This window comes from Paenarthrobacter sp. AT5 (assembly GCF_032764245.1).
GTDB lineage: Bacteria > Actinomycetota > Actinomycetes > Actinomycetales > Micrococcaceae > Arthrobacter > Arthrobacter ureafaciens.
In genome coordinates, this window is record NZ_CP136441.1 from 1,030,939 (window position 1) to 1,146,281 (window position 115,343).

The 115,343-nt window shown below is 62.3% G+C and carries 100 protein-coding genes and 5 pseudogenes (2 of these 105 only partly in view); 55 read left to right on the forward strand and 50 right to left on the reverse strand.

The window, feature by feature from the left end; all coding sequences use genetic code 11:
• The 3 genes from RI444_RS04865 to RI444_RS04875 all read right to left on the reverse strand — a co-directional run.
• Nucleotides 1–103 carry the start of a matrixin family metalloprotease gene (locus tag RI444_RS04865; RefSeq protein WP_207605043.1) on the reverse strand. 929 nt of this gene lie to the left of the window's left edge, so 103 of the gene's 1,032 nt are visible here — the first part of the coding sequence; the start codon lies at nt 101–103; its stop codon lies beyond the left edge, outside the window.
• 160 nt (nt 104–263) lie between these two features.
• Entirely contained in the window at nt 264–1,103 is an 840-nt protein-coding gene (locus RI444_RS04870) for a matrixin family metalloprotease (RefSeq protein ID WP_373325254.1), read from the reverse strand.
• Nucleotides 1,104–1,242: 139 nt separating this feature from the next.
• Nucleotides 1,243–2,388: a VIT1/CCC1 transporter family protein gene (locus RI444_RS04875; protein WP_062095452.1), complete on the reverse strand. Its 1,146-nt coding sequence runs from the start codon at nt 2,386–2,388 to the stop codon at nt 1,243–1,245.
• Between the two features lie 266 nt (nt 2,389–2,654).
• Here RI444_RS04875 and RI444_RS04880 point away from each other — a divergent pair, with 266 nt between their 5' ends.
• Nucleotides 2,655–2,846 (forward strand): hypothetical protein, encoded by a 192-nt coding sequence (locus tag RI444_RS04880; protein WP_021472776.1) that lies wholly within the window; start codon nt 2,655–2,657, stop codon nt 2,844–2,846.
• 134 nt (nt 2,847–2,980) lie between these two features.
• Here the strand turns inward: RI444_RS04880 and RI444_RS04885 are convergent, their stop codons facing one another.
• Complete coding sequence (locus RI444_RS04885) at nt 2,981–4,498, reverse strand: sodium:solute symporter (RefSeq protein ID WP_021472775.1); 1,518 nt, start codon at nt 4,496–4,498, stop codon at nt 2,981–2,983.
• A 271-nt stretch (nt 4,499–4,769) separates the two neighbouring features.
• Here RI444_RS04885 and RI444_RS04890 point away from each other — a divergent pair, with 271 nt between their 5' ends.
• The 13 genes from RI444_RS04890 (at nt 4,770) to RI444_RS04950 (ending at nt 22,136) form a co-directional block, all read left to right on the forward strand.
• Nucleotides 4,770–5,345 carry a helix-turn-helix domain-containing protein gene (locus RI444_RS04890; protein WP_021472774.1) on the forward strand — a complete coding sequence of 192 codons (576 nt, stop codon included), beginning with the start codon at nt 4,770–4,772 and terminating at the stop codon, nt 5,343–5,345.
• 171 nt (nt 5,346–5,516) lie between these two features.
• The gene (speB, locus tag RI444_RS04895; protein WP_207605042.1) at nt 5,517–6,572 is read left to right on the forward strand and encodes an agmatinase; all 1,056 of its coding nucleotides are present in this window, start codon (nt 5,517–5,519) and stop codon (nt 6,570–6,572) included.
• A complete protein-coding gene (locus RI444_RS04900) occupies nt 6,569–8,272 on the forward strand; it encodes a thiamine pyrophosphate-binding protein (protein WP_021472772.1) in 1,704 nt (567 codons plus the stop codon). The genes speB and RI444_RS04900 overlap by 4 nt, the downstream gene beginning before the upstream one ends.
• 154 nt (nt 8,273–8,426) lie before the next feature.
• Nucleotides 8,427–8,909, forward strand: coding sequence for a MarR family winged helix-turn-helix transcriptional regulator (locus RI444_RS04905; RefSeq protein WP_021472771.1), 483 nt, complete (start codon nt 8,427–8,429; stop codon nt 8,907–8,909).
• Between the two features lie 9 nt (nt 8,910–8,918).
• The gene (locus RI444_RS04910; protein ID WP_021472770.1) at nt 8,919–10,997 is read left to right on the forward strand and encodes an MDR family MFS transporter; all 2,079 of its coding nucleotides are present in this window, start codon (nt 8,919–8,921) and stop codon (nt 10,995–10,997) included.
• 252 nt (nt 10,998–11,249) lie between these two features.
• Complete coding sequence (locus tag RI444_RS04915; RefSeq protein WP_021472769.1) at nt 11,250–12,983, forward strand: ABC transporter ATP-binding protein; 1,734 nt, start codon at nt 11,250–11,252, stop codon at nt 12,981–12,983.
• A complete protein-coding gene (locus RI444_RS04920; protein ID WP_021472768.1) occupies nt 12,980–15,064 on the forward strand; it encodes an ABC transporter ATP-binding protein in 2,085 nt (694 codons plus the stop codon). The genes RI444_RS04915 and RI444_RS04920 overlap by 4 nt, the downstream gene beginning before the upstream one ends.
• Before the next feature lie 38 nt (nt 15,065–15,102).
• On the forward strand, nt 15,103–15,519 hold the full coding sequence (locus tag RI444_RS04925) for an acyl-CoA thioesterase (RefSeq protein ID WP_031216655.1): 417 nt from the start codon (nt 15,103–15,105) through the stop codon (nt 15,517–15,519).
• Between the two features lie 150 nt (nt 15,520–15,669).
• Complete coding sequence (locus RI444_RS04930) at nt 15,670–16,362, forward strand: copper homeostasis protein CutC (protein WP_242703136.1); 693 nt, start codon at nt 15,670–15,672, stop codon at nt 16,360–16,362.
• Nucleotide 16,363: 1 nt separating this feature from the next.
• Complete coding sequence (locus RI444_RS04935) at nt 16,364–18,292, forward strand: DUF5107 domain-containing protein (RefSeq protein ID WP_242703135.1); 1,929 nt, start codon at nt 16,364–16,366, stop codon at nt 18,290–18,292.
• A 64-nt stretch (nt 18,293–18,356) separates the two neighbouring features.
• Nucleotides 18,357–20,582: an McrB family protein gene (locus RI444_RS04940; protein WP_021472764.1), complete on the forward strand. Its 2,226-nt coding sequence runs from the start codon at nt 18,357–18,359 to the stop codon at nt 20,580–20,582.
• A gap of 73 nt (nt 20,583–20,655) precedes the next feature.
• Nucleotides 20,656–21,864, forward strand: a complete 1,209-nt coding sequence (locus tag RI444_RS04945) for a 5-methylcytosine restriction system specificity protein McrC (protein ID WP_207605041.1) — start codon at nt 20,656–20,658, stop codon at nt 21,862–21,864.
• Nucleotides 21,865–21,896: 32 nt separating this feature from the next.
• Complete coding sequence (locus RI444_RS04950) at nt 21,897–22,136, forward strand: hypothetical protein (protein ID WP_370583513.1); 240 nt, start codon at nt 21,897–21,899, stop codon at nt 22,134–22,136.
• Between the two features lie 27 nt (nt 22,137–22,163).
• Here the strand turns inward: RI444_RS04950 and RI444_RS04955 are convergent, their stop codons facing one another.
• The gene (locus tag RI444_RS04955; protein ID WP_207605040.1) at nt 22,164–23,834 is read right to left on the reverse strand and encodes a sensor histidine kinase; all 1,671 of its coding nucleotides are present in this window, start codon (nt 23,832–23,834) and stop codon (nt 22,164–22,166) included.
• A gap of 101 nt (nt 23,835–23,935) precedes the next feature.
• On the opposite strand from RI444_RS04955, the gene RI444_RS04960 reads away from it, so the two are divergent.
• Nucleotides 23,936–24,679 carry a response regulator transcription factor gene (locus RI444_RS04960; protein ID WP_062095470.1) on the forward strand — a complete coding sequence of 248 codons (744 nt, stop codon included), beginning with the start codon at nt 23,936–23,938 and terminating at the stop codon, nt 24,677–24,679.
• Between the two features lie 102 nt (nt 24,680–24,781).
• Here RI444_RS04960 and fdxA read toward each other — a convergent pair whose 3' ends face one another.
• The 14 genes from fdxA to RI444_RS05030 all read right to left on the reverse strand — a co-directional run bounded on the left by fdxA (nt 24,782) and on the right by RI444_RS05030 (nt 37,650).
• A complete protein-coding gene (fdxA, locus tag RI444_RS04965) occupies nt 24,782–25,090 on the reverse strand; it encodes a ferredoxin (RefSeq protein WP_179011462.1) in 309 nt (102 codons plus the stop codon).
• A gap of 6 nt (nt 25,091–25,096) precedes the next feature.
• Nucleotides 25,097–26,572 carry an aldehyde dehydrogenase family protein gene (locus RI444_RS04970; protein WP_207605039.1) on the reverse strand — a complete coding sequence of 492 codons (1,476 nt, stop codon included), beginning with the start codon at nt 26,570–26,572 and terminating at the stop codon, nt 25,097–25,099.
• 22 nt (nt 26,573–26,594) lie between these two features.
• Nucleotides 26,595–27,422, reverse strand: a complete 828-nt coding sequence (locus RI444_RS04975; protein WP_021472757.1) for an SDR family oxidoreductase — start codon at nt 27,420–27,422, stop codon at nt 26,595–26,597.
• Nucleotides 27,422–28,363 carry a dihydrodipicolinate synthase family protein gene (locus RI444_RS04980; RefSeq protein ID WP_021472756.1) on the reverse strand — a complete coding sequence of 314 codons (942 nt, stop codon included), beginning with the start codon at nt 28,361–28,363 and terminating at the stop codon, nt 27,422–27,424. Before RI444_RS04980 ends, RI444_RS04975 begins: the two co-directional genes overlap by 1 nt.
• Nucleotides 28,364–28,440: 77 nt before the next feature.
• Entirely contained in the window at nt 28,441–29,247 is an 807-nt protein-coding gene (locus tag RI444_RS04985; RefSeq protein WP_021472755.1) for an enoyl-CoA hydratase-related protein, read from the reverse strand.
• Nucleotides 29,244–30,509 (reverse strand): CaiB/BaiF CoA transferase family protein, encoded by a 1,266-nt coding sequence (locus tag RI444_RS04990; protein ID WP_021472754.1) that lies wholly within the window; start codon nt 30,507–30,509, stop codon nt 29,244–29,246. The genes RI444_RS04985 and RI444_RS04990 overlap by 4 nt, the downstream gene beginning before the upstream one ends.
• Entirely contained in the window at nt 30,506–31,870 is a 1,365-nt protein-coding gene (locus tag RI444_RS04995) for an FAD-dependent oxidoreductase (RefSeq protein WP_316963872.1), read from the reverse strand. The genes RI444_RS04990 and RI444_RS04995 overlap by 4 nt, the downstream gene beginning before the upstream one ends.
• Before the next feature lie 11 nt (nt 31,871–31,881).
• Nucleotides 31,882–33,210, reverse strand: coding sequence for an MFS transporter (locus tag RI444_RS05000; protein WP_021472752.1), 1,329 nt, complete (start codon nt 33,208–33,210; stop codon nt 31,882–31,884).
• A gap of 164 nt (nt 33,211–33,374) precedes the next feature.
• On the reverse strand, nt 33,375–33,974 hold the full coding sequence (locus RI444_RS05005; protein WP_021472751.1) for a helix-turn-helix domain-containing protein: 600 nt from the start codon (nt 33,972–33,974) through the stop codon (nt 33,375–33,377).
• Nucleotides 33,975–34,063: 89 nt separating this feature from the next.
• On the reverse strand, nt 34,064–34,444 hold the full coding sequence (locus RI444_RS05010) for an Hpt domain-containing protein (RefSeq protein WP_021472750.1): 381 nt from the start codon (nt 34,442–34,444) through the stop codon (nt 34,064–34,066).
• 107 nt (nt 34,445–34,551) lie between these two features.
• Nucleotides 34,552–35,055, reverse strand: coding sequence for a very short patch repair endonuclease (locus RI444_RS05015; RefSeq protein ID WP_069695633.1), 504 nt, complete (start codon nt 35,053–35,055; stop codon nt 34,552–34,554).
• A gap of 80 nt (nt 35,056–35,135) precedes the next feature.
• The gene (locus tag RI444_RS05020) at nt 35,136–35,369 is read right to left on the reverse strand and encodes a hypothetical protein (RefSeq protein WP_069695634.1); all 234 of its coding nucleotides are present in this window, start codon (nt 35,367–35,369) and stop codon (nt 35,136–35,138) included.
• Nucleotides 35,366–36,391: a biotin synthase BioB gene (gene bioB, locus RI444_RS05025; RefSeq protein ID WP_062095486.1), complete on the reverse strand. Its 1,026-nt coding sequence runs from the start codon at nt 36,389–36,391 to the stop codon at nt 35,366–35,368. Before bioB ends, RI444_RS05020 begins: the two co-directional genes overlap by 4 nt.
• Nucleotides 36,392–36,474: 83 nt before the next feature.
• Nucleotides 36,475–37,650 carry a zinc-dependent alcohol dehydrogenase gene (locus RI444_RS05030; RefSeq protein WP_031216649.1) on the reverse strand — a complete coding sequence of 392 codons (1,176 nt, stop codon included), beginning with the start codon at nt 37,648–37,650 and terminating at the stop codon, nt 36,475–36,477.
• A gap of 133 nt (nt 37,651–37,783) precedes the next feature.
• Here RI444_RS05030 and RI444_RS05035 point away from each other — a divergent pair, with 133 nt between their 5' ends.
• From RI444_RS05035 to RI444_RS05095, 13 genes are all read left to right on the forward strand, one after another.
• Nucleotides 37,784–37,987, forward strand: coding sequence for a hypothetical protein (locus RI444_RS05035; protein ID WP_062095488.1), 204 nt, complete (start codon nt 37,784–37,786; stop codon nt 37,985–37,987).
• Between the two features lie 138 nt (nt 37,988–38,125).
• A complete protein-coding gene (locus RI444_RS05040) occupies nt 38,126–38,374 on the forward strand; it encodes a hypothetical protein (RefSeq protein ID WP_021472745.1) in 249 nt (82 codons plus the stop codon).
• 45 nt (nt 38,375–38,419) lie between these two features.
• On the forward strand, nt 38,420–38,971 hold the full coding sequence (locus RI444_RS05045; protein ID WP_207605038.1) for a hypothetical protein: 552 nt from the start codon (nt 38,420–38,422) through the stop codon (nt 38,969–38,971).
• A gap of 30 nt (nt 38,972–39,001) precedes the next feature.
• Nucleotides 39,002–39,619, forward strand: a complete 618-nt coding sequence (locus RI444_RS05050) for an SIS domain-containing protein (protein WP_225740050.1) — start codon at nt 39,002–39,004, stop codon at nt 39,617–39,619.
• A gap of 430 nt (nt 39,620–40,049) precedes the next feature.
• A complete protein-coding gene (locus tag RI444_RS05055) occupies nt 40,050–41,120 on the forward strand; it encodes an alkene reductase (protein ID WP_069695637.1) in 1,071 nt (356 codons plus the stop codon).
• A 198-nt stretch (nt 41,121–41,318) separates the two neighbouring features.
• A complete protein-coding gene (locus RI444_RS05060) occupies nt 41,319–42,017 on the forward strand; it encodes a GntR family transcriptional regulator (protein ID WP_021472741.1) in 699 nt (232 codons plus the stop codon).
• Nucleotides 42,018–42,292: 275 nt separating this feature from the next.
• Entirely contained in the window at nt 42,293–43,297 is a 1,005-nt protein-coding gene (locus tag RI444_RS05065) for a sugar phosphate isomerase/epimerase family protein (RefSeq protein WP_207605037.1), read from the forward strand.
• A 2-nt stretch (nt 43,298–43,299) separates the two neighbouring features.
• Nucleotides 43,300–45,051: a dihydroxyacetone kinase subunit DhaL gene (gene dhaL / locus RI444_RS05070; RefSeq protein ID WP_207605036.1), complete on the forward strand. Its 1,752-nt coding sequence runs from the start codon at nt 43,300–43,302 to the stop codon at nt 45,049–45,051.
• Complete coding sequence (locus tag RI444_RS05075; RefSeq protein ID WP_021472738.1) at nt 45,048–45,530, forward strand: ribose-5-phosphate isomerase; 483 nt, start codon at nt 45,048–45,050, stop codon at nt 45,528–45,530. The genes dhaL and RI444_RS05075 overlap by 4 nt, the downstream gene beginning before the upstream one ends.
• A gap of 2 nt (nt 45,531–45,532) precedes the next feature.
• Complete coding sequence (locus tag RI444_RS05080; RefSeq protein ID WP_021472737.1) at nt 45,533–46,525, forward strand: 3-hydroxyacyl-CoA dehydrogenase family protein; 993 nt, start codon at nt 45,533–45,535, stop codon at nt 46,523–46,525.
• Nucleotides 46,526–46,545: 20 nt separating this feature from the next.
• On the forward strand, nt 46,546–47,310 hold the full coding sequence (locus RI444_RS05085) for an SDR family NAD(P)-dependent oxidoreductase (RefSeq protein ID WP_021472736.1): 765 nt from the start codon (nt 46,546–46,548) through the stop codon (nt 47,308–47,310).
• Between the two features lie 151 nt (nt 47,311–47,461).
• Nucleotides 47,462–48,811: an MFS transporter gene (locus RI444_RS05090; RefSeq protein WP_207605035.1), complete on the forward strand. Its 1,350-nt coding sequence runs from the start codon at nt 47,462–47,464 to the stop codon at nt 48,809–48,811.
• A 50-nt stretch (nt 48,812–48,861) separates the two neighbouring features.
• Complete coding sequence (locus tag RI444_RS05095; protein ID WP_052474152.1) at nt 48,862–49,581, forward strand: triose-phosphate isomerase family protein; 720 nt, start codon at nt 48,862–48,864, stop codon at nt 49,579–49,581.
• 74 nt (nt 49,582–49,655) lie between these two features.
• Here RI444_RS05095 and RI444_RS05100 read toward each other — a convergent pair whose 3' ends face one another.
• Nucleotides 49,656–53,234 (reverse strand): TM0106 family RecB-like putative nuclease, encoded by a 3,579-nt coding sequence (locus RI444_RS05100; protein ID WP_207605034.1) that lies wholly within the window; start codon nt 53,232–53,234, stop codon nt 49,656–49,658.
• Nucleotides 53,235–53,331: 97 nt separating this feature from the next.
• On the opposite strand from RI444_RS05100, the gene RI444_RS05105 reads away from it, so the two are divergent.
• A complete protein-coding gene (locus tag RI444_RS05105; RefSeq protein ID WP_021472731.1) occupies nt 53,332–53,784 on the forward strand; it encodes a nucleoside deaminase in 453 nt (150 codons plus the stop codon).
• A 119-nt stretch (nt 53,785–53,903) separates the two neighbouring features.
• On the opposite strand, the gene RI444_RS05110 is transcribed toward RI444_RS05105, so the two are convergent.
• Nucleotides 53,904–56,147 carry a hypothetical protein gene (locus RI444_RS05110; protein WP_207605033.1) on the reverse strand — a complete coding sequence of 748 codons (2,244 nt, stop codon included), beginning with the start codon at nt 56,145–56,147 and terminating at the stop codon, nt 53,904–53,906.
• A gap of 380 nt (nt 56,148–56,527) precedes the next feature.
• Between RI444_RS05110 and RI444_RS05115 the strand changes: the two genes are divergently transcribed.
• Nucleotides 56,528–56,959, forward strand: a complete 432-nt coding sequence (locus RI444_RS05115; protein WP_021472729.1) for a CBS domain-containing protein — start codon at nt 56,528–56,530, stop codon at nt 56,957–56,959.
• A gap of 77 nt (nt 56,960–57,036) precedes the next feature.
• On the opposite strand, the gene RI444_RS05120 is transcribed toward RI444_RS05115, so the two are convergent.
• Nucleotides 57,037–57,333, reverse strand: coding sequence for a hypothetical protein (locus RI444_RS05120; RefSeq protein WP_207605032.1), 297 nt, complete (start codon nt 57,331–57,333; stop codon nt 57,037–57,039).
• A 76-nt stretch (nt 57,334–57,409) separates the two neighbouring features.
• On the opposite strand from RI444_RS05120, the gene RI444_RS05125 reads away from it, so the two are divergent.
• On the forward strand, nt 57,410–59,827 hold the full coding sequence (locus RI444_RS05125; protein ID WP_207605031.1) for a Tex family protein: 2,418 nt from the start codon (nt 57,410–57,412) through the stop codon (nt 59,825–59,827).
• A gap of 103 nt (nt 59,828–59,930) precedes the next feature.
• Here RI444_RS05125 and RI444_RS05130 read toward each other — a convergent pair whose 3' ends face one another.
• The 5 genes from RI444_RS05130 to pxpA are packed head-to-tail and all read right to left on the reverse strand — an operon-like array spanning nt 59,931 to nt 64,216.
• Nucleotides 59,931–60,911 (reverse strand): biotin-dependent carboxyltransferase family protein, encoded by a 981-nt coding sequence (locus tag RI444_RS05130; protein ID WP_021472726.1) that lies wholly within the window; start codon nt 60,909–60,911, stop codon nt 59,931–59,933.
• The gene (locus RI444_RS05135; protein ID WP_193591863.1) at nt 60,901–61,806 is read right to left on the reverse strand and encodes a 5-oxoprolinase subunit B family protein; all 906 of its coding nucleotides are present in this window, start codon (nt 61,804–61,806) and stop codon (nt 60,901–60,903) included. The genes RI444_RS05130 and RI444_RS05135 overlap by 11 nt, the downstream gene beginning before the upstream one ends.
• Nucleotides 61,803–63,155 carry an acetyl/propionyl/methylcrotonyl-CoA carboxylase subunit alpha gene (locus tag RI444_RS05140; protein ID WP_179011487.1) on the reverse strand — a complete coding sequence of 451 codons (1,353 nt, stop codon included), beginning with the start codon at nt 63,153–63,155 and terminating at the stop codon, nt 61,803–61,805. Before RI444_RS05140 ends, RI444_RS05135 begins: the two co-directional genes overlap by 4 nt.
• Before the next feature lie 9 nt (nt 63,156–63,164).
• Nucleotides 63,165–63,404: an acetyl-CoA carboxylase gene (locus tag RI444_RS05145; protein ID WP_021472723.1), complete on the reverse strand. Its 240-nt coding sequence runs from the start codon at nt 63,402–63,404 to the stop codon at nt 63,165–63,167.
• A gap of 47 nt (nt 63,405–63,451) precedes the next feature.
• Nucleotides 63,452–64,216 carry a 5-oxoprolinase subunit PxpA gene (gene pxpA / locus RI444_RS05150; protein WP_207605030.1) on the reverse strand — a complete coding sequence of 255 codons (765 nt, stop codon included), beginning with the start codon at nt 64,214–64,216 and terminating at the stop codon, nt 63,452–63,454.
• A gap of 91 nt (nt 64,217–64,307) precedes the next feature.
• Between pxpA and RI444_RS05155 the strand changes: the two genes are divergently transcribed.
• Together RI444_RS05155 and RI444_RS05160 are read left to right on the forward strand one after the other, a co-directional pair.
• Nucleotides 64,308–65,780 carry a PucR family transcriptional regulator gene (locus RI444_RS05155; protein ID WP_207605029.1) on the forward strand — a complete coding sequence of 491 codons (1,473 nt, stop codon included), beginning with the start codon at nt 64,308–64,310 and terminating at the stop codon, nt 65,778–65,780.
• A gap of 190 nt (nt 65,781–65,970) precedes the next feature.
• On the forward strand, nt 65,971–67,302 hold the full coding sequence (locus RI444_RS05160; protein WP_242703134.1) for a purine-cytosine permease family protein: 1,332 nt from the start codon (nt 65,971–65,973) through the stop codon (nt 67,300–67,302).
• Nucleotides 67,303–67,431: 129 nt separating this feature from the next.
• Here the strand turns inward: RI444_RS05160 and RI444_RS05165 are convergent, their stop codons facing one another.
• Entirely contained in the window at nt 67,432–68,337 is a 906-nt protein-coding gene (locus tag RI444_RS05165; RefSeq protein ID WP_069694868.1) for an MSMEG_6728 family protein, read from the reverse strand.
• 83 nt (nt 68,338–68,420) lie between these two features.
• Here RI444_RS05165 and RI444_RS05170 point away from each other — a divergent pair, with 83 nt between their 5' ends.
• The 3 genes from RI444_RS05170 (at nt 68,421) to RI444_RS05180 (ending at nt 70,810) form a co-directional block, all read left to right on the forward strand.
• Nucleotides 68,421–69,452, forward strand: coding sequence for an adenosine deaminase (locus RI444_RS05170; protein ID WP_207605028.1), 1,032 nt, complete (start codon nt 68,421–68,423; stop codon nt 69,450–69,452).
• A gap of 151 nt (nt 69,453–69,603) precedes the next feature.
• The gene (locus RI444_RS05175; protein ID WP_021472717.1) at nt 69,604–70,425 is read left to right on the forward strand and encodes a glycosidase; all 822 of its coding nucleotides are present in this window, start codon (nt 69,604–69,606) and stop codon (nt 70,423–70,425) included.
• 100 nt (nt 70,426–70,525) lie between these two features.
• Nucleotides 70,526–70,810 carry an acylphosphatase gene (locus RI444_RS05180; RefSeq protein ID WP_207605027.1) on the forward strand — a complete coding sequence of 95 codons (285 nt, stop codon included), beginning with the start codon at nt 70,526–70,528 and terminating at the stop codon, nt 70,808–70,810.
• A gap of 5 nt (nt 70,811–70,815) precedes the next feature.
• On the opposite strand, the gene RI444_RS05185 is transcribed toward RI444_RS05180, so the two are convergent.
• The 5 genes from RI444_RS05185 to RI444_RS05205 form a co-directional block, all read right to left on the reverse strand.
• Entirely contained in the window at nt 70,816–70,992 is a 177-nt protein-coding gene (locus tag RI444_RS05185; protein ID WP_168529604.1) for a hypothetical protein, read from the reverse strand.
• A 31-nt stretch (nt 70,993–71,023) separates the two neighbouring features.
• Nucleotides 71,024–71,776: an ArsR/SmtB family transcription factor gene (locus RI444_RS05190; RefSeq protein ID WP_062095525.1), complete on the reverse strand. Its 753-nt coding sequence runs from the start codon at nt 71,774–71,776 to the stop codon at nt 71,024–71,026.
• A gap of 165 nt (nt 71,777–71,941) precedes the next feature.
• The gene (locus tag RI444_RS05195) at nt 71,942–73,279 is read right to left on the reverse strand and encodes an amidohydrolase family protein (RefSeq protein ID WP_062095528.1); all 1,338 of its coding nucleotides are present in this window, start codon (nt 73,277–73,279) and stop codon (nt 71,942–71,944) included.
• 147 nt (nt 73,280–73,426) lie between these two features.
• On the reverse strand, nt 73,427–73,846 hold the full coding sequence (locus tag RI444_RS05200; protein WP_242703133.1) for a VOC family protein: 420 nt from the start codon (nt 73,844–73,846) through the stop codon (nt 73,427–73,429).
• A gap of 36 nt (nt 73,847–73,882) precedes the next feature.
• Nucleotides 73,883–74,647, reverse strand: coding sequence for an SDR family oxidoreductase (locus tag RI444_RS05205; protein ID WP_207605026.1), 765 nt, complete (start codon nt 74,645–74,647; stop codon nt 73,883–73,885).
• A 168-nt stretch (nt 74,648–74,815) separates the two neighbouring features.
• Here RI444_RS05205 and RI444_RS05210 point away from each other — a divergent pair, with 168 nt between their 5' ends.
• Nucleotides 74,816–75,505: a hypothetical protein gene (locus RI444_RS05210; RefSeq protein ID WP_207605025.1), complete on the forward strand. Its 690-nt coding sequence runs from the start codon at nt 74,816–74,818 to the stop codon at nt 75,503–75,505.
• 118 nt (nt 75,506–75,623) lie between these two features.
• On the opposite strand, the gene RI444_RS05215 is transcribed toward RI444_RS05210, so the two are convergent.
• A complete protein-coding gene (locus RI444_RS05215) occupies nt 75,624–76,058 on the reverse strand; it encodes a hypothetical protein (protein WP_207605024.1) in 435 nt (144 codons plus the stop codon).
• Between the two features lie 267 nt (nt 76,059–76,325).
• On the opposite strand from RI444_RS05215, the gene RI444_RS05220 reads away from it, so the two are divergent.
• Entirely contained in the window at nt 76,326–77,063 is a 738-nt protein-coding gene (locus RI444_RS05220; protein ID WP_207605023.1) for a GAF and ANTAR domain-containing protein, read from the forward strand.
• Between the two features lie 111 nt (nt 77,064–77,174).
• Here RI444_RS05220 and RI444_RS05225 read toward each other — a convergent pair whose 3' ends face one another.
• Nucleotides 77,175–77,756: a hypothetical protein gene (locus RI444_RS05225; RefSeq protein WP_207605022.1), complete on the reverse strand. Its 582-nt coding sequence runs from the start codon at nt 77,754–77,756 to the stop codon at nt 77,175–77,177.
• Between the two features lie 934 nt (nt 77,757–78,690).
• Here RI444_RS05225 and RI444_RS05230 point away from each other — a divergent pair.
• Complete coding sequence (locus RI444_RS05230; RefSeq protein ID WP_316963873.1) at nt 78,691–79,047, forward strand: hypothetical protein; 357 nt, start codon at nt 78,691–78,693, stop codon at nt 79,045–79,047.
• A gap of 136 nt (nt 79,048–79,183) precedes the next feature.
• Nucleotides 79,184–80,581 (forward strand): MFS transporter, encoded by a 1,398-nt coding sequence (locus RI444_RS05235; protein WP_207605020.1) that lies wholly within the window; start codon nt 79,184–79,186, stop codon nt 80,579–80,581.
• Nucleotides 80,582–80,606: 25 nt separating this feature from the next.
• Here RI444_RS05235 and RI444_RS05240 read toward each other — a convergent pair whose 3' ends face one another.
• The 4 genes from RI444_RS05240 to RI444_RS05255 form a co-directional block, all read right to left on the reverse strand.
• Complete coding sequence (locus RI444_RS05240) at nt 80,607–82,124, reverse strand: SpaH/EbpB family LPXTG-anchored major pilin (protein ID WP_207605019.1); 1,518 nt, start codon at nt 82,122–82,124, stop codon at nt 80,607–80,609.
• 99 nt (nt 82,125–82,223) lie between these two features.
• Complete coding sequence (locus tag RI444_RS05245; RefSeq protein ID WP_207605018.1) at nt 82,224–82,469, reverse strand: hypothetical protein; 246 nt, start codon at nt 82,467–82,469, stop codon at nt 82,224–82,226.
• Between the two features lie 91 nt (nt 82,470–82,560).
• On the reverse strand, nt 82,561–84,714 hold the full coding sequence (gene helR, locus RI444_RS05250; RefSeq protein WP_207605017.1) for an RNA polymerase recycling motor ATPase HelR: 2,154 nt from the start codon (nt 84,712–84,714) through the stop codon (nt 82,561–82,563).
• Between the two features lie 245 nt (nt 84,715–84,959).
• Nucleotides 84,960–86,147: a TerC family protein gene (locus RI444_RS05255; RefSeq protein ID WP_207605016.1), complete on the reverse strand. Its 1,188-nt coding sequence runs from the start codon at nt 86,145–86,147 to the stop codon at nt 84,960–84,962.
• 189 nt (nt 86,148–86,336) lie between these two features.
• Between RI444_RS05255 and RI444_RS05260 the strand changes: the two genes are divergently transcribed.
• Nucleotides 86,337–86,780, forward strand: a complete 444-nt coding sequence (locus RI444_RS05260) for a hypothetical protein (RefSeq protein WP_207605015.1) — start codon at nt 86,337–86,339, stop codon at nt 86,778–86,780.
• Nucleotides 86,777–87,082 carry a winged helix-turn-helix domain-containing protein gene (locus tag RI444_RS05265; RefSeq protein WP_207605014.1) on the forward strand — a complete coding sequence of 102 codons (306 nt, stop codon included), beginning with the start codon at nt 86,777–86,779 and terminating at the stop codon, nt 87,080–87,082. Before RI444_RS05260 ends, RI444_RS05265 begins: the two co-directional genes overlap by 4 nt.
• A gap of 35 nt (nt 87,083–87,117) precedes the next feature.
• On the opposite strand, the gene RI444_RS23045 is transcribed toward RI444_RS05265, so the two are convergent.
• Entirely contained in the window at nt 87,118–87,315 is a 198-nt protein-coding gene (locus RI444_RS23045) for a PLDc N-terminal domain-containing protein (RefSeq protein WP_410510798.1), read from the reverse strand.
• A 174-nt stretch (nt 87,316–87,489) separates the two neighbouring features.
• On the opposite strand from RI444_RS23045, the gene RI444_RS05270 reads away from it, so the two are divergent.
• The 5 genes and pseudogenes from RI444_RS05270 to RI444_RS05290 all read left to right on the forward strand — a co-directional run.
• Complete coding sequence (locus RI444_RS05270) at nt 87,490–90,129, forward strand: Z1 domain-containing protein (protein WP_207605012.1); 2,640 nt, start codon at nt 87,490–87,492, stop codon at nt 90,127–90,129.
• Nucleotides 90,119–91,126 (forward strand): PD-(D/E)XK motif protein, encoded by a 1,008-nt coding sequence (locus RI444_RS05275; protein ID WP_207605011.1) that lies wholly within the window; start codon nt 90,119–90,121, stop codon nt 91,124–91,126. Before RI444_RS05270 ends, RI444_RS05275 begins: the two co-directional genes overlap by 11 nt.
• A gap of 85 nt (nt 91,127–91,211) precedes the next feature.
• Nucleotides 91,212–92,981, forward strand: a complete 1,770-nt coding sequence (locus RI444_RS05280) for a hypothetical protein (protein ID WP_207605010.1) — start codon at nt 91,212–91,214, stop codon at nt 92,979–92,981.
• Nucleotides 92,982–93,858: 877 nt separating this feature from the next.
• Entirely contained in the window at nt 93,859–94,686 is an 828-nt protein-coding gene (locus RI444_RS05285; protein WP_207605009.1) for a hypothetical protein, read from the forward strand.
• A gap of 663 nt (nt 94,687–95,349) precedes the next feature.
• A pseudogene (locus RI444_RS05290) lies at nt 95,350–96,525 on the forward strand (ISL3 family transposase); the annotation flags it as partial.
• 28 nt (nt 96,526–96,553) lie between these two features.
• Here the strand turns inward: RI444_RS05290 and RI444_RS05295 are convergent.
• A protein-coding gene (locus RI444_RS05295) for an IS3 family transposase (RefSeq protein WP_207605008.1) occupies nt 96,554–97,701 on the reverse strand; the annotation gives its coding sequence in 2 pieces (ribosomal slippage) (nt 96,554–97,428 and nt 97,428–97,701; 1,149 coding nt in all).
• Between the two features lie 67 nt (nt 97,702–97,768).
• Here RI444_RS05295 and RI444_RS05300 point away from each other — a divergent pair.
• A pseudogene (locus RI444_RS05300) lies at nt 97,769–97,921 on the forward strand (ISL3 family transposase); the annotation flags it as partial.
• Between the two features lie 199 nt (nt 97,922–98,120).
• Here the strand turns inward: RI444_RS05300 and RI444_RS05305 are convergent.
• A complete protein-coding gene (locus tag RI444_RS05305) occupies nt 98,121–99,350 on the reverse strand; it encodes a type II restriction endonuclease (protein WP_207605007.1) in 1,230 nt (409 codons plus the stop codon).
• A gap of 100 nt (nt 99,351–99,450) precedes the next feature.
• Nucleotides 99,451–100,698 (reverse strand): DNA (cytosine-5-)-methyltransferase, encoded by a 1,248-nt coding sequence (dcm, locus tag RI444_RS05310; protein ID WP_207605006.1) that lies wholly within the window; start codon nt 100,696–100,698, stop codon nt 99,451–99,453.
• 460 nt (nt 100,699–101,158) lie between these two features.
• Between dcm and RI444_RS05315 the strand changes: the two genes are divergently transcribed.
• Together RI444_RS05315 and RI444_RS05320 are read left to right on the forward strand one after the other, a co-directional pair.
• On the forward strand, nt 101,159–101,773 hold the full coding sequence (locus tag RI444_RS05315; RefSeq protein WP_207605005.1) for a dihydrofolate reductase family protein: 615 nt from the start codon (nt 101,159–101,161) through the stop codon (nt 101,771–101,773).
• A gap of 135 nt (nt 101,774–101,908) precedes the next feature.
• On the forward strand, nt 101,909–102,928 hold the full coding sequence (locus RI444_RS05320; RefSeq protein ID WP_207605004.1) for a GrpB family protein: 1,020 nt from the start codon (nt 101,909–101,911) through the stop codon (nt 102,926–102,928).
• Here RI444_RS05320 and RI444_RS05325 read toward each other — a convergent pair.
• From RI444_RS05325 to RI444_RS05335, 3 genes and pseudogenes are all read right to left on the reverse strand, one after another.
• The gene (locus tag RI444_RS05325) at nt 102,838–106,470 is read right to left on the reverse strand and encodes an AAA family ATPase (protein ID WP_242703132.1); all 3,633 of its coding nucleotides are present in this window, start codon (nt 106,468–106,470) and stop codon (nt 102,838–102,840) included. The genes RI444_RS05320 and RI444_RS05325 overlap by 91 nt on opposite strands.
• Before the next feature lie 171 nt (nt 106,471–106,641).
• A pseudogene (locus RI444_RS23050) lies at nt 106,642–107,133 on the reverse strand (hypothetical protein); the annotation flags it as partial.
• A gap of 27 nt (nt 107,134–107,160) precedes the next feature.
• Nucleotides 107,161–107,781 (reverse strand): D-Ala-D-Ala carboxypeptidase family metallohydrolase, encoded by a 621-nt coding sequence (locus RI444_RS05335; protein WP_207605002.1) that lies wholly within the window; start codon nt 107,779–107,781, stop codon nt 107,161–107,163.
• Nucleotides 107,782–107,979: 198 nt separating this feature from the next.
• Between RI444_RS05335 and RI444_RS05340 the strand changes: the two genes are divergently transcribed.
• Nucleotides 107,980–108,336: a trypco2 family protein gene (locus tag RI444_RS05340; protein ID WP_062095591.1), complete on the forward strand. Its 357-nt coding sequence runs from the start codon at nt 107,980–107,982 to the stop codon at nt 108,334–108,336.
• A 17-nt stretch (nt 108,337–108,353) separates the two neighbouring features.
• Here the strand turns inward: RI444_RS05340 and RI444_RS05345 are convergent, their stop codons facing one another.
• The gene (locus tag RI444_RS05345) at nt 108,354–109,595 is read right to left on the reverse strand and encodes a flavin-containing monooxygenase (protein WP_062099051.1); all 1,242 of its coding nucleotides are present in this window, start codon (nt 109,593–109,595) and stop codon (nt 108,354–108,356) included.
• 154 nt (nt 109,596–109,749) lie between these two features.
• On the opposite strand from RI444_RS05345, the pseudogene RI444_RS05350 reads away from it, so the two are divergent.
• The 4 genes and pseudogenes from RI444_RS05350 to RI444_RS05360 all read left to right on the forward strand — a co-directional run.
• Nucleotides 109,750–110,415, forward strand: a pseudogene (locus RI444_RS05350) (transposase); the annotation flags it as partial.
• Nucleotides 110,416–111,488: 1,073 nt separating this feature from the next.
• Nucleotides 111,489–111,788, forward strand: coding sequence for a lactococcin 972 family bacteriocin (locus tag RI444_RS23055; protein ID WP_079941104.1), 300 nt, complete (start codon nt 111,489–111,491; stop codon nt 111,786–111,788).
• A gap of 63 nt (nt 111,789–111,851) precedes the next feature.
• A complete protein-coding gene (locus RI444_RS05355) occupies nt 111,852–113,813 on the forward strand; it encodes a hypothetical protein (RefSeq protein ID WP_062095595.1) in 1,962 nt (653 codons plus the stop codon).
• 91 nt (nt 113,814–113,904) lie between these two features.
• Nucleotides 113,905–114,495, forward strand: coding sequence for an ABC transporter ATP-binding protein (locus RI444_RS05360; RefSeq protein ID WP_206616258.1), 591 nt, complete (start codon nt 113,905–113,907; stop codon nt 114,493–114,495).
• Nucleotides 114,496–114,559: 64 nt separating this feature from the next.
• On the opposite strand, the gene RI444_RS05365 is transcribed toward RI444_RS05360, so the two are convergent.
• From RI444_RS05365 to RI444_RS05375, 3 genes and pseudogenes are all read right to left on the reverse strand, one after another.
• Nucleotides 114,560–115,006, reverse strand: a complete 447-nt coding sequence (locus RI444_RS05365; RefSeq protein ID WP_241650971.1) for a hypothetical protein — start codon at nt 115,004–115,006, stop codon at nt 114,560–114,562.
• Complete coding sequence (locus tag RI444_RS05370) at nt 114,924–115,292, reverse strand: SDR family NAD(P)-dependent oxidoreductase (RefSeq protein ID WP_263885086.1); 369 nt, start codon at nt 115,290–115,292, stop codon at nt 114,924–114,926. The genes RI444_RS05365 and RI444_RS05370 overlap by 83 nt, the downstream gene beginning before the upstream one ends.
• Before the next feature lie 50 nt (nt 115,293–115,342).
• A pseudogene (locus tag RI444_RS05375) lies at nt 115,343 on the reverse strand (hypothetical protein) (its annotated part continues 242 nt past the right edge of the window); the annotation flags it as partial.

The window sequence follows — 115,343 nt, forward strand, 5'->3', positions numbered from 1 at the left end:
CCGGTGGCACGGGAGCGGCGGGCGGCACCCCGGCAGGCTCGTCCGGGGATCGGCGCGCCGGGGGATAGGGGTCCGGCCCTTTCGCCGACCCATCAGGTTCCATTGAGCCCCCTGACCGGCGGCCGAAGCTGCGCGGTGGGCTGCCGCCGTCGGCCGTTTGGGCCAGCTTAGGACCCGCCAGCGGGAGAAGTCCATGGCGGGGCGCCACGCACGAGGCACCTGCCCCGCCAAACCCGTGTCACCAACCTGCCGGAACGGTACGCCTAGATGTCCTTCCGGCAGGGAGCCGAAGCCAGCATGCTCATGCCCGTCAGGTCACCGTCCGCCAAGCCGTCGGGCGCTCCGATCTCCGGGTACATCAGCTGGATGGGGTCTTCAACATGGTCCAGTCCCAGCACGTGTCCCAGTTCGTGCTGCATGACGGCAAGTACGTAGTCTGAGCCGCCGTCCTCGGCCAGGAGTTCCGAGATCTGGGGTGTATCCAACTCCAAGCTTCCCGTGATGTAGCTCTTGGTCCCGTTGTTGATCGAATACATGGTGCTGCCACCGGTGCCGATCACCTTGTCCGCCAAGGCAGGGGCAACCTCCGGCGTGGTCCACGAGATCAGCAAAGGCGCCCAGCGCTCGCCGTACTTTCCCGGCTGGTACGGCTCCCGTTTGTCCACGGGCTGTTCGTCGGTGGATCCGTCGTCGATGAACTGGATGCCGGCCGCAGCAGACACGTTGGCGAGGGCCGTTTCCAGGAGCTCGTCCGTGCCTGCGGGCGCTGCGGTGTCATTCACGACGTAGTGCAGCGGACGGCACGGTGAATAGCCAACCGGCGTGCCGTCGTCGTTGGTTGCCAGGAACTTGTAGGAATCGTTGGCGAGGTGGAGCGCCGACGGCGAGACCAGCGGCTTGTCCGCTTCCTCCAGTCCAGGCGGAGGTGCGTTCAAGGCCCGGGGGAACGGTTCCTGGTCCTGGCCACCGGGCTGCACGTTGGGCATGGCGAGCCCCGGGACAAGGCCGGTGATACGGGGATCGTTGTGCAGGAAACCACTGACGACCACCGCCACGGAGGCAGTCACGGCTGCCGTGAGGAGGCCCAGGACCGGACGCAGCACGCGTCCTTTCCGGCGGCGCCTAGGCACCCGGTATGCCTCAGGCTCCACAGTTCTCCCATCATTGCGCCCGGCACGCGGGGCGGCGTGGAGGACGCACCAAGATTACGGGACGGGCGCAGGCCCGTCCATTCGCGCCGCGTTAGACGATCACTGCTCCGAAGAGCAGGCCAAGCCCGTAGGTGGCGGCAGCGGCGCCTATGCCGATTCCCAGCTGCCGCAGCCCGCGGCTCAGCGGGGACGTTCCGGACAGCAAGCCCACGACGGCGCCGGTCGCCAACAGCGCGACGCCCACCAAGGCACCTGCGACGATCAGCGCAGCCCAACCGGTCATGCCGAAGATGAACGGGATGATGGGCACGATGGCGCCGGAGGCAAAGAAGCAGAAGCTGGACATCGCCGCGCCCCAGGCAGAGCCCACGGTTTCATGGTCGTCGGCGGGCTGTTCCTTTTCGGGTTGCAGCGAAAGGCTGGGGTCGCAGTCGCAACTGAACAGCCCCATGCGTTCGGCGGCCCGGTGCTCGGCGGCTTCCCGGGTCATGCCGCGTGCCAGGTACACCAGCACCAGTTCGTTGTGCTCCACGTCCAGCGACGGTGCCGCGGTCAGCGTTGCCTGCGTCGGCAGGGTGGCGTTGAGCAGTTCACGCTGGGAACGCACGGACACATACTCGCCGGCTCCCATGGACAAAGCACCGGCCAGCAGTCCGGCAACGCCGCTCATGAGCACCACCGCGCTGGAAACACCGGTGGCGGCCATGCCCATCACCAGGGAGAGGTTGCTGACCAGGCCATCGTTGGCGCCGAAGACTGCTGCACGGAAGGTTCCGGACAACCTGTTCCTGCCGCGTGTGGCGAGTCCGCGGACCACTTCCTCGTGGATCTGTTCGTCAGCCACCATGGCCGGCGTGGCCGAAGGATCGGTTCCGTAGGGAGAGCGGCCCTCGGCGCGCTGGGCCAGGGCGAGAACGAAGACCGACCCGAAGTGCCGGGCAAGGAACCCAAGGAGGCGGCTGCGGCCGGACGCTGCCTTGGGCATGCCGGCGTGCTCACCAAGGAGCTTGAGCCAGTGTGCCTCATGCCGGCCTTCGGCTTCGGCCAGGGCCAGGAGGATCTGGCGTTCCTCACCGTCGCGCCGCTGGGCGAGTTCACGGTATACGGCAGCCTCTGCACGCTCATCGGCAAGGTACTGGCGCCAGCGCTTGATGTCCGCGGACGATGGCGTTGTCTTTTGGGGCTGCGGGTCCGGAGCGGGGCTCGACGGATTGTTGGATTCCTGGTGCTTCTGCACTGCTTCTCCTGGGCTGGGTGGGGTAGTTTCGGCCCCATTGCACCGCCCACTGTACCGCTTATTTCCGCGGTTTTTTGGCTGGTATTCCTTACCGGGAATGTTCGGTGCGCCTTAATTTCGCCACCGGGCAGGACGCCTTCGCAGGCTCCGGCGGCGAGCGTATTGACCCTGTCCTCCCTCGGTGCTCAGATGGATAGACAGGCGCGGGAAGCTTCCCGCATTCGGTCAGCGGGCTGTTCCGCAGCCCACCACACGGAGGTTGCAGCATGAACACTGGATCACACTTCAACCACCCTGAACGGGCCACCATCGAATCCGATCCGGCCTTCGACTACAGCGAGGACCAGGAAGTGGACGAAGCCTGGGTGGAGGAAGAAGACGTGGCGGACGACGACGAACGCGTGGTGCCGATCGACCCCGCCGAAGAGGAATTCCGGGAAGGCGACGACGAACTTTAGCCCTGGCCTTCGGTAACCGTCTGATCCTGCCGTCTCCCGGGTAGCAGGTCCACGGGATTGCCGTGGAAAACGACAAAGCGGCGCTCCCCGCGAAAGGGGAGCGCCGCCGTCGGGCGTTGCTGCGTTGGGTGCCCTTACTTGGCCGGTGAGCTGAGCTCCTCCTCGGCCACCCGGGTGCCGGCTACACGGTCGGTCCAGGCCTTCATGACCGCAGGATCGGTGGGCTTGCTGAACAGCGAGACGGCTACGTAGACGATCGCCGAGGCAATCAGGCCGTAGTAGATGGGCTCGTTCGCGTAGATGCCGTCCAGGGGAGCCTTGGCGTTGATCTCAAGGATGATCATGGTGCCCAGGGTGATCACGGAGCCCACGGCCATGGAGGCCGCGGCCGCGATTCCCGTGCCGCGCTTCCATACCAGGCCACCGATGATGGCAACCAGCAGGCCGCCCACCAGGATGTCGTAGGCAATGGTCAGTGCTGCCACGACGTCCTTGGTGGAGATGGCGATGATGATGGCCACGATGCCGAGTCCCAGGACCCAGTAGCGGTTCGCCTTGACGTCATGCTCAGGGTTGTCGGAATCGTCGGTGTTGATGGTCTTGCCGAACCATCCGGCCACGAACGGCAGGACGTCTGCGCGGGCGACCGTAGCGGCTGCAATGAGCGCTCCGGAAGCGGTGGACATCATGGCCGCGACGGCTGCCGCGAGGACCAGGCCGCCGATGCCGATGGGCAGCAGGTTGGTGGCGACTTCCGCGTACACGTCATCCTTGGCTTCGATCTCGATGCCGGACAGGGCAACGCTTGCGGCCATGCCGATCAAGGCGCCGGCCAGGCCGTAAACGATGCAGTACACGCCGGCAGTTGCGCCGCCCCAGCGGGCAACCTTGGGGGTCTTGGCCGTGAAGACGCGCTGCCATATGTCCTGGCCGATCAGGAGGCCGAGCGTGTAGACCACGAAGTACGTGATGATCGTTTGGAGGCCGATGCCGCCGATGTCGAAAAAGCTGGCGTCAACGCGTTCACGGATGCCGTCCAGGCCACCCGCGGCGTTCATGGCGAAGGGGAGCATGAGGAAGAAAATGCCCACGGTCTTGATCACGAACTGCACCTGGTCAGCCAGGGTGATGGACCACATGCCGCCGATCGTGGAGTACACCAGAACGATCGCGCCGCCGATCGCGATGGCCAACCAGCGCTCCCAACCGAACAGCACCACGAAGATGGTGGCATAGGCGCCGGTCGAAGTGGCGCAGAGCATCAGGGTGTAGGCCAGCATGACGATGCCCGAGGTTTGCGTCGCCCGGCTTCCGTAGCGGAGGGTCAGCATCTGCGAGACGGTGTAGATCTTGAGCTTTTGGATGGTGCCTGCAAACAGGAGGCTGAGCAACAGCACGCCGGCGCCGATGGCTACCACCAGCCACATGCCTGAGATGCCGAACTTGTAGCCCAGGCCGACGCCGCCAACGGTGGACGCGCCACCGAGGACGACGGCGGCCATGGTGCCTGTGTAAAGGAAGGGGCCAAGGCGGCGGCCGGCCACCAGGAAGTCACTGTTGTTCTTGGTGCGGGACTTGCCCCACCATCCGAACGCCAGCATGGCAAGCAGATACACCACCACAATGGCGATGTTGATGAACGATGAGTCCATGAGTGAGTCCTTGGAGCTGATGCACGGAGGTTGGGGTTTTCGACGATACTCCTGGGGCGGGGTCGAAGTCTCCGTGCTGACGATGGGAGATTTGGGTTCGTGTTGTGTGCCTCACAGACAACACTTGTTGCCTCTGAGGATATGTTGTGATCGGAGTAACAGTCAAGAAGCTTTAGGTGGCTTCGGGCTTTGCATAGCTTCCGAAAGCTGCTCTGCGGCTACTATTGGCTGCAATGACAGGGCCGGTTGAACAGGCCTGAAAGGTTCGTGAATGAAGGCTCTCCCCGTTGAACCCAGCAACGTCCCCGTTGCCATCGGTTCAAGAATCCGAGCGGCGCGCCAGGCGCAGCGGCTAACCATCGAACAGGTAGCAGAGGCCACCGGGCTGACCAAGGGTTTCCTCAGTCGTGTGGAGCGCGACCTGACTTCCCCCTCGGTGGCGTCGCTGGTAACGCTGTGCCAGGTCCTTTCCGTCTCCGTGGGGGACTTGTTCGCAGCCCCGGAGACGCATCTGACCCGGCGCGACGAAGCTCCGCGGATTTCACTGGGCGGGCAGGGCATCGTTGAACGGTTGCTGACGGCCCGGTCCGAGCGCCGCCTCCAGATCCTGGGCGCGACCATCAAGCCGCGGGGTCGTGGCGAAAACGAACTGTATGCCGTTGACTGCGACGTGGACGTCCTTCATGTGGTCAAGGGGCGCATCAAGCTGATCCTCACCAATGAGGAGTATGACCTCGAAGAAGGGGACACCCTTTCTTTCCCCGGCCGGGAGCCCCACACCTGGATCAATCCCACGGACGAGACCGTAGAGGTGCTCTGGATCCTGGTGCCGGCCGCGAGCCGCTAAGACCCTTCGCGAGATGACAAATAATGCCAATGTTCGGGTTGAACATTGGCATTATTTGTCATCTCGGCGATTGCCCGGTGTGTAAACAGGTGATGCATATTAGGCAACTTTGAGTGTATGATGGGTGTCACAAACCCAGTTCCGTCCCACCACCTAAGGAGTTGCGCGATCTTGGAAGAGCTCCGCATCGAAGCCAACGGGAACCTTGGTCCCATCGATTCCTCCCGCATCCCGCGCTACGCCGGCGCCGCCACCTACGCCCGCCTGCCCCGCCTGGACCAGGTCTCCAAAGCTGACGTGACCGTGGTTGGCGTTCCTTTCGACTCCGGCGTCTCCTACCGCCCCGGCGCCCGCTTCGGTGCCAACCACGTGCGTGAGGCCAGCCGCCTGCTGCGCCCGTACAACCCGGCGTGGGACGTCAGCCCCTTCGAGAACATCCAGGTGGCCGACGCCGGGGACATGGCAGTGAACCCCTTCAACATCAACGAGGCCATCGAGACCATCCAGCAGAATGCGCTGGACCTCACGGCGAACGGCAGCAAGCTCGTCACCCTCGGTGGCGACCACACCATCGCCCTCCCGCTGCTTCGCGCCGCCGCGGAACGTGCGGGGGAGCCCATCGCCATGCTGCACTTCGACGCACACCTCGATACCTGGGACACCTACTTCGGCGCCGAGTACACCCACGGGACGCCGTTCCGCCGTGCGGTAGAAGAAGGCATCCTGGATACCGAAGCCATCAGCCACGTCGGAACCCGCGGCCCGCTGTACGGCAAGAAAGACCTCGACGACGACCACCGCTTTGGGTTCGGAATCGTCACCTCCGCGGACGTTTACTACCAGGGCGTCCTGGAGACGGTGGCCAAGATCCGCGACCGCATCGGCAACCGTCCGCTGTACATCTCCGTGGACATTGACGTCCTGGATCCGGCCCACGCGCCCGGCACGGGCACCCCCGAAGCCGGCGGCATCACCAGCCGCGAACTCCTGGAGATCATCCGCGGCTTCCGCGGCATGAATCTCGTGGGAGCGGACGTTGTTGAAGTCGCCCCGGCCTATGACCACGCGGAAATTACCGGTGTTGCCGGCAGCCATGTTGCCTACGAACTGGTTACCCTGATGGCCGACAACGCGGTGGAAGGCGACCGTCACGGCACGCCGAACGGCTACGCGCAGCAGGCCCTCGGCGCCCGCATCGAAGAGCTGGCCAAGGCGACGCGGCGATGATCGATTTTGATCCGGGCACAGCAGCCCCGACCCGTGAAACCGGGCAGCGCAACGGCGGGGACCTCGTCGTCGAGACCCTCGAAGCGCTCGGCGCCAAGACTGTCTTCGGCATCCCGGGCCAGCACGCGCTGGGCTTGTTTGATGCGATGGGCCGCGGGAACCTGCACTTCGTCTCTTCGCGTGTGGAGAACAACTCGGCGTTCGCCGCGGACGGGTACTCCCGCGCCACCGGCGAGGTGGGCGTGCTGTTCCTCTCCACCGGCCCCGGGGCGTTGACGTCCTTGGCTGGTTTGCAGGAGGCGTACGCAACGGGTGTTCCCATGGTGGTGGTGGCCAGCCAGATTCCGCTGGACGGACTGGGTGCCCGCCGCAAGGGCATGCTGCACCAGCTTGATGACCAGAAGGCCTCGGCGGCCAACGTGACCAAGAGCCAGCGCCTGATCCAGCACGCCTCCGGGATCCCGTCGGCTATCCAGGACGCCTGGACCGAGGCGATCTCCTCACCGCAGGGCCCGGTCTGGATCGAAATCCCGCAGAACGTGCTGTTGGACCCGATCGTGGTTCCGCCGGTCGAGGACGCCCTGGCTGAAGCTTTTGACAACCCGCCCCGGGTTGAGCTGATCCGTGAGGCAGTGAAGTGGCTTACGACGGCGGAACGTCCGGCGATCATCGCAGGCGGCGGCACGCGTCGCGGCCGTGGCGAAAAGGCGCTGCTGTCCATTGCCGAACAGCTCCGGGCACCCGTCATTTGCACGCCGGGCGGAAACGGCGCCTTCCCGTGGAACCATGAACTGTCCCTGCAGTCGTGGATCGAGGACCGGTACATGACCGACGTCCTGGAGGACGCGGATGTGTTGATCGTCATCGGTTCATCCCTGGGAGAAGTGACCTCGAACTACTTCACGTTCGAGCCGCGTGGGCGGATCATCCAGATCGATGCCGAGCCCCGCGTATTGGAGTCGAACCGGCCCGGGCTGGGTATCCGCGCCGATGCCGGGCAGGCATTGGCTGCCTTGGACCAGGCCCTTGCCGAGGCCGACGCCGCCAATACGGCGGTTCGCTCCTGGCACGGCACCAGCCCGGAAGAACTGGTGAAGGAATCTCTGGCCAAGGTCAAGGCCCGCTTGGAATCGCAGGACCTGGCCAAGGAACTGAAGTTCATGTCCGACATCCGCGAGGCTGTCCCTGACATCATGCAGACCTTCTGGGACATGACCATTGCGGCGTACTGGGGCTGGAGTTGCTGGGATGCCCGCGAAGGCCAGTTCCACTCCGCCCAGGGCGCAGGTGGACTGGGTTACGGCTTCCCGGCCGCGATCGGCGCTGCTGTAGGTTTGGAAACCGTCGGCAAACCCAGCAGGGTGCTGGCAGTTTCCGGTGACGGTTCGTCGATGTATTCCATCGCCGAGCTGGCAACTGCCAAGCAGCACAACGTCCCGGTCACGTGGCTCATTGTGGACGATGGCGGCTACGGCATCCTTCGCGAATACATGGTGGGCGCCTTCGGCAAAGCCACCGCAACGGAGCTTGCCCGCCCCGATTTCGTCAAGCTGGCTGAGTCGTTCGGCGTCCCGGCCCGTAGGGTGGCCCCGGAGGAAGTGGGGGACGCGCTCAAGGCCTCCTTCGCCGCGGACGGGCCCAACGTCGTCGTGGTTGAAACGCTGCTCAAGATGTTTGGTCCCACGCACCTGGACGACTAGACACATCCACGAACTTAAAAGGAACCAAGAGGACCCCGCACGGCATTGCCGGGCGGGGTCCTTTTGCTGTGGAGCAGTCTTCCGCATTTTTAGTTTCCCAAAGTAATCAATCGAAGGTATAGTTGCTTTAGGCAAACAAAAAGGGGTGCATTTCATGTCCGTCGGTTCAACCACGGCCACCGACCTTGTCCATCAGATCTTCGACCTGCAAAGGACCCTGCGCTGTGTGGTGGCCGCCCAACTGGGCCGGGTGCCCGACCTCGGGGTTGCTGCCCAAGGCGTCATGCGTTACATCGGCGATGGGGAGGCCAGGGCTACGCACTTGGCGGCCCGCCTCGGCGTCAGCGCGCCGGTGCTCAGCCGGCACATTGCTGAACTGGAGGAGCTCGGCTACGTCGTCAGGCGTCCGGACCCGGCCGACGGCAGGGCGCAACTGCTGGCCCTGTCCGAAGGCGGCCTCGTGAAGCTGCGCGAGTTCGAAGAACAGCGCAGCAGCAGGTTGCGTGACTACCTGGCGGACTGGAGTGAAGAAGACGCCTTGGAAGCTACGCACGTCCTGCAGAAGCTCTCCACATCCCTTAAGGATTCCATCCGGGCAACGGCGGCCGGTTCCACAACCACCAAACTCTCAGTTTAGGAGCCACGAATGGCCAAACCATCAACCCAGGCCCCGGGCGCGGGGCAGGCTTCGGCCAGCGGCGCTGCTGCGCCCATGACGCACCGCCAGATCATGGAAGCGCTCACGGGCCTGCTCGCTGCCTTCTTCACGGCAATCCTCAGCAGCACGATCGTGGCAAACGCACTGCCCACCATCATGTCCGAGCTTCATGGCACCCAGACCGATTTCGCCTGGGTTATCACCGCGGCGCTGCTGGCCAACGCTGCAACGACGCCCATTTGGGGCAAGCTCGCCGACCTCTTCGACAAGAAGCTCCTGGTCCAGCTGAGCATCATCATCTTCGTGGCGGGCTCCGTCATGGCCGGCCTGTCGGAAACCATTCCGCTGCTGCTCACCGCCCGCGTCATCCAGGGTGTCGCCATGGGTGGCCTCACCGCGTTGGCGCAGGCCATCATTGGTTCCATGATTCCGCCGCGGGACCGCGGCAAGTACTCCGGGTACATGGGCGCCGTCATGGCCGTAGGTACCGCGGGTGGACCGTTACTGGGCGGCTTCATCGTTGACAGCCCGCTGGGATGGCGCTGGACGTTCTTCGTCTGCGTGCCGCTGGCAGTGGTTGCGCTGATCCTGCTCCAGATCACGTTGAAGATCCAGCACATCAAGCGCCCGGCGAAGATCGACTGGCTCGGCTCCATCCTCCTGACGTCCGGCGTCAGCCTGCTCCTCATCTGGGTCTCCTTCGCGGGTGATCCGGAGTACTACGACTGGGTGTCCTGGCAGTCAGCCCTCATGGTGGGTGGTGGCGTGGTCTTGTTGGCCCTGCTGGTGTTCGTCGAGGGCAAGGTCCAGCAGCCCATCATTCCGCTCAAGATCATCTCCGAGCGCACCACGGCCCTGGCCATCCTGGCTTCGGTGTCCGTAGGCATCGCGATGTTCGGTTCCTCCACCTTCCTTGGTCAGTACTTCCAGGTAGCCCGTGGAGCCACGCCCACCGAGGCGGGACTCCTGACGCTGCCGATGATCGCCGGAAACCTGATCGGGTCCGTTGCCAGCGGTATCCTCATCAGCCGCTTCGGCAAGTGGAAGAGGTTCCTCATTGCCGGCAGCGTCCTGTTGATCGGCGGCCTGGCCTTCGCCGGCACCATGGACCACACCACCGAGCTGTGGCTTGTGGCCATCTACACGGCAGTGTTCGGCCTCGGACTGGGCATGCTGATGCAGAACCTGGTGTTGGCAGTACAGAACACCGTCCGCGCCACGGACATCGGTACGGCCAGCGCCTCGGTGGCGTTCTTCCGCTCCGTAGGCGGCGCGATCGGCGTCTCCGTGCTTGGCGCCATCATGTCCAACCATGTGAAGGACCTTGCCGCTGAGGGACTCGCTGCGGCCGGCATTCCCGTCCAAGGTGACTCCTCCGGAGCCAGTTTGGACCTCGCCGACATGCCCGCTCCCATTGCGGACATCATGCGCGCTGCCTACGGCGACGCCACGGCCCAGATCTTCCTGATCTCGGCAGTGATCAGTGTGGTGGCGCTCATCGCAGTACTGCTCATCAAGGAACGTCCGCTGCGCCGCACCGTTGACGCGGCACCCGAGAAGGAACTGATCGCCACTGCCTCCGGTGACGCCGGCATGTCCCTGGACACCGCCTCCCTCGACGCGGTCAAACCCGACGACGGAACCCGACTGAGGTCCTCCGGCGCCGGAAATGCCGTGGGACACGGGCGAAGCGGCAAACCCATGGGCGAACGCTCAGCGGAAGACCTGGACCTCGAGTTCGCCCGGATCCTCACACAGGAACGCCCGAACTCCCAGGCCTCCAATACCGATGCCAAGCCGGCCGACGTGAAGGAACTGCAGGAACAGCTCTCCCGCACCCAGTATGTCCTGGCGGAGCAGCAACTGCAATTGAGCCGGGCCAACGTGGAGTTGCAGGCACGCCTGCGGGAACAGCAGTCACTGGCCGAACAGCAGGCCCGCACCGCCGACGAGCTGAAAGCGCTGCGACGCGAGCTCAAGCGCGAACGCCGGCAGCAGGAACGCACGGCATTGATGCTCCTCCAAGGCGTCGAGTCCCGACCGGACCACGGCAAGCACGCAGGCTAGTTCCTCCGCGGCGTCCGCACCAATCAAGGCGCCGGCCGGGTCATCCAGCCGGCGCCTTGCTCTGCGCACCCAAGGTCTGCTGATCCTCCGGGAGAACCGGAAACGAATGGACTAATCCGCTGGGATGATCTTTGTCCGTGGTTGTTTCGCGGGGGCAGGGGATTACGTAGAGTAAGGACGCTAATACTGTCAGCGCCTGCTGCTAAAACTTCTTTTACCTCATTCACGCACTCTCCTTAAGGATCCGTGGGCATGCTTGTCACCCTTATACGGCGCTACTCCAAGCCGTATTTGCCGCAGATAGTGGCCGTCCTGATATTCCAGTTGGCGTCCACTATTGCCACGCTGTACCTCCCCAGCCTCAATGCCAAAATCATTGACGAGGGAGTCTCCCGCGGCGATACCGATTTCATCTGGCGCACCGGTGCACTCATGCTCGCCGTTGCCCTGGGCCAGGTACTTACCGCCATCGCAGCCGTCTACTTCGGCTCCCGGACGGCCATGGCAATCGGCCGGGACCTCCGCCGCTCCGTCTACCGCCAAGTCAGCAGTTTCTCAGCGCAGGACGTCAACCGCTTCGGTGCTCCGACGCTGATCACCCGCGGCACCAACGACGTCCAGCAGGTCCAAATGCTGGTGCTGATGGGCCTGAACTTCATGGTTTCCACACCCATCATGTGCGTGGGTGGCATCATCATGGCTCTTCGCGAGGATTTGTCCCTTTCCTGGCTGGTCTGGGTTTCCGTACCGTTACTGGTAGCCGTGGTGGGGTACCTCGTGGTCCGGCTGATGCCGTTGTTCCGCTCGATGCAGGCCAAGATCGACGCCATCAACGGGGTACTCCGCGAACAGATCATCGGTATCCGCGTTGTACGTGCCTTCGTCCGTGAGCCTTATGAGGCAAAGCGGTTCGGTGATGCCAACCAGGACCTCACCGCGGTGTCGGTCAAGATCGGCAACCTCTTCGTCCTGATGTTCCCTGCCATCGGCATGATCCTCCACCTTTCCACTGCTGCCGTGCTGTGGTTCGGCGGCCAACGCGTTGACTCCGGGGAGATGCAGGTGGGGGCACTCACCGCCTTCCTCCAGTACCTGCTCCAGATCCTGATCGCCGTCATGATGGGTACCTTCATGGCGATGATGATTCCGCGCGCCTCGGTGTGTGCAGACCGCATTGGCGAGGTGCTCGATGTCGAACCCTCCATCCACAACCCTGTCAACCCGGTGGTTCCAGCTGCCAAGGCGGGCCGCGTGGAGTACCGGGACGTGACGTTCAAGTACCCGGGCGCCGAAGCCCCGGTGCTGAGCAATGTCTCCTTCACGGCCGAACCCGGCAAGACGCTGGCCATTATCGGATCAACCGGCGCGGGCAAGACCACTCTGGTTTCCCTGCTGCCGCGGCTCTATGACGTCGCTTCCGGTGAAGTACTGCTCGATGGCGTCCCGGTCACCCAACTGGATGCCTCGGAGATCAGCAGCCGCGTGGCCGCTGTTCCGCAAAAGCCCTACCTGTTCTCCGGCACCATCGAACACAACCTGCGGTTCGGCAAGACGGAAGCCACGGACCAGGAACTGTGGGACGCGCTGGAAACGGCGCAGGCCAAGGGATTTGTGGAGGAGAAGTCCGCCGGCTTGAACCGCCGGATCTCCCAGGGCGGAACCAACGTTTCCGGCGGGCAGCGCCAGCGCCTTTGCATCGCCAGGGCCTTGGTCACAAAACCCAATGTCTACGTGTTCGACGATTCGTTCTCCGCTTTGGACGTTGCCACCGACGCCCGCCTGCGGAAGGCATTGAAAGCCAAGACGCAGGACGCCACGGTGATCATCGTCGCCCAGCGGGTGTCCACCATCCAGGACGCCGATGAGATCCTCGTGCTGGACAACGGCCGGATCGTGGACCGCGGAACGCACGACGAACTCTTGGAAACCTCGCCCACTTATCAGGAAATTGTTGAATCGCAGCTGAGCGTAGAGGAAATGGCATGAGCGGGCAGGACCAGCAGAAGAAGCGCGGCTGGGCTGCGAAGGCAGAAGCTGCCAAAGCCGCCAAAGCGTCGGCCGCGGCGGACGTCGCCACTGAGGCCATGGAGGACGAGGACTTCGCCGAAGAGGAGTACGTCCCCACGGAGGCCGACGGCGGCATGTTCGGTGACGTGCCGGCCAAGAAGGCGAAGGCCTTTTGGCCCTCCGCCAAGCGACTCATGGGGTTGCTGAAGCCCGAGCGCATCGGCGTCTCGATCGTTATTGGGCTTGTTGTTGTTTCCGTGGTGCTGAACGTCATTGCACCGAAGATCCTCGGCAGCGCCATGGACGTCATCTTTGGCGGCGTCATCGGCAAGCAGCTCCCTCCCGGAGTGAGCCCGGAACAGTTCGCGGAAATCATGCGCCAGCAGGGCCAGGACAACTTCGCGGACATGGTCTCCAAGATGACGCTGACCAACGGCATCGACTTCCCCAAGCTGACGTTCTTGATCTCGATCGTGCTCCTGATGTACTTCGTGGCCAACATTTTCCTGTGGGCCCAGGGGTGGTTGCTGAACCGGATTGTCATGCGGGTCATCAAGAATCTCCGCGATGAGGTCCAGGCCAAGCTGAACCGGCTGCCGCTGAACTACTTCGACACCCGCCAGCGCGGTGACATCCTGTCCCGCGTCACCAACGACGTCGACAACGTGCAGCAGGGCCTGCAGCAGGCCTTCGCGCAGTTGGTCAGTTCGGTACTGACGGTCCTGGGCATCATCGTGATGATGTTCATCGTGTCTTGGGAACTGGCCCTGATCGCGCTCATCGCGCTGCCGCTGTCCGGTGTCCTGGCAGGTGTCATAGGTGCCCGCAGCCAGAAGCTCTTTGCCGCCCAGTGGAAGAACACGGGCGCGCTGAACGGCCAGATCGAGGAATCGTTCTCCGGACACGACCTCGTGAAGGTCTTCGGTCGCGATGCAGACATGTTGATTCGCTTCGACGAAAAGAACGAGGAACTCTACAAGGCCTCGTTCGGGGCGCAGTTCGTCTCCGGCATCATCTTCCCGGCCATGAACTTCGTGTCCTACTTGTCCTACGTCGGCATCGCAGTTGTGGGCGGCCTGCGCGTTGCGTCGGGTTCCATGAGCCTGGGCGATGCCACAGCCTTCATCCAGTACTCCCGCGAGTTCACCCAGCCGCTGGGCCAGATCGCCGGTATGGCCAACATGCTGCAGTCCGGTGTGGCATCCGCCGAGCGTGTGTTCGAGTTCCTCGACGCCGAGGACGAAGTCCCGGAGACCGGAACAAGGAACCTGCCGCCCAAGACCGATGGCCACGTCGAGTTCGACCACGTCTACTTCAGCTACGTGGAGGACAAGCCGCTGATCGAGGACCTGTCATTCAGCGCCGAGCCCGGCCACACCGTGGCGATTGTCGGGCCCACGGGTGCAGGCAAGACCACGCTGGTGAACCTCGTGATGCGCTTCTACGAACTCAACGCCGGACGGATCACCTTGGACGGCGTCGACATCAAGGAGCTCAGCCGTGCGGAACTGCGTTCCAAGGTGGGCATGGTGCTTCAAGACGCCTGGCTCTTCGGTGGGACTATCTACGACAACATCCGGTACGGCAACCTTGACGCCACGGAAGAGCAGATCATGGAGGCCGCCAAGGCGACCTACGTGGACCGCTTTGTCCGGGCCCTTCCTGACGGCTACCAGACCATCATTGATGAAGAAGGCAACAACGTCAGTGCCGGTGAGAAACAGCTCATCACCATTGCCAGGGCCTTCGTCTCCAACCCGTCACTGCTCATCCTTGACGAAGCCACCAGCTCTGTGGACACCCGCACGGAACTGCTGCTCCAGAAGGCGATGGCAGCCCTCCGCACGGACCGCACCAGCTTTGTGATCGCCCACCGGCTCTCCACCATCCGTGATGCCGACACCATCCTGGTGATGGAAAACGGGCAAATCGTGGAGCAAGGCAACCACGGCCAACTGCTGGCACGGCAGGGCGCGTACTACCGCCTGTACATGTCGCAGTTCGCGGGTGAAGACGCCGAGGAAGTCTCGGTGGATGATTCGACGGCGGTGCACAGCTGAGTATCGGAACGCCCCGGCGCATGGAGGTACTGGTACCCATGCGCTGGGGCGACATGGATGCGTACGGCCACATCAACAACGTGCAGATCGTGCGCATGCTCGAAGAAGCCCGCATTGCTGCTTTCGGGCCGCCGGCCGGTGCCGGATTGCCTGGCGTTGAGCCGCCCGCAGCGTTGTTCAACGACGTCGGAGAAGGCATCATGACGCTCGTGGTGGAACACAAGGTCAGGTACGTCCGCACCCTGGAGTACCGCAATGTGCCGGCCGTCGTCGAGATTTGGGTTGGCGCCATCAAGGGTGCCAGCTTCGATCTCCACTACGTCATCAAGGACCCTGTTACCAAGGAAGAGTGCGTCAAGGCCAGCACGCACCTGGCTTTCGTGGCCGAGTCAACGGGGAGGGTGCTGCGCCTGACCCCTGAGCAGAAGGAAAAGCTCGAAGCCTACCGCGCGTAAATCCCCACGCCCTGCTGCCTGGATGATGTGGAATTCCTAAGCGGCAGGCGTGGTGCGCCCAGTCCGGGCGACCTAGAGTTTCCTCATGAGACTTGAGATCGCGGTGACCAGCGCCGCCGGTGCAGGCACGTCCGCAGCCGAGGGCGCGGATTGGTTGAACTCTGCAGCAGCTTGGAACTGGGAGGCATCACGCCCAGCCAAGGACTCTTGGAAGCGAGCCTTGAACACGTTGACGGACGGCTGGAAGTCCACGCCCTGGTGCGGCCCCGCCCCGGAGATTTCCATTACTCTGCCTCGGATGTGGACACCATGGTCCACGAGGTCAAGCATCTGCTGCGCCAAGGCGCAGCCGGGGTAGTGGTGGGCGCGCTGACTGCGGAACAGGAAGTGGACGTTCCGGTTGTTCGACGGCTCCTTGAATCGGCAAAGGAATCGAACCCGGAAGCCCGGCTCACCTTCCACCGGGCCATCGACCAGTCCCGTGACCCCTTGGCTGCGTTGGACCTCCTCCTGGATCTGGGGTTCACCCGGGTCCTCACCTCCGGACATGAATCAACGGCAGGGGAAGGCCTGAACACACTGGCGCGGCTGGTTGAACGGGCCTCCGGCGCCATGCAAATCGTGGCCGGGGGAGGGCTCAAGCTCGCCGACATCCCGGCCATGCACGCCGCCGGCCTCTCAGCAGTGCATCTCTCCGCGAAACGGACCGTGACCACGCTCGCGGATTCCGCCGTCGCCCTCGGCAGCCGGGACGGTGCCGATCCTACGGCCTACGCGGTGACCGACCGGGAGACCGTCCGTGCAGCGAGGGCGGCAGTGAATGCGGCAACGATGGGGTCATGACGTGGCATCGTCCAACATCACAGTCAGCACCCTTACCCTGACCATGGCCGAGCTGGGCCCTCTGAATCCGTTGCCGGTGGTCGGTTCGGAGCTTGAGGAACCCTACAGCGTGGGGGAGGGCGTCCCGGAGGAGTTGCAGGCAGCTACCCGCTACGGGGTGGTGCCCAACGTGTATCCGTACCTGATGCAGGACGGCTACAGCCGCGCGGCCGCACCCAGGGAGCTGACCGCCGTCGTTCTTGAAAACAGCAAGCTGAAGGCGACTGTCCTGCCGTCCATGGGCGGGCGGATCTGGGAGCTTTTCGACAAGGCCACCGGCAAGCAGCTCCTGCACACCCATGCGGCACCCCAGATCGCCAACATCGCATTGCGGAAGGCCTGGTTTGCAGGCGGCCTGGAATGGAACATCGGCACCCGGGGACATTCGCCCACCAGCTGCGATCCCTTGCATACGGCGATCGTGCACACGTCCGACGGCAAGCACATCCTCCGCATGTGGAAGTACGAACGGCTCCGCGAGGTGGTGTTCCAAGTGGACATCTGGCTTCCGGCCGATTCGGAGGTGCTCTTGGCTGCCGTCAGGATCCGGAATCCCAACGATCATGACGTCCCCGTGTACTGGTGGAGCAACGCTGCAATTCCGGAGACGGACCGGACCCGGGTGATCGCACCTGCCGAGGAGGCCTTTAGCAGCGATTACGCCACGGACATCACCCGCGTCACACCCACCAACCACGAAGGCTATGACGGCACATGGTTGGTCAACAGTCCCCATGCCGCGGATTTCTTCTTCGACATCGACCCTTCGGAGCGCCGTTGGGTGGTGGCAGCGGATGACGACGGCGACGGGCTGGCCATGCTGTCCACGGACCTGCTGCGCGGAAAGAAGCTCTTCGTGTGGGGCCAGGGCGCAGGCGGCAAGCGGTGGCAGGAATGGTTGAGCCCCGGTGCCGGTCCCTACGCGGAAATCCAGGCCGGACTGGCCCGGACACAGTTCGAACACCTCGCCATGCCCGCGGGCAGCCAGTGGTGCTGGGTTGAGGCTTACGGGAACGGCAGCCTGGATCCGGGGATCTCCCACGGCACGGACTGGCAGGCGGCAGTAGCGCACGCCGGGGAGCGTCTGGAAACGCTGATGCCCCGTGAGGAACTGGAGTCGCTGTTGCCGGCAGCCATACGCGACGCTGACGTGCCGCCGTCCACCATGGTCCGGATCGGCAGCGGCTGGGGCGCGCTTGAGCGGGCCCGGCGCCGGCGCGCCGGCCGGAGCTGGGTTGCCGAAAGCGGGACGCCGTTCGTGTTGGAGAGCCTGACCGAGGAACAGGAGCCCTGGCTGGGGCTGCTGAAGGGACAAGCGTTCGACGGCGCTCCCTCCTTTGTGGCAGGGGCGGACTGGGAAGGGTTGTTGGCCGGGCAGGAGAGCCCCGAGGCCCACTACCACCTGGCCACCATGCGGCACGCCCGGCAGGATCTGGAAGGCGCCACGGAGGAGTATCGCCGCGTCCTCGAATCGAACGGCGCCAGGCCGGCGACGATCGCGCTCGCCCGGCGGGGGTTGGCGCTGGTTCTCCTGGCAGCAGGCAGCGAACAGGAGGGGTTGGCTGAACTGCGGACGGCTGTCCGGAGAAATCCCTCCAACACCTGGTTGCTGACGGAAGCAGCCACCTTGGCAGTTCGCCATGGTGATCCGGCCATGGCGCTGGAACTGACCGGATCCGCTCCCACGGAGGGCACCGCCGTCGGACGTTTGATGTTCCTGAAGGCCACTGCGCTGGCCCGGAGCGGCAGGGCAGCGGAGGCCGCGGCCATCCTCCGTGCGGGCGTGGAAATCCCGGATCTGCGCGAAGGAGAGGACGCCATCGCGGCGCTGTGGGAAGAGGTGTGTGCCGGGGAACCCGTGCCTGCTGCTTACCAATTCGGGATGCATTAAATGCTGAATGAAGCCTGTGGATATCCAGATGCCGACTTAACCCAAACAAGGTAAGTTGGCTTAAATGACCTCCCCTGTGTTGCCTGCCGTTGACCGCGCCCCCGGAATCTCGAAAGAGATCGAGGACGCTGCCTGGTACGTACTCCAGCCCGCTTTGCAAGGGAAGCCTTCAGCCATTGACGGGCGGACGCTGACGTGGACAGCGGAGGCTGCCCGCGAGTTGCTGGAACGGCTGGAGCGGGGCGTCGGGGACTCCAAGGCGCCCATGATGACCAACCTGCGGCAGAACCTGGAAGGCGCATCACGCGAGGCGAAGCTTCTGGCTGTCGAGCTGCTGTATTTGCAGTCGCTGCCGCTGGCCCACGAGGTCAAGTCCCTGCGTGTGAAGCGCGCGCGTGTAGCCGAGGCGGCGTCCTGGGTGGAACCGCCGGTCGAGCTGCCTGAAGAGCTGTACCAAGGCATGACGGACCACGGCGTGATCCGGGACCGCACGGCGGAGTTCAACTGGACGATCTGGGACCACCTGACGTGGCTGTGCCGCTTCGTGGAGCACGTTGACAGCCAGAGCACGGAGACCATCAACCGGGCGCTGGCCGATCCACTCAAGTTCCACGAACTCGCGGCAGGTACGCCCGAGGACCAGCCCGCCCTGCGGCGCAGCATCGAATACTTGGTGTGGCCCAGCTACTTCGAGCCGGTAGTGGCGGACGTGGAACGCCGCGAGATCCGGGACGCCTTCGCTTCCCTCGTGGGCGGCGCCAAGGGAGATACCGAAGAGGACATCACCGCTGACATCCACCGCATCCGCCTCCACCTGGACGAGCAGGCAGGCCAGCGGATCGACTGGTATGCCCGGCAATTGGTGAGCCAATGGCGGAAGGTGGGAGACCCGGGCCGCCGTTCCTGGCTGCTGCGCACACACCATGACAACGCGGACCTGTTGGCGTCCTGGGTGGCGGAGGAAAAAGCCACCCTGGACGTTGAGCACTTGCGCTCGCTGGAGGCCGGAGTCACCGCGGGGGTGGTCCAGCACGCCGTAGACGAGGACTGCAAGCACCTTGGATACGTGGAGCGCGAGGACACCAAGACCGCCGTCTTCGCTTTCCTGACCGTCATGAAGCCCGGAGACCTGACGCTCTACCAGCAGGCGGGGCGGGTCCGCGTGGGGGTTGTACTGGGCGAACCGGATCACGAGAACCGCCGGATCCAACGCAAAGTGCGCTGGTTCGACGACAGTTACGCCATCACGGAGCTGCCGCGCCACGCACAGCGCCAGCTGTCCACGCCCGGCATCATCGTGGACGTCACCAGGGTGATCCAGGCGCTCCAGGAGCTCCTCCCGGTGGAGGCAGAAACGGACGGCGAGGACGAGACCCCGCCCACCGCCGTCGTCGAGGTTGTTCAGCAGGGCTTCCGGCCCCTGACCGAAGAGTTCGCAGCCTCGCTCCACATGGACCTCGAACCGCTCAAGGAAATCGCGGAACTGTTGGAGGAGAACCGGCAGTTGGTGCTCTATGGTCCCCCCGGCACCGGCAAGACGTACCTGGCCAAGCACCTCGCCGCGGAGCTGGCGGGGGACAGCACGGACGAACGCGTCAAGCTGGTGCAGTTCCATCCTTCCTATGCCTACGAGGATTTCTTCGAGGGTTACCGTCCGGACAAGACCGACGACGGCCAGGTTTCCTTCAAACTGGTTGCCGGTCCGCTGCGCCGCCTCGCGGAGGAAGCCGCGAAGCCGGAGAACGCGCACAAGCCTTACTTCCTGATCATTGACGAGATGAACAGGGCCAACCTGGCCAAGGTCTTCGGCGAGCTCTACTTCCTGCTCGAATACCGGGATGACCGCATCTACCTGCAGTACAGCCCGAATGAGCCCTTCAGCCTGCCGGACAACCTGTACATCATTGGCACCATGAACACGGCGGACCGTTCCATCGCCATGATGGACGCCGCCATCCGGCGCCGCTTCGCGTTCATTGAGCTGCACCCGAATGTGGAGCCGGTGAAGGGTTCGCTGCGGCGGTTCCTGGAAGCCCGCGGACTGGATACCCTCAACGCGGATTTGCTGGATGCCCTCAATGCCGCCATCGATGACTGGGACAGGGACCTCATGATCGGCCCGTCCTACTTCATGAAGCCGGCAGCCCAAACCCCCACGGGCCTGCGGCGGATCTGGAAGTACGAGCTCATGCCGCTGCTGGAGGAGCACTACCACGGGCAACTGAACCGGGCGCAGCTGGAAGAACGCTTCGGCCTGGACCAGTTGCTGGGACGTCTTGCTTCCCGCTAACGCCATCCCGCCCCGTCCCGGGCGGGCGCCGGCCAGCGCAGCAAAAACTCCAACGGGGGTGCGGCACATCCTCATGGACGAGCTCTCGCGTGGGGTGGTGGACAAACTTGACCCGGAGTCGGCTGCGTTCATCAACGCCAGTGGCCTGGCCAAGGCTTCGCCCATGGGGATGGGCCTGTACAGGATCGAACCTGTGGGAAAAGTTGGTTCGGTCCGGACAGCCGCCGTTCAGTTGGAAGTCCGTCCGAAGGGCCGCCTGGGCCTGAACCGCTTGCTGTTCCTGCTGAGCTTCGCCGGCGACCAAGGCTTCCGTGACCACACCGTGGAGGCAACGGAACATCCGGATCTGTGGAGCGCGTTGGCGCAGTCCCTGGCGCAGTTGGCGGAGAAGGCCTTGAACCGGGGCGTCCTCCAGGGCTACCTGACCATCGACGAATCCCTCCGGACCGTCAAGGGCCGCATCCGCATCTCGGACCAGATCTCGCGCCGGCCCGGCATGCTGGTCCCGCTGGAAGTGTCCTATGACGAATTCACCGAGGACATCGCGGAGAACCGCATCCTGCGCGCCGCCCTCGACCGGATGAGCAAGGTCCCCGGTGTGCGTGCCGACGTCCTGAGCCGCTTGCGGCAGCTCAAGGGAAAGCTCGACGCCGTCACCCGGCTCAAGCCCGGCGCGCCGCTGCCGCCGTGGCAGGCCAACCGGATGAACCTCAGGTACCACGCCGTACTCCGGCTTGCGGAGGTGATCCTGCGCAACGCCTCGGCCGAGGCAGGCGAGGGCAAACAGCAGTCTGCGTCGTTCGTGGTGGACATGGGGCAGGTTTTCCAGGAGTTCGTGGGCGCCGCCCTGCGTCATGCGATGGGCCGGCATCCCGGTGAAATGCGGCTGCGGTACGGGGCACTCCTGAACGAGGCAGTGCAGGATACCGACCGCCTGACGGTCCGGCCGGATGCCGTGCATTTCCTCGGCGGTCAGCCGGTGGTGGTGTACGACTTCAAATACACGGCGGCCGGGGATACCGGGGCCTCGCTCAACGCTGACCACTACCAATTGCTGGCCTATTGCACGGCCTTGCGGGTACCTACGGCGTGGCTTGTTTACGCCGGGACGGGTGAGGTCAAGCTGCGGCGGATCCTCAACACGGACATCGACATCATCGAGTACCCGTTGGACCTGTCGCTGCCCCCGGCGGAGATCCTTGCCGCCGTCGAGGACCTCGGTGAACAGTCGTGGGGAGAAGTGGTGCGCCAGGCTGTGGCGGGGCGGGGAGCCTCCGGCTAGCCTGAGAGGTAAACCGCGAGTGCGATGGAGGCATGATGGCTAAGAAGAAGAAGTCCTGGCGTGATCTGAGCACCAAGCAGAAGGCCATGATGATGGCGGGCAGCGCGGTTAACCTGACGCTGCTGATTGCAGCACAACGGAGCCTGGCGAAGACCCCGGACGCGCAAATCAGGGGCAAGAAGGCCCTTTGGCGGGCTGCGTCCTTCATCAACTTCTTTGGTCCGGTGAGCTACTTTGTGTTCGGCCGCCGGCGGGATGCCGGGGCAGCCTAGGAAGACACGTCCGACGCCGGAGGGAGCCTAGGCGGGCACTTTCACCGTGAAGGTGGTGCCCTGCCCGGGTTCACTCTGGAGCGTGATGCTGCCGCCGTGGGCCTCGACGATCGCCTTGCTGATCGGCAGGCCCAACCCCACGCCGGGAATGGTGCTGTTGCGGACCCCGTCCGCCCGGAAGAACTTGGTGAAGACTCCCGCTTGTTCATCCTGCGGGATGCCCATGCCGGTGTCGGAGACCTTGCAATAGACGTGGTCCTCGTCTTCCCACGCGGATACCACCACGTCCCCGCCGTCGGGTGAGTACTTGATGGCATTGGAGATGAGGTTGTCCAGGACTTGGGAGATCCGGGAGGAGTCCACGCGGGCATGGAGCGTCCCGGGCACGTCCACGGAAAGGCGGACGCCCGCTTTGGCTGCCCTGGGTTCGGCCGAAGCAACGCTGCCGCGGACCAGTTCGGAAACATCCACCGGGTGCGGCTGGATGGCGATCTGCCCGGACCTGACGGCCAGGAGGTCGGAGACAAGTGACAACAGGCGTTCTGCATTGCGGCGGACGATGTCCAGCTGCTTGCGGTACTTCGGATCCAGTCCGTTGGGGTCATCGAGGATGAGCTCGACGTAGCCGAGGATGGAGGTCAGCGGCGTCCGGAACTCGTGGGATACGTTGGCCACGAATTCGTCCTTGGCTGCCAAGGCATTGACCAATTCCGTGACGTCGCTGAAGACCACTACGGATCCTGCGAAGTTGCCGGCCGGGTCAAGCATGGGCCTTGCGCTGGCAGTGAATGCGCGCTGCCCGGCGCCGGATCCCAGCCAGACCAGCTGGTCCGTGAAACGCTCGCCCAGCACCGCCCTGCGGACGGGCCGGCGGTCCGACGGCAGCGGGGTGGTGCGGTCCGTGTCGAACACCAGGAGCTGGGATTCGTTGGGATCGTCGTTGTCCGGGGGAGTGGCCAGCGCGTGCGTCTGCCGCTGCCTGCGGTTCATCAGGATGTCGTGGCCGTCGCCGTCAACGGCCACCACGCCCAAGGGCAGCGCTTCCATGACCGTGTTAAGGAGCCGCTCCTGCTTGGTACTGACTTCGAGGGCAGATTTGAGGGCCGCGTCCTTTTCCTCAAGTGCCCGTTGTTGACGGACCATGCTCAGGGTGAGGATGCTGACCGAGACCCCGATGCCAAGGATCAGGATAGGGAAGAGCAATGGCTTGGTGAGGTCCTGCTGGGTGAAGGTGCCGCGGATGAAGAGCGGCGCCCACACAATGGTCAGAGGCCCGATGAACGCGAGGGCGATGGCCAGCCGGGGATAAAGGCCGGAGGCGCACAGCCAAATGACCGGCAGGACCACCAGCACGCTGAGCCCTGTGAGCGCTTCCTGCCCGCCTTCGCGGCCGAAGGCGATGGAGACGATGTCCAGGATCGGGATGACCAGGAAGCTGGCAAAGGGCAGCTTGTGCCACGGGACGGCGATGCAAAGGGCCAGGAGGAATGCCTGGCTCAACAGGAACACCAGGAAGAACGGGTTGCCGAGGGTGGCCGGGAAGAACAGCCACACGAGGATGGCGGAAAGGCACACGCAGACCGAGAGCGGCAGCTGGCTCAGCACCACCCTCATCCGGAGGCTGTGCTCATGGAAGGAGCGCTTGAAGATGAACAGTTTCTTCTTGTCATCGACGGCCCACATGGTGGGTGTGCTCATGGGTTAACCACCGGTGGGGCAGAAGGAAGACGGTTCATGAGATCAGCCTAACCATAATGGTTATACTTCGAAGGGTTATCGAAGCGGGCTGAGGGGCGGCAATGAGTGAAGCACGTGTGGGACTGGTCATCGAAGACGACCAGGACATCCGCGAACTGGTCCGGGTGGTCCTTTCCCAGGCGGGTTTCGACGTCCATGTGGCGTCCACGGGCTCGGCCGGCGTCAACTCCGCCCGGGAATTGAATCCCGACGTTATTACGCTGGATCTCGGCCTGCCGGACATCGACGGTTTTGAAGTGGCCCGGCAGATCCGTAAGACTTCCGACGCCTACATCATCATGCTCACCGCCCGCGCCGAAGAGCTCGACACCCTCATGGGCTTGGAAGCCGGTGGCGACGATTACCTCACCAAGCCGTTCCGGCCCCGCGAGCTGCGCGCCCGGGTGGAGGCCATGATGCGGAGGCCGCGGTCGTCGTCGGACGCCAAGCACGCCCCGGAAGCCGCCGATCCCGAGATGACCCACAACGGGCTTGCCGTTTCGGCCGGATCCCGCACGGCCGTCCTCAACGGCATGGAGCTGAAGCTGACCCGCACCGAGTTCGACCTGCTGGTGGCACTGTTGGAGACCGGCCGGATTGTGAGGACCAAGGCTGACCTTGCGCGCCGCCTCCGCAACGAACCGTACGACGTCGGCAGTTACGTCAGCGACGCGGACGAACGCGCCGTGGAGGTCCACATGGGCAACCTCCGCAAAAAGCTGGGGGACAGCATCCAAAGCCCGCGCTGGCTGGAAACAGTCCGCGGCGTCGGCTACCGTTTGGCCCCGGCAGTCCACAACAACTAAGCCCCGCCCCGCTCACCCAACTGGGTAGCAGCTGTGCGCGTTTTGACGGCTCAAAACGCGCACAATTGCGACTTAGTTGGGGAGGGGAGGGGAGGGGACGGGTCAGGCGACGGGGACGCGGGCGGGTTCCGCTGCGATCACCGGGTGGTCCGTGTCCGGCAGGGAGCGCCCGGGGCCGTCATCGAAGAACTCCGCGTTGGCCCGGACGTAGTCTGCCCATTCATCCGGGACGTCCTCCGAGAAGTAGATGGCTTCCACGGGGCACACGGGATCGCACGCTCCGCAGTCCACGCATTCGGAAGGATGGATGTAGAGGGAGCGCGCGCCCTCGTAGATGCAATCGACAGGACATTCGTTGATGCATGCCTTGTCTTTCACATCCACGCAGGGCTGCGCGATCACGTAACTCATGACGGGCTACACGCCCGTGTAGACGGTTTTGCCCCACGTGAAGAAGTCCAGGGCGGACCGTCCTTGTTCGCGGAACGTGTTGGTGGAGGAGTCCTTGACCCCGCCGAACGGGACGTTGAGGTCCAGGCCAGCAGTGGGCCGGTTGACCTTGACCACGCCGGCCTGCGCACGGGCGGCGAAGTCCGTGGCGAGGGCGAGGGAATCGGTGCAGATGCCGGCGGTGAGTCCGTAGCGGGAGTCGTTGACGGCGGCAAGGCCTGCCTCGTAGTCGGGAACTTCCAGCACGGCCACTACCGGCCCGAAGATCTCTTCCGTGACTGCGGGGTCGTCCGAGGGCAGGTCGGTGAGCACCGCCGCCGGGAAGAGCAGCGCGCCGGAGGGGTCGCCGTCGTAAGTGCCGTGCAGGAGGCTTGCGCCGCGTTCGACGGCGGTGCGCACCGCTGCCTGGTCCTGCTGGAATTGCTGCCTGCTCACCACGGCGCCCATCCGCGTGCCATCCGCCAGGCCGTCACCGGTGCTGTAAGCGGCGGCTTCGGCCACCAACGCGTCAAGGAACGCTGCACGGATCCCGGGGGTAACGTATACCCGCGAGGTTGCCGTGCATGCCTGCCCGGTGAGTCCGAATGCTCCGGCGGCCACTACTTGCGCGGCCTTGCGGGGATCGGCGTCGTCGAGGACCAGGACGCCGTTCTTGCCGCCCATTTCCAGTTGCACCCGGGCACGGCGGGCGTTGAGGATTTCCTGCAATCCCAGGCCCACGTTGGTGGAACCGGTGAAGGACAGCCCGGCGATGCGGGGATCGCGGGCCAGTGCGTCACCAACAACCCGGCCCTTGCCGTGGACGACGTTGAACACGCCGGCAGGGAGGCCTGCGTCCTGCAACGCCCGGGCGAGGTGGGTGGCGGAGAGGGGAGTGAGCTCAGCCGGTTTGATCACCACGGTGTTGCCGCTGATCAGGGCCGGTGCGGTCTTCCACGCAGGAATGGCGATGGGGAAGTTCCAGGGCGTGATCAGGCCTACAACGCCCAGGGCTTCGCGGCGGGTGGTGATGGTGGTGTCCGGGAGTCCGCTGGGCAGGACTTCGCCGGTGGCAGCCCAGCCGAGGGAGCCGAAGAAGCGCAGGACGTCCGAGGCGCGCTTCACTTCGCCCTTGGCTTCTGCCAGGGTCTTGCCTTCTTCCCGGACCAGGTCTTCGGCGATGGCCCCCTGGCGTTCGATTAGCAGGTTCCCGGCGGCAAGGAGGATGGCGCCACGGGAGGGGGCCGGGAGCGCAGCCCACGCGGGCTGGGCAGCGGCGGCGGCGGTGATGGCGGCGTCGACGTCCTCGGCGCTCCCGCTGGGTGAGAGCGCTGCGAGCTCATCCGGACGGGCGGGGTTCATGCGCCGGGTGACGCCTTCGCCGAGCCATTGGCCGTTGATGAGGTGCTGGGCGGTGAGGGTGGCCTCGGCGGTGAGGGCAGTATCCAGAGTTGTGGAAGTCATGATGGTCCTAACGTGGTGGGGTTCAGAGGCTGCGGATGAGGCCGCCGTCGCACCTGAGCGCGACTCCGGTGATGTACGACGCCGGCGCGCTGCACAGGAAGGCGGCAGCGGCACCGAACTCGGCGGGTTCCCCATACCTGCGGGCGGGGATGGTCTTGCGGGATTCCAACTGGATGTCCTCCAAGGTGGTGCCGCGTCGCTTGGCCGCGGCCTGGTCCAGCTGGGTGACGCGGTCGGTGGCGATCCGGCCCGGAAGGAGGAGGTTCACCGTGACCTCGTCCAGCGCTACCTCGGCGGCGAGGGTCTTGAGGTAGCCGGCCAGTGCTGCCCGTCCGGTGTTGGAAACTGCCAGGTTGGGGAGGGGTGCGGTCACTCCGCTGGAACCGATCGCAAGGATGCGGCCCCAGCGGCGTTCCCGCATGCCGGGCAGGACTTTCGACACCAAGGCATGATGCGGCTTGACCAGGAGGTCGAACGCCGCGGCCATGTCCTCGGAGGTCAGTGTTGCCGCAGCACCGGGCTTCGGGCCGGGGCCGTTGAGCACCAGGATGTCGATCGGCCCGAGGTTGGCCACGGTCTGGTCCACCGCGGACCCGATGCCCTCCGGGGTGCCGAGGTCCGCTTCGATGGCCACCGCGTCAAAGCCGCTGGTTCCCAAAGAACCGATGCCCAAGGTGCCGCTTCCGTAGGCTGCCTGGAGTTCGGCCACGATCTCCTTGGCACGGTCCCGGCGTCGTCCGACCACCGCCACCCGGACCCCTTCGGCGGCGAGCGCCCGGGCCACGGCCAGGCCGAGTCCGCCGGTGGAGGCGGCCACCAGTGCTGTCTTGCCTGCGATTCCGAGGTCCATCAGAAACTCCCTACTGCTGTACGGGCATCCAGTGCTGACGCCGCTTCCTTCAAGTGCACGGCCATGGAGCCACGCAAGGCTTCGGGGAAGGCGGCCGCGGGTGCCCGGACGCCGGAGTCCTTGATGAGTCCGCGCTCGCGGAGGCATTCCTTGCGGATGGCCAGTGCCACCTTGGCCTGCTGCTCGAAATTGATGAGCGGCAGGTAGGGCTGCAGTTCGCGTTGAGCGGCCTCGTACCCGCCGTCCTGCCACGCCCGAACGCAGGCGATCAGGGCTTCGGGGTAGGAGAAGCCGGTCATGGCGCCGGAGGCTCCTGCCATGAGTTCGTCCAGGAGGCCTTGGCCGCCCAGCCCGCCGAAGATGGAAACCCCGACGGCGGCACTCAGTTCCGCGATGGCCACGCTGGTGGGCGGGGCCTCGGCTTTGACGGCGATGACGTACCCGCAGGCGTTCACCACGGAGGCCAGCGCGGGGGTGGGGATGCTGACTCCGCTGGCCAACGGGTAGTCCTGGAGGACTACGTTGGCCCCGGTTGCCCGGTGGATGGCGTCGAGGTGGGTGATCACCGCATCTGCCCGGGCGGAGTTGGCTTGCACCATGACCGCGGCCAGGCGTGGCCCGGCAACCTCCTGCGCTGCCGTGATCTCTTCGATGGCGGGCCGGGTGGCCAGTGCTGTCACGCCCACCACCAGGGGGAGGGTGGTGGATTCGACGACGGTTTCCAGGACGTCGCGGCGTTCCTGCGGCGTCAGGGCGGCTGCTTCGCCGAACACGCCAAGCACTGTGAGGCCGGTTGCCCCGATGTTCCCGTAGTGCTCCACGAGTTCGGCGAGGCTGTCCAGGTCGACGTCCAGGGTGCTGCCTTGGAAGGGGGTTGCTACGACGCCCCAGACGCCGGCGGGCAGGAATTCACGGTTTTTGGGCGCAGAAGGGAGAGGCATGGTGGTTCCTTTTCAATGCGAACTGCTTGATGCGAACTGCTTGAGTGGGATGGCGGGGCTGGTGGTGCCGGGGACGTTTAGCGTCCCGGCCACACCGGCGGACGCTTTTCCTGGAAGGCGCGGACTCCTTCTGCGGAGTCTTCGCTGTCCAGTGCCGCCATCAATGCCGGCAGCCTGAGGCCGCGGGCTTCCTGGGCGCTCAGGTGCGCCGTTTGCGTCACCATCTGCTTGACGGCGCGCACGGAGGTGGGGGCGCATGCCAGGATCTGGTCCACCCAACGCCGGACGGCGGTGTCGAGTTGGTCAGCGGGCACTACTTCGTTGACCAGCCCCATGGACTGCATCTCCGCTGCGTCGGCCTTTCGTCCGGTAAGCAGCATTCCCATGGCTTGGGTGTAGGGCACCCGGCGCACCAGCTGGTGGATGCCGCCGTCGAGCGCCAGCCGCCCGACGCGGGGTTCAGTCAAACCGAACTTCGCGTCCGAAGCTGCGACGACGATGTCTGCACCGAGGACGATTTCCATGCCGCCGCCCAGGGCGTAGCCGTTGACGCGGGCGATGACGGGCACATCCAGGGTGGTGCGAAGGCTGAGCCCGCCGAAGCCGTTGGGGTCCAGGCCGGCCCAGTACTCCAGGCCGGTCTTGTCCACGGCGTCGGCGGACATGTCGGCGCCGACGCAGAAAGCACGCGGACCGGCACCGGTGACCACGACTGCCCGTACGGACGGATCGCTTTCCAGCTGGGACCAGATCCCGTTGAGCCGTGCGTGGGTGGCGCCGTCCACTGCGTTCAGCACGTGCTGACGGTCGATGGTCACCGTTGCCACGCCGTCGGTGATGTCCAGTGTTACCTGGTCAACCCGTTCTTCGACCGTGATGCTCATCGGAGCACTCCCAGCTTTTGCAGGCGTTCGATGGTTTCCTCATCGAAGCCGTTCTCCAGCAGGACCTCGACGTTGTGCTCGCCCAGGCGCGGGGCCGTGCGGCGGATCGACGGCGGGGTTGCCGAGAGGCGGATGGGTGCGTTCAGCATTTTCACCGTGCCCACCGAGGGGTGTTCGGCTTCGACGATCATGCCGTTCGCCTCGGTCTGCGCGTCTGCGAGCGCCTGTTCCAGGGTATGGACGGGGGCGTTCAGCAGCCCTTGTTCTTCCAGTTTCGCCGTCCAGTAGGCGGTGGTGTTGGTGGCGAAGTGTTCGCGGAAGATGGCCTGGAGGGCGGGCTTGTTCTTGAACTGCTGCTCCAGTGTTGCGAATCCGGGGCGTTCGGTGAGGTCCTCGTCGAGGTCCAGGGCGTCGGAGATCCGGGCCAGGGGATCGGGGGTGAAGCCGCCCACCATGCACACGGCGCCGTCGGTGGTTTCGAAGACTCCGGAGAGCGGCATGGCGCCCCAGTTGACCTCGTAGCCGCGGTTGAGCTGCATGCACGCTTCCTGCATCTGCAGGTGCAGCATGGAGTCGTACATGGTCACTTCCACCTTTTGGCCCACGCCGGTGGTTTCCCGGGTGCGGAGGGCCAGAAGGATTCCCTGCATGAGGTGCATGCCGGTGATGTAGTCGCAGAGCGTGGTGGGGTAGATGGAGGGTTTGGTGTCCTCGGATTCCCTGCGCCACATGACCCCGGAGTAGGCCTGGGCGATGGCGTCCTGGCCGCCCTTGTGGGAGTAGGGTCCTACAGGTCCGAATCCGGTGCCGGAGGCCCAGATGATGCCGGGGTTCTGCGTTTTCAGGTCCTCGTAGCCGAAGCCCATGCGTTCCATGACCCCGGAGCGGAAGTTGCTGACGACGACGTCCGCGTCGGCCATGAGGCGGTGGAGCACTTCGCGGCCTTCTTCGGTGCGGGTGTCCACGGAGACGCTGCGCTTGTTGCGGTTGATGGACAGGAAGATCGGGTTGTCCTGGCCGTCCTGGTCCGGGAAGGAGTTGCGGGAGATGTCTCCGGCTCCGGGACGCTCAACCTTGATGATGTCTGCGCCGTAGTCGCCCAGCAGCTGGGTGCAGGACGGGCCCATGAACACCTGGGTGAAGTCCACGATCTTGACGCCCTCCAGCGGGAGGGGCGTTGGTGCCGGGCCCGCGGCGGTGTGTTCCGCCGTCGTGCGTTCTGCCTGGTCGGTTTCGGTCTGGTCCACAGTCATGAGGCTCATGCCAGTACCGCTGCTTCGGAGTCGACGGTGGCGTTCGACGACGGGACGTCACCGGGGTCCGCACCGTGCCGGCGCATGCCGAGCTGGATGTCCGCTGCCGCGACGTCGCGGACCAGGATGTTGTTTTCCACGGCAAGGGCTGCCGCGACGCCTACTGCCTGGCCCATGGCCATGCAGGGCGGGATCTCGCGGGACATCTTCTGCGCCTCGGGGGTGGCGGAGTAGTGGCGGCCGGCCACGAGGAGCTGGTCCACTTCCTTGGGCAGGAGCGAGCGGTAGGGGTAGTAGTAGTCGCGTCCGCGGGCCACGGTGTCGGCGAAGTGCCGGCGCTGGGTGACGTCGTCCTTGGTCATGACGTACTCGCCTTGCAGGAGGCGGGTCTGGCGGACGCCCATCTGGGAAGCGACGTCCAGCATGTAGCACTTCTCGAAGCCGGGCAGGTGGGCGCGGACGTAGTCCACTGCTTCGGAGATCTTGTCGCGGGCTGCGAACTCGGCTGCGGTCATGTCCGCGGGGTCCACGCCGTCGAAGCCGGTCATGTGCGGGGCGTTGCAACACACCACGCCCTCCACGGGGGTCTTGAGCCACCACAGTTCCCAAGCGCCGCCGAGGATGCGCTTGATCTTGCGGTTGATGGCGCGTGCTTCCTTCGGGTTGGCCTGTTCGAAGGCTTCGGCCGCGTTGGTGTCCACGTTGCCGAGGCGGAAGACGAGGGTGGTGAGGTAGTTGTCCTTGGCGTAGCTGGCGCCGGCACGGGAGGCAACGTCAATGTCGCCGGTGGTGTCAATGACGACGTCGGCCGTGAAGGCCTGCGGGCCGAGCTTGGTTTCGCAGATGACGCCCTTGATGACGCCGTTGTCCACGATCGGCCGGGAGAACCAGGAGTGCAGGCGAAGATCGACGCCTGCTTCGCGGACGAGGTCGTTGGAGACGCGCTTCCAGCCGTCGGGATCGAAGGCTGCGGCGTAGCAGATGGGCTTGGGGTTGGTGTGGGAGTGGAAGTCGAAGGTGCCGTAGCGGCCCCACTTGTTCCACAGTTCCTCGGAGGTCTTGCGGTCATCTGCCGGCGGGACGATTGCGAGGCCCAGCTTCTGGAGGCGTTCGACGTACTCGGAGACGATGCCCGTGACCGTGATTTCCTGGCCGTTGATCATGTCGTCGAGGACCAGCACCATGCCGCCGGACGCGAGGCCACCCAGGGAGGAGTAGCGTTCCAGCAAGGTGACCTTGGCGCCGGAGCGGGCCGCGGTGACTGCGGCTGCCACGCCTGCGGGGCCACCGCCGACCACCAGTACATCGGAGCGGGAGATCACGGGCGCCTTGAGGTCCGCCGTCGTGGTGGCGAGTTCGAGGGAGTTCATTTTTTCAGTCCTTACTTGCCGACGTGGATGCCGTTGGTGCGGCGTGCGGCGATGTAGAAAACGATGCTGAGGATGGACAGGACGGCCACGTAGACCGGGAAGATCCAGGTGAGGTTCAGCGACTGGAACCAGACCAGGAGGTAGGAGGCGGTGCCGCCGAAGATCGCCACGCCGATTCCGTAGCCGAGGGCGACGCCGGTGCCGCGGATGTTCTTGGGCATCAGGGAGGAGCTGACCACGTTGTAGAGGGTCATGTTGAGGACCAGGACAATCGAGCCGCCCAGGAGGACTGCTGCGAAGCCGCCGATGCCCGGCTGTACGTAGAGCAGCATCAGGAACACGGCCGGGATGGCCAGGACGCGGGTGACCAGGAACCACTTGGACATTGCCTTGCCGTCAGCCAGCTTGCCGACCACCCAGGAACCCACCACGAGGATGACGCCCAGGATGGTGGTGAGGGCGAAGACGGCCGTGGGGTCTTCCTTGAAGCCGCTGCGTGCGGCGCTGGGGAGTCCGACGTTCCAGGCGTAGTTGTAGGCCTGCGCTGCGCCGACCACGAAGATGATGGCCAGGACGGAGAGCCAGTGCTTGCTGACGCCCTTCCAGACGGTGCGCGGGGTGTTGGTGGCCATTTCCTCTTCCTTGAGGGTCTCCGGAAGGGAGCGCCGCAGGTAGAGGACCACGAAGCCGAAGAGGGCTCCGATGATGAACGGCACGCGCCATCCCCATTCGCCCATGGCTGCGGCGCCGAGCACGAGGCTGCACAGGAAGCTCACGAGGGAGGCCATGAGGATGCCGATGTTGACGTAGAAGGACATGATGCCGGCGACGTAGCCTTCACGGCCTTCCGGCGCCAGTTCCACGGCGTGGGAGGTGGAGAGGGGAGCTTCAATGCCGGTGGAGATGCCCTGCAGGATGCGGCACACCACCAGGATGATGCCCGCCCAGGCGCCGATGGTGGCGTAGCTGGGGGTGACGGCGATGACCAGGGTGGTGCCGGCCATCAGCATGATGGACAGCAACATCACCCGGCGCCGGCCGATGCGGTCTGCGAGGGTTCCCAGCAGGATGCCGCCCAACGGGCGGAAGGCGAATCCGACGGCGAACACGGCCAAGGCGTTCAGGGTTGCGGACAGGGGTTCGGTGCCGGGGAAGAAGTTCGGTCCAATGAAGGCTGACAAGAGTCCGAAGACCATCCAGTCGTACCATTCAAGGGCGTTTCCCAGGCCAAGGCCAAGGAGTCCTTTGCGGACCTCGGGTGTGAACCCGGCGTTCTTGGAACGGGAGTCGGTGATGGGCTTTGGTGCGGGGACGGCATTGTCCGTTTGGATGTCGAGCATGGAAATTTCCTTACGCTGACGCCGGAGAGGGCGTGAAAGGGTATGACGCAGGGACGCCTGTTGGAGGAAGCGCCTGATGCGAAAGTGGCAAGGAGTGTCAGCGGCCACGGGTTCGTGTCCGGACAGTTAAGGGAAAACGCCTGGCCCGCCCGAGGGCGGGTGCGTTACCACGCGTGTGGTGCGTTGACCCAGATGGCTACGCATACCTCTTCGTAGCTGTTCTTGTACCAGTGGGGGATTTCTGAGGAGTAGGTGATGGAGTCGCCCTCTTCGAGGCTGTAGCAGACGCCGTCCAAATAGACGTCCTTACGGCCCGAGATGATGTAGCAGAACTCTTCACCGCTGTGTGTGAAAGGGGTGGCGCTGGTGTCGTGCCCTGGGGGCGTACTGATCCACTGCGCCTCGATGCTTCCGTCCCGGTTGGGGGTCAGCAGCTCGTGGACTGCCTCGCCGACCGATTCCCGGGTGACGTTTTGCAGGTTCCGCCGGTCCGCTTTGCGGACGACGGGTGACCTTGATTCGTCCTGGCCAATGAAGAACCTCCCTACGGGGATGTCCAGGCCATGGGCCAGCTGCGCCAACGTGGTGAAGGACGGGTTGGCCATGCCGCGTTCGATCTGGCTGACGATTGCTTGGCTAAGGCCGGTAATGTCCGAGAGTTGGGCCAGGGTCATGCCCTTCGCCTTACGCATGGTGCGCACCTTGTTTCCCACGGTGGCCAGGAGTTCGCTGGTGGCCGGGGGAGCAGGAGTCTCGGTGGTCATTGCCGCATCCTTCGTTGGTGAGCTAACTCACACAACTATAGTGAAGATTTTTAGCGAGTCAATGGTTTTCTTCAGCAAAGTAAAAAATTTCAGGAAAATGATGATTCCAGCTGGCTGATGGTGCCGAAGACGAAGGCATCGATCTCATCCACCAAGGGCGTCAGGTCGGCCAGCTGCTCCGCGCCGCGGAGCAGCTTCATCCCGATTTCCAGTTCCGCGGCGAGCCGCCGCATGCAGACCGCTCCCACCATGTGGCTGGACGTCTTGAGGCTGAGCACAGCGTCCATTGCCTCGTCCAGGTCCAGGTTGTCCAAGGCATGATGAAGCCGGGCCACCCGCCACGGCAGCATCGCCACGTAGTTGCGGACGAACGCGTTGACGATCGCTTGGTCGCCGCCGACGTCGGCCCGGAGTTCGGTGAGGACCGAGCGATCCACCAGGGAGTCTGTGCATTCGTCATACTCTGACACCAGACTCCTCCCGCCGCTGCCGAACAATGGATTCACGATTCAACAGTAGGACCAGCCGAACAGCGCACGTGCCCCAAAGTGAAAGCTTGATCCAATCTTGAGCGGACTCAGAGCCAGTCTTGATCACCCGCGGCGGGGGACCGTTCCGGCGAATCCAGGGGAGCTGCCAGGCGCTGGCTTCCGCCCTCAAGGAAGGCCGTCAACCGGCTTTCCAGCTCGCCGCGGTCCTTGAGTTCGCACTCCCACACCGTGAGGGATTCCCACCCGGAGGCCTCCAGCTGTTCGCGCTGCAGGGAGTCGCGCTCGCGGGTCCTTGTGCGTTTGGCCGCCCAGAACTCCGCATTTGCTGCCGGCGCATGGCGCCCTGCCTTGCAGTCGTGGAAATGCCAAAAACAGCCGTTCACGAAGATCACTTTGCGGCGGCCGGCAAACACCAGGTCCGGCCGGCCCGGGAGCGTCGTCGTGCCCGCGCGCCCGTGAAGCCGGTAACGGTACCCCTTGGCGTGCAGGATGCTGCGGACCAGCAGCTCCGGCTTGGTGTTCTTGCCCCGGATCCGGGACATGTTGCGGCTGCGCTGCTCCGGTGTCAGCAAATCCCGGCTCTCGCCCATCCCTCAACAGTAGCGCCGGCTTCACCGCACCGCCGTGGTGTCGGCCCCGTTCCGGTGTCCCCGTGCTGCTGCCGAGGCCGTCACCGGACCACACCGTGGCGGGAGCACTCCGCGGTCCACCCCAGCGGCGTCACCTGGACCTTCATCCGGCGTCGGCACACGGTGCAATAGCGCGGCGGTTCCATCACCAACTGCCGGAGGCAGGGCACGTGAGCCTCCGACGTCGGGCGCTCGCCGTGGGTGCTTGCGGCGCCGGTGGCTTCACCCCCGCAGTGGCCGCAGTAGGTGGTTACTTGCAGGGCCGCGCTGTTCACAGCGACTTCTGGAGTTCCTTGATGGGCATGTTGAGCTCCACCAGGAGGTTGAGGTCGGCTGTTGCGGGGCGACCCAAGGTGGTCAGGTAGTTGCCCACGATCACCGCGTTGATGCCGCCCAGGAGCCCTTCACGGGTACCGAGGTCGCCGAGGGTCAACTCGCGGCCTCCCGCGTAACGCAGGACAGTGCGCGGCATCGCCAGGCGGAACGCCGCGATGGCCCGGAGCGCATCCTTGCCGTCCATGATGCCTTGGTTTTCCAGCGGGGTTCCGGGCCTGGGGTTGAGGAAGTTCAGGGGGACTTCGTGCGGTTCAAGGGCGGCAAGCTGCGCGGCCAGCTCTGCCCGTTGTTCAAGGCTTTCGCCCATCCCGATCAAGGCGCCGCAGCACAGTTCCATGCCTGCTTCCTTGACCATTCGGCACGTGTCCAAGCGCTCTTCGTAGCTGTGCGTTGTGACCACCTGCGGGAAGTAGCTGCGTGCGGTCTCCAGGTTGTGGTTGTACCGGTGGACGCCCCATTCAGCCAATTGGTCCACCTGGCGTTGGGTCAGCATGCCCAAGGAGCAGGCAATGTTGATGTCGACTTCCTCATTGATGCGGTCGATCGCGAACTTGATCTGGTTCATCAGCTTGATATCCGGACCGCGCATCGCGGCGACGATGCAAAACTCGGTGGCTCCCGTAGCGGCAGTCTCCTTGGCTGCCTTAACCAGTTCGGGGATGTCCAACCACACTCCGCGCACGGGAGAGTCGAACAGGCCCGACTGGCTGCAGAAATGGCAGTCCTCCGGGCATCCGCCGGTCTTGATGGAGATGATTCCCTCCACCTCGACGTCCTCGCCGCAATGCTTGAGGCGCACCTCGTGGGCCAGCTGCAGGGCGGCCGGAATGGCGTCGTCCGGGAGTTGGAGGATCTCTACAAGCTGATCCTCGGTGAGTCCTTCGCCCCGCTCCAGGACTTGGTCCTTTGCGAGGTCCAGAATGGCGTAACCAGTGGCTTCATGCGTTGCGTCGATGGTCATGGACTCGACGCTATCCGGGGGACGCGTGGCCGATTTTGGAGGGTCGGCACAAAGCAGTCCCCCGGATTTTGGAGCGCGAAGACCTACGGCTTGAGCACCACCTTGATGCAGCCGTCCTGCTTCTTTTGGAACTTCTCGTAGAGCTCGGGAGCGTCGTCAAGTCCACCGGTGTGGGTCACCAGGTGCATGACTCCCAGGGGATCGGCGTCGTCTTCCACCAGGGGCAGCAGCTGGTCCGTCCAGCTGCGCACATTGCACTGGCCCATGCGCAGTTGGATCTGCTTGTCGAACATGGTCAGCATGGGCATCGGATCGGCCTGGCCGCCGTATACGCCGCTCAGTGAAATGGTCCCACCGCGCCTGACCAGGTCCACCGCGGTGTGAAGCGCGGCAAGGCGGTCCACGCTCATGGTCTCCATGGCCACCTGTGCCGGTTTGTCCGGCAGCAAGGACACGGCCTTGTGGAGGAAGGATGCGACGGGGGAGCCATGCGCTTCCATGCCCACCGCGTCAACCACGGAGTCCGGTCCGCGGCCCACGGTCTCTTCCTTGATTTGCCCGGCAACATCCGGGCTGTAGTCCATGGTCTCGATGCCGTGGGCTTCGGCCATTGCGCGCCGCTCCGGAACAGGGTCCACGCCGATCACCCGGAAGCCCTTGTACTTGCCGATCCTGGCAGCGAACTGCCCCACCGGTCCCAGCCCCAGGACCGCCAGCGTGCCGCCGTCGGGGACGTTGGCGTATTCCACTGCCTGCCATGCGGTGGGCAGGATGTCGGAGAGGAACAAATACCGTTCGTCGGGAAGGTCGGAGCTGACTTTAACCGGACCGTAGTCGCCGAAGGGCACGCGCAGGTACTGCGCCTGGCCGCCGGGCACGGAGCCGTAGAGTTCGGAATAGCCGAAGAGGGCAGCCCCGGAACCCTTCTCCTTGACCTGGGTGGTCTCGCACTGGGACTGCAGGCCTTGGTTGCACATATAGCAGCGGCCGCAGGAGATATTGAAGGGCACCACAACACGGTCGCCCTTCTTGAGCCTGTGGACTTCCGGGCCCACTTCTTCCACGATGCCCATGGGCTCATGGCCGATCACGTCGCCCTTATGCATGTAGGGGCCGAGGACCTCGTAGAGGTGCAGGTCGGAGCCGCAAATGGCCGTGGACGTAATCCTGACGATCACGTCCGTTGGTTCCTGAATAGTTGGATCGGGGACTTCGATGACGCTCAATGAGCGCCTGCCTTGCCACGTCACTGCTTTCATACCGGTGCTCTCCCTGCTTTTGGCTGGAGGTGTCCCACGCTGCAGGAGACCATCCCAGCCAAACAGAGTTGGATGACCCGCACAAGGGACGGCGGGCCTCGACACCCCTTGGCCCCCGTCATAGATTGAGGCCATGAGCGGAGAACCGAACGAACAGAAGCGAGCACCCGCCGAACCGCAGCAACCGACTGAACCGGCTGGCGTCGAACCTCCCCACAGCGAGCCCGGAAGCGGTGACTTCACCACCGAAGTCGACCCCACGTTTGTTCCGGATGAGAGCGGTGAATCGCCGGAGGAGAAGCGGGCGCGCGAGCATCCGGAGGCTACCGGCAGCTGACCACCGAATGACGACGGCGGAGCTTGCGTGCCGCTGTCGGCGGACAATTGCGTCCAAATCGTTAGTAAGCAACCTGATAAATAGGTTAATATGATGTAAGGCACAACATATCGAACTGAACTGACGAGGAGTGGGCAGTTGTCAATCATAGAGAATCCGCTGGTTCCCGACGGCGTTCCACGCAAGCATGCCGACCTGTCCGGCCTGCTCAAGGTGCACGGCGAGTACATCCACTGCGGCGAGCCCATGAAGTTCGCCCGGTCATCGGCCCGGAGCATCTACACGCCCCTGTCCACCGAAGAGGACGAAGAGGCCCTCATGGACGTGTACCTGGAAACCCGGGTGCTGCAGTGCACCTGCGGATTCCGCATGGAACTCCCGGCCTAAGACACTCGAAAACCACCCAAGCCGTTCACCAAGGAGGCAATCCACATGGATACCGGGCAAATAGTACTGATTATCGTAGTGGCCGTCGTCGTCATAGCCGCGATCATCATCGCGCTGATGGTGGGGCGCAAAAAGAGGGCCGAAGCCAACCGCCAACGCGCCCTCGACCTGCGGGAGAAGGCAGACCAAGAGGCGGTCAGCGCACATCAGGCCAAGGTGGAGTCCGCGCAGGCCGAGGCCGCTGCTGTCCAGGCCGAAGCCGAGGCGAACCGCCTCCGCCGCGAAGCCGAGCGCAACTCAGCCAAAGCCAAGGAAGCGAGCGGCCGCGTTGAAGAGCACCTGCGCCACGCAGACAAACTTGACCCTGATGCCAACACCCGCGGCAACGGCTCCTCCCGGGACGCCGATGTCCCCGAACACGACGCCCGCGTCCAGAACGCCGAACACGACGGCCACCGCCTGACCCGGGACCGCTCGCACCGCGAAGCCGCCAATGACGGGGCAGCCCGCGACCGGGACGGTTCGGTGCGGGACGGTTCGGTGCGGGACGGTTCTGTGCGGGACGGTTCTGTGCGGGACGGCGACAGGAACGCCTAGTTTTCGAACAAGACTCTGGAGGGCAGGGAAGTGAGCATCGTGGTGAGGCGAACAGGACAAACGGTGCGGTCGGGCGACGCAAAGCCAAACAGGCACGCAGTAGACGTAGTCCTCAGCCATCTTGGCGAGATCGGTCCGGCCGTGGCAGCGTTGCGGCGCGAGTCTTCACGCCTTGCCGAGTGGGGTGAAGAGTTGGCCCGGGCCAGGCTTCGCGGCGCCAAGGTCTTTGCTGCCGGCAGCGACGGCTCAGCCCATGAGGCCCAGCGCTTCGCCTCCGAACTTACAGCCCACGATGCCGCCCACCATCCCGACGGCAACCCGGGCACCTTCAGGGCGATCGTGGCCCACAAGGAAGCCGGGGAAACCATCAGCGGCCAGATCCCGGAGTTGGTCAACCGGGGCGACGTCGTGGTGCTGTTGGCTGCCAAGGGCATCACGGACGATCTCCGGGACGCCGCATCAGCTGCCAAGAAAGCCGGCGCCAAGGTGTGGGCCCTCACCGGCAGGGAATCCAAGGACCTGGCCCAGGCCGTCAACGAGGCCGTTAACATCAATACGGATCCGCCGCACGCCGAAGAAGCGCACCTCGTCGCCGTGCTTGCCCTGTGCGAGTGCTTCGACGAGGCCATGCGCGAGGTCAACCAGTAGCACGTCCCTCTATCACTTCCCGCCCGTTTTCGTGGGTTGCTCTATCACTTCCCGCCCGTTTTCGTGGGTTGCTCTTTCACGTCCCGCAGCGGAAGGCTCGACGGCGGCGCTCGCCGAGTGCCGCCGTCGAACTTTATCGGCTGGCCGGGCTCCGGTCGCGGCGCACGCCTTGCCGCCCATCGCGTCCGGTACCACGGGTGCGTCAAGCGGATAGGGGAGCGGCGGGAAGTCACACGGGGTGCGCCGGGCGGATAGGGGAGCGGCCTCTAACCCGATCAGGTGACAGAGCAATGCGCAAAACCCGTTGGTATGTGAGAGAGGGATGGAAAGAGGGGGAGTCGCCGGTGTGACTTGCGACTCATGACGGAATAGTTGCAGACGCCGCTCAGTTGCCGAGGGTGAACCCGATTCACTCTGAAAGGAACTGCGCATGCTGTTTTCCCCGCTGGCACTCGGTGAGCTTGAACTTCCCAACCGCCTTGTCATGGCCCCGCTGACCCGACTGCGTGCAGGCTTGGACGGCGTGCCGAATGACCTCATTGCAGAGCACTACCGCCAGCGGGCTTCGTTGGGCCTGATCGTGAGCGAAGGCACCTACCCGACGCCCGCCGGCCAGTCCTACACCGGCCAGCCCGGCTTGGTCACCGAGGAGCAGATCGCCGGCTGGAAGAAGGTGACTGATGCGGTCCACGCTGAAGGCGGCAGGATCTTCGCCCAAGTGATGCATGGCGGCCGCGTCTCCCATGCCGACATCACTGGCGGGCATGAAATTGTTGGCCCCAGCCCCGTAGCGATCGACGGCGATGTCCGTACGCCCAACGGCAAGCAGCCCTTCCCGGTTCCCCGCGAGCTGCGCACTGACGAACTTCCCGGCGTGCTCCAGGAGATCGTCACAGCGTCCAGGAACGCTATTGAGGCAGGATTCGACGGCGTGGAGCTGCACTCCGCCAATGGTTACCTCCTTCACGAGTTCCTCGCTCCGAACTCCAACGTCCGCACGGACAGCTACGGTGGCTCGCCGGAAAACCGGGCACGCTTCGTCATCGAAACGGTCAACGCCGTAGTGGAGGCCCTCGGCGCCAACCGCGTGGGCATCCGTATCTCGCCCGAGCACAACGTGCAAGGAATCGCAGAGACCGATGCCGCGGACGTCCGGGCCACTTACGAGGTCTTGGTTGACACCATTGCGCCGCTTAACCTGGCATACCTCAGCATCCTGCACCACGATCCCAAGGGTGCCCTGGTCCAGGACCTGCGTGAACGCTTCAATGGCACGTTCCTGGTGAACACCGGGTTCAGCGAGATCACCACGCGCGAGGAAGCCGTCGCGCTTGTTGCCGATGGCCTTGCTGACGGTGTGGTGGTGGGCCGTCCCGCGATCGCGAACCCGGACCTTGCCCGCCGCTGGCGCGAAGGCCTGCCTTTGAATGAACCGAACGCCGCCACGTTCTACGCCGACGGCGCGGAGGGCTACACCGACTACCCGTTCTACGCCAACTAACCCGGCACCCCACTAACCCGGCACCCAACTGGGTCGCAGCAGAGCGCGTTTAGAGCCGTCTAAACGCGCTCTGCTGCTACCTAGTTGGGGGCGTGCGGACGAAATGTGACGCTGGGGGATAGCAGGGTAATAGCTGGGGAATGGGTCCGTCCGGGCGTCCTCCTCCCTTCCTTGGAGGCATTCCTATAGGATTTGCTCATGCCTGCAGCTTCCCCGAGCTCCGTCCGTACCGGCCTTCCCGTGAGCCGGCAGGTCCTTGCCGACCACGTTTACGAGGCCCTGCTCGAGTGGTTGATGGATGGCCGGCTCGAGCCCGGAGCGGCTGTGAGCATCGACGGCATGGCCAGGGAACTCGAAGTCTCACCTACCCCCGTACGCGAAGCGTTGGCACGTTTGGAGCATACGGGGATGGTCCGTCGGGTGGCGCTCAAGGGGTACCGGGTGGCCCCCGTTTTCACCCGCGAGGACTTCGCGGAATTGATGGAAGCCCGGCTTTCCATTGAACCTGTCAATGCCCGCCTGGCCTGTTCGCGGATGACCCCTGACGGACTCGCAGCCTTGAAGCAGGCCGTCGAGGACCTGCGGACAGCTCCGCGCGGTGGGAGCTTTGCGGAGTACCGCAGCTACCTCGAAGCAGACGAACGTTTCCACCAGTTGATTGCAGCCCAGGCCAGCAATCAGTTCCTCCTTGCGGCCTACAACACCTTGGGCGGGCAGATCCAGCGGTTCCGGCTGTTCGGGGGAGTGGGCATTACCGACGCCGAACAGGCGATCGCCGAACACCAGGCAGTGCTTGACGCGCTGCTCAGCGGCGATCCTGAAGCCGCTGCCACAGCCATGACCAAGCACGTAGAGAACGTGCGGGGCCGTGCGATGGCTGACGCGCCCGAAGACTGAGGTCCGTCAGTCCCTGCCCGGGGTCAGGGAAGCCATAAGAATTTTTCCAGCGTCCCTGATTCTGCGGGGCCGCACGCCGCACGCCGCCAGGCGCCCTCACGCAGCGTGTTTCCGCACCTCACGGACGCCTATGACGCCGCTCTCCTGATCCCGTGACGGGCTTCACAAACATTTGTATGACATATAGGATCTAGGAAGTTACGCATTCAGGGTTGACAGCGTTAACTTATTCGTAAATCCTATAGGAAACAGGATTCCACGAAGGAGTGATCATCATGGCGTACACCGCCGAAAACTGGCCCATCACCGCGGCCCTCCTGCAGTTCCCGGGCACGGATGCTTCGGGCCAGCAGGTCAACGACGCCGACGCTTCCGTTTGGGCCTCGGTCTTCCAAGAAGTCAAGGACGCCGGTTTTGCCAACGCAGACCTCACGGACAGTTGGGTCCGTCCCGGCGACCTGAGCAAGGAGCGCCTGGCCGAGTTCAAGCAGACCGCTGACGAAGTTGGCGTCGGGATCCCGGTGATCTCCGCGATCCGCCGCAGCGTCATCCACGAGCGCGACTGGGAAGACAACCTGGCTTACAGCCACCGCACCATTGACGCCGCAGCAGAGCTTGGCTGCGAAGTGGTTTCCATCGGTCTCCACCAGGCCATCACCCCGGAACAGCAGAAGCAGTTGTGGTTCTGGACCGTGGAAGGCTACAAGGATCCTGTTGGTGACAAGGAAGCGTGGGGCAACGCAGTCTCCCGCATCCGTGAAATCGGCAAGCACGCCGCTGAAGCAGGCATCCTGGTCTCCCTGGAGATGTACGAGGACACCTACCTCGGCACCGGCGATTCCTCCGTGCAGCTGGTCCAGGACATCGGCCTGGACAACGTCGGCCTGAACCCCGACCTTGGCAACCTGATCCGCCTGCACCGTCCCATCGAGGACTGGCGCGAGCTTGTCCACAAGACCCTGCCGTACTCCAACTACTGGCACATGAAGAACTACATCCGCGACGAGGATGTTGCCCGCGACAGCTACATCACCATGCCTGCCCCCATGGAAAGCGGCCTCATCAACTACCGCGAGGCCTTCAAGTACGCATTGTCCGTGGGCTTCCAGGGCATCCTCTGCGTTGAGCACTACGGCGGAGACGGCCTGAGCGTCACCGCCAGCAACCAGGATTACCTGCGCCGCCACGTCCTCCCCAAGAACGACGGCTACGCACTGGGCCAGAGCAAGGTAGCCCAGGGCCGCCAGCAGCCCGCAACTACCCAGTTCGCAGGAGTCTAGGAATGACGCAGATCTTCGACAACCCGGCAGAATTCGCCGACGATGCCTTGGACGGCTTCGTAGCTGCGAACCGCAACTACGTTGCCCGCGTTGACGGCGGCGTGGTCCGTTCCACCGAAGTTCCCGCCGGCCAGGTAGCACTGGTGGTTGGCGGCGGTTCCGGACACTACCCGGCATTCGCCGGTTTGGTGGGTCCGGGCCTGGCAGCAGGCTCAGCCTGCGGCAACATGTTCGCTTCCCCGGCAGCCGGGCAGGTTTACCGCGTAGCCAAGGCCGCAAACGCCGGCGGTGGCGTCCTGCTGAGCTACGGCAACTACGCAGGCGACGTGCTGCACTTTGGCCAGGCACAGCTTCGCCTCAACGCGGAAGGCATTGAGACCCGCACCGTCACCGTGACCGATGACATCGCCAGCGCCCCGATTGACCAGCTGGAGAAGCGCCGGGGCATCGCCGGGGACCTTACCGTCTTCAAGATCGCCGGTGCCGCCGCGGAAGCGGGCCTGAACCTGGATGAGGTAGAGCGGTTGGCCATCAAGACCAACTACCGCACCCGTTCCCTCGGCGTGGCTTTTGACGGCTGCACGCTGCCCGGTGCCAAGGAACCGCTGTTCCACGTTCCGGCCGGCCAGATGTCCCTCGGCCTGGGTATCCACGGCGAGCCCGGCATCTCCGAGCACCCGATGCCCACCGCGTCCGAGCTCGCCGAACTGCTGGTCTCCAAGCTTCTGGCAGACAAGCCCGACGACGCCGGCGACCGCGTGGTGGCAATCGTCAACGGCCTGGGTACGGTCAAGTACGACGAACTCTTCCTGCTCTTCGGCAAGATCGAGAAGCTGCTGAGCGCAGAAGGGCTCTCCATCGTTGAGCCTGAGTGCGGCGAGCTGGTCACCAGCCTGGACATGTCCGGACTCTCGCTCACGCTCCTGTGGCTGGATGAGGAACTGGAGCAGTACTGGTCCGCTCCCGCCGACACCCCGGCGTTCCGCAAGGGAAGCATGGCACCGCGCGCTGCCCGCACCCAGGCAATTGCGGACGACGCCGAAGCCACCGAGACCGAGCAGGCCACACCGGCTGCCGCTGAACTCGGGCAGCAGGCAGTTGCCCTACTCGCCCAGGTGAGGGACGTCGTCGTCGAGCATGAAGAAGAACTCGGCAAGCTCGACGCGATCGCCGGCGACGGCGACCACGGTATCGGCATGCGCCGTGGCGTGGACGCTGCGGCCGCAGCAGGCGAGGCCGCGTCGGGATCATCCGTGGCCAGGATTCTGCTGGCTGCCGGCGAGGCCTGGAGCGAAAAGGCCGGCGGCACCTCCGGCGCGCTGTGGGGTTCTGCGGTCATCGCGGCTGGCCAGGCCCTCGGCAACCGCGACTCCTACACTGACGCGGACGCACGCGCGGCAGTGACCGCGTTCGCCAACGCCATCACGGAGCTCGGCAAGGCAGAACCGGGGGACAAGACCATGGTCGATGCCCTCCTGCCGTTCCGGGACACTTTCCTGGCAGAGCTCGACGGCGGAGCGTCGGCTAACCAGGCACTGGCAGCAGCCGCTGCGGCTGCCGAGTCCGCTGCCGCGGCAACCGCAGACCTCCGTCCGCTCAAGGGCAGGGCACGTCCACTCGCGGAGAAGAGCCTTGGGCACCCGGACCCCGGTGCTGTCTCCTTCGGGCTGATAGTCAACCGCATCTCGCAATTCATTGATTCACAACTGGCCACCGCCGCTTCGGCACCGGCCGGAAACGGAGCCACAGAATGAGTACAGCAGCAGGCTGGCGCATAGTCGTCGGCAACGATGAAGCAGGCGTCGAGTACAAGCAGGCCCTGGTGGCCCTCCTCGAAGCAGACCCGCGCGTCGAGTCCGTCACCGACGTCGGGGTGGGAGCCAACGACTCCACCGCCTACCCGCACGTGGCCGTCGACGCAGCCCGCAAGGTAGCCGACGGCGAAGCCGACCGTGCGCTGCTGATCTGCGGCACCGGACTGGGTGTGGCCATCGCCGCGAACAAGGTTCCCGGCATCCGCGCAGTCACCGCGCACGACAGCTACTCGGTGGAGCGTTCCGTCCTGAGCAACAATGCACAGGTCCTCACCCTCGGCCAGCGCGTGATTGGCTTGGAACTTGCCAAGAAGCTCGTGGGGGAATGGCTCGGCCACCGCTTCGATGAAAACTCTTCTTCCGCCGCCAAGGTGGATGCCATCTGCTCCTACGAGCCCAACTACACGAAGGCAGTCTGATCATGACCGAGACAAGCACCTCCACCGCCGGTGCCCCGAACACCGCAGCACGGAAGATCGCCGTCGTAGGTTCCGGCTACATGGGCGGCGGCATCGCCCAGGTCCTGGCGCTCGGCGGCGCCCGTGTTGCCTTGGCGGACGTTTCCGCCGAGGTGGCACAGAAGAACTTCGACCGTCTCCTGGAGGAATCGGACCAGTTCATTAAGGACGGCCTGTTCCCCGAGGGCTCCACTGAGATCCTCAAGCAGAACCTGTGGGCTGCCAAGGACATCGAGGAAGCCGTGGCCGATGCCGACTTCATCGAAGAGGCAGTGCCGGAAGTCCTGGAGATCAAGCACCAGACCCTGGCCCGGATCAGCGCCGCTGCAAAGCCGGACGCCCTGATCGGTTCCAACACCTCCACCATCTCCATCGCCGCGCTGGCTGAGGCTGTCACCAACCCGGAGCGTTTCCTGGGCGTGCACTTCTCCAACCCGTCCCCGTTTATCCCGGGCGTCGAGGTCATCCCGCACGCAGGCACGTCGGCTGCGACCGTTTCCGCATCGCAGGAAATGGTGCACGCCGCCGGCAAGCAGACCGCCGTCGTCAAGGATGTCACCGGCTTTGTCCTGAACCGCCTGCAGTACGCGCTGTTCCACGAAGCAGCCCAGCTGGTTGAGCAGGGCATCGCAACCGCCGACGACGTCGACACCCTGGTGCGTACGACGTTCGGCTTCCGCCTGCCGTTCTTTGGCCCGTTCGCCATCGCCGACATGGCCGGGTTGGATGTCTACAACTTCTGCTACAAGTCGCTGCAGACCAGCTTCCCGGAACGCTTCGCAACGCCGAAGATCCTCACCGACCTCGTGGAAGCCGGCAAGCTCGGCACCAAGACCGGCGCAGGTTTCCTCAACGTTCCCGCCGAGCGCACCCCGGAACTCATCGCGTACCGCAACAAGGCTTACGTGGCCATGCAAAAGCTCATTGAAGAGCTTGGCCCGGCACCCATCAACTGATTCCACCAAGGAGAAATCCCATGACTTTCCCCGCTGAGCGCACCGCCATCGTCACCGGCGCTGTCTCCGAACGCGGCATCGGCCGCGCAACCGTGAACTACCTGGCCGCACAGGGCTGGAACATCGGCATCATCGACCTTGATGATGCCGCTTGCAAGGCAGCCGCCAAGGAAGTTGCCGCCGAATTCGGTGTCAAGGCCCACGGCGTTGGCGCCAACGTGGCCAGCGAAGCCGAGGTCCGTGCAGCCATCGACGAACTCGAGGCTGAACTGCCCCAGATCGTTGCCCTGGCCAACGTGGCCGGCGTCAGCTCGCCCATCGGCTACCTCGAGCTGGAACCGGCCGAATGGGACCGTGTCCTGAGCATCAACCTCAACGGCGTGCACTACGCCACCCGCCGCGTTGCCGAGTCCATGGTCAAGAACAAGATCGGCCGCATCGTCAACATCTCCTCCGTGTCCGCACAGCGCGGCGGCGGAACGTTCTCCAAGACCCCCTACTCGGTGGCGAAGGCCGGAGTGATCGGCCTGACGCGTGCCACGGCGCGCGAGCTTGGTCCGTACGACATCACGGTGAACGCGATCTCGCCCGGCCCGATCGACACCGACATCATGGGTGGAACCCTGAGCGAGGAACGCAAGGCCGAACTGACCCAGGACCTTGTAGTGAACCGCGTGGGCAGCACCCGCGACATCGCAGCAGCCATCGCCTTCCTCATCAGCGAGGACTCCGGATACATCTCCGGACAGACGCTGAATGTGGATGGCGGGCTGTACATGCACTAGGCCCGGCATGAGGACCTGGACCAAAGAACGCAAGATCTACCTCGCCGTGGGCATCCTTGCCTGCGCCGTGGGCGTATTCCTGATTGCTTTCACACGCTGATAACCCGCTCCGGTTATCACCCCCCAACTGACTACTCAAAGAGGAGTTTCCATGTCCGTTGCCGCAACTTCCACTAAGGAGTTGCTGGATTCGCCGGTACTTAAGTCGGCTATTTCCAAGGCTTCGAAGCGACTGATGCCCATGTTGGTCATCTTGTACATTGTCGCCTTCCTTGACCGCACCAACGTGGGCTTCGCAGAAGCTGCGCTGGAAGTGGACAGGGGCATCACCGCCGGCGCGTACGCACTGGGCGCAGGCATCTTCTTCATCGGCTACGCGCTGTTCGAGATCCCTTCCAACCTGTTGCTGACCAAGTTCGGCGCCAAGGTGTGGCTTGCCCGCATCGCCATCACGTGGGGCATCGTCTCGGCCTGCTTCGCGTTCGTGCAGGGTGAGACCTCGTTCATCATCCTCCGGTTCCTGCTGGGTGTTACCGAAGCAGGCCTGTTCCCGGGCGTCATCATGTTCCTCGCCGCCTGGTTCCCCAACAAGGTCCGCGTGAAGATGTTCGCCATCTTCTACCTGGCACAGCCGTTCTCCCAGATGATGGGCGCTCCGCTGTCCGGTTGGCTCATTAACATCGGCGACCAGGTTCCCGGTGTAGAAGGCTGGCAGGTCATGTTCTTCGTTGAAGGCATGCTCGCAGTCCTTGCAGGTATTGCAGCTTTCTTCTTCCTGATCAACAGCCCGCAGGAGGCCAAGTTCCTTACCAAGGAAGAAAAGACCGCCCTGAGCGATGTCATGGCACTGGAAGACACGGTCAAGGAAGAGTCCGGTCCCCGCGGCGTCCTCGCCTCCATGAAGAACGGCCGCGTCTGGTACTTCACCGTTATCTACTTCTGCCTGCAGATCGCGGTGTACGGTGTGACGTTCTACTTGCCGCAGCAGGTTGCCCAGTTGACGGGCCAGAAGGTGGGACTGGCAGTTGGTCTCCTGTCCGCCATCCCGTGGTTCTTCGGCATCTTTGCTTGCTACCTCATCGGTAAGGCAGCCAACAGCGTGGTCCGCCGTCGGCGCTGGGGTACGGCACTGTTCGTTTCCACTGGCCTGTGCATCTTCGGATCCGCGTGGGCGGGGGCCAACCAGCAGCCTGCTTTGGGCATCATCTTCATCACCCTCGCAGTCTGCAGCTTCCTCTCAATCGGCCCGATCTCCTGGTCCTACCCGACCGCGTTCCTCACCGGTACCGCCGCAGCTGCAGGCATCGGCCTCATCAACTCCCTGGGCAACCTCGGTGGCTTCGTAGCACCGATCCTGCGCACCACGGTCAACGAGGTCACGGCCTCGGACACCGGAACCATGGGTGTCTACGCGCTGGGTGTCCTGCCGTTCCTGGCAGCCATCATGATGTTCGGCACCAAGCGTTTCAACAACAAGGCCGACGAATTGCTGGGTAAGTGAGCCTTTCCAACGCCTCCTCCGGCGCTCTGTACATCGGTGTCAGCACCAAGATGTACATGGGCTACGCGCAAACATTGGCGTGGCTTGAGCGACTGAACAAGGAAGTGGACGCCCGTCCGGCCCTCGCGGCCGGGCGGGTTGTCCCGTTTGTCATCCCTTCATTCCCGGTTCTTCCCGCCGCTGCGCAGCAGCTCGAAGGCACCCCCGTGGTTCTGGGCGCGCAGGACTGCGGCTGGGCTGACGGTCCCTGGACCGGCGAAGTGTCCCCGTCGATGTTGGCCGAACTGGGCGTGGGAATGGTGGAGATCGGGCACGCGGAGCGGCGCAAGCACTTTGCCGAAGACGATGCCACCATCGCACTGAAGGTCCGGGCCGCCGTCGATCATGGCGTGACGCCGCTGCTGTGCGTGGGCGAGACGGAGCTGGCAGAGCCCGGCGCCGCAGCGAAGACTGTTTTCGAACAGGTTTCGGCAGCAGTTTCCGGAGACTGGGCTGTGGCCGGCAGGATCGTTGTGGCCTATGAGCCCGTCTGGGCCATCGGAGCGGCCGAGCCGGCTTCGGCGGACTACGTTTCCGAGGTAGTGGCCGGTGTGCGGGCGCTGCTGGCAGAGCATGGTTTGGCGGGGCTGCCCATCATCTATGGCGGTTCGGCCAAGCCCGGACTCCTCCCGCAGCTATCGGGTGTTTCCGGGCTCTTCCTGGGCCGATTCGCGCACGATCCCGCGAACTTTGGAAGCGTGCTGGACGAGGCCCTGGCCCTGACCAACTAAATCAACTAACTGGCAGTAGGGGTTGTTCTGGACGCTCAGAACAACCCCTACTGCCAGTTACTTGGGGGAGCGGGCTATTCGGGGGAGCAGAGGGCAACGAAACCGCCCAGGTTCTCAAGTCCCTCCGGATGCGTCGGGAGGTAGTTGGTCAGTTCGGGCGAACGCACGACGACGGCACGCCACTTGCCGCGCGACACCGCCACATTGATCCGGTTGCGTGACAAGAGAAACTCCATTCCCCGGGGTACTTCCCCCGCGGCGGAGGCGGCCATGGAGACGACCACCACCGGCGCTTCCTGGCCTTGGAACTTGTCCACGGTGCCTACCCGGACCTTGCCGAGTCCAGCCTCGCGAAGGTGGTGCTTGATCAGCTGGACCTGGGCGTTATAGGCAGCAACCACCAAAATGTCCGTCTCCTGGAGCGGGCGGGGGGATCCTTCCTGCTCGGAAGGATCACGCCAGTCCAGGCCGAGGTGGGCCTGGACTTGGTGGACTACTTCCTGTGCTTCCTCCCGGGACGAGGTCGAATTGCCGGAGTGCTCCACGTAGACACACGCGACCCCCGGAGCGGCGCCCTCCAAGGTGCGTGCCGATGCCGCCTCCGCAGCCCGAAGCCGGCCATCATAGGAGAGCTCGGACACGGCCTGGCACAGCGCCGGATGCATGCGCCAGGACAGGGCCAGAAAGTACCCAAGCTCGGCCGGCAAGGTGTTGTGGCCGTCCGAGAGCCAGCCGAGTGCCGACTCGTTCACGGGTTCCGGATGTGTTCCTTGGGTAACCTGCGGAAGTTGCTGTGGATCTCCCAGAAGCAGAAGCCGCTTGGTGGCCCGGCTGACGGCCATGGTGTTGGCGAGCGAGAACTGCCCGGCTTCGTCAATGACCAGCAAGTCCAAGGACTCCGGCGGGACCTCTTTGCCCACCATGGCCCAGGCCGTGCCACCAATCAGGGCGCCACCGGGCTTGGCCAGGATGTCGGTGACATCTGCCTTACCGCAGCCCTCCCACGGCACAGGCTCGCCATGTTTGACCTCCTTGGCTACCCGCAGTGGGTCCACACCGGCCTTCTCCACGGCAGCGCACAGCATGTTTTCCACCACGGCATGGGACTGTGCCACTACTCCGACTTTCCAGCCCTCGTCCACCAGCCGTGCCAGGACGTGTGCACCAACGTGGGTCTTCCCGCTGCCCGGAGGACCCTGCACGGCCAGGTATGAGTTGTCCAGGTCCTTTACCGCAGCCGTGATCGCTTCGATGTATCCGTGCGGGCCGGGGGATACCGGCGGCAGCGCGCTCAACGTGCGGAGCCTGGGCGGGTTCCTGCGGATCATGTCCAGGGCAGGGTGGTCCGGCCAGTCCGGCAGGGAGTCCCGCAGCCGCGTGGCGAGGGCGGCCAGTGCAGCCCTTTGTCCTGTAGTGAAGATGGGCTGGCTGGGAGTGAGGGCCATGGGGAGTTGCTGGAACTCCGAAGAATCATTCCGCAGCCCTTCCTTGACGATGACGAACTCGAAGTCCTCTTCCTCGCCGGTCTCCACGACCTCTGTGCCGTCCCACCCACTCCGGCCCAGAACGGACGACTCCTTTCCGACCAACGCATCAGGCAATGGCGGCCCGTACATTCTGAAGTACTTCTTGCCAACCTCCAGTCCTGCCCCGTCACCTGAACGGCCCACCAATTTCAGGATCCGCGCCGGATTACTGCGGGGACTTGGCTTGGCCCAGTCCTGCAGCACCTCGCCGTCCTTGACGATAAAGAGATCGCGCGCGTCGTCCCACTGCGAGGTGGGCTTCTCGAGGCGATCAAAATGCCCCCACCAGTACTGCTTGTCCTCGCGGCGGTGATACCCGACTCCTGCCGCCACGATGCCAATGGCCTTTGCATCCGCCGAAGCACGCTGGTCCTCGGGCAAACCGTCCAGGTAGTCGAACAGCGCCTGTTCCTCCGGCGCCGCTTGATACTTTTCCGGGTCCGACGCGGGCTGGGCCTCTCCTGCCGGCGCCTCCCCGGCCGCGGCATCAAAAGCACCGGGAACAATGCCCCGCTCCGCACCACGTGCCAGCAACCAGTTCCGTAGCTCCAGCGTGGAGAGGCAGTCGTATTCGTTGTAGTCACGGATGCTTTCAAGGATGGCCGCGGCTTGGTCGACTTGGCCCGTATCCCTTGCCGTGCAGTAATCCGCATAGGCCACCACCGATGCACCGGCGTCGGTGACCTCTCCGGAGCGGAGGTGCCGGCCCATGTACAAGGGCTCCAGTTTCTTGATGCTGTAGGAGTTCTCGGACACCCGGATGCTGTGGCGGACGGTGTCGTACAGGTCCACCAGCACGCCTTGCCGCAGGAGATCGTCGACGGCGGATTCTCCCAGCACGTGAGTAAGGGAGAGATTGCGGAGGGCCGTTTTCTCGTAGGCCGCGTAGTGGTAGATGTGCATGCCCGGGAACTGGGCGCGGCGCTTGGCCACGTAATCCAGGAAGTCAACGAATGCCTGTCCCTCTTCGGACCGTGAATGCGCCCAGAAGGGTCTAAATACCGGCGTGGCTCCCGGCTCCTGGGGGTTCTCGATGACGCCGAAAAGGTACTCCAGCCCCCACTTGCCGGACACTGGATCCTGCCACAGGGGATCGCCCTCGAAGTCGAAGAAGATGTCGCCCGGATCAGGTGCAGGGAGCCTGGCGAGCGTGTTGTCCGGCAGGATGTTGTAGCTGACGGACCTGGCCTCGCCTGCTTTGTCCGTGTAATTGACCGTTCCGTCAGGGGATCCGACGCCGGTCTGGAGCCGGGCCTGCTCGCGCAGCCGCAGCAGGGTGTGGTCGTCTTCGACAGGCAGGACGGCCAGTTGGTCGACGGTGGTGACGCCTGATTCGATCAGTTTCTTCCGGCGGCTGATCCTCATGCCTGCCACCATCAGCAGGTCCCGGTGAAGCTGGACCTGCTCCGCACAGTAATCGCACCGCCCGCATGCTGTGAAGCGGGAGTCGCCCCACGCCACAGGCCCGGACTCCGCGATGTGGGTAGCGGTCAGATTCAGGAATCGGCGGCGGCGTTCTTTGAAGACCGGCAGGATCTGTGACAAGGGGTGGTCACTGTGCTCGCGGTTGCCCAGGACCAGCGTGACCACGGGATCGGGGGTGATGCCGGCCTGAAGGAGCTGGTCCCCGTACGCCGCCAGCTGAAGGAGCGCAGTGACTTTGGCATGACGGGCCAGCTTGGTGTCAAAAACCGCGTACTCGCCGCCGGGTTTCCGGACGAGGAAGTCCGATCTGCCGTGGAACGTACCGTCGAAGAACGCCGCCTGAAAAACGACGTCCGCACCGGAGCGGAGCGCCGTGATTGATTCCGCATGCTTGGCAGTCAGGGTGGCGCGGTCCATCGCGGTGGCGGGTTCGACGTCGTAAACGCCTCTTCCCTTCTCCGCGTCCCAAGGTCCGAACTCCGCAATGAAGTCGTCCAAAACCCTGTGCTCGTGGACATCCCCCAGCTTGGCGGTCCTTTCCAGCATGGCGTCCGGGGTAAAGGAAGCAACGGGGGAGCGCCCGAGTTTCTCGTCGAGTTTGCGGAGCAGCTGGTACTCGCAGGTTGCAGCAATGACGAGGTCGCTGGCGGAGAAGACCAGGTCCTGCGGTGCGCCCGCTGCCTCCGGATCGAGGAAGAACACGGTACCTACTCCTAACGCCGAGCAAAGCTGAAACCCTTGCAGCCAAGCTACCAGCGGGCTCGGACAATTTAGCGTGCCGCCGTTCTAGACTGCCCCCATGACTGAATCGACCCACGCCACAGATGCAGCTTTCGAAGCTGCCTACCAAGCCGCGCAGAAGAGCCTGAGCGAAGGCGGCATTCCCATCGGTGCAGCGTTGGCCCGTAACGGGAAGGTCATTGCCAGCGGCCACAACGAACGGGTGCAAAACGGCGATCCGATCGCCCACGGCGAGATGTCGGCCCTCAGGGCCGCGGGCCGTCAGAAGAGCTACCGGGATACCACGCTCTACACCACCCTGGCACCGTGCGCGATGTGCACCGGAACCATCATCCAGTTCAAGATTCCGCGCGTGGTGGTGGGCGAGGCGGAAACCTTTCCGGGCGAATTCGACCTCCTCCGTTCCCGCGGCGTGGAGGTGGTGGTGTTGGATGATCCCCGCTGCGTCGACATGATGCGCACGTTCCAGGAAGAGCATGCCGAGCTCTGGGCCGAGGACATCGCCGAATAGGTCACCGGCGGCCAAGAGGAGTTCAACAAAAGCGCAAAGAAGGAGCGACGGCGGCACCAAGGGCGGGGTGCCGCCGTCGCCGGCTGCTGGGAACCGCGGCTCAAAAAGCCATCCGAAGGCTATTTGGCGGGCTTCCTCGGAGCCGACCGGCGGGAACGGGCCGCCGGGGTTGAAGGGATGAGTTCCTTGACCTGAGCCACTACGGAGGCATGTGCGCCGCGGCTTCCCAGGTCCTTGGCGAGGGTTTCCACCTCCGACTTTGCAGCTGCGGCGTCATCGGACTTCGCGTGCAGGTCAGTGCGCAACTCCACCAGCTTCCGGTAGGCCAGGTTGTTGCTCCGGCCGCCCTCCTGCTGGTAACTGGCAAGGACCGGTTCGGTCAGGCTGAGTGCCCTCTGGGGGTCCGCGCTGTGATGCTTCACCATCTTGTCCTTTTGCCTGCGGTAGAAGTCATCGCCCACGGACTGCGCGACGGCGGTGGCCGCCTTTACGCCCAAAGGCGCGCCGCTGAAGCGCTCGGCTGCCTCGGTCAAGGCATCCAGGCCCCGGCTCAGGTAAGGCGACATGGAACCCTCAAACGCGAGGGTGAGCCCAACCTCGCGGGTGAAGAACTCCGGAGCAAAGCGGTCTTCCTCCTTGGAGACGGGGAAACCGACCCGCAAAGGCAAGGTGTTGGAGGCTTGGACGACGCCGTCGGTGCTGTATACGGCCCGGACCAAATACTGGCCCGGCTGGTCGAAGACAAAGCCGACCGTCCCATAGGCCAGCTGTACCAACTCGCTGTAACGGTCGCTGCCGTCGCTTCCGCCATCGGTCGGTGCCGGCGCGAGGGTCACCAGTTCCGGTAGGCCATAGAAGCAGACAACCGATTCGTGCAGCACTACGGTCCCGTCGGGTTTCTGGACGTAGACGCTGGTGTTCCCGTACCGGGGATCCAACCGCGAGTCCACCAGCACCGGGGCGTCGCCCGTGTTCCGCAACCGGAACTCGACGGCTACAGGTTCCATGTAGTCGAAGTAGTCCTTGGCCGAAAGAGTCAGCTCGATGTCGCTTCCCGGCCCGGACACGGTCATGGCGCCCGGTGGAGATTCCAGGTGGCCACCGGAGGCCCAAGGGTCACCGCCCATGATGACGGCGGCGCGGTCGCCGTGGCGGATGTGGAGCAGTTCGTCGTCGTCGAAACGGAACCGGAAGTTGCCCCAGAACGCATCGGCGCCGTTGCGCTGATCGTATTTCCAGTCGTAGTTCATCCAGGACAGGGAATCCGGGCGGGCTTTATCCCACGCGTGCAGGAAATTGAAGGCGTGTCCGGCCTCATGGACCCAGGTATAGAGGAAGTGGCGCATGGCCCACGCCTCGTCCTGGGTGGCGGGGTTGCTGACGAGGTTGGTGAACCAGGTGTGGTTGCGGAAAACCGCGAAACCCTGGCGATCGGGTCCCCGGCCTGCGCCGCCAAACCCGGCAGCGGCGTCGAACATGATGCCGCCCACGCCTGCGGAGTCGAACAGTCCTGCCTGGACGCCCCAGAGGTTCCACGCGGGCCAGCCGGAGTTGTACTTGCCGAAGGAGGTCTCCATGGCATCATGCAGCTCACCGACGCTCCACGAAGCGAAACCGGGAGCGCTGTCGTCAATCACGGTATGGACGGCGTCGATGGTGACCGCAATTCCGGCGTCTTTATAGGACGACTCGATCGTCAGTGTGCGTTCGGCCAGATCGGCCGGCCTGTTGTTGTGCCCGTGGCTGTTATAGACGGGCACTTTCGGTTCGATATCCACCGATTGGCAATAGTCCAGTTCAAGGTTCACGTCCCTGAAGCAATCAGAACGGTACTTGCAGGCGTACGGTGCCCCCGCGACGCCCCCGCCCGTGAACGTGGCAACCGCGCCGGTGATGGCGCCGTTCGACCAGGAGACAATAACCTCCACTGAGGTCACCGGGTGCGTGCCTTTCCAGAAGCGCACAGTGCCGGTGATGTGGGCATCGGACTTGTTGATGGTCACCACCGGAGCATCGACGATCCATGATTCGACGTACGTCTTCACTACCTGGGTGAGCCCGCCGACTTTCACAGTCCGGGTACTGAAGAAGTCCCCGCTGACTTTGTTCAATACGGGAGATTCGACGCCTTGGCGGGGATCGACGTCGAGCCTTAGTTCAACTGCGCTGCCAACAGGCCCGGTGACGGCCTGGTTGCCTTCATACCTGCCGCTGATGGCGGCGGTCCGCCAACAGCGCCACCAGTCCTCCGATGGCCAGGGGAACGAGGCGGGAGACGGCCCGGGTGCGGGAGGGAACGGAATGGCTGAGGGGTGGTGGGGGACAGGGTCAAGGAGGGTGCTGGGGACGTTGGGGGTGTCCATGGGAGGATCTTTCTCGCGCTGCAAGCAATCAATGTTTGCCCAAGCCGTTTGCGGCGAACGCGGCCTGTGGGCCGGTCCGGGGCGGACGGTGACGGCGTGACGGCTCGGGGGCAGGCGGTGCGAGTGGGGAGTCCTGAGGAGGTTGAATGGCCGTGCCCGGAAGCCGTGAATAACCCACAACGGATGATACTCCAGCGAATGGATTATTTGAATAGACCTGGTGGGAAAAATTCGTTGCGGGGACCGCCTGCGCGCCTAGCCAGTAGTAGCCGCCCGGCGTAGTCTGGCATCATCGGCGTCGGTGCCGAGGACCCCATCTGCAATACCCCCGAGGACCCCGTAGCTCCCGCGTCGAGAACCCATTCGATGAAGGAGGACCCATGAGTGTCGTACGTGAATTCATGACCACAGATGCTAAGTGCGTCGTCGAGGACCAGACTCTTGAAGTGGCCGCCCGCATGATGCGGGACATGGACTGCGGTTCGCTTCCCATCTGCGGCAACGACGGCAAACTGACCGGCGTCATCACCGACCGCGACATTGTGGTCAAGTGCATCGCCGAAGGAAAGGATCCCCGTCAGGTCCTTGCCAGCGAACTCGCCCAAGGCAAGCCGTACTGGATCGACGCTGATGCCAACGTTGACGAAGCCATCCGCATGATGGAAGAACACCAGGTGCGCCGGCTACCTGTCATCAGCAACCGCGCCATGGTGGGCATCATCAGCCAAGGGGACATCGCCCGCAACTACAGCGAGCAGCGCGTCGGTGAACTGGTGGAGCACATTTCCGCCAAGGAGCACATGGCCCACTAGCCGCCGCGCGGGCCGCGCGTGCCGCCCTTCCGGAGGCGCGGCCCGGCGTTACCAATCCAGCCGCCGCGAAGCGCTCCCTAGAGGAACGCCTCGCGGCCCGTTCCTTCGCGCAGCACCAGCTCGCCCTCCTCGATAGAGACGATCAGGCTCTTGGGCTTACCTGCCAGCTTCCTGCTTGCGCTGAGATTCCGACTCCTGACTTCCACCGCTACGGTGGCGCCCTTCGCGGGAAGTTCCACCGTCATTTCACCGGCCATTCCCAGCAACATTTTGGTGGACACCTCCCCCTCCGACGCAGCTTCCTTGCCGTTGACGGTGACTGTCACGTCATCGGATTCGAAGCCGTCCTGGAGGATAATCAGCAGTTCCTGCATGGTCCAACTACAGCACTAACGCGGCCCTCGGGATAGGGCCGGACCTGAAAGTGTCGGCCGGGTGAGGCAAACTGTCATGGTGACTCAACTTCTCCAACACCAGTCAGCCGACTCTGCCATCCACCAGCTCATCGCCAAGGAATTGGGCGTCCAGGCCTGGCAGGTCAAAGCCGCGGTGGAACTGCTCGACGCCGGATCAACCGTCCCCTTCATCGCCCGCTACCGTAAGGAAGCCACCGGGACGCTGGATGACACCCAGTTGCGCGACCTCGAAGAACGCCTCCGCTACATGCGCGAACTGGAGGATCGCCGGAAGGCAGTGCTCGAGGCGATCGCAGCGCAAGGAAAGTTGACCCCCGAACTCGAGGCCGCCGTCGTCGGAGCTGATACCAAAGCGCGGCTGGAGGACATCTACCTCCCCTTCAAATCCAAGCGGCGCACCAAGGCGCAGATTGCCCGCGAAGCCGGACTCGAGCCGCTCGCCGACGCGCTGCTGGCGAACCCGCAACTCAGTCCCGAGGCCGAGGCCGCCAAGTACCTCAACGCCGGGCACTCCATCGAAGATGCCGCTGCTGCGCTCGCCGGGGCGCGGGCCATCCTTGTGGAGCGGGTGGCGCAGGATCCGGACCTTGCCGAGGACCTCCGCGAACGGTTGTGGACCCAAGGCCGCATGGTTTCCCGCGTGAAGAAGGGCAAGGAAGCCGAGGGCCAGAAGTTCAAAGACTACTTCGAGTTCACGCAGGTGCCATCGGGCATGCCCTCGCACCGTGTGCTTGCGCTGTTGCGCGGTGAGAAGGACGGCGTCCTGGAGTTGGATCTCGCCGAAGCGGACCCCGCCGACGACGACGCCCTGGCCGCCGCCCGTACACGGTACGAGAACGCTGTGGCCAAGTCCCTCGGGGTCGCCAGCCAGGGCCGGCCCGCTGACCTGTGGCTCACCCAAACGGCGCAGCTGGCGTGGCGCGGACGCATCCTTGACCGGCTCACGACGGACCTTCGCGGGCGTATGTTCGCCGACGCCGAGGACGAGGCCGTCCGCGTCTTCGCAGCCAACCTGCGCGACGTCCTGCTCGCGGCGCCTGCCGGCAACCGGGCCACGCTGGGCCTGGACCCGGGACTCCGAACGGGCGTGAAAGTGGCCGTTGTTGACGGTACCGGCAAGGTAGTGGCAACGGACACTATCTACCCCCACGCCCCCGCCAAGAAATGGGACGAGGCCCTGGCCACCTTGGGCCGGCTCGCCAAGCAGCACAACATCGAGCTGGTGGCCATCGGCAACGGCACGGCTTCCCGGGAGACGGACAAGCTCGCCACGGAGCTCATCAAGTCCCTCGATGCCGCCGGTGTGAAAGGCGTCCAGAAGCTGGTGGTGTCCGAGGCCGGCGCGTCCGTGTACTCGGCCTCGGCGTTGGCAGCGTCCGAGCTGCCGGGAATGGACGTCTCGCTCCGCGGTGCCGTGTCCATCGCCCGTCGCCTCCAAGACCCGTTGGCGGAGCTGGTGAAGATCGAGCCCAAGTCGATCGGCGTGGGCCAGTACCAGCATGATGTCACTGCATCCAAGCTGGACCGCTCCCTGGATGCCGTGGTGGAGGACTGTGTGAATGCCGTGGGTGTGGACGTGAACACGGCCTCACCGGCCCTCCTGAGCCGGGTGGCCGGTGTTGGACCGCTGCTCAGCGAAAACATTGTGGCCTACCGGAACCAGAACGGCCCGTTCGCCAAGCGCAGCGATCTGAAGAAGGTGCCCCGGCTGGGAGCCAAGGCCTTTGAACAGTGCGCCGGCTTCCTTCGGATCACCGGGGGAGTGGAACCACTGGACGCCTCCAGCGTGCACCCCGAGGCCTACTCGGTTGCCCGCAAAATCCTCGCGGCGGCCGGTGGAGGTCCTGCTACTGCACTGGACCCGCAAGCCTTTGTTGACGGCACATTCGGTTTGCCCACCGTGAAGGACATCATGTCCGAACTGGAAAAGCCGGGCCGTGACCCGCGCCCCGCGTTCGAGGCGGCTTCCTTCTCCGAGGGCATCGAGAAGATCTCGGACCTCAAGCCCGGCATGATCCTTGAAGGCACCGTCACCAACGTTGCGGCATTCGGTGCGTTCGTGGATGTTGGAGTGCACCAGGACGGGCTGGTTCACGTCTCTGCGCTGTCCAACAAGTTCGTGTCCGATCCCCGCGAGATCGTGAAGTCCGGGCAGGTTGTCAGGGTCAAGGTGCTCGAAGCCGATCCCGAGCGGAAACGGATCTCCCTCACGCTTCGGCTGGATGATGAGCCGGGCGCTTCGGGCGGCCGCGGTCGCGCCGGAGGCCAGCGCGGCGGTGCCGGGGGCCAGCGCGGCGGTGCCGGAGGGCAAGGACAAGGGCAGCGGGATCGCCGGCAGGAAAGCGGTCAGCGGCAGGGCAATCCCCGCAACGCCAACCCTCGGCAGGGCAGCGTAGCGTCCGCAGACACGGCCATGGCGGAAGCCCTCCGACGCGCCGGCCTGGGCAAGTAACCGGGCAAGTAACCGGGCACAAAAAAGCCACCCAACTGGGTCGCAGTACTGCGCGTTTTGACCGCTCTAAACGCGCTTAACTGCGACCCAGTTGGGTGCCGGACTACGCCTTTGCCGCCAAGGCCTCCCAGGCTTTGCTCTTCAGCTCCGAACGCTCCTTGCGTGCCACGATTGCTTCGTCCTGGCTGACGGCAACAAACGTGGTGACCGTGCCGGGGGCTGCACGGGCCACAAGGTCCATGTCCGCGCTGATGACGGTGGCGACCATCGCGTAGCCGCCGCCGGAAACAGCATCCCGGTGCAGGATGATGGGCTGGGTGCCGCCGGGAATCTGGATGGATCCCACCGCGTAGCCGGCATCGACGATGTTGGAGGGGTCTGATCCGGCGCCGAACGGTTGCTCGCGTTCTTTCCATTCGACCCCCGGCCCGGAGTAGCGGAGGCCCATCCGGTCGGCCACGGGGGTGACTTTCCATTCGCCGTTCAGGAGGTTCTCCTTTCCGGTGTCCGTGAGCCGGTGGTCGTAGAGGCCCAGGACAATCCGCACGGTTTGCTCTTTGTCGTAGGACGGCCGGAAGTGCTCAGGCATGGCTTGGACTGCTGGAAGGTCACCGGTCGGCTCGCCCACCGGCACCAGGTCCCCGGCTTCGAGCTTCCTGCCGTTGAGCCCGCCAATGCCGCCAAGGACATAGGTGGACCGGCTCCCGAGGACTACGGGGACGTCGATTCCGCCGCGGACCGCGATGTAGTAGCGCGTGCCACCCTGGATGACGCCGAAGCTGAGTTCGTCGCCGGCCTTGAGCTGGAGTTGCGTCCACTGCGGCTGGGCTTGTCCGTTGATCTTGACCTCAACGGGAGCGCCGGTAACGGCGATGGTGGCATCGGTGTCTGTCACCAGAACAGGTCCCAGATAGGTGCATTCGAGGACGGCGTCTCCTGCACTGTTTCCTACCAAGGCATTGCCAAGTTCCGCCGAGTACTGGTCCATGGAGCCGCTTTGCGGAATACCCACGTTGTAGTAGCCCACGCGTCCTTGATCCTGGACGGTGGTGGCGAGGCCAGGATTCTTGATATCAAATGCCATTGAGGGCCTCCATTAGTTCCTGGTTGTAAGCCTGCGGATCAGCCAAAGCCTTGGACGCGTCGAAGGTGACGGGGACTTGGCGGTAGCGGTACGTTCCGTCGTCGACCTGCGCCTGGATTGCGTTGTACTCGTCTTCGGTGACTGGCTTGAACTTGACGATGTCGCCGGGCCTGAAGAAGACCATGAAGTCCTTGAAGTCGGCCAGAGACTGCGCAGGATCGTAAATCGGAGCCGCTGCAACCCCGAACATCTGGTAGCCGCCGGCGCCGCGCACGGAGTAGATGGCTGCGAAGCAACCGCCGTGCCCAACAGTGAGTTTCGGTGTGTCAGTGCGCGGGCTGAGGTACTTGGGAACCTGCAGTTGCTTGTCCCGCTCCACCAGTTGGAACAGGAACGGCAGCCCGGCCACGAAACCCACCATGGAGACGAGCCACGGCTGTTCGTGGTGGCGCCGGATGAACTCTGCGGCGTCCTGCAAACCGTTGACCTTCGCGGCGTAATCCAGATCGGTACCGTCCGGCTCCTGATGGAATCCTTCCCGGAAGCGCTGCGCTACTTCCGCTGTGAAGGGATCGTCGTACCAGACGGGCACCTCGATGATCCGGGTCTCCAGCACCTGTTCGTTGTGGTTCAACAGTTCCAGTTCGATGTTCCGGACCGTTGATTCAAGGCTCGACGGCGGCAGGACGTCGGGATTGAACCTCACCAGCAGTGACGCATTGGCCGGGCAGATGTCGACGACGCCGGGCAGCGCAGCGTCCGACAGTTTCCTGGCGATGGACATCACCTTGAAGTTGGCCGCCAGGCTCATGGATTCGTCGACCTCAACGAACAGGAACTCGTCGCCGCCCCATGTGTACCGTGCTTCCTTCAGGACCGGGCTTGGGCTTGTCATTTCGCCTCCAACAGATCGGGAGCGGACTCGATGAACTTGGAGTGGTGGGTGACCGTCGCGAATTCGGGGCGGGCCAGCAGCATCTTGTGCACAGGTACCGTGGTTTTGACGCCTTCGACGTGGACGTGGTCCAAAGCAGCGAGGGTGGCGGCGATGGCGGAGTCCCGATCGGCCGCGTGGACAATCAACTTGGCCAGCATGGAGTCGTAGAACGGACTCACCACGGATCCGGTGTCCACACCCGTGTCCACGCGGATTCCTTCGCCGGTGGGCCATTCAAGGGAGTCCAGGCGCCCGGGGCTCGGGAAGAAGTTGTTGCCCGGGTCCTCGGCGTTGATCCGGCACTCGATGGCGTGCCCGGTGAACGTGATGTCCTCCTGGCTCAGGGACATGGAACCGGTTCCTGCGATCAGCAGTTGCTCGCGGACCAGGTCCACCCCGGTGATCTGCTCCGTGATGGGGTGTTCCACCTGGATACGGGTGTTCATCTCGATGAACGCAGCCTCATGGTTCAGGGAGTCGTACAGGAACTCCACGGTGCCTGCGCCTTGGTACCCGCACTGCCGGGCAAGCTCCACGGAGGACTCGCGGATGGTCCGGCGCACGGAATCGGGGAGGTCCGGTGCGGGAGCCTCTTCGATGACCTTCTGCGATCGGCGTTGCATGGAGCAATCCCGGTCGCCCAGGTGGATGAAATTGGTGCCGTCGCCCAGGATTTGGACTTCCACGTGGCGGGCGTGCTCCACGAAGCGTTCCAGGTACACCGTGGGGTCACCGAACACGGAGGCTGCCTCGCCGCGGGCCATCTCGATGGTTTCCAGCAGTTCGTCTTCAGCGCTGACGAACCTGATGCCACGGCCACCGCCGCCTGCGGATGCTTTGACCACCAAGGGGTAACCGATGCCGGAGGCAATGGCTACGGCGTCCGCGTCCGGGTCCAGCGGACCGTCGGTACCCCGGAGCACGGGGACCCCGGCTTTATGTGCTGACTCGCGGGCCAGTGACTTGTTGCCCATCATTTCGATGGCGTCGGCGTCGGGGCCCACCCAGATGAGCCCGGCGTCCGCTACTTTGCGGGCGAAGGAAGTGTTCTCCGAGAGGAAGCCGTAGCCGGGGTGTATTGCGTCGCAGCCGGTGTCCAAGGCTGCGGCAATGATCGCGTCCTGGTTGAGGTAGCTGGCGGGGGCGGGGGCGGGGCCCACCACCACGGATTCGTCTGCGGTCCGTGCGGCGAGGGAGGTTGAGTCAGGCTCGCTGACAACAACCACCGTGCCGAGGCCCATGTCCCGAGCCGTGCGGATGATGCGTACGGCGATTTCGCCGCGATTGGCGATCAGCAGTTTCTTCATGATGGGTGCCTATCCTTCGCGTACGACGACGATGGGGTCGCCGGGGTTGACCATGTCGCCTTCGGCCACCTCGAACGATTCGAGGATGCCGGCCACGTCGGACTGGATTTCGGTGAATTGCTTCATGATTTCCACGATGCCCAGTGTCTGTCCCACCTCAATCGTGTCGCCCTCGTTGGCGAACGGCGGTTTTCCTGGGCCGGGCTTTCGGTAGAAGATGCCGGGGAGCGGGGAGACGATGGTTCCCATGGGGTGTTCTCGCTTTCGGAAAAGTGGGGTCGGAAAAGGGGAAAGGTTCAGCGGGCGTTGAGCACTGCGCGCACGGCAGAGGCAACGGCAACGGAGTTGGGTGCATCGGAGTGGACGCAGATGCTGCCGAAGGTGATGTCCAGTTCGGTGCCGTCGACGGCGAGGACAGGACCGCCGTCGAGCGCTTGTTGCACGCGGTGGGCAGCGGCGTCCGGGTCGGTCGGCTCGGGGCGGCGCTGGATCAAAAGCTCACCGGCGGGTCCGTAGTTGAGGTCTACGTACAACTCGGGGACGAAGTCCACGCCCATGGCCTTGCAGACGGACTCATGGGCGGTCCCGGCGAGTCCGAAAAACGGGACGCCGAACAGCTTGGCAGTGCCGGCGGCCGCAGCCATGAGTTCCTCGTCGCCGGCCAGCATGCCGTACAGCGCGCCGTGCGGTTTGATGTGGTTCAGGGGCAGGCCGTGCTTCGCCAGGAAGGCCGTCAGTGCGCCCGTCTGGTAGAGGACGCTGGATTCGACTTCTTCCGGACGCAGCACCATGCGGCGACGGCCGAAGCCCACGGGGTCAGGGAGACCGGGGTGGGCGCCCACGGCCACGCCGTGCTCCGCGGCAAGCTCCACGGTCCGGTTCATGACGTCCGGATCGCCGGCGTGGTAGCCGCAGGCCACGTTGGCAACATCGATGATGCTCATCAGCTGCTCGTCATTGCCAAACTCGTGGAGGCCCACGCCTTCGCCCATGTCCGAGTTCAGGAGCACGGTTTTCGCAGGGCTGGGCGCAGAAGTGCTTGAGGTCACATTCGTTTGCATGGGGGCAACGCTATCCAAGCGAACTTCGGATAGTAATTGTGCAGGCTGCTGAATCTCGCGCAACGGATTATGATGTCTGCACTATCGGGCGATGATCCGCCTGCAACTGACGGAGGCCCAAATGCGTGTTTCGGACTTGGTGGACGACCCCGACCTGAAGATCACCCTCCGTGTTCCCGGGAGTCCGGGCCGCCTTGCCAGGCCCATCGTCTGGTGCGCACCCACCGAGCACATGGACCCCACACCGTTCCTGAGCGTCAACGCCCTGGTGCTGACCAACGGCATGGGCCTCAACGTGAAGGACTACCGGATCTGGGACGCCTACGTGGAGCGGCTGATGGCGGTGCCGGTTTCCGGGCTTGTCTTCGGGCTGGGAGCAGCGCACAGCGAGCTTCCTGCCGGCCTGGTGGAGGCCTGCGAAGTTCACGGACTGCCTCTGCTGGAGCTGCCACCCGAGGTGCCGTTCGTGCTGGTCATGCGGCACGTGGAGCACGTCATTGCCACCGAACGGTATGAGGAACTGCGGTCCGGGTGGGAGTTGGCGGATGAATGTACCCGGCTCGCTGCCGAGGGCCGCTCGCTGGCAACGGTCCTGGAGCGCGTTGCCGCTTTCGTCGACGCGCGGGTGACGGTGGTGGACGACGTCGGCTTCGAACTTATCGGGGCCGGGGACGCAGCGGGAGGTACTGCGCGCACAACCCTGCGCATCCCCAGCGGAGAGTCGCAACGGTTCCGGCTGATGATTGAGGGCATCAAGAGCACTGTGGTTTTGCAGCCGATCCTTGGTCCCGTGGCGGCCGTGATCGCGATGCAGCTGAGCTACACCCTGGGCTCGCGGTCGCCTCTCCACTCGAGGGAGGCGGCCCGCTTCATGGAAGCACTGTACGACGGCGGCGTCCGGCCCGGGCAGCTGAAGAAGCTCGCTGCGGAAACCGGGTTTGATCCCGACGATTCCTGGGGTTCCGTGCTCATCGGGGCATCCAAGGACATTCCGCGCCTGAAATTGCGGGCCATCGCGTGGCGGGCCAGGGTAGGGCTCGAAAGCAATTTCGGCATTGTTCGTTTCATGGAGGAGAAAGGCCTCACCACCCTGCTGGTGCAGCAGAAGCGAGCCACTCCACTGCTATTCGACATGGTCAAGGACTTCTTCAAGGACGCGCCTGAACTTTCCGTACTCGTCACGGAAAGCTCGACGCTGAACGAGCTTCCGCTGGCCCTCAGCCTCGCCCGACGGCACGTTGGTAAGCCCGGTGTCCGGACCGCCCCGCTCGCAGACCTTGCCGGGATCGTCCAAGGGCTGCCGAGCGCGGGACTGGTCTCGATGTCCGAACGCCTGCTGGCGCCTTTGGCGGCCGACGGCGGCAGTGCCCTGCGTGAAACCCTCGCCTGCTACTTGCGGCACAGCGGGAGTTCCCGCGAAATCTGCGAGGAACTGTTCATCCATCGGAACACCCTGAGCTACCGGCTCCGTAAGATCGAGGACCTGCTGGGGCTGGACCTGTCCGACGGAGAAGTCAGGGCGACGTGCCTGCTCGCGCTGAGTATCGTCGCCGCCAATGCGTGAGGTAAATGTGCAGGCTGCATAACGGGAGACCCCAAAATTGGGCGAAAATCCCGATGCCTGCCTGTGGTGGCCATCACTAGCCTCAGATGCGGGCCATAATTGCCCGCCACGATACGTGAACCTCTTGGAACATCGCTCACGGCGGCAGGAATCCAGGCCCTCTCCGTTCGACCGAACCCTAGGGGTTGCTTTGTCCTACGCAAATTACGTCATGCCGGAAGCACGCCGTGCTCCGCGCTGGTCCCTGACCATGGCCTGGTGGGCTCTTTTCTCGGCCATGTTCTGGATCTATGTGGCCGTTGCCTCCGCAAACGCGGTCGGCACCGTCAACACCATCATCGGCATGGTCCTCACCATTGCCACCTACGGCATCATCAACCTGGTCCTTTCCAGGTATGCGGCCAGGACGGGGCTCACAGTGGAGCTCCTCTCCCGGACGCTGTTTGGAATCGTCGGCTCAGCGCTGGCTTCCCTGATCTTCGCGGCTACGGCCATCTACTACGCAGTGTTCGAGGGATCCATCATCGCTGTGGCGTTCCAGAAGTTCTTCGGCGGTGAGATCACCATGTGGTACGCCATCGTGGTGATCTACGCCCTTCCCCTGGTGGCAGGTGGGGTGCAGAACTGGCTTGACCGGCTCAACGGCTGGTTGCTGCCGCTGTACTTCGCCGGGCTGGTGGCCGTGGTGGTCGCGGCCACGGCGATCCGCGGTGTTCCGGTCGGTTTCCCCGAGGGCGTCGCCGACGGTCCCGTTCCGGGCTGGCTGACGTCCTATCTGATCTACATGGGTGTGTGGATCATGATGATGTACACGTTCGACTACGCCCGCATGGCCCGCAAGCAGGACGAGAAGTTCCACGGCCGAATCACTTTTGGCTGGGTCTTCTACGCCTTCACGTTCGGCATCAACGGCCTGGTGGGCATCTACATCATGAGCGCGTGGGGGCTGGAAGGGACCGAGACCGGGGTGGTGGACGCCTTCATCTCATCCATGGGAATTTTCGGGGTCCTCGTCATCTTCATTTCGCAAACCCGCATCAACACGGCCAACTACTATCTGGCCTCGTCCAACCTGGATGCCTTTGCCACCCGCGTGTTCCGCCTGGCCCTTCCCCGGTGGGTGTGGGTAATCGTTGCCGGCGCCATTGCCTACCTGTTGATGCTCACCAACGTGTTGTCGTACCTGCTCAAAGCATTGGCATGGCAGGGTGTTTTCGTCACCGCCTGGGTAGCTATCGCCTTGGTCTACATCGCCCTGAACCGGCACAAGATCAACGAAGTCCCGGAGATCCGCCGGGAACGGTTGTCCGCCTTCAGCCCGGGAACCGTGGCCTGGATCCTTGCGTCCGGAGTCGGCATCTACCTGACCGAACAAACAGCGGCACCCGTGTTGGCGCAGCTGGCGCCGCTCATCACAGTGGCCCTTGCGGCAGGCAGCTATGTGGTGGCCTACCGCCTGAGGAAGCCGCCCGCCATGGATATCTCGGAAGACGTCCATCTGGATGAGGAGCAACTCGTCTAGGCAGCAAACAAACTGCGACAAGCAAACGACGGCGGCAGCCGGGTTCCGTAGAAACAGAACCCGGCTGCCGCCGTCGTGCGTTATGCTGCCGCCGTCGTGCGTTATGTAAAGGCGCCGCAGAAACCGAAGTTACTGCGCGGGTGCGGGAACCGGGAAGAACACGCGGGGGTCCTGCAGCAGTGCGGGGTAGTCGAAATCGGAGCGCTTGATCACGCTGGTGACCTGGAAGTTGCGGGCGAAACGGCCCTCAACCGTGATGGGCCGGCCTTGGATGAGCCCGACAGCGAACGTCTGTCCACCGTCGAACGGGACTGCGACCTCCGTTTTGCCGGGCAGGGTGCTGAAGGCCTGGTCCTGGGCGGCGCGCTTTCGCGTGGGCTTCTTCTCCCGCTGCACGGGACGCTTCTTCGGCGCGCCGAGGTTGCGGCGGGACTTCTCTTCCTCGTACACGAACTGGTACTCGTCCGGGCTGGCGACGGGGCGCGCCTTCCCGTGCGGGGGCAGGCTCACGGTCTCCAGTTGCTCCGGCCGGAGCTCACCCACGGGTGCGCGGACGATCCAGAGCCGGTCCTCTTCGGGGTCCTCGGGGTGGAATTCGTGCCGCGGCTCGGGCCAGACGTAATCCAGCCGTTCCTCGATCCCCGGGAAGAGTTCGCGGTAGTGCTTGGGGTCCTTGCCCGCCAGCTTGGACCGGTGGCTGAGGTGTAGTTCTTCCTCGCCAAGCCACCACGGCATGGGGATCTTGGCGGCATAGTCAGGGTGCGCAGCCTGCGGCGCGAACTCCGCGATGTTGTCACGGGTGTTGTCCGGGTGCCCACGCTTGACCCACTCGTCCACCATCGCCAACCCATACATGGTGAGGGCGGGGACATGGCCCATCCACATGCGCACAGCGGGGTGGTTCTGCCAGCCGTACTCGGGGATGACCAATGCGCGGAGCACTTGGAGGGCTTCGACGCGCTGCTTGCCGAGCCTTGAGGTGTCCAGCGCGGCGGCGCTCTCACGGAAATCGGCGAAGGGGAGGAAAGTCTGCATCCTTTCAGTTTGGGGGTGCATCGCCGCAGATCCAAGTTGAGTGTCCGGGGACACGCGAAGACGATTCGGCCTAGAGTTGTCGAGTGGAAACTATTGGCGAGAAAACGACGACGACGGCGCCCCCGGTTGCCGAACTGCACCTGCACATCGAAGGGACTCTCCAGCCCGAGCTGATCTTCTCCCTGGCTGAACGCAACGGGATCGACCTTCCGTACCAGGACATCGACGAGCTGCGCGAGAAGTACGAGTTCAGGGACCTCCAGTCCTTCCTGGACCTCTACTACGCAAACATGGCTGTCCTGCAGACCGAGCAGGATTTCACGGACATGACCTGTGACTACTTGAAGCGGGCCGCGGCCGGTGGCGTACGCCATGCGGAGATCATGATGGACCCTCAGGCACACGTGTCCCGTGGTGTGGCTTTGGAGACCTGCGTGAACGGCGTGGCCAAAGCCCTGGCAACGTCCAATGAGGATTTCGGCGTTTCTACGTTGCTCATTGCCGCCTTCCTGAGGGACATGCCCGAGGACTCCGCGTTGGACGTGCTGGAGCAGCTCCTTGACATGAACGCACCGATCGCCGGCATCGGGCTGGACTCCGCAGAGGTGGGCAATCCGCCGTCGAAATTTGAGCGACTCTACCAGCGCGCCGGCGAGGCGGGCCTGCGGCGGATCGCGCACGCGGGTGAGGAGGGTCCGGCGTCGTACATCACCGAGGCTCTGGACCTCCTGCACGTCGAGCGGATCGACCACGGCATCCGGTGCATGGAGGACACCGAGGTGGTGCAGCGGCTGGTTGCCGAACAGGTGCCGTTGACCGTGTGCCCCTTGTCAAACGTCCGGCTCCGGGCTGTGGACAAACTCGAAGACCATCCCTTGCCGGAAATGCTCGCCATCGGTCTGAACGTTAGTGTTAACTCCGATGATCCCGCGTACTTCGGCGGCTACGTGGACGACAACTACCAGCAACTGGTGAAAGTCCACGGCTTCTCCGTTCCGGAACAGGCGACTCTGGCGGCGAACTCCATCCGGAGTTCGTTCGCGAGCGATGAGCGCAAGGCGGAGTTGCTGGAGGAAGTCACCCAGTGGGTCAAGGAGTCGCTGCCGCCGCAGTGATTTCGCCGCTGTAGCCGAGACTCCTCCATCACTTGGGGCGTCGTGAATGTCACACTCGGTCACGACACACGGTGTTTACCTTTCGCAGTCGCGGGAATTAACAAATCATTGGCAAACTGCTGGGTGAGTATTCACCCATTGAAGGAGAAGCATGGGCGCGAACACCGCCGAGAACACCAATCTTCGTTTGAAGGCCGTACTGGACATCCTCGCCGAGAATGTCTGGTCCGAGGAGAAGCTGAATGCCGGTGAAGTCCTGGCCGAAGCAACCGCCCGCGTTCCGTTCAACGCCCACGAGGCTGAACTGCTGAGCGGCGGGATTCCGCGCGGCCACAAGACCCTGACATCCGCTTCGGCCAAGCTGGTCAAGGCGGGCTGGCTGGTCAAGGGACGTTCCGGCTGGACCATCCCGGAAGAGGGCTTGCGCGCGACCGTCGCCTTCCCGGACGCTGCGGCTTTCGCGGCAGCGCTCGACGCCGGAACCCCCATTCCGGACGATGTCGCCGTCCCGACTGCCCCGCCCGCGAAGCCGAAGACCAAGCGTGCTGCCGGCAAGAAGGCTGCCCCCAAGGCCGCTGCCGCGAAGGAAGCCGCGCCCAAGGCCACGGCTGCCAAGAAGACGACGCGCAAGGCGCCGGCCAAGGCTGAGGCTGCATCCGCCGTCGAGACCTTGCCTCAGCCTGAAGCCGTTGCGGTTGCCGGGGACTTCAACAAGATCCTCGGTGCCCCCGAGGATTGGGCTCCCCAGTACGACGAAACCCAGATGGAGTTCAACCCGCTGGTGCAGGTCTGGTCCCTGTCCGCCGAGCTCCCGGCAGGTTTCTACACGTACAAGATCGCGCTGAACCGTTCGTGGAACGAGAACTACGGTGCCTTCGGAGTCCGCGACGGTGCCAACCACGAGTTGAACCACGACGGCGGCCCGGTCACCATCACGTACAGCCACGCAACGCACGACATCGTGGTGGCCTAGCCTCCAACCGCAGTAACACTCACGAATCCGGCCCTTGTCCGCTGATCCTTCCCTTGTGGGTGGAGCAGCGGGCAAGGGCTGGATTCGTTAAGGTGGGTCCATGGCAGCAGATGCAGTGAGGCTCACAGCGCGGGTTTCCGGCGTGGTCCAGGGGGTTGGTTTCCGCTACCGGACGGCCCGTAAGGCCGACGAGCTGCTGCTGACGGGCACGGTCCGCAACCTCTCCGACGGCACAGTGGAAGTTGTTGCCGAGGGCCCGCGCCACGACGTCCAACGGCTCCTGGACTGGCTGGATTCTTCCCACGCGCCCGGCCGTGTGGAGCGCGTGGACTCGGAGTTGTCCGATGCCACGGGCGAATTCGCAGGGTTTGGGATATCCGGCTAGGTCCCCTACGAGTTGTCTCGTTCTTCAGCCAGGATCGTGGCTGTGTCCGTCGTCAACTTCACGCGATTAATGTTGGCGAAATCCACAGCGGCTGCCGCTGCGGGTCGCACACTTCCCGATTGCAGCAATTGCTGGAACGGTGTTGTGGTTGCCGGAACCTCAACTTCGCTATCGTGGGTCATTTAGCAATCCTAGCGATTGTTCACGGGCTGGTCAGGCGTACATCAACGAGCCCGGGGTAGTCAGGGTTTCACCGGTTTCCAGCCAGGTCTTCAAGCCGGAGAGAATCATGGGCCAGCCGCCGTACAGCTGGTCATTGGCGCCTTCGCGGAGTTGATCGTGCGTCACGGTGAGATGGCACGAGTCGCCCACCGGCTCGATCTCCCATGTGATGCGCGACGTGCCTTCAGCCTTCACGTCCTCGCCCCACAGTGCGGTCATGGTTTGAACCAGCCGGCGCGGGGGATCCACCTCGATGTTCTCACCCTCGCCGAGAGGGGCATCCGCTTTCACGTTGTGCATCTGGAACTTCCCGCCAGGGGTCCAGTCCGAGGTGAACGTGTTTCCGAACTGGTACTTGCTGCGGATCTCGCTAGTGGTGATTGCCTCCCAGAGCCGCTCCGGGGTGGTCTTGATGTAAATCTCGAAGATCTTTTCCATGGGACTTTCCAATCTGGATTTGAGGTCGCTGAGGGCAGCGGCCCATGGTTCTGCATATTTGCTCACCCAACGATCGTGGATGAGCCGGATGGGTACCGGATTCAGGAAGTGCAGTTTTTCACGCCCCCGACGGCGGGTCACCACAAGGCCTGCCTCTTCCAGCAGCTTGAGGTGCTTGGCGATGCCGAAACGGGTCATCTCGAACCGGGCTCCCAAGGCAGAGAGGGTCTGCCCGTCCTCGCGGAACAACTCGTCCAGCAATTCCCGACGGGTTGGATCAGCGAGGGCTTTGAACACTAGGTCCATGAGCCCTACGATAGGTGACCATTTAGTCACATGTCAACGGTTTCTCTTCGGTTTCCCCTCCGCGTTCTCTTCGCGGGGCCGAGGTCGCCGGAAGCGTGCGTGGACGCTGGTCCCTTCGTAGGTCCTGGCACGTTTCCGGCGAACTCGGGAAGGGGAGGCCGTCGACTAGAGGTTGGTACGCACCACTGCGCCTTGTGCGACGACGGTGCTCACCTTCTCGAGCGCCGAACCGTCGGTCAGGGGATCGGCGTCGACAATGACGACGTCGGCGAGCGAGCCCCGTACAAGGCGGCCGACGGCGTCGCCACGGCCAAGCAGCCGTGCGGCGTTGGTGGTGGCGGCCTGCAAGGCTTCCAGCGGGGTCAGGCCGGCCTCCGACAGCAACCGGACCTCGGTGCCGATCGGAGTGACGTCGGTACCGAACGAGTCGGTGCCGGCAATGATCGTCACGCCCGCGTCCTTGGCGGCGCGGACGGCAGCTTGGAGGATGGGCGTGTATTCCTTGCCCCGGGCGGCGAGGATCGGGTTGGCGGACGTGGCCATGCTGGTGATCGCATCCATGGTGGGCGTGAAGTATGTTCCGCGGCGGGCCATGTCGTGGATGGTTGCTTCGCTGACGAACACACCGTGTTCGATGCTGCGCACGCCGGCCCGGACGGCGCCGTCGATGCCTTCAGCACTGTACGCGTGGCATAGCACTCCGGCGCCCTTGGCGGCTTTGACGATTGCCCCGATCTGCTCCACGTCGTACACCAGTTCGCGGGGGTCCTGTTCGGGAAGGCCCGCCCGCGGGTTGGCCCGGGTCTTGATCACTTCAGCGCCGCGTTTAATGTTGACCCGGGTCAGGTAGGCCAGATCCTGGGTCTCCGTCACGCCGTTCTTGAGCATCGCCAAGGGGGCCAGGTCCGGGTCGGCCAACAGCGAGTCGCCCTGGTCCGGTGAAATGAAGAGGCCGGCGGCTGTCATCCGTGGCGAGATGCCCGGAGACCAGGACGGTACGGCAGCCAAAGCGATGTCCTGGTAGAAGGAGCTTGAACCGCTGCGGACGCTGGTGGCGCCGCTTTGGAGCAGGAGTCGGGCATCGGCCAGCGCGTTGGCATGGACGTGCGCGTCCACAAGGCCGGGAAGGACCCACCGACCCGTTGCGTTGAGGACACGGGCACGCTGTACGACGGCGGCAACGGCCTTGCGCGTTTCGTCGCGGCTACCGACGGCAGCCACTTTGCCGCCGTCGAGAACCACGACGCCGTCAGCCACGGCGTCGCCGGTCTTGGGGTCGACCACCGTTCCGCCTTCGATGATCAGGGCCTGGGTGGTGAGGGCCTTGCCCGGGTAGTTCGGGCCTGAATTGGGGTTGTCGGCCAGGGCCGGGGGAGCCGAGACCATCTGGGCGGCGAGCCCGGCTACCGAGATTCCTGCCAGCGCGGCAGCTCCGGCGAGGACTCCGCGGCGGGGCAGCTCACTTTTTGGCGTGGGTGCTGAGGTGTGGTCGTGGTTGCACATCGTTGTACTCCTGGAGGAAATGCCGGAACGCAATGGCCATTGGTTCTACTTTGGTATTCCAGATTGCAGGAAGTTGATGCGGAAATGCAAGATTTTAGATGAAACCCGGAAGCGCAAGGATGATTTGGTATGCCAATCAGCCGAAGACTACCGTACCGTCCTCCTCGATCCTCCAGCCGGGGTTGTAGCCGATTTCCCACACGATGCCGTTCGGATCCTGGACGTGCCCGTGGAAGATGCGCCGAATGCCCCTGCCTGCGCGGGCTTCAGCACGGTGCCGCCGGCCGCGACGAGCTCCTCGATGGTGGCGACCACTTCTTCCTGGCTTCCGACGTTGTGTGAAAGGGTCACCCCGCTGACACCGGTGGTTGTTGTGCCTGAGGCGAGGTCCTGGTCGAATTTCCCGGCGTCGAAGAGGCCCAGTACCTGGCCGGGTGCGACCTGGAAGAAAATGATCTCACCGGGCACGTCCATGAGCGGATCCCAACCGAGCCCGTCCTTGTAAAAGGCGCGGGCTCGATCCAGATCCGGCGTGGCAAACGTGATGAAATGCAGTCGCTGGTCCATACCGGACATGCTAGCGATAGGGTACGACGGCGGAACTCAGCTGAGGTGCTGGCGGGTGCCGTTGATGTCCGCCGCGGGAGCGGCGAAGAGCGCCGCAATGTGTTCGGCCAGCTCGTTGACGTGCGTGTAGCCGGGGAACTTGCGGTGCGGGGCCGCTTCGTTCATGGCGTCATCCAACAGTGCCTTCACCACGAAGACGGTTGCCGCCGAGGTCTGTTCCTTGGGCTCGGTTTTGTGGCCGGACTGGGCTGCGTTGAAGCCGTCTGCAACTCCCAGGACCCATGCTTCCGAGGCTGCCTTGATGGCCGAGTACGCGGCGCCGCCTGCCGTGGGCTTGGCCGCGCTCGTGGCCGACACGATTGCCAGCCTGCCTCGCGGGGAAGCTTCCAGGGCGGCGTAGAAAGCGCGCGAGGTGTTGCGCAGCGTGGTCATGATGCTGGTGTGGAGGACGTCCCAGTCCTCATCTTTCTGGCCCGTGATGCCTTCGCCGCCACGCCAGCCGCCCACCAGGTGGATGAGTCCGTCCACGTGCCCAAGGTCGTTGCGGACCGAGGCCGCAAGCTTTTCCACTGCCTCGCGGTTGGCGAGATTGCAGGTGTAGGGCGTCACGCCGTCGAGGTCTTCCGCAAGCGCTTCAAGGCGGGCTGCATCGAGATCGACGGCGGCCACCCGCGCTCCCAGCGCGACGAGCGCCTTGACCACCGCTTGCCCTGCAGCGCTGGTGGAACCGGCCACGACTACGTTGAGCTGCGGGGCGGTTGCAGAGGTTGCCACGTCGTTGTGGCCGTTCGTGTTGGGCACGATGGTGTCCTTCCATGCGGGTGACGATGTTCTACGAAGCGTACCGAGCAACCAGTCAAACTAACGCTTTGACGTACCGAGCATAAGAAGAACTCCTGCTTGGAAACGTGCTTGCCGCCCTGAGGCTGCGGGTTGTTGGGTGTTGAGAGCAGGTGGGAGGATTGCTCTGTGGAACCCCTTTTCAACTTCCTTGGCAATTATTGGTGGCTGGTTTTCGTCTTTGGCGGCATGGCCGGCGGGTGGGCCAAGTCGATCTCCAAGGCCAACGAGCGCCGCCACCGTCGCAAGGTGGAGCTGTACACGTTGAAGAACCAACAGGTGGTTGCGGAGCAGGCAAGCCAAGCCGAGGTTGCAGTGCTCATGGCCGCTCACGAGGCCGTGAACCACAAGTGGCTCGACTATGAACTGGACGTTGGAAAGCTCATCGACTATCCGCTGATGAGTGATGTGCGGGAACCGCTGACGGTAGCTTTTTTGCGAGCCAAGAAAGAAGCCGACGGCCTGCGTCCAGCGGCTGCTGCTGACATCACGACGGCGGCAAGGCTCGCCGAATACCGGTCGGCGGTCCGCAGCTACGAGATCGCCTTCGAAATTGCCGAGCACGAAGCCAAGCGCATCAAGGACGCCAACTTCACCGGCCCCGAACGCGATCGATTGGCCACGGCACGGAAGCTGCTGAGGATCGCCGAGGACGTTGCCGCGACGCCCGCCGAGCGTCAGACGGCCTACAAGCGTGCCCGTAAAGAGCTTGATGGCCTGATCGTACTGCCCGACGTTACCCTGGCTGCGCTCGAAGCAAAGGTGGCCGGGATGATCGACGCCAGGCGCGATCCGGAGGCGGACGCTCAGATGGCGTAGGGCCGCTCCGGCGGGCCTCCACGACCTTCTTTGGACAAAGAACGGCCACTCCGCAACTGCAGCCGGTTGCAAAGTGGCCGTTCGCCTGTGAAAGCGGGTCGTGGCGGTACGCCCGGCCCTAGCCTCGACCCATATTTGTCGACGGGTCCTCGCCGCCCTCGGACGGATCTGCCCTGAGCGCGTCCGGATCGCCGTCGGGGAGGCCTGCCGGTCCCGGGACGTCGCCTGCCGCCGTAGGAATGTCCCGGTCTCCTTCGCGGTCTTGGTTGATGTCGCTGTCCGTGATTCCGGTGTACTGCTCAACACTGCCATCGCCAGTGGCCGGCACCCGTGAGTCGGAAGAGCCCGCGCGGCCGGACGTTGCGTGGGCCTGCTCTTCCGGGGTGTCGGAATCCATGGCGTTGGATCCTTCGCTGAGCGAGGAGTGCACCTGGATGTCGTCTGCTTTCTGGTTTGGTTCCGGCACTTGGTCGCCCTTTACGGGATCCGACGTGCCGGCCAAGTCTTCCATCGCATTCTCGGCGGCCTTATCGATGCTCTCTTCGATGCCCATGAAATAACTCCTTTGCGCTGGTGGTCCTGCACTCGATGCGAACTGTAATAGTAAGCATACTTAGTTCTAATGCAATGCGACAGGTGGAAGGCGTCGTCCGATGCGGTCCGGGGAGGGTGCGAAGCCGCAGGTCAACCAGACCGTGGCGCACTTTGTACCGTTGATCGTTGGACGATAAGGTGTTCCCAGACCGTTTTGCAGAGGGCGGCTTTTTTCGCTCCTTTGCTGTAGGCCAGGGACGCTTTCAGGCAGTAGGAAATACGTCACATGGTCAACCCCCACCCCGAGCAGGAAGCTCTCCAGAATGGATACTTTCTGGATCTTGTCCTCGGTAGTGAAGATGTCGAGGCGTTCCTAACGGACTTGGCAATATTCTCGGCAGAGAGTCTCTCCCACCCCGACTCGCCGGTTTTTTGCGGCATCACCGTCCTGCGAAAAAAGCGCGCCGCCACAGTGGCCACCAGCCACGATCGCGCCCGGGTGTTGGATGATCTCCAGAACGACTTCGATAGTCCCTGCCGCACTGCCATGGATCAGATGGGCTCAGTCCTGGTGCCGGATCTCACGCGTGAATACCGCTGGCCCGAGTACGTTGCCGCGGCATCAAGGCAGGGTCTGCGTTGCTTACTGAATGTTCCGCTCCTGGTTGAGGGGGATACGCGCGCAGCCCTCAATCTCTACTCCGAACGCGCCAATGCTTTCAGCGAGACCCACGTCGAACGGGCAGAGGTCTTCGCGTCCCACGCATCCAAATCACTTCGACTGGCCCTGAAGATCGCCCAGCTCAGCGACGCCCGCAACGATCTCGCCGCAGCGATGCAGTCGCGCACCGTGATCGACCTTGCCGTGGGCGCCATCATGGCCCAGAACCACTGCAGCCAAGAGGAAGCCTTCACCATTTTGCGGACGGCTTCCAGCAACCGGAACATCAAGCTCCGCCATCTGGCCCAGTCGATCATTGCGGCCGTGTCCTCGGGCAAGGTCACGACGCACTTCGAAGAGTAACAGCGGCGGACTTGCGTAGGGTTCGGTTAGGCCTTTCTTGACACGCCCGCTCTCTGAGTGGGAATGCAAGGAGAGCGTCGGGGTATGTTACCCCGACGCTCTCCCGAAATATTACTTGCTCGAGCTTGATCCCGAGCAGCTTGCGTGAGCGCCGGTTCCTGCTCCGGTATTCTTTGAAACGCTGACGCCGTCCACAAAGATTTCACATGAAACTGAGGACTCGGCTGTGTAATCTCCCGAAACGGAAAGTGTCGTGAAGTCGAATCCTGTGGTGGTCAGTTCTTTCTTCCATTCAGAGGTGATGTCCTCATTAGAAGAGCCCGAGCCGTTCCAGTAGGTTACTTGTGCCGGTCCGGTTGTCGTGACCACATACTGAATCGTGTGTTCTTTATTCAGAGATTCGCTGACGCTATTTGCTGCAGCTGCCACGATTGAGGTCACGATGATGGCAACGATCACTGAGACAACGCCAAGGATCAAGCCCGTAACCGAGGTTCCCTTCTTGGTGTACTTCCTGGTCAGGCCGATGATGCCGAAGATCACTGCTAGCGGGCCGAGGATGAAGGCGATGAAACCAAGTATCGGAATGATAGAGAAGACTACGGCCACGATTCCGAGAACCAGCGCGGTGATTCCAAAACCGTTGCCCTTGCCAGGCTGGTTGTAGTTGGGGTCCGCCGGGCTGGGAGCCACGGGGGCGGAATACGGTTCACTCATTTTTTATTACCCTTTTTGCTTGAAACGATGCGAGTCGATGCAACCATCAGGCCAAGGGACATAACAGGCAACTAGTGCGCGCTTCCCCAAGCCAGCGGCGATCTTAGTGTAAGCAATTACCAAACGGGCGTGGATAATTTGCACGTACTATCTACTTTGTGTCGGAAGTTTCAAAAAAAATCGAGATGTAACGATAGCTCTCCCTCGAATCTATGCACTTGCCTGTCGAAATTCCGGGCCGTCCAATCCGGGTGTTCGGTGCCGGATATAATCCATGCCAGAGCCTGAATGGGGCGCTCATGAGCTGGGCTTGAAAGGGAAAAGTGAAGATTTATAACTCGCCGCCGAATTGGCCTGCGCCGCCTGCCGGCTGGCAACCACCAGTGGGTTGGCAGCCTAACCCCAGCTGGGGTCCAGCGCCGGAGGGGCACCAGTTTTGGCTCGACGTTCCGGAGGCACCCTCCACTTCCAATGAGCCAGGGAAGGTGCTTACTACCACAGCGTTCGTGTTGGCGGCAGTAGGGCTGGTCCTATTCTGGATCCCGGTACTCAATGTCCTTGCCTTGCTGTTGGGACTAGCGGCGGCCGTTTTGGGAGTCATCGCACTTGTGAGCGGGAAGAAGAACAGAGGGTCGTTGAGGGGCTTGGCCATAGCTGCTACGACCGTGGGAACTGTTGCACTCTTTGGCGCCCTCCTTACCGTTTTCGCATATTCCTCCGGCTCAAGGGCAGCTGCCGAGGCGATGGACGCCTTGCCGACCGCAAGCCCCGGAGATTCGGCGTCGGCCGCCCCGTCCAGCACGCCTTCCCCTTCTCCGACACCAAAAGTCAGCGCAGGCTCTGCTGCGGCCCCCACCCGATAGGGACCATTGCCCTGCTGGGTAATCAGTATCAAGCAGCCGTCACAGGGGTGAAGCTGAACGCGAACGACGACGTCCTCGCCAACTATCGGTTCAACGACGAGCCAGATGGACAGTACGTTCTGGTGGACATATCTGTGACTTATATGGGAGCAAAGGAAGGAAACCCTTGGCTCGACCTCTCACCGACGTTCGTCGGTTCAGACGCACGTCAGTACGACAGTAGCGACTGCGGCGCCTCTCTAACCAACGGGGAAATGAAAGTACCTACGTTGGAGAAGGGTGGTTCTGCAACCTACCAAGTCTGTATGGATGTGCCTCCAACTGCGATTGAAGGCGGCAAAATATTCATCGAAAACGACTGGTCATTTCGAGACCAGCGAAGGACCTACTGGGGACTGAAGTAGCACCGCCCAAATTTGCTGGATCATTCGCGTAGCGCCGCCCGCCGTCCCCGGCTTTCAGGCCCTCCGGTCGATTGACCACCGAATGATCTAGCAAAATTGACGGCCACCCTCCGGCGTTTCGTGACCCGGGGCAACCATGGACCAGACTGGGTACGTGACGAACAAGAACTCCCGCCCCGGTTTGGCCGTCGCGGCGCTCAGCATCGGTACAGCCCTCAACCCGCTGAACTCGTCCATGATTGCGGTGGCACTGGTGGTGCTGCGGGAGGACTTCTCGCTCGACGTCGCAACGGTCACGTGGGTGATCACGGCGTTCTACCTCGCCTCCGCAGCAGGCCAGCCGCTCATGGGCAGGCTGGCCGACCGTTTTGGCCCCCGCCGTTTGTTCACCTTCGGAATGGCGCTCGTCGCGGTCACCTGCGCGATCGCCCCGTTCCTTCCAAGCTTCGCGCTCGTCTGTGTGGCCCGGGCCTTGATGGCCGTGGGCACTGCGACCGCGTACCCCTGCGCGGTGGTCATGGTCACCGAACTCAGCCGCTTGGCCAACGAACCCACCACACGTCCGCTGGGGCGTATCCAAATGGCCAACACTTCCGCCGCCGCCGTAGGCCCCGTGGTGGGAGGGTTGCTGGTGAGCCTCTTCGACTGGCAGGCGCTCTTCGTCATCAACGTCCCACTGGCGCTGGCCGCCTTGCTGGTTGTCCAGCGCGCCGCGCCCGCCGACACCGGGCAGGAAACAGGATCCCTCGGCAAGCTCATCCGCGACTCGGACATCCCCGGCATACTCGCCTTCGTCCTCTCTTTGATGCTCGCCATGATGGCCCTGCTCAACGTCATGCCCGGGTTCCGCTGGCACCTGCTGGCAGTCTCCGTCGTGATCGGTGCCTTGTTCGCGTGGCGTGAGCTCCGCTTCCGCCCGCCGTTCGTGGACCTCCGGCTCCTGGGCAGGAACCGTCCGCTGCTGCTGATTTACCTCGTGTTCATTGTGTTCAGCGGGGTCTACTACTTTGCGTTCTTCGGCGTTCCGCAGTTGCTGCAGGAAGCAGGAAATTACGACGCCGGACTGGTGGGCCTGCTGATGCTCCCCCTTGCATCGTTGTCGGTTGTAGTGACGCCCTTTACCGTTCGGTTGATGGAACGGTTCGGCGTGAGGGCCGTACTCATCACAGGAGTCTGCGTCTTGACCATTGCTTCGGCGGCTCTGGGGCTGCTGACCCTGTCCCTGTGGCCGCCGCTGGTGCTGGTGGTCACCGCCGTCATGGGTGTGCCGTACGGTGCGGTGAGCACTGCTTCGAACCAAGCCCTTTACGTTTCTGCCCGCCCCGAGGAACGCGGTGTTGCTGCCGGCATCTTCCAGACCTGCCGGTACCTCGGCGCCATCACAGCCACCGTGTTGATTGGAGTTTTCTACGGGCCGGGCGTCAACCAGGCGAACTGGGGGCTCATGGTGTGGGTGATGCTCGCTCTGAGCCTGGTGGTCATTGTGCTCTCCGTGATGTGGAAGAAGCCGGCGGCCGGGACCAGCCATCTGTAGGTTCACCGTTTGAGGACTCCCGCGGTCATTTTCTGGTCCGGCGGGATCGGAGGATCCCAAGCACGGCGCCAAGCAGAATCAGAACACCGGCTGTGTAGATGAGGGCGGTTCCGGTGCCGCCGGTCAAAGGCAGCTGGAATCCACCGTTGCTGGGAACGTTCTTGACCTGCAGGTCCACCCCTACCGTGGTGGTGGAGGAATTGACCAGGAACTCGATGGGTTCGGCCAAGAGCTCGTAGCCTGCGGGCGCGGCGTTCTCCACCAAGTAGTAGGTCCGGAAACCAGGGCTTCCCGGCGCTACGGCGCCCCCGTCAGCCCAATCCGAATAGCGCAGTCCGGAGATGGTCAGGGTTCCGTCGGCGGCAACGGTGAACGTCGTTTGACCGTCGATGACCACCGGGTTTGTGCCGGCCTTGGCGTCTGCCTCGGAAGTGTAGACAGAGAACGAAGCACCCGACAGCGCTTCGCCGTATTCGTTGATCTTCTCCACGGTGATGGCGCCCCACTTCGTGACTACCGGAGGTGTGACTACCGGGCCGCCGGGTTGTCCGGGAGCAACGCTGACACTGGACGCGTTGGGGTAGAGCAGGGCTTCGTTCTCGATCTCGCCCACGGTGTTGACCACCACGGAAACTACCACCTGGACCCGGGTGGCCTGACGTACCGCCAGCACCTGACGGCCGCCTTCTGTGAAGATCACTGAGACAGTATTCGTGGCCGCATCGAAAACGACGTCGTAGTCGCTCGCATCCAACACTGTCCCGTCGACCAAGGTCACATCTGTTCCGACATAGGTGAGCTTGGCATCCAGATGGTCCACAATCCTGTAGCCGTCGATCACCGGTTCGTTGGGGATGTCACCGAGGATGGTGAAGTCGATTTGGTCCCCAAGCTTCACATCCGGGGCATCCGTGACGGCCTTTTCTGCAGTGGAGACTGAGTTCTTGGGGTAGACATCAACGTCATACAGCCAGTTGTTCTGGTTGTCCGGATCCGTGGTGGGGATGGTTACCAGGAACGGCGCGGCCGGTGTGACTCCCGCCGGGACGTTCGTCTCCGTGACCAAATACAAGCCGATGGGAAGGTTGGCGAAAACGGCCGTTCCGTCGGCGGCTGTTGTCTGCGAGATGGCCGTTCCCAGCGTGTATCCCGCTCCTGTGATCGAGCCCGTGGAGTTCTGGGGATCGAACACATGGCTCAGGTTGTTGGCGGCCTCCCATCCCGCGTTGGCGGACAAGTCCAGGGTGTTGACCTGCTGGATGGTGAACTCGACCCCTGCCAAGGGAGTGAAGCCCGAGGTGTCCGGAGCCGCGAACGCGCTGAAGCCGTTGCCATCGCCGCGGTGGTTGCCGCCGCCGTTGTGGCCGCCGCCGCCCGTTTTCACGGGCTTTTCAAACTTGTGCACCGTAATTGAGCCCGTTTGGTCACCGTCGACCACCGGGGCAGCTGCGGCGGGGCCGACTGTGGAACACAGCGCCAATGCTGCACCGGCCAACGACGCGGCGGCTGCTCGCCATAACCGCCGGGGGTATGAAGTTTTCACTGCATGCTCGTTTCTCTCAGTGTGATGGTGCTCAATGCTGGTGCCGGCGGTGTCTATAGGGTTGCGGGAAACGACAACGGGATTTGAGGAGCGATCCAGTTAATCCGGCAGGACCCGGATGGTGGTTTCGGGTAACTTCTCTATGATTCGTCGCGGGATGTTGCCTTGAAAGGACAACCAGAGGATGCGGCCATCGGAGGTGACGGTGTCCACCTTGCCGCGGTCCATGAATTCGCCGTGTTCATAGACCTCGACGTTGCGTCCCCGCACCCCGGTCCAGTCGGTGGCTACAATCCAGCCAGCATCTGCTTGCACGGCGTCCCCGGGGTCCTTGGTTTGGTTCATGAGTCATCCCTCTTGTGCGCACGGGTCTTTCAACCGCGAATACTTTTCAGACTCAGTGGCACAACGGGACGGGATGTGACGCGAAAAGCGGTCAGAATTTAAGAATCATCAATTGCTGCGTCGCCCTGGTCATGGCAACGTAGCGGTCCACGGCTCCTTCGATCCCTTCACCGAATGAGTCCGGATCAACCAGGACCACCAGATCGAACTCAAGGCCCTTCACCAGTTCCGGCGCCAGCACCCGGATGCGCGGCGACGCTGGTAGCGAACCCGTTCCGGCGTCGTACTTGGCGATCACGCAAGCCGCCCCCTCAGGGTGCGCTTCAAGCCAGTCGGTGAGCACGGTTGCCAGCTCGCCGATGGAACCGTGCACCACCGGCAGGCCACCGGTCCGGATGGACGTGGGCACGTTGGCGTCGGGGAGGGCGGCGCGGATGACGGGCTCGGCCTCGGCCATGACTTCCTGGGGCGTGCGGTAATTGATGCTGAGGCTGGTCAGATTCATGGTGCCGAAGCCAACACGCTCGAGCCGCTCTTGCCATGATTCGGTGAATCCGTGACGGGCCTGCGCGCGGTCGCCGACCACCGTGAAACTGCGCGACGGACAGCGCTGAAGGAGCATCTGCCATTCAGCGTCGGTGAGTTCCTGCGCCTCGTCCACCACCACATGCGCGAAGGGCCCGGCCAGGACGTCGGGGTCCGCGATGGGCACGTCATCGTCGGCCAGTTTTTCCTGCATATCCTCGCCGCGCAGCATGGACATGACCTGGAGTTCGGAGTCGTCGGCCGCGATGAGATCCTCCACCACGCGATCCATCAGTTCCTTTTCGGCAGCCGCTTCGGTGTTCCGACGCCGCTTGCGTTGGGCCGCGCGGGGGTCGCCGAGGCGTTGGCGGGCAGCGTCCAAAAGCGGGAGGTCGGGCCCGGTCCAGGCGTTAGGTTCCTGTCTTTGCAAGGTAGCCACTTCTTCCGGAGTGAGCCACGGCGCGCTCAGCCGGAGGTACGCCGGAACGCGCCAAAGGTCGGCGACCAGTTCGGCATAGTCCAGCAGCGGCCAAGCCCTGTTGAACGCGTCCGTCAGCTCGGTGTTTTGGGCGAACGCCCTTCTGAGGAGGTCCTCGGGGATCTCGTCGGTATCGAACTTGTCCAGCAGAATGGTGACAAGCTCCTCCCAGACGTCCTCGCGCGCCTCGTTATGCGGCGTCCCGGGCGATGGCGCGTTGAACGCTTCGGCCCAGTCGTCCGCGCTGAGCCACACGTCCGCCCACGGCGTCTCCACCTCGAGGCCGTCCTTAGGCGGTTCCTCGTAGAACCGGACGGCCTTTTCAACGGTCCGGACCATGTCTGCCGTAGTTTTCAGGCGTACGACGGCGGCACTCGGCTCGGGCGCCGCGGCGGCTCCTTCGGGAACCAGGTCCCTGATGGTGCACGTTTGCACGCCCTCCTCGCCGAGGCTGGGAAGGACGTCGGCCACGTAGTTGAGGTAGGGCCGATGCGGACCGACGAAGAGTACGCCGCCACGCCTGTGCCCGAGCCTGGGATCGGAGTAGAGCAGGTACGCTGCCCGGTGCAAGGCGACCACCGTCTTGCCGGTACCTGGGCCGCCGTCGACCACCAATGCACCGCGGGACGAGGCCCGGATGATGGCGTCCTGGTCCGCCTGGATAGTGCCGAGGACGTCGCGCATTTTTGCGGACCGGCTGCTGCCCAGGCTGGCGATGAACGCTGAGAGATCCCCCAGGGCCGGGTTCGCTTCACTGCCGCTGGTGAAGGACTCGTCCCAGTAGTCGGTGATCCGGCCGCGCGTCCAGCGGTAGCGACGGCGGCCGGCCAGGCCCATGGGGTTCGCGTGGGTTGCACCGAAGAAAGGTTCGGCAGCGGGGGAGCGCCAGTCGATCAGGAGCCGTTGGCCGTCGCTGTCCGTGAGTCCGAGGCGGCCGATGTAGAGGGTTTCCTCGTCTTCTGCGGTGACGACCCGGCCGAGGCAGAGGTCCAGGCCGTACGCTTTCAGTGCTTTGAGCCTGCCCGTGAGGCGACGCGTTTCGATGTCCTTCTCGACTGCCTCCTGGCCGAAGCGACTGGAGGATTTCTTGATGGCTTCCAGTTGCACGGACAGGTCCGTGATGGTCTGTTCCAGGCTCGCGGCGATGGCTGCGAAGTGCTGCTCATCGCCGGCGATAAGGGAGGGAGTGGCTTTGGGGGATAGGTGCTCAGGCAGGTTGAAGGCACTGGTTGCGAGAGGCATGGGAGCTCCTTGGTCCGGATTCAGCTCCCCATTGTGCGGCAGGCCCCGGCCCTTGCGGCAAGGCCCCCTGTGCCGTATAGATTGAAAGTGAGGAGAGGCGTTCTCCTCCTTTTTGTGGGGCTTTTGGGGTGGCCGTTCTGCGTGTTCGGGACGCGCCCGGCTGCCCGTTTAGAGGACTAGCTGCGTGTTAGACGGTAGGAAGCGTCTAACACGCAGCGAGGCATCGAATCGGAGCTCGGACTCAGCTACCGCCGCAGGAATTCCTCGTGCTGGCGATGCGCTTCTGCAACCTGCTCCCGGATCTTGTCCACGTCCTTTGCCTTGTTCCGGTACTTCAACGGCATCTGCGCGATCTGCATCTCTTCCGCCGTCAGGGCGCGGTAGATGCGTTCGCGTTCGGCGGCGTCGGCGGTGTAGTCGAGGTCGAGGTAGTCGACGGCGTGGCGGCGCGCGTTGTTGATGGCGGTCTGGGCCTTACCGGCGGGGCTGAGCAGGGACAGGACCACTGTCAGGATGAGCGTTCCACAGATGACGCTGAGCGACAGGCCGGTGGAGATCTCGACGACGTTTACGTGCTCGCCGTCGTTGATGAACGGGAGGTTGTTCTCGTGGAGAGCGTGGAGGATCAGCTTCACGCCGATGAACGCAAGGATCGCGGCCAGTCCGTAGGAAAGGTAGATGAGGCGATCCAGGAGGCCATCAATCAGGAAGTACAGCTGCCGCAGACCCATCAGCGAGAAGGCTGTGGCCGTGAACACGATGAACACGTTCTGCGTCAGGCCGAAGATCGCCGGAATGGAGTCGAGCGCGAAGAGGATGTCCGTACCGCCGATAGCCACCATCACCAGGAGCATCGGGGTTAGCGCACGCTTGCCGTTCACCACCGTGAAGAGCTTGTCGCCGTCGTACTTATCCGTGGTGTGGAAGAGCTTTTTGGCGAGCCGAATCATGAAGTTGTTCGCCTGATCGTCGCCGTGGGAGTCGGGCTTGAGGAGGTTGCCGGCGGTCAGCAGGAGGATCAGGCCGAACAGGTAGAACACCCACGCGAACGAGTTGATCAGAGCCGCGCCCAGGAAGATGAAGCCGGTCCGGGCGATCAGTGAGAACACGATGCCGAACAGCAACACCTTCTGCTGGTCCTCACGCGGAACCCGGAAGCTCGCCATGATGATCAGGAAGACGAAGAGGTTATCCACGGAGAGGGCCTTCTCCGTGATGTAGCCGGCGAAGTACTCCGACCCCATCTGCGCTCCGCCGAACACGAGGACCAGGATGCCGAACAGCACAGCCAGGCCCACGTAAATGGACGACCAGACCGCCGCCTCTTTCAGCGTGGGGACGTGGGCCTTGCGGATATGGAAGAAGTAGTCGAACGCCAAGAGCGCCAGAATGACAACGATGGTGATGCCCCAGATCAGGGGAGAGACAGTCATTGGATCCTGCTTTCGTGAGGCGGGGCGTGGAACTCAGCGAGGGTCGTGTAACTTCTTCCTCCAACTTACCGGGTTGGGTCCCGTGTTACGGCGTCGCGACAACGGACCGTCTTTGGAAAGTACTTGACAAAATGGAAAGTACTTTCTTACAGTGAGGTCACTGGATGTCACGACTACTTTGGGGAAATCATGAATGAGAACGCAGGCAACATTTCGGCAACTGAAGCACGCGAACTGCTGGCCAAAGCGGACTCATTGGGCGCCACGTCAATCAACGCGGCGGCTTGGCCCGTAGCCGTCCTCTTCACGAGCCTCGCGATCATGGGTTCCCTGCTTATGATCGGCATGCACATCGTCTTGCATACCGGATACGGCGCGGCGCTTCTGGCCTGTTCGGCGGGCGCGTGGGGCGCGGTGACGGCGTGCATCTGGCCCATGTTCCAAAGGTCAACAAAGGCCGGTTACACCAAACGGTTCCTCACGTCCCTCGTTGCCTACTTCGCCCTGTACGTTGTGGCGCTGGTTGGCGGAACCTACTTCTTCCCGGACGGCAACCTCTGGTTCTTCATTCCGGCCGCCATCGCGTTGGCCGCTATTGGCCTCGCCGCCGCCTTCCGCGAGCTTCTTGCATGAGCACGCCCGCGGAACACCCGCGCCATCAGCTGAACGAAGTGGTGCATTCGCCGGTCCGGTTCTCCATCATGGCCGCGCTCGCGAAAGCGGAGTCGTTGGACTTCAAGGACCTGCGCGACGCCATCCAAGTCAGTGACTCCTTGCTGAGCAAGCAGCTTTCGGTTTTGGAGAAGGCAGAGTTCGTGAAGATCAAGAAGAGCTTCGCCGGCAAGATGCCCCGGACGTCTGCCAGCCTGACGTCTGTTGGGCGGGACGTATGGACGGCGCACCTACAGGCGCTGCGGGAGATCGCGGGCGGCTGACATTTTTGTCAAAGGCACGAAGGCGGATGCCGCCTTTAGTGCCACGGGGAACGAGTCAGCCGCGGTTTCATGTAGAGCCATGCCAAGAGGCCGAACACGGGCGCAAGGAACAACACCAAAACCCAGATGGCTCGCGCTGTTTGATCGAATCGATCCGCCCCAAGGACGTCGAAGATGGCCCAGATGATGGACCCCAGAACGAAGAGTGCGGATAGTCCCGCCGACAAGACCACGATTCACTGCCAAGCTTCCATGCCGTCCCCCTAGAAGTCGATTTCTCTTTTGTGCTGCGGAGCATTCACAGCTGTCCGCACGTTGAAACGCCCCGTCGTGTCGTGCCTAGAGAAACTGGGATCCTGCAGGCAAAATTAGGCATATCGCATCGTACTTAGAACATTGGGGCAAGGATGACGTGGACGTCAAAGCACGAGACAGCACTTGAACAGCTAAATTTGCTGATCAAGCAAGGCAAGAGCCGCGAAGAAGCCGGGAGAACCCTAGCTGTCCTTGGCCTTGATGCAGATTTCATCGAACAGGTTGTAGAACGACACGTGGCCATTGCCTCGGACGTCTTCAGGCAGAGAACAAGCCCGACTGTTGACGCGTCTGATGCCGAGCCCTGGTATGCAGGCGTCCAGCCTGGAGACACCTTCTGGCCGAAGTTGCAGGATCACCTGATGCAGGATGCGAATTGGGCTCCCGCGGTGGCATCGTTGGACAGCACGTCCCGAGATGTTGTGGCGCGACTCGGTGACCCCTCGTCGACGCACTTCGCGAAACGTGGCCTTGTTGTCGGATATGTGCAATCCGGTAAAACTGCCAACTTCACTGCAACGATTGCAAAAGCAGCGGACACGGGATATCGCCTTTTCATTGTATTGTCCGGAGTCCATAATTCTCTACGACGGCAGACACAACTTCGCTTAGAGAAGCAGATAGTCGATCTAAACCCAATAAACTGGATCACTCTCACTTCTGAAACTGCAGATTTTGGCAATCCAGTCCAAGCCCTCCCGCTGCTCGCAGGTAGTCCACTTCGCTTATTGGCTGTCGTGAAAAAGAACGTTTCACGTCTGTCCAATCTTGTTGAATGGCTCAGCACTGCTCAAAAACACGGCGCACTGGATAACTGTCCAGTACTAATTATTGATGATGAAGCTGATCAAGCCAGTGTCAATACGGCTAAAGACGCGGAACTCGATCAGACGGCCATTCATGCCAAAATCAAAGAGCTCTTGAGTCTTCCAAAGGTCAGCTATCTGGGTTACACCGCGACTCCCTTTGCAAACGTTCTATGCAACCCTAAGGACGCTGTGGGAATTTATCCTAGGGATTTCATCTATTCTCTCCCGAAGCCTCAAGGGTACTTTGGGGCCGAAGAGCTTTTCGGTGCTGCCGTGTTAGAAGACGAAGAGTCTCGGGTCATCGCCGGACATGACATGATTCGTTTCGTTCCCACGGAAGAAGCATTGGGTTATGTCGTGAAGAACAAGCAAGTCTACTCACCGTTAATTTCGCCGGCTTTAGCGGATGCGATTCGCTGGTTTGTGATGGCCACGGCAGCACGGAGGGCGAGGTCTGGGGAGATCTCCCACTCCAGCATGCTTGTACATACGACGATGAGAGTAGCGCCTCAGATGCAGTTTGTTCCCGTCGTCCGAAAATTTGTTAAGGCTTTGGCCGCTGAATGGGCTTCTGGGAATGTTGACTCGTGGCGTTCTCAATGGGATTTTGAAACAATTGCGGAACCGGCTGAGAGACACGGTCTCAGGCCCATCTCATTTTCAGAGATGTCTGTGTCCGTCAATGATGTTCTGTCGAAGGTTCACGTGGTGGCAGATAATAGCTCCTCGGATGACCGGCTAATATATTCGGATGATCCAGCAACGGTAATTGCTATTGGTGGAAATACGCTTTCGAGAGGATTGACTCTCGAAGGTCTCGTTTCATCATTCTTCCTGCGAAGCTCCGGTATGTATGATTCTGCTTTGCAAATGGGCCGTTGGTTCGGGTACCGTCCTGGTTATTCAGACCTCCCTCGCGTTTGGACCACTTCCGCCCTGGCCAGTAATTTTGAATTCTTGTCACGCGTAGAATCATCTATCCGAGAAGACATTAACCGATATGCGGAGAAGGGAATCACGCCAAGCAAACTAGCAGTTCGTCTCCTCCTCCATCCTAAAATGCAAGCAACCGCGAAGCTGAAAATGCAATATGCCGTTCCGGTTTCATCATCCTTTAGTGAGTCGCGACCCCAGACCATTCACTTCGAACATAAGAATGATGCAGTCGTGAACAAGAATCTTGATGCTGCACGGACACTCCTAGAAAATGCAGGGCTCAATGCGGAGTTCAATGGCCAGCTACATTCGGGTACCAAGGTTCTTCACGGAATCGACGCCAAGGAAGTTGTCAAATTCCTCGACAGCTACAACTTCCACGCAGATAGTGAAATGGCTGGCGGTTATTTGGCCGAATATGTGAAGCGGCAAGTAGACTTTGGCGGCCTTAGTAAATGGAATATTGCTATCGTAGGAAATAAGAATGCTTCAAATAGTTCCGTAAAGCCTGTGGAGATTGGGGGTGGTTTGTGGTTTCACCCTGTAAATCGATCTCAGATTCAGGGATATCAGTCAGATGTTCCGAACACGGCGTACCTGAAAGCTATAACTTCCACCGCGGATTTTAGCGCAGATATCGCTGAGGGATACTCTATAAGCAACACGCAGGATGCAATCGCGGCGAGGAACGATAGCGGAGTACCGCTGCTGCTGCTGTATCCGATCGAGGCCAATTCCATGCCGGGGCCCCAGGCTAATAGGCAACCTAATGGTGTAGTTCGCGTTCCGCTTGAGGCTGTGAACACGCTCGTAGGTGTCGCGCTTTCGTTGCCCCAAGCAGTTGGTGGCTCCGAACCAGACGACATGATTCAAGTGGATCTACGAAGCCTGAGTTCAACAGACGTCAGCGACTCTTACGATGCCGACGATGCAGAATACGAAGACAGCGAAAGCTCTCTGAACCAAGTTTCGTTCGATGGACACTAATCCAACGGTTGAGTCCGTGTGGGGTGTCGTTGAAGCACTAGCCATGGAACAAAGTTCAGTGCTGACGTGGCATGCGCTTCCACACAGTGTCGGTGCAGGTGAGCTCCAAGCCGCAGTTGACGTGGATGGCCACTTCGTAGTTCTTGTCCCGCTGACGCACGGTGAAACAGTTCCCAGCGACAACACAGCGTCAACAGTTCAACTGCGTCGCCAGGAAGCTGGCGGTAAGGCCTACGTAGGGGTTTCCTGTCTGAAACCAGATCTCAACGATGTCTTTCTGATGTTTGTTCATGATCTGATTCGGTCGCTGCCTCGCCGCGGTAAAGCGTGCGACGTCGTCGTGGATGTGGTTCATCGTTGGCGCTCGCTATTTGCGGAAGCGGAGAAGGCAGCCATTCTTTCGGCCCCCCAGATCATAGGCCTACTTGCGGAACTTCACACTCTCGAGAAGATACTAGTGAGCGACCCATACCGTGACTTGAACGTCTGGACTGGACCCGGAAAGTCGCAACACGACTTTCGAACGGTGGGACACGCGCTTGAGGTTAAGGCAACTACGGGCAGGGAGGGGCTCCGGGTCAGGATTAGCAGCGTTGAACAACTCAACAGCCGGGCAGACGTAAGTCTCCACCTTGATGTGTATCGCTATGAACCTGACCCAGAGGGTGACTCACTTCCTGCCGCCGTTGCTAGGATTCGAGCGTTGCAGGTTGAGCCCGGACTCTTGAACACACTTCTTCTGAAGTCCGGCTACCGGGGCCAATTCAGTGACGTCTATCAGACGTATCGTTTTAGGACCTCGGGCCATTATGTTTACAACGTAAAAGAGTTTGGGTTTCCCCGTATCACGCCGTCTTCTTTCGTTTCGGGGCGCGTTCCTAGCGGAATAGAGAGGATTTCATACACGATAGATCTATTGGCCGCTTCGACGTCCCCCCTCGGACCCGACGAGCTTGAAGCGGTATACGTCAACATGAAGGGTGGGACGGGTGCTTGATTGGATTCCCGAGGCACTGCCGCCGAGCGGTGGCCTTTCGGCTGAAGGTTTCACTAGACTCCTTGGTCGCCCGAATCTGGATCCTTTGACTGTTCTCGTACGAGAAACGGCGCAAAACAGTTGGGATGCAAGAAAAAGTGACGATTTGCCCGTCTCATTCTCCGTGAATCTAACTGCTATTCCGGATGCTGTGAGGCATCTACTCCGTGATGAAGTTTTCCCAGGAGCTAGACGCGTAATTGGAACAAATCTCGCCAAGACGCTAGACAGCCCTGGCCTTAAGGGTCTTTTCATTTCTGATAGAAATACCAAGGGACTTGGAGGTCCGGTTCGGGCCGATGTCCTTGACCCGACTGGTTCCTATGATTGGGTCGATTTTGTTCTCAACGTCGGAAAGGCAAACCATCAGGTTAAGACCGGTGGAACCTATGGATTTGGAAAGACAATTTCGTTTGTTGTCTCCCAAGCGAATACAATTCTTATACATTCGAGAACTGAGTATGATCGTCAGCCCACAACTAGACTTATTGCATCGGCTATTGGTGACAAGTTTAACGATGGCAGTAGCAACTTCACTGGCCGCCATTGGTGGGGAAATGATGTCGACGGTGTTCCCACACCCATTGTGGGTGAGATGGCCGATACTTTGGCTTCCGAAATAGGTTTTCCGCCCTTCTTGCGTGGTGAATATGGAACGACCATTCTCATTTTGGCTCCAGCCTTCGGAGGTAGAACGCCGGAGCAGGCAATGAACTTCTTGGTCGAATCTGCACTTTGGCATCTTTGGCCCAAGCTTGTTGCCGGTGCAACAGGGCTCATGCCCATGGAACTTAAATTCGTCCACAATGGCGAACCGGTTCCTGTCCCAAGCTTTGCTTCGACCCCACCGTTGAGTAAGTACGTCGACGCATTCCTGGGTCTTCGTTCGCCTGAGGACCGACCTTTAGGTTATCTAGAGGAGACATTAAAGAGACATGCGGGTGGAAGCGTCTCTACCTTGGGTCGTCTTGCAACTGTGCCATTCGTTCGTGAACAGCGAAGAATAGTCGATGACGGGCATGACCCTGAAGACGATGAGTCACCTCCTCCTGCTTCACCATTTGGCAATCTGGCGAGTCACCATGTGGCACTCATGAGGTCGCCCGAACTTGTCGTTGCGTATCTTCCTGGCCCTGAGGCTCCAGACTCCTCGCTGGAATGGGGTGGTGTCTTTCGTGCCGACGAGGCGCTGGATGGAGTGTTTGCTAAGGCGGAACCGCCCACCCACGATTCTTGGACTCCGGACTATTTGGAGGACAAACAGGATCGACTTGTAGTTCAAAAGTGTCTTCGAGACATCAGGAAGTTAGTCGAAGGACGCTGGGGTTCGCAGCCGCAGCCTGAAGCAACTTCGGCGTTGAGCACTGCTCTCGTTGCGGACGCTTTGTCTCACTTGGTAGTAGGGTCACCAGGCGCGGGTAGGGGGAGGCCTGAAAAGCCTCCGATACCTCGAACAAGGAAGGCTGCGGCTCAGAGCGAGTTGATTTCCAATTGGACCGATGTTATCCAACGCGATGATGACTTAGTTTCCGTAGCCAGTTTCACTTTGAACTCAGACGCAAGCCGCCCCACTAAAATTTCTGTTGCGGTGGGCGTAGCTCTTGAAGGATCACAGAGGGATGTCTCGCTCGACGAGAACCTGGCGTTGCGTGCTGCGTGGGTTGACAGCGAGGTGATCTCACTGGTTGGCCTGAACGCATCGTTCACAATCGAACCAAAAAAGTCTTGTGAGATTCTGCTGGAGGCGGCTTGCTCCGGCCGAACCTCAGTTTTATGGGAAGTCAAGGCTGGCCCGGCGGACGAGGAACCTGAGTGAAACTAAGCGTTCCGCCGTTTAGGACGGCCAAGACAGAACATGCGGAATTCTCAGGTTGGTTCCTCGCTGGTGGTGATTGTGATGTGCAATTACCTGATGAGCTAGAACATTGGGACTATCAAGCAACGCTGCAAGTCAGTTCCCGGTTGTCTCTGTATTGGGCAGATATGCTGTCATGGTGTGATCTTGATCCGTCAACGAAACTTGCGTGTCTAGTGACGGCCAGATCAGACAAGACACGAGTTGACCTGCTCCTCGCACGCATCGAGATCCCAACAGCTGCCGAGTCGCTGAACCTGAAAGTCACCATTCCCGGGCAAGAAATGGGTGGGCGTCTGACCATAACCACCTCCATTGTGACCTTGGACGCTCATCCTCTGTCCGCAGTTTCCGCGAGGAGGCCTGGAAGCGTTCTGTGGAGCACAAGAACACATACTCACCTTCAAGGCGTTGGGTCACAATTCCCAACGTATGCGGAGAGTTTTTCTGAACGGTACCCCGACTTTAGGGACGCATCTTGGTTTCTCCAAATTGAAACCTCCGATTTGGAGGCATCGTTCCTGTCTAGCGTACGACTTGTGCTGAATGCGGATAAGTCTCAAGTGAGAAGACTATTGGCGGGTAGTAAAGATATAACAACGCAATTGCTTAGGCGCTGTATTGACACCGATGTCACTCGGCAAATCGTACATTGCGCCCTCAGCATTCCAGAAGTGCTAGAGGTCGAATCCGACTTTGACGAAACTGACATATTACACAGTCTTCGCAATATTCTTCAAATGATTTGGCCGACGACGGACGTTAGACAACTTTGGAACGATTATAGGCGGACACCGTGGAAAATTGAAGCAAAGATCCAAGCAGTACGGAAGCTGACATGACACTTATGGACGAAGGCATATATCTCTATCCGCGTCTCGATTCGGCCGCTGCTTTACGGGAGTTAGACGATCAGGCCTCGCAAGCCCTAAGCGTCCTCCGTATGCGTACGGACACTTCGCATATTCATGCGGCAGCCTCTGCTACTGGGGGCATCCCAGTACCCTCGGCGCTCTTGGAGGACTTACAAACGATTCTTCGAGAAGTAGCTGACGAATTTAAATTTCCAAAACCCCTGAATCTAGAACGTCAGCAGGAATTTGATCGTATCTGCGGTACTGTTCTGCACAACAAAATGCGGGTAGTCCCAGGTGACGCGGCTGAGGAGGGAATATGGTCTTTCGTTTCGCTGGTCCTTGTCCCAGAAATAGCCCCATGGCGGTTTCCGAGTCGACACCCCGATCGTATACTCGGAAAGCCGAGAAATACCTTTAGGAGACTATGGTGGAGAGCATGGTCACTTGGCCCCGATTTAACGGTGGTACCAACCGGATCACTCCCTTTAAACGAAGACGATTATTTTCAGATTATGGAGAGAACGAGTATATCGGGAGATAAAAGAACGGCGCGTGAATTGCAGGCGCGCATTTGGAAGTACAACCCCACTCTGACCGGCGTCGAGAAGGGTGCCACGCGTAACGATCTACTTCGCGAGCTTATAAAGCGAATACGTGCACAAAAATCCCATATAGCCTTCCATGCTCTTGATGATGATCAATTGTCCTTGCTGATTGATGACTGCCTTTCATCATCGGCCGCGATATTAGGGGTTGATCTGGCCTTGAATAGTGTCGACGTGTTGCCAAATTCGAGCGTAACGGTGTGACTAAGCTCTTCCAAATAGAATTAAGGAGTGCAGTAGGTCGGTCCGTCGGCATTTTGTAACAATCGTGCCTGCAGAACTTTTTCTGTTTCGAGTTTCTGGTCCTAGCGCGTGTCGGCTTCAGAATCGGTTATGCCATGCTGGTGCTGACTCTGAGACAACCCATGGGCCAAGCCAAATTTTCCAAGGGCATTAGACGAGTAGGCTGGTTAGATGACAAGACGCGCCGGGCCTGGGCATCAAGCACAAACGCATATGACAGCCACAAACGCATATGACAGCCCCAATCGTTGGGAATGTGGCTCTTCGTGGTAGGGACTGAGTTCGTGTCGCTGTAGACAAAGGGGCTGGCGGGCATCTTGGAATGTGCGTGTATCTAAGGGATTGTATGTGTCATTATCGGGTGCGAAGGCGACCTGATGGGGGCTTCAGTTCTAAAAAAGTTCGTGAAGATTTCGGCATTGTTTGGAGAAGTAGGAAGGGCTGGCTTTCAAAAAGCCAATGATTCGTCAGGAATATACTTACATTGCTACACCGCATTGTTAGGAGATTAGTGGCTCATCGCATTTGAGGGTGTAATCGTGCCGGGCGCGTCGGTGGCCGGATAGAGGTCGAGGTCTTCCGATGATGGAAGTTCCTACACTGCCCATCTGAGAAGACCTCGATGTGTCCCACGCTACCTTCCTGCCTCCTGACCTGACTACGTTCTGCCGGCTCGATGAGCTTGGGCTCGAAGCTGCGGGGCAGCGTCTTGCCCCTGGCCGTGCGGTGTTGGAATGCCGTGCCGTTGATCCGGACGACTGGTGCCGTTCGTGTGGTGGCCAGGGCATCGCCCGCGGCACGGTCACGCGGGCCCTTGCGCACGAACCGCTAGGCTGGCGGCCGACGACGCTGCTGGTGAGGGTCCGCCGCTATAAGTGCACCGGCTGCGGCCGGGTGTGGCGGCAGGACATCTCCAAAGCCGCGCAGCCGAGGGCGAAGATCTCCCGCCATGGGCTGCGCTGGGCGCTGGAGGGCATCGTATGCCAGCACCTCACCGTCGCCCGCGTTGCCGGTGGCCTGGGCGTGTCCTGGCATACAGCGAACAGCGCGATCCTTGCCGAGGGCAAGCGGGTGTTGATCGAGGACCCGGCCCGGTTCAACGGGGTGGCCGTGATCGGCGTGGATGAGCATGTCTGGCGGCACACCCGGCGCGGGGACAAGTACGTCACCGTGATCATCGACCTCACCCCGGTCCGTGACAGGACCGGCCCGGCACGGTTGCTGGACATGGTCGAGGGCCGTTCGAAACAGGTCTTCAAAGCCTGGCTCGCCGAGCGGCCCAAGGCGTGGCGGGATGGGATCGAGGTCGTGGCGATGGACGGGTTCACCGGGTTCAAGACCGCAGCCGCCGAGGAACTCCCGGACGCGGTAGAGGTCATGGATCCGTTCCACGTCGTCCGGCTTGCCGGCGATGCCCTGGACCGGTGCCGCCAGCGCGTGCAGCAGCAGACCATTGGGCACCGCGGACGGTCCGGGGACCCGCTCTACGCGGCCCGCCGGACCCTGCACACCGGGCATGACCTGCTCACCGAGAAGCAGAAGGACAGGCTGGAGGCCCTGTTCGCCGCGGACATCCATGCCGAGGTCGAAGCGACCTGGGGCATCTACCAGCGCGTCATAGCCGCCTACCGCGAACCCGACGGCAGCAGCGGCAAACAGCTCATGCAAACACTGATTGGCGCGATCAGTGTCGGCGTGCCCGCTGCGCTCACCGAGGTCATTACCCTGGGCCGGACAATGAAACGCCGTGCAGGGGACGTGCTCGCATACTTCGATCGGCCCGGCACCAGCAATGGGCCTGATTGGGCCCCCGTTAGCAGTCCAGCGTCTATGCGATAGCTAATTGGTTTTCTTGCGCCCAGGTTTCCCAGTAGCGTTTCGGCGTCATGCCGTCCAGGGATCCGTGGGGCCGTTCATGATTGTAGATAGTCTTCCATTCCTCGGCCAAATACTTCGCTTCGGCCATGGTGTCCATGATCTCTCCGGAGAGTTGTTCCCTTCTGAATTGGGCGTTGAAGGATTCGATGAAGCCGTTCTGCCAAGGTGAGCCCGGGTCGATGAAGGCGGTGTCGACTCCGGCGGTATCGCACCAGTCGATCAGTGCGGCGGCGGTGAATTCGGGGCCGTTGTCACACCTGAGGTATGTCGGTGCGGTGCCGGTTTCGGCGATGATGTTCTCCAGCACCGCGACCACGTCAGTGGCTTTGAACGACCTTCGCGGGATGACGGCCAGCGCCGTGCGGGTGTATTCATCGATGACGTTGAGGAACCGGATGTGCCGGCCGCAGGAGGTCACGTCGGATTGGAAGTCGAAGCTGACCACGTGCATCGGATACTGGGCTGTGAGGCGTTTCTGTTCCCCGGCGCCGGGCCCGGTGCGGCGCTTCTTCCGGGCTCTGGGTTTGCAGGTCAGGCCTTCGTCGCGCCAGAGCCTGCGGATGCGCTTCCTGTTCAGCGCTACCCCGTCCCACGCCGGCTGGGCCAGCAGGTGCCAGCGGGCCTTCCGCCAGCCCCACGCCGGGTGCTTCATTGCGATGGCACGCAGCTCCGAGCGGAGCTGCGCCTCTTCGAAGCCCATGTCGGGTTTCTTTTTGCGGAACGCGGACCGGTTCTGCCCCAAGACCTTGCAGGCGAAGCGTTCGGATGCCCCGAACTTCTCCACCGCCATGCGCACGGCACGGCGACGTGGTTCGGGGCTCAGAATTTTCCCTTCGCCACCTCGTTCAGGATGTCGATCGCCAGTTCCTTCTCCGCCAGCAACCGCTTGAGCCGGGCGTTCTCCTTCTCCAGCTCCTTGGTCCGCTTGGACGCTTCGGCGTTCTTCTCAGACCCGTACTGGTTCAGCCAGCGGTACCAAGTCGCCTCGGTGACCTGGAGCTCCTTGACGACCTCGACCATCGGACGGCCATCGTTGAGCATCTTTTGGCCCTGCCGGACCTTGGCGATGACCTGCTCCGGGGTGTGTCTGCGTGCCATGATTCGTGAATTACCTCCTGTGTCCATTCTCGGACACGAAACTCACACAAACACTGGACTACTCTCCGGGGACCCAACCACTCCCACAGAAGCACTCAATGGCAGGCTCGAACACCTCCGCGGCTCCGCCCTCGGCTTCCGCAACCTGGCCAACTACATCGCCCGATCACTCCTTGAGACCGGCGGATTCAGACCCCAACTGCACCCTCAAATGCGATGAGCCAGATTAGTTATCGGTTCGCTGGTAGGTTGACGAAGAGGCGGAGTCTCACCGTGCTTAGCAGACCTGCTTCTCGGCGATAGTTGCTGGGATCAGGGAGATAGTAAACATCCCAATTAGAGTTGTTCTTGGAGAGTCAACTGGCTTGACCTCTGGATGCTCCCGCTGTCACGGCCTGCAAAGCGGATACGAATGCTTCCTATCCTTTGTCGTCACGTTCTTTAGTCATGACGATGAATTCATCGACATTCATGAGCCACTTCTGTTGTTCGGGGTTGTAGGGCCCGTGTAAGGGCTGCGGTATGACGAGCTGAATCCTGTGATCTTTCATCTCGTCCGTTTGTGCCGGACTGATAGGGCTTTCCAGTGTAAGCAGATGCTTGTGGTCTATGCGTTTTGCTTCGCTAAGCACTTGTCGCCATCTGTCCTTGCAAGTGGTCTTCACGCCGAGCATAGTCAGGTTCGGTGAAGGAAAACCGGTATCCCGGTATTGGTCAATGCTTGGAAAGACGAAGTCCGGACGGGCCTTATTCTCTGTAACGGGGTTGAAGGTGTTGCGGACGTTCAACATTTTAAAAAGTGCGATGAGGTGGTTTTCCAGACCCTTGCCAGCTCGGCTTTTGCGTCTGTTGTGCAGGGAAAGTGATACCTCTATAAAACTGTCGACGTCCACGTGCCCGTCCGTATATAGGGCATCGAGGGTGTCAGTCGCTAGGTATCGTTCCAAGGTTCGGAAGAGCATTTCTTCCTGTTCAATCCAAGCCATGAGTACACCATCCGGACTATCGGCAGGGTGGAGATCGGGCAGGGTAGAACGAGCAAAGGCGCTGAACTCCGCTGACGTAGGGAACCGGGGACCGAACTTTTTCAGAATCCTGTCGAGCCAGTCCTCGTTGTCTGACTCGACGGCAATACCGAGCATGTCTAGCAAGTACATCGCGGGTAGGCTGAGGCTGTCGTGGCCGGCCTCGAGTCCGCTCCGGACGGAGAAGCCTCGGTGTTCCAAGACATCTGTACCGAAGAGCCAGTCGAGCTGAGCGGCGACGCTTGAGTCTGCAGGTGCCACGATGAACAGGACGCAACCGGTCTTCTGTTTTGCGATGAAGACGATGTCGCCAGGCTGGGCCATGTTCATGGCATTGATGGATGCCGGATAGTAGAGGCGGTATTCAGACCGGTTCGGAATGTTGATGCGGGCGTCATAGAAGGTCAAGACCCCGTCCTCGATATCAGGTTCATCTGAGTAGTCGGAAACCTGGAGAAACCGCGTGGGCACGAAAAGTTTCTCGGTTGGGCGGCCGAATAATGCTTGGAGTGCCCGCACTCCGTCGAGCTCGTGCTGGTTCGAGCTGCGGCCGACAGTTTCCACTGTGCTCAGAATCTTGGCGGCAACGCCGTCAAAGTGGTCTGCTAAGTCTCCGAAATCCATAAGTCCCCCCCTGCGATCCTAAGCTTGTTGTGTTCGAGCATTGACAGTATCGTGGCGCCGACCCGGAGCGGGCGCCACGATACTTTCGGTAGCCGCAGGATCAGGCATAAATCGGCTCGGCGACAGCCTCCCTGTCCTTAATTTTCAAGATGTGGGGGGTCATGATCCGGGCGATCTCGGACATCACTGGGGTGACGACACTGTTTCCGAACTGCTTGTAGGCCTGAGTGTCGCTGACGGGGATCCGGAAGGTGTCCTCGTAGCCCATGAGTCGGGCACATTCACGCGGCGTGAGCCTGCGCGGCCGAAGCCCGTCCTGCGCTACAAGGATCTCGGATCCGTCCTTGTAGTACCTAGCAGACAGTGTCCGAGTCGTCCCCGCGGGGTGAACTAGCCCGTAGCCAAAGCCGTTGCCCGCTGCCTTGTGCTTAGCGGCGTATGCCTGAAGATAGGCCCACAATTTGGGCGTTAAGGTGAACTTGGGCTGCACTTCCGCATTGTCATGATCAAAGAAGCGGTCCCCGTCCCACTCTAGGAACGGTTCGGTGCCGTCGGTCTTGTGCAGGATTGTGTCCAGTTTCGGGCCAACGGGCGGGATCTCCAGGTCCTCCCAACTGAAGTCAGTTTGCTCACGGAATCCGACGATAATGATTCGCTCGCGGTGCTGTGGGGTGAATTTGATGGCGTCGATGACCTTCGTGTGCACCTCGTAGCCGAGTTCTTCCTGCAAAGTCTCCATAATCACTGCAAAGGTCCGGCCCTTGTCGTGTGAGCGGAGGTTCTTGACATTCTCGAGCATGAAACCGGCCGGGCGCTTTTCGTTGATGATCCGGGCAACGTCGAAGAACAAGGTGCCCTGGGTGGCATCTTCAAAACCGTGCAGCCGGCCGAGGGAGTTTTTCTTGCTCACGCCGGCGATGGAAAACGGCTGGCAGGGGAAGCCGCCCAACAGAATGTCATGGTCAGGGACATCGCTGGCCGGGAACGGCTGGATGTCGCCGACGAAGGTGTGCGACTCGACTTGGTCATCGGGGAAGTTGGTCAGGTACGTCTTTTCGGCATACTTGTTCCACTCGCTCGTGAACACGCAGCGTCCACCGTGGGCTTCAAAGCCTTTGCGAATGCCTCCGATTCCGGCGAAGAGGTCGATGAATTTAAAGTCATGCGAGCCAGCGTCCGTGCGGATCCCAAGGAGTTCTTTTAATGCCGGAGCAAGCATCGTTGGGCATGCTGTTTCTCCGCTTTCCCACCGCGCCACTGTGCGGTCCGAGACATTAAGTTGCTCCGCGAGCTGTCGTTGTGTGTATCGTGCGCGGGCTTGATTGAGAAGCGAGGTTACCTTGTCCATTACGTCCTATCTGGGTTGTTCACCCGACATTCTGTCGTACTTTTGACCCAGAACCCGAATGACGCGCCGGTCACCGAATAGTGTTACCTGCTCAGAGACTAGGCACCTACGACAAAGCTCGTTCGTCGGCTGTCGGGAATCTGCGGAGTGATTCCTATGCTGCCCGCAAGCTCTGACATTCTTGGTCAGTTGTCGTTCACGTTCGGGCTCTTTCGGGCGGGCGTGGGTTGGTGAATCTGGCCTTCCTTGCCTAAGGTTCCGGCAGCCGGCCCCCGGAGTTGGAGCTCGGGGAAGACTTGAGACCGCTGCTTTTGCCGGACGTTTAGTGGGGTCGCAGCTTCAGATGGGTTTCGCCGTCGTCGTTCTTCTTCGACGACCATTGCCTCGCGCGGTTTCGTGTGGAAGCCTCGACATGATCCTGTCGCCGGGGTGACGACGGGCAGCAGGGAAGGAACCCGACATGGGACTGATCCATATTGACCTGTTCACGACGCTCGATGGCGTCGCGCAGGCGCCCGGCGGCCCTGAGGAAGATCCCGAGGGCGGTTTCGAGTTTGGTGGTTGGCAGGCGCCTCTGTTCGACGATGCGGTTGGCGAGCAGGTCGAATCAGGGATGGTGGGGATGGACGCGCTGCTGCTCGGACGCCGGACCTACGACATCTTCGCTTCGTACTGGCCGCATCAGGACAATGGAATCGCGCAGTTATTCAACCGCATTCCGAAGTACGTGGCCTCGCGTCAGTCGCTGAACCTTGAGTGGGAGGGCTCGTCTCAGCTCGGTCCTGACGTGGTGGCTTCACTGCGCGAGCTCCGCAACAAGCACGAGAACATCCACGTGATCGGCAGCCTGGATTTTGTGCAGACCCTGTTCGCCGAGCGGCTGTTCGACCGGCTGAATCTGTGGGTGTATCCGATCCTTCTGGGCCGTGGCAAGAAGGTGTTCGCCGGCGGGGTGGTCCCGACGAGCCTTCAACTTATCGAGCCGGTGGTTGCCTCACCAAAGGGCGCGGTGATGCAGCGCTATGCCTTGGTTGAGGGGACGCCTGGGGTGGGGGATATGACCGAAATCGGTTAAAGCATCGTCCGCGCGCTGGGCCCAGGACCGCGAGACAGTCAGTCGAAGGTGGATATCGCGGCCGCCGTCGGTGGGCGAGAATCGCGTAGGCGGGTTGCTCCCGAATCACCACCACCCCGGACCTATGCTGTTCCCATGCTGAACGTTGGAGTGGTATCAGGGAACGAGCTCTCGCCCCTGGTCGTGGAGCGGCTGACTGAGCACGGTGCGGTCATCCAGGCACGTTCAGCGCCGGAGCTGAGCCAGGAACGGGACAGCCCTATTCTGGTGAGCTGCGCGGATAGATCTCTTCCGGCTTCCACATTCGACCTCGTACTTTCGGTAGCAGATGGCTCTGAACAGTGCTGCCCGCGGCACAGCCCGGATGTGGTTCTCACGGAGACGGACCCGGCTCTCCTGCGCAACGCGGTGGACCAGTTGTGGGAGAACCGTCTCCTTCCCTTTAGCCGCAACAAGGCAGCTCCCAGGCCGAAGCATCGGAAAGGGCCGGCAGTGATGAGTCCGCCGGATCCGGCTTGGCTGGCTACTGCGGCACGGACCGCCGAGAGGATCCTGAGGACCAGCCCCCTGATCGTTCGGGTGGACCACATCGGCTCCACGTCGATCCCGGGGCTCCCTGCCAAGAACGTCATTGACCTGCAAGTCGGCGTCGCGAACTTCAGCGACCTGGATCAGGTGTCCGCACATCTGGACGCTGCAGGCTACCGGGCTGTACCGGGCAAGTGGTGGGACGCGCCAACCAGCTATCAACCCGAACCCGAGCAGTGGGCCAAGCACCTTCACGTAAATTCCGACCCCGCTCAGCACGTCAATATCCATGTGCGGGTCATAGGGTCGGCTGGGTGGTTCTTCATCCTCAGCTTTCGCGACTGGATGCGGTCGGACGCAGGTCATGTCCGCCGTTACGCGGCAGAGAAGCAACGAATTGCCAGCAAGTACGCGAACGATGTCAACGCCCTGAACTACGCGGCAGAAAAGAAATTGTGGTTCCGCGACTACGTCGAGCCGCAACTCTATGCATGGGTGGATTCAAACGGCTGGCGACCGGAGAAGCGGGAAGAGCCTCATTTCATGGAGTGTTCCGAAGCCGAAGTGAACCCGAATACCGTCACGGCACCGGAGTTTTCACCCGCTGCCACAAGATTGCCTTCCTGACCGCAGATAATTGCCGCCGTGGGTTGGGAAGGAAGCTGAAGCTTCTGAACAAGCTCTCCTGTAGAAAGAGCCCTCAGCGTGACAAGACCACTGACACTCACAGATAAACAATGCTCGCCGTCGGCAAGGAACGCGACGGCTACTATCTTTCCCGATTCCGTCGGGGCGATGACCAGCCGGGAGGCTCTCGCCTCCACATCCCAGAGGCAGATGCTTCCGTCCCAGCCGCCAGTGAGGGCTGAAGCGCCGTCCGGGGATAAAGCGAGCGTGGACAGCGGCCCGGTATGCCCTTCCAAGCAGCCCAGCAGGGATCCGTCGGCCAGATTCCATACGCGGGGCTTGTCGTCGTGCCCGATTGTCACCAGCCGGCCGTCTTTCGCGATGGCGGCGTCGGTCACCGGTCCCGGATGCGCTTCCAGAACATTCGAGCACGCGCCCGTCTCAAGATTCCAGATCCGTGCGGTGCCGTCCCAGCTGGTTGACACCGCCCGATCCCCATCGTCAGTCAAACGGATGCTGGCAATCCGTTTGCTGTGGCCCGCTAACTCCAACATTTGCCTGCCCTGCTCAAGGTCCCAGACGAGCATTAAGCCGTCCTGCGCGCCGGTGATGACCCGGGCGGAAGCGTCGCTGGCCGCAACAGCCGTGATCCCGGCCTTGTGCCCACTGAGCCGGTTCAGCAAGCCGCCGTCGGTGAGGTCCCAAAGTCGTCCCGAACGGTCTTCACTTCCGGTGGCCAAAACCTCGGCTCCGGGGACTAGCGCCAGTGACGTGACCGGGCCGCCGCCGTCGTCCAGTACCTGACGGCGGTCTCCCGATTCGGAGCCCCACACCATCACGGTCGCATCCCGACTCGCAGACATCAGCTCGTCCTTCTCACTGTGATATGTCAGCGAGGTGACGGCTTCCTGATGGCCGATCGGCGTCGGTGCCGTGATGGCGGCGGCCAAGTCCCACACCCGTGCAGACCCGTCATCGCCCGCCGTAACGGCCAAGTCACCGGAGCCAGAAATCGCAATGCTCTTCACGGGGCCGGGATGACCCCTCCACGACTTGATGATCTGAGCCGTAGCTGTATCCCAGACAGCAATAGTTCCGTCCCGCCTGGCCGACGCGATACTTCCGTCAGTACCGAAAGGAACGACGTCGGTCACCCACTGGCCGTGGTCCTGCAGTACCGCTGTGGCTTGGCCGGTAGAAAGATTCCACACGCGGATGGTCCCGTCCTGTCCTGCCGTAGCTGCCTCGTCCCGCTCGGGAACGAAGACGGCGGCGGTCAGCTCTGATTCGTGGCCGGAAAGTTCGTGCAGAAGCTCCAGGGTTTCAAGGTCCCACAACCTCGCCGTGGAATCTTTGCTGATGGTCAGGGCCCGCTTGGAATCACTCGAAAACAAGCCCTTTGACACCCCGGCCCTGTGACCTTCGAGGCGGAAGAGTAGCTTTCCGTCGGCCAGGTTCCACAAACACGCTGTGCTGTCCCAACTGGTGGTCAAGGCCTTTTGCCCGTCCGGACTGATGGCCACCGAGGTCAGCCAATTTTCGTGGCCATTCAGGAAATGGCCCCGTTTCCCGGAAGCAAGGTCCCAAACATAGGCTCCGTCCCTGCTTGTGGTGACGGCGACAGTTTTGTTCGGTGCGATGGCGACGTCGGTGACTTCTTCGGTATGTCCCTCCAGAACGAACAGGAGGTTTCCGCTTTCAACGTCCCAAACCTTCGCCGACTCTTCCTGGCCGTTGGCCGTCACGGCAATGTCGCCGTCGGACGTTATGGCTCCGGCGGAAATGGGACTGTCTGAATCTTGCAGAGTCTGCAAGAGAGCGCCTGTTTGGATGTCCCAAAGCTTGGCCGATCCGTCCAGGCTGAGCGTGAAAACCCGCGAACCCCCGCCGGTTATCGTAGCCCGCTCCACCACGGAGGTGTGGCCGGACAACGTTCGCAGAAGGGCGTCACTGCTGGTGTTGGTAGTCCACGCGGGGTAAATTCCGTGCGGAACGATCAGGGCGAGGTACGTTCGCGCGGATTCATAGAGTTCGCGGTCGTTCATCACCAGGGCTTGCAAGGCCAGCTGTCCGGCGGCGTACGCCTCGGAGCTTCCTGCAGCGCCATCGGCTTCGGCGCGGAAATTATGGGCCTCATGCTCAAGGACCATGCGGCTCCTATGCAGCGTCCTCCCATCCTCGCGACTCAGCTGCGCCTCGGACTGTACGCGGCGAAGCGTGCCGATGACCCGGTCCACACCGAGAGTGCCAATTGCCTTCGCCAGATAGTGCGCGTCTTGGTAGAGAGCGGCAAGCTCATTCGGCCGCACTTTCGCCGTATGGACAGGGAGGTGTGTCAGTGCATACCCGCTTGCGTTGTCAGACCAGTTACGGCTGTATTCCAGCAGCCGCTCCTGAACTGACTGTAGGACGTCCTCTGTGAACTTTGTGGACAGATGCTGCCCGAACCTTGGGTGCGCCAACGTGTAGCCAACGGCATCGTTTCCCATGATCAGTCGGCGGATTTTGGGGAGGATGTTGCGGTCAAAGTGGTCGCGGAGCATTCCTGTGGGATCAGCGAAAGCCTCCGGAACAAGGGCTTCAAGGTCACTTCGCGCAAGGGGTCCGTGGGCAGCAGCCAACGTGGCGAAGAGCAACAGCGCTGGACGCTCTCCGGCCACATCCAGGAGCTCTTGCCACCAAACGTCCAAGTACGCTGCCAACCCCTCGGGCTGCTGCTCGAGATCTGCCACGTCAAACTCCTTTTCCAGAGCTTCCTTGGCCAGGAGGCCGATGTACAGGGGGTCGGCATTCGTCGCCGCCCTGTTGGTGTTTGCGTCCACAGGGCCGATGGCAGCCGCCTTCATGACAGCGGCCAGAGCTCCCGGCTTTTGGATGAGCGCTGCGGTGTGCGGACCGGTCGCCGAGAAGAGTTCGACGACGGACTCCTCACCGAAGCCGTCGAGCCGCAATTCCTTGACGTCCGGTCCTTGCAAGCGGTACTTGCTCCGCCATTCCTGTCCTGTGTCACGGATGGAAACTATGACGTGAAGGTGCTTGGGAGATGCCCCTCCCACGTAATTGGCAATCGACCAGCCTTGGATCTCGTCGATGCCATCCAATATGAGCACATCGGGAGTTCCATTGCTACGGCTCGCCTCGCTCAGGCGCTGGTGCAGCATGGACTGAAGAGACAACCGGTCCGAATGCGGGTAATCATCTGCCAATGGGTCAGGGGATAACTGCTGCAGAACGTTCCTGAGGAAAAATACCTCGTCCAACCAGTACGGGTCATAGCGGCTCGTAAAGAAGTGAAAGGCAGCCCGCGCGCCCATTTGCTGGGCAAACTCAGCGAGCAGCGACGTCTTTCCGAATCCGGGACGGCCGGTGACGGCCAACACGCCGCCCGGCCCGTCTGCAAAAGCGGACAGAGTGGTAATTTCCTCCCGCCGTCCGACGAATCCGTCATTTTGCCTGCTCCTAAACAGCGGGGTGAAGGCCCGGCTCAGATCAGGTTTGGCCTCCTTGCGGGGGAGGAGCTTGAGGTCCTCAGGTCCGTTCAAGCCAAGATGGCGCCAGAAGACCTCCCTGGTGGCCTCGGGCAGAGTATCAATTGCTTCGATGGGAGTTAAAGCGAGACTTCCTGGCCCCTCACTGGGATTGTGATGGCGGACCACTCCGATGAGGTCATTCGTGGCGGACAAAACAGCAGAGCCGGACATTCCGGCCCACTGGGACGTTTCCAGGTCTCCTGGTGCAATGGGTGGCCAATCCCTGGGCGTGTTCTCCACTTTCAAGGCCAAATATCCGGGAACCAAGCCCTGGCCGGGGACTGCCCGGAGTCCCTCCGCAGTGGGGATGCTCCCGTAAGCATGAACGGCGATGCGACCTCCGCTGACAGCTTTGAAACGAGGGAAACCCACGGCCGTGCAATCGTGGAGGACCTCCAGATTCTGCCGTTCGACCCGTCCGAACGTCAGGAAAGGCAGGTCAGGGGCGCCGTCTACGGACAACAAGGCTATGTCCACAGTGGCCGATCCGGAACGCACCAAGACACTGGCGGGGTATGTACCCTCCAGCCCCAGAACTTCATGACCAGAGCCCTTGGCGACGTGGTCAGCGGTGAGTACTACGGAACCACCAACCATGAGCCCGGACCCTACCCGTGGCTGACCGTGGAATTGGTACGTAATGTTGACTACACGTCCGGTCTCAAGGAGAGCCATTGAGGTACCCCGCTTTCCGCTCCGGGCCTACAGTGACGCTTTTTCTGTCCTTTCATGCACCCATGCAGAAAATTCTTCGTGGCTAAGCTTGGCACCCGTGTAAACCCACGACTTCAGGTCGTCACGCAACTCAATGTGGATGGTTCCGGCGCCAAGGCCAATACCGACGTGTGGGCCCATCTCATCAAGAGCCAGTGCGGCCACTTCCAGAGGTTCAATCCCGCTGATCTTGAAGTCTGCAGCCCGTCCCGCAATATGCGGGCTCTGATCTGCGCCCTTAATGAGCTCATTCACCGCTGGAGGCCGATACCCCGAAACGATCAACAAAGGGGCTTGGGCACGCTCCTGAATTGCCTGAATTGTTCGCACTAAATCTACGGAGATCCGGGCATACTGGTAGTCGCGTCCTACTTTGCCCACGAAGCTCCCGACCGTGAAATTAGGCGATAAGTGAGTCCGGAGATTGTCCTCGAGCCTGATGAGCGGAACCCGCCCGTCGTCGACCGGATCCGAGTAGGTGATTCCCGCTTCTTCTTCGGCTACAGCCGCGAAGGACGCCCCGGACGGGTAGACTACGGGGCTTGCGCTAAGGGATTTCCCGTTAACATTTTCGTCGCCTTGCATGGCGGATCCTCGTTGATTCTCCATGACACTCCTCGTCGTCCGATCCGGAGTACTTGAACCCCCAGGCAAGCCACCGTGGTGCGATTCTAGTGCACCGATGCCGCCGCTGGTATTGCAGGATTTCAAATTCATTATTCTTTTTGGCTCCGCATTGGACATACCTTGACGGGAAAACCCAAGTCCCTGATTATTGGCATTTCATCAGGTTTAGGAGCGGTGCAGATGACTGAAATGGAAAAGGCTTCTCCCGGCATCGGGTTGGCAGAGGCTATCCAATCGTTAAGGCAGGAGCTTTGGGAGGCCATGGTGGCCGGCACCGGGAGCGAGGTCAGGTTCCGCGTAGACAGCATTGAGCTGACCTTGGAAACCGCGGTAACCAAGGCCGTCGGTGGTAAAGCCGGCATCAAGTGGTGGCTTGTGGAAGCGGGAGCAGAAGCGTCCAGGGGAGCTGCCTCGACGCAGACTCTGAAGTTGTCTTTGAGCCCACTTCATGGCTCGGAGGAACTGCTTGTGGAGGACGACGCCGCGCCGGACGGGCGCAGCTTTGACGACAGTTCAGCTGACGGGGACGCGGGGTAATCCTGTGGTGAACGTCCTCAGGCGTGCGCCAGGTTGTCGGCAAGCAGCTTCGCGTCCATGCCCACCCCGCCCAGGATCGACGAGTAGTGCCGCGTCAGCCACGGAAGCCCCACAGCGTACAACCCGGCCTGCTCGGTGACGCCTGCTGTGTGCCTCGGATACCCCCACTCATCAAGCAGCGGCATGTTCAGAAAAGAGAAGTCCAGTCCGTACCCCGTCGCCCACAACACGGACGTGATACCGGCATCGGCCAGGTTCACGGTAGCCGGCTCGGACGGTAGCCAGTCGTCGTAGGGCACGGTCGGCTGCTCGGGTGCGTCAATGCCGGCTGCTGCGATATATCCGTCGATGGCTTTCCGCATCCGGTTGTTGAACCCGGCCTCGACTGTTGCGAGGCGTTCGGGGAGGTCGTCGGTGAAGGTGAGGTCGCCGTCGTCGATTGTTTCCAAGCGGCCGTGCAGGTGCATGCCGCGGCGGCCGAGTTCACGGAGGTGGATGTCGTGGCCACCGCCGGTGCCGGAGAGCAGCGGGTTGCAGGCGAGGCGCGCGGCGGGGGAGGGGAGTGCCTCGCGGGTGAGGGCGTTCACGCCGTATTCGGGGCCGTGTTTGGCGGTTTCGAGGAGCCAGTAGAGGATGTCGTGGCCGCGGTATCGGCGGGGAGCTTCGGGGCAGGTGGACACGGCAAGGTGGACTTCGCGTCCGGCGTCGTGCAGTTCCTCGGCGATCTGTCCGCCCGACTGGCCGGTACCGACAATCAAGACGGCGCCCTCGGGCAGCTGCTGTGGACTGCGGTAGTGGTGCGTGTGGAGTTGCGTGACTTCCTTGGGGAGCTTGGCGGCCATGGCGGGCAGCCTGGGCACCTGGTAGGCGCCGGTCGCGAGGACCACCTTCTTGGCCGCGAGCCTGCCTTGCGAAGTTTCGAGGCTGAAGGTGCCGTTTGAGGCGGAAAGGCGGGTGACGTCCACGCCAGTCAGGACAGGGGCGTTGATTACATCGGCGTAGCGCCTGAGTAGATTGACGACGGCGGTCCGCGGCAGGAAGTCGTCCGGGGCATCGCCGGTGTAGGGCATGCCAGGGAGGTCCAGCGTGAAGTTGGGGGTGTTCATGAAGAAACCGTCCCAACGGTCCTGGTAGGCGCCCCCGAGGGACTCGCGCCGTTCGAGGATTTGGTGCTCGACGCCGGCCTGGGTGAGCCAGTAACTGGTGGCGAGGCCGGCCTGGCCGGCTCCGATGATCACGGTATCTGGGGCAGATCCCATGGCGTGGATTGTACGCCCGGAGGCGGCGATTGGGGATGGGTTTCGGCATTCGACCGATACGGCCATCTTTCAAGTGACTACCTGTAGGGACTGCCCCCGGTTTGGTTGACTCCTAACCTGTGAGGATTCTGTCCTTCCAAGGAAGGATGTTCCTGTGCCTGAGCCCTACCCCGTCGAGTTCCGCCTCGACGTCGTAGCCGTTGCTCCGAAGCATGAAGCCCCGCTGGCGTAAATCGCCGAGGACATCGGGATCTCCGAAGCCACTCTCCATAGCTGGCTGAAGAAAGCCGACGTCGAGGACGGCGTCAGTCCCGGCATGACCGAGAAGGAAACCGCCCAGTCACGGGAGGCAAAGACGCGGATCCGGCTTCTTGAACAGGAGAACGAGATCCTGCGCCGGGCCGCGGCGTTCTTCGCCAGGGAACTGCCCCCAAATGAGCTTCCCGCTGGTCCTTGACCGTGCCGCCGACGGGATGTCCGTGGCGGTGACCTGCCGGGTGCTTGGCTTCTCCAAGCAGGCGTTCTACAAATGGAAGGCCAACCCCGTTTCCGACCGGGACAGGGCTGATGCGCAGTGATCAATGCGGCTCTTGACATCCAACGCGACGACCCGGCCTTCGGGTACCGGTTCACCGCCGATGAACTGCCGGCCTACGGCATCAGTGCCGGGGAGAACCGGGTGCAGCGGCTGTGTCGCAGCCAGCGGATTTGGTCTGTTTTCGCCAAGAAGCGGGGCTTGAACCGTAAGGCGGGCCCACCAGTCCATGACGACCTCGTCGGCCGGGACTTTACCGCCGCGGCACCGGACCGGCTATGGCTCCCTGCTGCAGAAAAACGTGCTGGACCGAGAACGCTGGACCTCACGACAGGAACTACGCTTGGCCATCGTGCGACAATCGAAAGCGGCCTCCAAGCCGCCTGAAAACTATCGACCCCGAGAGTCAACGAATCCCGGGGCCGTCCCTCCTTCCCAAGGTTGGAGCCGTGTCCTCCGCGTTCCGTCTCTGGTCTTGCTGGGCTTGGTCTACATGGTGCCGCTGGCGATCTCCAGCACCTACGGCATCGTTGTGGAGCGGACTGGTGGGCGGCTTTCGGCTGCCTATGCCGCGACCCTGGCAGCACCGGATCGAACAGCGGCCTGTCCAGCTCCACAATTCTCCCGAACAAATGCTGTTGGGCATTCTTTCGGGGTGCATTGGCATCAAACGGTGACGTGATTCCGGGGCGCATGTCGAGATAGAGGGATGCCTCCTTATGCCCTGGGGGACGAATCGGCTCCCAGGAAACGGAGATCCCCTTAAGAAGTGTCGACAGGTTTGGGAACGTGACGCTGACCCTCTTAGAAGACGCAATATTTCACGGCTCGGGGTAAATGAAAGAGTGGGATTTGACTAATTCATTGACAAAGTCCAATCGCCGTAGTTGCCTGTTCTCATACGGCTATCACGAATCGATGAGAAGTGCGCCAGCGACAAGCGGCATCCCGATTCGCTTCGATTCTTGTTTTTGGGGGAACAATGAATTTATTGAAAGAACATTCCGCAGCTCTTCATTTCGTATCTCCCGGGTCACCGTCTAGGAACGCCGCATAGCCGGATGGCTCTGATCCAGGGCAATCAAGACTCTCTGGACTTAGCTTGAAGTTATTCCCAAATTTGACAAATAGCATGGTCCAGATTGACCTTTGCGCGTTTAGACTACAACTAGCGATGCCATTTGGACTGCTTATCCAGAGTTGCACTGCAGTTTGCGACTCCAGCAGAGGAGGTGAAGAACTAGCTAAAACAGGACAATAATCTTTTGCAGTTTTAATCATTTCGTCGCACAGGCAGTACCCGTCATGGGCATGCTAAAGGCAATGAAAGTAGAAATTAGTTTCGAGGGGGAATAGAGATGAATATTCGACGTACCATTGCAGCAGCGGCTCTCGCGGTGGGGTTGTCGGCAGCCGGAGGTGCAGCGGCGATAGCCGCGACAGTGTCTCCAGCCGAAGGTGGCACCTGGAACTATGGGGTAACAGCTGGAGTGCACCTGTACTCCGACTATTTCAATCAAAACGTTTGTCACGCATCGTCGACGCAAAATGACTGGGGCTACTCGTCCTCGCCAAACATGGCTGCGAACTCGTGGGCGAACAACGCGCAACCTACCACGAGTTTCCAGGACAACCGCGCCTACTACCGTCTTTGCTAATTGAACAGACCTTTGCGCTGCACCGCTTCGAAGCGGTGCAGTGCAAAGGTTATAGGATGAAAAATGTTGAAAATACTTGTCCGTTTTGCCGCTGTGGCAATCGCAGCACTGATTGCTTTGGTTGCCGGTGTCTATTCGGCTGCGGCGGATCTGGACGGTTTGCCGGACGCTGACTATGTGGCGTCAATGCGTTTCGACAACAGTCCAATGCCGCGTGGTGAAGTCATTGCCTCACTGGACCAATACGCTGACTCTGCTGGCGTAGGCATAATTAGAGTGGCAAGCGCCCCAGATGACTTTTTGGACAAACGACTTGCATTTGTGTTCGGCTCCGGAGGAATCCGAGATACGGAGATTGATTGGTTCTCCCCAACGATGAGCGGAACAGTCGCCAAGTCCAGCGAGCTTGGCTTCACATCCCTGAACGGCGTATACGCAATAAAGGGGAGCGATTCTCAAGCGAAATCCTTCCAAACTTGGGCGAAGAGCGAGCTAGGAGCCGACGCTGCCCTGAAGGAAAAAACAACAGTTGGCTTGCTCACGTATGCACTCCTGACAGTTGGAGCATGGGTGCCGATGTCAGCAGCAATACTGTTGCTGGGAGCGATCGTCATGTCCTGGTACGTTCTGCGTGCTCACGGCCGAGAGTTGCGGGTCTTGGCCGGTATGCGCCTATCAACCGTCGTCTTAACGGACCTTCGTTCGCTATTCGGAGCGTTAGCCGTGCCTGTTGTGGCAACCTTCGCGATTTCCGTCCTAGGCATAATAGTCACCGGGTTTGGTCGAGCGGGATTCTTCATCTCGACACTCATGCTGTTTACTGGTGCGGTCACAGCCTTCGCCGTCGCTGTTGCCCTGATCATGGGGATGCTCTCCCTGCCCACTGTGCGTGATATTGCGGCCAGAAGACCTTCTGAGCGAGGTTCGTGGGTGATCAGCGAAGTCCTGAAAGTAGCTGCCGTAGTCATCGTGGCCGCAATCGTGCCCACAGCGTCGGGTGTGGTGACAAATGCTTCCGCTGCTACCGCTCAGGGCGCGCTATGGGAATCTATGGGGGACAGCGTAACTGTCCGTGTGGCGAACCGCTTGGGGGACGCCGAAAATGCGGCGTTCGCCGGTCTCATCAGGGATCTTGTGAGGCGGGACGCCGCAATGTTCTCCATGTCATTGAGCTCCGACACGGTCAACTTAGTAGATGAAGCGGCTGGAAAAGATCTTGAAGATCTCGGCTTCGACAGCGTCGTCCTTACAGGGGAACCCTTCCTTGATACCGTCAATCGTGCGGGCGGAGCCACCTGGGAACTTGTCAGTGCTGTCCATTCAGTTCAAGAGCTGCCTGATTCGATCCGGGGTCAACTTCTACCGAATCTGGAGCTGTGGACCACGTCGAGAAAAGCACCGGATGTTCGCTTCTACGGCAGCACCGGTGAGGCCCCAATCGCTGTGTCAGGAGGCAGGGCGGGAACGCTGGACACGAATCAGCTCCCTCTGATCATCTCAGTAAATGATCTCACCCAGTTCGACGACGCCTTCCTGGCTTCAGCCATGAGCAGGGGAAATATTGTGTTCACTGATCCGGAACAGTTAAAAGCGCTAGTAGAGCAGCGGGGAATAAGCTCGGACATCCTATCAATCGACCGGATCGCAGACCTGGGCCTGTACGATGCGCAGACGAAACAGCGAAACGCTCAACTCGGTGCCGCAGCAATTGCCATTGCAGTATTAGCGCTCGTTATGTGCCTCAGCGTAACGGCTTGGATCTTCGCACTTCTGAGACGTCATCGGTGGTTCGTTCAACGCACCGCGGGATTATCGTGGAGGTCCATTCTTCAGCCAAGAATGTTATGGGAAGCAGGTTCCGCTCTTCTATTCGGCGCGGCGATGGCTATGTCGTTTGGGGCGGCCTCTCCGTCTAATATCTGGATCTCCGGCATCGCCCCGTTCGCATATTTGACCGTTGTATGGCTCATTCATCAATGGGCTGCGACCACAACATTCCGCACTACACTCGCACGGAGAGGATAGTCATATGCAATTACGTGCCGATGGAGTTTCGATTGTCATTGACGGCAAGCCCGTCCTGAAGTCTGCTACCGCACAGGCCGAACCAGGACGAATGCTCGTTCTGGCAGGTAAGAGCGGCAGTGGAAAGACAACTCTCCTGAACGTTCTTGGACTGTTGAGTCGCACGGATGCTGGCACCGTTGTAGTCGGTGGACAGGACGCCACAAAATGGAATGACGCCCGCCGTCGCCGTTTTTGGCGAGACCATGTTGCATTCGTGTTCCAAGACTACGGACTTATAGATGAATCAAGCGTGGAGTACAACGTAACGGTCGGCCGACGCGGACTATTTGGTCTACGGCAGCCTGACCGCGAACGTGCTGACCAGGTCCTCAGCCACGTTTTGCTGTCGGGTCGTGGGAAGGAACAGACTGCTCGGCTCAGTGGCGGCGAGAAACAACGCGTCGGCTTGGCAAGGGCGATGTTCCGCGGCGCCGATGTCGTGCTCGCAGATGAACCGACTGCGTCGCTCGATCGAAGAAACCGTGAACTAGTTATCAACTTCCTCATAGAGGAGGCCCGTCGGGGCGCGACCGTCGTCGTAGCCACACACGATGAGGACCTCATGGCCGCTGGCGACGATCTTATCCTGCTCGGTGGAGAGCCAACCCCGAGCCAGCGGGATTCTCATCTCCTGCTATGACTGAGGCGGCTCAAGATCTTCCTCCGATACAGCGGAGAGCAAGCGATAACTCGCCCCTGTTGAACTAGAGGATCTTCGCCAGCCGCGTGCACTCCACCCACAGCCGCTTCCGCGCGGCCAGGTCGGAACCCATGCCTGGAGTTGGCAATTCCTTGCGCTTCGCCCAGAGTTTGCCCGTCACCGCAGCAGTCTCCGGCGACGTCGCCAGCCACACGGGCGTATCTGCGGCTTCCTCAGCCGGTTTGCCGAATGTGTTTGTCAACCAGCGGAAGGGGCCGCGCACGTCCTGCAGCAGGCCCGTGTTTTTGATAAGGTCCGGGTGCACGGCATTCACCACTACGTTGGACCCGCGAAGGCGCTCGGCGAACTCCTGCGTCAACAGAACCCGGCCGAGCATGGTTGGCGGCGTGGAGCGGGTGAAACTGTATTTACCCTTGGCGCTTTGCAGATCCTCGAAGTCGATCTTGGTGACTTGTGGGCCACCCGAATACTTCGACGCAATATTGACCACCCGCGACGTCCACCCATCCTCGGCGCTCCCGAGCTTGAGCGCGTCCGTGAGCTGATTGGTCAGCAGGAAGTAGCCCCATCACGTTGGTGGCGAACGTGACCTCCAAACCGTCCGGCGTCACCTCACGCTCCTTCCGGAAAACACCGGCGGCGTTGACCAGCACATTGAGCTTCTGGTGCCGGGACAGGAACTCGTCCACTGCTTGCCGGATCGAGGCCTGGCTTGAGAGGTCACAGGCCAGCGGCTCCAGCGCGGCGTTCGGAACTTTGCCACGAATGTCGCGCATCGCGCCTTCTGCCGGGCAGCCGTACGGCCAACCACGACGACGGTCCCTCCT

Bases quoted from the DNA above. Each gene is read 5' to 3' on its own strand.
- RI444_RS04880 (WP_021472776.1), top strand. From the start codon at position 2,655: ATGAACACTGGATCACACTTCAACCACCCTGAACGGGCCACCATCGAA.
- RI444_RS04885 (WP_021472775.1), bottom strand. From the start codon at position 4,498: ATGGACTCATCGTTCATCAACATCGCCATTGTGGTGGTGTATCTGCTT.
- RI444_RS04890 (WP_021472774.1), top strand. From the start codon at position 4,770: ATGAAGGCTCTCCCCGTTGAACCCAGCAACGTCCCCGTTGCCATCGGT.
- RI444_RS04900 (WP_021472772.1), top strand. From the start codon at position 6,569: ATGATCGATTTTGATCCGGGCACAGCAGCCCCGACCCGTGAAACCGGG.
- RI444_RS04905 (WP_021472771.1), top strand. From the start codon at position 8,427: ATGTCCGTCGGTTCAACCACGGCCACCGACCTTGTCCATCAGATCTTC.
- RI444_RS04910 (WP_021472770.1), top strand. From the start codon at position 8,919: ATGGCCAAACCATCAACCCAGGCCCCGGGCGCGGGGCAGGCTTCGGCC.
- RI444_RS04915 (WP_021472769.1), top strand. From the start codon at position 11,250: ATGCTTGTCACCCTTATACGGCGCTACTCCAAGCCGTATTTGCCGCAG.
- RI444_RS04920 (WP_021472768.1), top strand. From the start codon at position 12,980: ATGAGCGGGCAGGACCAGCAGAAGAAGCGCGGCTGGGCTGCGAAGGCA.
- RI444_RS04925 (WP_031216655.1), top strand. From the start codon at position 15,103: ATGCGCTGGGGCGACATGGATGCGTACGGCCACATCAACAACGTGCAG.
- RI444_RS04940 (WP_021472764.1), top strand. From the start codon at position 18,357: ATGACCTCCCCTGTGTTGCCTGCCGTTGACCGCGCCCCCGGAATCTCG.
- RI444_RS04945 (WP_207605041.1), top strand. From the start codon at position 20,656: ATGGACGAGCTCTCGCGTGGGGTGGTGGACAAACTTGACCCGGAGTCG.
- RI444_RS04950 (WP_370583513.1), top strand. From the start codon at position 21,897: ATGATGGCTAAGAAGAAGAAGTCCTGGCGTGATCTGAGCACCAAGCAG.
- RI444_RS04955 (WP_207605040.1), bottom strand. From the start codon at position 23,834: ATGAGCACACCCACCATGTGGGCCGTCGATGACAAGAAGAAACTGTTC.
- RI444_RS04960 (WP_062095470.1), top strand. From the start codon at position 23,936: ATGAGTGAAGCACGTGTGGGACTGGTCATCGAAGACGACCAGGACATC.
- fdxA (WP_179011462.1), bottom strand. From the start codon at position 25,090: ATGAGTTACGTGATCGCGCAGCCCTGCGTGGATGTGAAAGACAAGGCA.
- RI444_RS04970 (WP_207605039.1), bottom strand. From the start codon at position 26,572: ATGACTTCCACAACTCTGGATACTGCCCTCACCGCCGAGGCCACCCTC.
- RI444_RS04975 (WP_021472757.1), bottom strand. From the start codon at position 27,422: ATGGACCTCGGAATCGCAGGCAAGACAGCACTGGTGGCCGCCTCCACC.
- RI444_RS04980 (WP_021472756.1), bottom strand. From the start codon at position 28,363: ATGCCTCTCCCTTCTGCGCCCAAAAACCGTGAATTCCTGCCCGCCGGC.
- RI444_RS04985 (WP_021472755.1), bottom strand. From the start codon at position 29,247: ATGAGCATCACGGTCGAAGAACGGGTTGACCAGGTAACACTGGACATC.
- RI444_RS04990 (WP_021472754.1), bottom strand. From the start codon at position 30,509: ATGAGCCTCATGACTGTGGACCAGACCGAAACCGACCAGGCAGAACGC.
- RI444_RS04995 (WP_316963872.1), bottom strand. From the start codon at position 31,870: ATGAACTCCCTCGAACTCGCCACCACGACGGCGGACCTCAAGGCGCCC.
- RI444_RS05000 (WP_021472752.1), bottom strand. From the start codon at position 33,210: ATGCTCGACATCCAAACGGACAATGCCGTCCCCGCACCAAAGCCCATC.
- RI444_RS05005 (WP_021472751.1), bottom strand. From the start codon at position 33,974: ATGACCACCGAGACTCCTGCTCCCCCGGCCACCAGCGAACTCCTGGCC.
- RI444_RS05015 (WP_069695633.1), bottom strand. From the start codon at position 35,055: ATGGGCGAGAGCCGGGATTTGCTGACACCGGAGCAGCGCAGCCGCAAC.
- bioB (WP_062095486.1), bottom strand. From the start codon at position 36,391: ATGACCATCGACGCAACGCATGAAGCCACTGGTTACGCCATTCTGGAC.
- RI444_RS05030 (WP_031216649.1), bottom strand. From the start codon at position 37,650: ATGAAAGCAGTGACGTGGCAAGGCAGGCGCTCATTGAGCGTCATCGAA.
- RI444_RS05035 (WP_062095488.1), top strand. From the start codon at position 37,784: ATGAGCGGAGAACCGAACGAACAGAAGCGAGCACCCGCCGAACCGCAG.
- RI444_RS05045 (WP_207605038.1), top strand. From the start codon at position 38,420: ATGGATACCGGGCAAATAGTACTGATTATCGTAGTGGCCGTCGTCGTC.
- RI444_RS05055 (WP_069695637.1), top strand. From the start codon at position 40,050: ATGCTGTTTTCCCCGCTGGCACTCGGTGAGCTTGAACTTCCCAACCGC.
- RI444_RS05060 (WP_021472741.1), top strand. From the start codon at position 41,319: ATGCCTGCAGCTTCCCCGAGCTCCGTCCGTACCGGCCTTCCCGTGAGC.
- RI444_RS05065 (WP_207605037.1), top strand. From the start codon at position 42,293: ATGGCGTACACCGCCGAAAACTGGCCCATCACCGCGGCCCTCCTGCAG.
- dhaL (WP_207605036.1), top strand. From the start codon at position 43,300: ATGACGCAGATCTTCGACAACCCGGCAGAATTCGCCGACGATGCCTTG.
- RI444_RS05075 (WP_021472738.1), top strand. From the start codon at position 45,048: ATGAGTACAGCAGCAGGCTGGCGCATAGTCGTCGGCAACGATGAAGCA.
- RI444_RS05080 (WP_021472737.1), top strand. From the start codon at position 45,533: ATGACCGAGACAAGCACCTCCACCGCCGGTGCCCCGAACACCGCAGCA.
- RI444_RS05085 (WP_021472736.1), top strand. From the start codon at position 46,546: ATGACTTTCCCCGCTGAGCGCACCGCCATCGTCACCGGCGCTGTCTCC.
- RI444_RS05090 (WP_207605035.1), top strand. From the start codon at position 47,462: ATGTCCGTTGCCGCAACTTCCACTAAGGAGTTGCTGGATTCGCCGGTA.
- RI444_RS05095 (WP_052474152.1), top strand. From the start codon at position 48,862: ATGTACATGGGCTACGCGCAAACATTGGCGTGGCTTGAGCGACTGAAC.
- RI444_RS05105 (WP_021472731.1), top strand. From the start codon at position 53,332: ATGACTGAATCGACCCACGCCACAGATGCAGCTTTCGAAGCTGCCTAC.
- RI444_RS05110 (WP_207605033.1), bottom strand. From the start codon at position 56,147: ATGGACACCCCCAACGTCCCCAGCACCCTCCTTGACCCTGTCCCCCAC.
- RI444_RS05115 (WP_021472729.1), top strand. From the start codon at position 56,528: ATGAGTGTCGTACGTGAATTCATGACCACAGATGCTAAGTGCGTCGTC.
- RI444_RS05120 (WP_207605032.1), bottom strand. From the start codon at position 57,333: ATGCAGGAACTGCTGATTATCCTCCAGGACGGCTTCGAATCCGATGAC.
- RI444_RS05125 (WP_207605031.1), top strand. From the start codon at position 57,410: ATGGTGACTCAACTTCTCCAACACCAGTCAGCCGACTCTGCCATCCAC.
- RI444_RS05130 (WP_021472726.1), bottom strand. From the start codon at position 60,911: ATGGCATTTGATATCAAGAATCCTGGCCTCGCCACCACCGTCCAGGAT.
- RI444_RS05135 (WP_193591863.1), bottom strand. From the start codon at position 61,806: ATGACAAGCCCAAGCCCGGTCCTGAAGGAAGCACGGTACACATGGGGC.
- RI444_RS05140 (WP_179011487.1), bottom strand. From the start codon at position 63,155: ATGAAGAAACTGCTGATCGCCAATCGCGGCGAAATCGCCGTACGCATC.
- RI444_RS05145 (WP_021472723.1), bottom strand. From the start codon at position 63,404: ATGGGAACCATCGTCTCCCCGCTCCCCGGCATCTTCTACCGAAAGCCC.
- pxpA (WP_207605030.1), bottom strand. From the start codon at position 64,216: ATGCAAACGAATGTGACCTCAAGCACTTCTGCGCCCAGCCCTGCGAAA.
- RI444_RS05155 (WP_207605029.1), top strand. From the start codon at position 64,308: ATGATCCGCCTGCAACTGACGGAGGCCCAAATGCGTGTTTCGGACTTG.
- RI444_RS05165 (WP_069694868.1), bottom strand. From the start codon at position 68,337: ATGCAGACTTTCCTCCCCTTCGCCGATTTCCGTGAGAGCGCCGCCGCG.
- RI444_RS05175 (WP_021472717.1), top strand. From the start codon at position 69,604: ATGGGCGCGAACACCGCCGAGAACACCAATCTTCGTTTGAAGGCCGTA.
- RI444_RS05180 (WP_207605027.1), top strand. From the start codon at position 70,526: ATGGCAGCAGATGCAGTGAGGCTCACAGCGCGGGTTTCCGGCGTGGTC.
- RI444_RS05185 (WP_168529604.1), bottom strand. From the start codon at position 70,992: ATGACCCACGATAGCGAAGTTGAGGTTCCGGCAACCACAACACCGTTC.
- RI444_RS05190 (WP_062095525.1), bottom strand. From the start codon at position 71,776: ATGGACCTAGTGTTCAAAGCCCTCGCTGATCCAACCCGTCGGGAATTG.
- RI444_RS05195 (WP_062095528.1), bottom strand. From the start codon at position 73,279: ATGTGCAACCACGACCACACCTCAGCACCCACGCCAAAAAGTGAGCTG.
- RI444_RS05200 (WP_242703133.1), bottom strand. From the start codon at position 73,846: ATGGACCAGCGACTGCATTTCATCACGTTTGCCACGCCGGATCTGGAT.
- RI444_RS05215 (WP_207605024.1), bottom strand. From the start codon at position 76,058: ATGGGCATCGAAGAGAGCATCGATAAGGCCGCCGAGAATGCGATGGAA.
- RI444_RS05220 (WP_207605023.1), top strand. From the start codon at position 76,326: ATGGTCAACCCCCACCCCGAGCAGGAAGCTCTCCAGAATGGATACTTT.
- RI444_RS05235 (WP_207605020.1), top strand. From the start codon at position 79,184: ATGGACCAGACTGGGTACGTGACGAACAAGAACTCCCGCCCCGGTTTG.
- RI444_RS05245 (WP_207605018.1), bottom strand. From the start codon at position 82,469: ATGAACCAAACCAAGGACCCCGGGGACGCCGTGCAAGCAGATGCTGGC.
- helR (WP_207605017.1), bottom strand. From the start codon at position 84,714: ATGCCTCTCGCAACCAGTGCCTTCAACCTGCCTGAGCACCTATCCCCC.
- RI444_RS05255 (WP_207605016.1), bottom strand. From the start codon at position 86,147: ATGACTGTCTCTCCCCTGATCTGGGGCATCACCATCGTTGTCATTCTG.
- RI444_RS05260 (WP_207605015.1), top strand. From the start codon at position 86,337: ATGAATGAGAACGCAGGCAACATTTCGGCAACTGAAGCACGCGAACTG.
- RI444_RS05265 (WP_207605014.1), top strand. From the start codon at position 86,777: ATGAGCACGCCCGCGGAACACCCGCGCCATCAGCTGAACGAAGTGGTG.
- RI444_RS05270 (WP_207605012.1), top strand. From the start codon at position 87,490: ATGACGTGGACGTCAAAGCACGAGACAGCACTTGAACAGCTAAATTTG.
- RI444_RS05275 (WP_207605011.1), top strand. From the start codon at position 90,119: ATGGACACTAATCCAACGGTTGAGTCCGTGTGGGGTGTCGTTGAAGCA.
- RI444_RS05285 (WP_207605009.1), top strand. From the start codon at position 93,859: ATGACACTTATGGACGAAGGCATATATCTCTATCCGCGTCTCGATTCG.
- RI444_RS05305 (WP_207605007.1), bottom strand. From the start codon at position 99,350: ATGGATTTCGGAGACTTAGCAGACCACTTTGACGGCGTTGCCGCCAAG.
- dcm (WP_207605006.1), bottom strand. From the start codon at position 100,698: ATGGACAAGGTAACCTCGCTTCTCAATCAAGCCCGCGCACGATACACA.
- RI444_RS05315 (WP_207605005.1), top strand. From the start codon at position 101,159: ATGGGACTGATCCATATTGACCTGTTCACGACGCTCGATGGCGTCGCG.
- RI444_RS05320 (WP_207605004.1), top strand. From the start codon at position 101,909: ATGCTGAACGTTGGAGTGGTATCAGGGAACGAGCTCTCGCCCCTGGTC.
- RI444_RS05335 (WP_207605002.1), bottom strand. From the start codon at position 107,781: ATGGAGAATCAACGAGGATCCGCCATGCAAGGCGACGAAAATGTTAAC.
- RI444_RS05340 (WP_062095591.1), top strand. From the start codon at position 107,980: ATGACTGAAATGGAAAAGGCTTCTCCCGGCATCGGGTTGGCAGAGGCT.
- RI444_RS05345 (WP_062099051.1), bottom strand. From the start codon at position 109,595: ATGGGATCTGCCCCAGATACCGTGATCATCGGAGCCGGCCAGGCCGGC.
- RI444_RS23055 (WP_079941104.1), top strand. From the start codon at position 111,489: ATGAATATTCGACGTACCATTGCAGCAGCGGCTCTCGCGGTGGGGTTG.
- RI444_RS05355 (WP_062095595.1), top strand. From the start codon at position 111,852: ATGTTGAAAATACTTGTCCGTTTTGCCGCTGTGGCAATCGCAGCACTG.
- RI444_RS05360 (WP_206616258.1), top strand. From the start codon at position 113,905: ATGCTCGTTCTGGCAGGTAAGAGCGGCAGTGGAAAGACAACTCTCCTG.
- RI444_RS05370 (WP_263885086.1), bottom strand. From the start codon at position 115,292: ATGCGCGACATTCGTGGCAAAGTTCCGAACGCCGCGCTGGAGCCGCTG.